Genomic DNA, 98138 nt, shown 5'->3' with positions numbered 1-98138 from the left:
CGTAACGGTAGCGGTACATGTGGATACGTTATTGTTGTTGTCTGTAACGGTCAGCGTTACGGTATTAGCGCCCACATTGGCACAGGTAAATGCCGTGGTGTCGAGTGCCAGCGACTGTATGCCACAGGCGTCGTTGGACCCGTTGTCGATATCGGCCGTCGTGATGGAGGCGTCCCCGTTGGCGTCGAGCTGTACGGTGATGTCCTGGCAAATGGCTGTAGGAGCCTCATTGTCAGAAACAGTAATAGTCACTGAACATTGGGCAGTGTTACCGCTTCCATCGTCAACTGTCCAAGTAATAGTTGTGTCTCCAACTGATAATATCTCACCAGCAACGGTAGCGGTATTGTTCAAATCATTGGTCACGGTAGTTGTACAGTTATCGTTAGACGTAGGATCAAATTCCGTACCTTGAATTGTATATTGGCAAACTCCTGAATCTGTATTTCTTGATGCATCTGCAGGACAAGAGATTGTTGGAGGAATGTTATCCACAACAGTTACTTTTTGCTCACAAGTAGCTGTATTTCCAGCACTATCAGTAACCGTCCAGATTACTGTTGTTTCTCCTAGAGCAAATGGCTCAGAGGCGTCATTGGATACACTAGCCACACCACAATTATCGGATGTTGTAGGTGTTCCAAGGTTTACACCTGAAGCTGTACACAAACCAGCATCAACATTTACGGTTACGTCCGCAGGGCATGTGATGGTTGGGTCTTCATCATCATTTTCTAAGACTATGGGGTTAGTAGATGAGGTTCTTTCACAATTGTTGGTATAGGTATCTCTGACTACTAAATTATAGGAGTTTGGACCTAATCCTGTAAAATCAACTCCCGATTGCCAAGTTGAGCCACCATCAATGGAGTACTCGTACTGGTCTGGATTTGTGCCAATAACATTTAATGGGCTTAAAACTGTTATGGTTTGATTGTTGTTTCCTTGACTACAATCGATATCAAATGTTGGCTCAGGGGGTAAAGCCACGTACATTAATGTTACGCTACCGGTATCACAAACCGTAGTGTTAGGCGGAGGTAAACATAGTTCATAATCAAATGTAGCATCGCCAATAAAGCCAGATACAGGCACAAAAGTGTAAGTACCATTAGAGTTTAGCGTAAGGGTTCCTTCTGTAACAGGATTAGGTTCTGTTCCTGGAACTACAGAATATGTAGAACCAGTTGGTTCGTTATTCAAAATATTCAAATCACCCATGTAAGTTTCATCCAAACATTCGATAAGCTGTTGGTCTACTGCATACTTCTGCAATAAGAAGAACTTTCCATCACCGTGGTCAGACGTAGCACCAGTGAACACAATTCTTGTAATACTTGAACCCGTAGGAGCCAATTCGTTTAAAAAGAAAAGCGCAATACCTATAGTCTGCCCATTGTCGTTACACCGACCTGATCTCCAATAGTCCGAACCAGCATTGGGCGCACCAAAAGTACACCCCGTATAGTTACCGCTATTTCTTACAAAAGTATCTCCAAGGATTTGTTCCGGGCCTCCTCCAACAGGTGTTCCCCAAACTTCAATATAGAAACAGTTGTTACCACCTCTTTCAGTAACCGCCAAAACCCCATCGCTGTTGGAAGGGATTGCAGGGCTATAGAATAAAGTTTGTTGTTGGGCATTTGTAGTTCCGGTTTGGGTAAAGTCGTTGCAAAAACTATCCCCATTATTATTAGATGAGAAATAATGATTCAAATTCTTATCCTGAAAAGCATCGAGAGCGTCATTGGCCCAATTCGGGTCAGCTGAAGTTGGATGGTCTGGCGGTGGCCCCTGATTTTCAAAAATCCTATTAAAGGCATGACCTTGAGGCCCTAATCGGGTTAATTGGTAGCTGGAAGGGACAACGAATGTATTATAGTCCACCCCATTTATTTCTACTCTGTCAATTGTAGCAGGGTCCGTATTCACCGCCTGGGTATCCGACCAAAAGAATTGTACTCCTGTTTGAACTGATGGTTCCTGTACACCAATTTGAGCGCTAAGCGCACAGGGTAATACAGCAATAAGAGCAATAGCTAAAACCCTTATTTTTTTAACCGTTGAAGAAAAATTGTATTTATTTCTCATATCGTACAAAATAAATTGTGATGTATATTATTTTCAAATGTGTTACTAAACGATTTAGCATTATAAGGTTGATCATCGAGTTTTTTTATCCATATAACCGATGATGTGTTTACATATGTTAATTGTCCTTTCATGCTACATTTAGTTTGTTCATGGCCAAAACCAACAAATCCAGCAACTACAGCTTGTAGCGCTGATTCGGTAAAACAAAAAACTTTAAGCTTTTGAGGGAAAAACTGAGAGGGAAAGTAGTGGCTGTAGAAGCCATTTTGTTCTGTGAAAGTTGATTTGGGGTCATTATTTTTAGGTTTATAGGTAAAACAAATAGACGTATATCTTGTATGTTTTTCAAAAAAAAATGTTAAACCACAAATATAATCGACGAAAAGAACTGATTTTTTCGATTACCGAAGTAATGTGCAATTCGTCGAACGAAGTATGATAACTTGCTTTAAACTTGGTGGTTAGCATTTGTTTTATTTTAAAACTTTAGGTTTTTGGTTAATTTAACGTAAATTTATGAAGCAAATAAATTGAATTTTATCGATAAAAGCAACATTTTAACGATAAAAATTGCATTTAATCGAAAACTAATGAAAAAATTAATCCTCATTCGGCATGCAAAATCCAGTTGGGAACACGATGTTATAGATCACAAACGACCTTTGAGCAAAAGAGGAATCAAAGATGCCAATTTGGTAGCAAAGAAACTGAAATCATTGGAGTTTACAGCTGACTTGGTTTTAATTAGTGATGCTACAAGAACGACACTTACAGCCAATATCATTCTGCCAGAATTGAATATAGATAAAGAAAAAATTGTTTTAACCCATGATTTATATGATTTTTCCGGCATAAATTTAACTAAAGTGATTAAGAATTGTAAGGATGAAGTAGAAACCTTGCTTGTATTTGGGCATAACCACGCCTTTACTGGGTTTGTAAATGCTTACGGTAGTGCATATATTGATAATGTGCCTACCTGTGGAGTGGTAGTCATTGAATTTGATACGGATGAATGGTCCAATATTTCATCGGGAAACACTTTAACCTCTATTTTTCCAAGAGATTTAAGACCATAAAAGTTTGATTAAATGAAGGTATTTTAATTCTTCATTTCTTCCATAAAATATTACCAAAATTTAGTTGATTGGGCTTACTATTCTCTTCGAAATAAAATATATTTGTTTGAGACTAAACAATTTTCAAAATGACGAAAGACGATAGTGTTGAAAACAGATATATTAATAGGGAAATAAGTTGGCTTCAGTTTAACGCTAGAGTACTTCAGGAAGCCGCAGATGAAAGAGTGCCCTTAATTGAAAGGTTAAGGTTTCTGGGTATTTTTTCCAATAATTTAGATGAGTTTTTCAAGGTAAGATACGCCACGGTAAAGCGTATTGTTGAAGCGGGGAAAGGCGGTAAAAGCGAGCTGGGAGGTATAAAGGCAAAGGAACTTCTTGAGATTATCACAAAAATTGTTATTGACCAGCAGGATCATAGTATTGATGTACTGGATGACATTGACCTAGCTCTAAAAAATGAGAATATTTTTGTTATTGACGAAACCAAGGTGGATAAAGGCCAACATGATTTTATCAAAAAATACTACAGGCAAAACATAAGTTCTGGTTTGGTAACCATCATTTTAAATGATTTAGTGGTTCTGCCAAATTTAAAGGATAGTGCCGCATATTTGGCTGTAAAAATGCAAATGGCAGATGGTTCCAAACAGTATGCATTAATTGAGATACCCAGGGCAGCAAGGCGTTTTGTGGTATTGCCTAAGCAGGGTGATAAAAATTTTATCATTATGATTGATGACCTTTTGCGCTATTGTTTGGAAGATATCTTCAATATTTTCGATTATAAAAGCATTTCGGCGCATATGATTAAAATCACGAGGGATGGGGAACTGGACTTTGATAGCGATTTCAGCAAAAGTTTTGTCGAAAAATTATCTGATAGCGTCAAACATCGAGAAATCAGCGAGCCAGTCCGTTTTGTTTATGATAAAACTATTGATAGCGACACCTTGGAATATCTTATGGAAAAAATGGGTATTGATAATACCGATAGTATCATTCCTGGAGGAAAATACCATAATAAGAGGGATTATATGGGGTTCCCAAGTTTAGGAAGAACAGATTTGCTGTATGATAAAATTGTCCCTCTTGAGGTTAAAGGCTTAAGTTTAGAGACCAGTATTTTCAAGGATATCAAGGAAAAGGACTATATGATCCATGCACCTTACCACACCTTCTCATACGTGGTTAAATTTTTAAGGGAAGCAGCTCTGGATCCCAAGGTAACTACTATAAAGATCACCATTTACAGGCTGGCTGAGATTTCTCATGTAGCTAGTTCTCTAATTAATGCGGCAATTAACGGCAAAACGGTTACAGTTTCCATCGAGCTACGGGCGCGATTTGACGAACAGGCCAATATTAAGTACGCTGAGCAAATGAGGAAGGAGGGCGTAAACCTAATTTTTGGAGTTCCGGGTTTAAAAGTGCACAGTAAAATGTGTGTTATTGAGCGCGAGGAAAATAAAAAGATAAAACGTTACGGATTTATTAGCACGGGCAACTTTAATGAGTCCACAGCAAAGATTTATACCGATTATACATTGTTCACCTATAATCAGCCAATTTTAAAAGAGGTCAACAAGATTTTTAATTTTTTTGAGGCAAACTATCGGGTGTATTCCTACAAGCACCTAATTGTTTCGCCCCATTACACCGAAAGTACCATTTTTAAGTTGATCGATGAGCAGATACAGGAAAGCAAAAGGGGTAATGGGGGCTATATCAGGCTAAAAATGAATAGTATTTCAAACTACCCAATGGTGGATAAACTCTACGAAGCCAGTAATGCTGGGGTAAAAATTGAAATGATAGTAAGAGGTATTTGCTGTTTGGTACCAGGGATAGAGGGTATGAGTGAAAACATTAAGGTTATCGGTATTGTTGACAAATTTTTGGAGCACCCGCGTGTATATATGTTTGGAAAGGATGAAAATGTAAAAATCTATATTTCGTCGGCCGATTTGATGACTAGGAATATCCACAATAGGGTGGAAGTAAGTTGTCCTATTTACGATAATGATATCAAAGGGGAGATCATTGACAACTTCAATATTTGTTGGAACGATAATGTAAAGGCTCGATTGATAAATACAAAAACAGAAAATGAATACAGGGTTAACGATAAACCTAAATTGAGGTCGCAAATCGCTTTGTATGATTATTATTTAGACAAGCTAAAGAACTAAAATGCTATCGATTAAAAAGTATGCGGCCATTGATATTGGCTCCAACGCCGTTAGGTTGTTGATTTCAAATGTTATTGAAGAAAAGGGTAAGCCCGTTGTTTTTAAAAAGAACTCATTGGTCCGTGTTCCCGTAAGATTAGGAGCCGATGTGTTTATAAAAGGACGTATTTCCAAAGAGAATTTCGAGAGGATGAAGGATACCATGCTGGCTTTTAAATTGTTGATGCAAGCCCATAAGGTAGTGAAGTACAAGGCCTGCGCCACATCCGCCATGCGGGAATCCAAAAACGGAAAAGCGGTGGTGGACGGCATTTTAGAGCATTCTGGCATTAGTATTGACGTAATTGGGGGTGAGGAGGAAGCGGCAATCATTGCGGCCACGGACTTGAACTCATATATTGACCCAAGCAAAGTTTATCTATACGTTGACGTTGGGGGTGGAAGTACTGAATTTTCGGTAATCGACAATGGGGAACAAGTCGCATCGCGGTCTTTTAAAATCGGTACGGTACGTCTTTTAAACGATATGGTGAAGAAGGAGGATTGGATAGAACTGGAGCAGTGGATAAAGGAAAACACAGGCCATTATGAAAAAATTAATGTGTTGGGTTCTGGTGGAAATATCAATAAAATTTTTAAGATTTCCGGCAAGGCCATGGGTAAACCGTTGACCTACTTCTATTTAACCACCTATTACAATACCCTGCAAAGTTATTCCTATGAAGAAAGGATTACAGAGCTAAACCTAAATCAGGACAGGGCTGACGTGATTATTCCAGCGATGAGGATTTACCTTTCAGCAATGAAGTGGAGTAAGGCTAAGCATATCTATGTTCCTAAAATTGGATTGGCAGATGGTATTATCAAAAGTATATACTATAATACCGTTTCGAGCAATACACAGTAAAATTCGGTATTTCGTCCTGTATCGGGGTGCTATTTCATTTTATCCTATATATTTGTCTCATATTTATATTTGTTTAAGCTCCAAATCTTACAAAATATGAAACTCTTATATGTTGTTAATCAGATCAATGGAACAACAGGATTAGAACGGATACTGGCCATTAAGGCCAATTATTTCATTAAGGAATTTAACTACGATATCGTGATGGTTACCCTTAATGAGGTTGAAGAAACCCCGTTTTTTGATCTTAATGAGAGTATCAAGATTATCCGACTTCCCAACAAATCCAATACCTTGAGCCACATTACCCAATTTGGCAAAATCAATAAAATTTTAAAGCAGGAATCTCCGGACACGGTGATTATTTGCATTGATAATATTTTCGGATTGTACCTTCCCGCTTTTCTGAAAAAGAAATACACTTATGTTTACGAACGCCATAATTCGAAACGTGTAAATTTAGGTCAGGGTGCAACATCTTTTAAAGCTAAGGTTTTAAATGGCATCAAAAAGAGATTACTCGATAAGGGTGGTAAACATTACGATACGGTAGTGTTATTATCGGACGATCACCTTGCGGAATGGAGCCACCTTAAGAATTTGAAGGTCATCAACAACCCACTTATTTTTTATCCCGAAACCTATGCCAAATTGGAAAATAAACGTGTTTTGGCTGTTGGAAGGCATACGCACCAGAAAGGGTTTGATATGCTGATGAAAAGTTGGGCAAAGGTGGTTGAAAAACATAAGGACTGGAAACTGGATGTTTATGGTAAAAAGGATCACGATTCTAGTTATATGGATCTGGCTAAAACCTATGGTATTACAGATTTTGTAACTTTTCACGACCCTGTACCCAATATTATGGAAGTGTATTTGGAGTCATCCATTTATGCACTTTCCTCAAGATATGAAGGGTTTCCGCTGGTGTTAATTGAGACCATGGCCTGTGGCGTACCAGCAGTGGCATTTAATTGCCCGTGCGGGGTAAGGGAGTTGATAACCCACGGGGAAGACGGGCTTCATGTGCCTGTGGACGATACGGATGAATTTGCTAAATCATTAATATATTTAATCGAAAATCAGGAAATTAGGACAAAAATGGGGGCTAAAGCTCGAAAAAATATTTTACGTTTGTCTCCAGAAAACATATTTCCGCAATGGAAAAATTTATTTGAACAACTGTCAGCTTAATAGAAACCCTCGCTATTATCTGGCTTAAAAATTTTTTATTATGAAAAAATTAATACTCTTAGCTGTACTGCTTTGCTTATCAATCGAAGGGTTTTCGCAAACATATGGTGTGCGTGCAGGATATACGATTTCGAATTTGGATTTTAAGGATGCACCACCAATGGAGAACAAACATAGAAATAGTTTCTATCTTGGTTTTTATGGGGATTTCAGATTATCTAATTCAGTGTCTGTCGTTCCCGAGCTTCAGTTTTCTCCGGAAGGCGCAAAGGACGAAACACTACATTTGGATTTAATTCAAATGCCAGTATTGTTCAAGTTTAGGTTACACCAAAGATGGCGTTTTGGTATTGGCCCGCAGGCAGCCTTAAAATCTCATAAGGAAGGCGACATGATGCGTAATTTTCATTACTCTGCTATTGCAGGTGTGGAATTTAAACTGAATCAAATGTTTTACGTAGACGCCAGATACAGCTATGGTGTCACCAATATTTTTGACGATTTCGTGGCAGCGGAAGCAAGAAATACTAATATTCAATTAGGGGTAGGTTATCAATTTTAGCCATGAATAGCCTCGCTATTGCCTAATTTCGACATAATTTCAGCCTCATAATCAAGAAGTTGTTGCCATTTGGTATCAACTTCTTTTTTATTGCCATACTTTCGGGCGAAGCCCAAAAACATGGTGTAATGATTGGCTTCGCTTACCATCAAATTTCTATAAAAAGTAGCTAATTCCTGATCTTCGAGTTCTTCTGAAAGCAATCTAAACCTTTCACAACTTCGCGCCTCGATTAATGCTGCGTATAATAATCGATGAACTAACTGTGTGGTTCTGCTACCTCCTTTTGGAAAAAACTTCATCAGTTCCACCACATATTCGTCTTTTCTGTCTCGACCCAAAGTCCAGCCACGTTCAATGATTTTATCGTGCACCATTTTAAAATGACTGATTTCCTCTTTCACCAGAGCCACCATTTCCTGAACCAATTGGGTATATTCCGGAAAGCCGACAATTAGGGATATTGCCGTACTGGTTGCTTTTTGCTCACAAAAGGCATGGTCGGTCAAAATCTCTTCGATGTTCTTCTCTACGATATTTACCCAACGTGGGTCCGTTGGTAATTTTAGTCCTAGCATTGTTCTAATTCTTAAAGGTCCAATCCAAAGGTTTTCTTTAGTAGCTCAATCGAGGCGTTTTTCTCTTTTAGCTTTTCGTACTTCTCTCGGGTAGTGTAAGCATATTGAACGTTTTTTTCTTCATTGACCGTGATGGAAAGCGCTATATCATAATTATTTAGCGACTTTTTTAAATACATCATTAGCTCATATTGGGCACGTTCTAATTCTACTTTGTTGGTTTCGTTCGGGAATTCCAAATGTACCTCAGTACCCTTCAATTTAGGAGTGTCAATAGTCAAAATGGAAGCCAAATTGTGTTGGCCTTTTTCCTGAATTATTTTAGTATAGGCTTGCCAATGAGTGATTAATTCCTGTTCCGTAAAATCTTCCTTTGGGAGATCCTCGTCATCAACAATCACTTCCATTTGGCGGATTTGGTGTTCTTTTTCTTTTTGAAGACTTTTAATGCTTATCCCCGAAACATAATTCTTTTCACGCGTCAGAACAATTTTCTTAGGGGCTTTTACTTTGAATTGTTCTGCAACTCCGGTGTTGGATTCTAAAGGTTCTGAATAAACAGTTTCGTTTTCTGGAGGCTCCGGTTGCTTTTCTTCGGGTTTTATCTTATCCTCGGGTACTGAAACAGGAATAGGGGTAATACCCTTTTTCCTGAAATAGGACGCCGGAATTATAAAGTGTTTAGCGTTTTTTTTTTCGCCTTCAAACGTCAATGAGGCCAGTTGCATTAAACAGAGTTCTACCAACAAGCGTTGATTTTTGCTCGTTTTGTATTTGAGGTCGCACTCATTGGCCAATTCGATCCCTTTGAGTAAGAATTCCTGCGAAGCTTTTTTGGATTGCTCTAAATATTTCTTTTTGATTTGATCGCCAACTTCAAGAAGCGCAATTGTACTTTGGGTTTTGCTCACCAATAAATCCCTAAAATGGGAAGCTAAACCGGCAATATAATGGTGACCGTCAAAACCTTTAGAAAGTGTTGTGTTGAATTGTAATAGCAAATCAGGAATGTTATTTTCCAAAATTAAATCCGTACTGGTGAAATAGGTCTCGTAGTCCAGCACGTTCAGGTTTTCCGTAACCGCTTGTCTGGTCAGGTTTTTGCCTGAAAAACTTACCACACGATCAAAAATGGAAAGGGCGTCGCGCATGGCGCCATCGGCTTTTTGGGCGATGATGTGCAATGCATCGTCTTCCGCAGAAACCCCTTGTTCCTCGGCAATGTATTTTAGATATTCCTTGGCATCCTTAACTGTTATGCGCTTGAAGTCAAAAATTTGGCAACGCGATAAAATGGTTGGGATGATTTTATGCTTTTCCGTGGTAGCTAAAATAAAGATGCAGTGCTTTGGGGGCTCTTCCAAGGTTTTCAAAAAGGCATTGAAAGCGGCCTGAGACAGCATGTGTACCTCATCAATAATATAGACTTTGTATTTGCCTACTTGCGGTGGAATCCGCACTTGGTCTGTAAGATTTCTGATATCGTCCACCGAGTTGTTGGAGGCCGCATCCAGTTCAAAAATATTAAAAGCAAAATCCTCGTCATCGGTTTCCGTACCATCGCTATTAATCATTTTAGCCAAAATACGGGCGCAAGTGGTTTTGCCCACCCCGCGTGGCCCCGTAAACAAAAGGGCTTGGGCCAAATGATTATTTTCAATGGCGTTGAGCAAGGTATTGGTAATAGCCTGTTGTCCTACCACATCCTTAAAGGTCTGCGGTCGGTACTTTCTGGCCGATACTACAAAATGCTCCATGGGAAATCCTTGAGAGACAAATTTAAAAATTCAGTTTTTAATTATGAATTTTGAAGTGGTAATTTACGATGAGTTATTAACAAAACTAAGTATTTAGTTCTTGGCATTGACAGAAAAAATATCGAACTTCGTTTAACATTCGATAAACTTCAATATAGCGGAAGCATACCTAAGTCTTAGTAGTATAATCTTATTTAATTGTGAGAAAACCGGTTTAAAGAAAAACTCCTACATATTAAATATTATTTTTGCAAAAGTATGCTATTGACAAACCATTAAAACTTATACCTATGAAAATCTACATTATTACTTTAAGCCTATTTTGTTTTGGCTTTTTAAGAGCCCAAAACAACTTGTCAAAAGACTACACATACACTGTTGGTGAGCCATATGAAAACATTGAAGAAGCACCAAATGGCTATTGGCCGTTCTATTATGCTTTTAAAGACAACCAAATATTAACCGTAAAGCGTAACAGGAAGCAACTGATCATTCAAAAACTAGACACGGAAACCCTTAAACTTATTTCTTCTAAAGAAATTATTGATCTACCTAAAAACAACATGCAAGAAAAAATTGCATGCCTAGATAACAAATATTACTACTTTTACTCTAGTTGGTCTGGAAAAAAAACGAGACACGAAAGACTCTATTACAAAGAAATAGATTTTAAAAAAGGAGTTTTATCTGATAAATCAAACTTATTAGTAGATATTCCTGAAAAAATAAAAAGCTTCATGGGTTTAGATAAATTTACTATCAAAAGCTCAAGAGACAGTTCTAATCTGATGGTTAAGTATTCCAAAATCCCAAAGGTTAAAAATAATAACAAAAGTTATGAATTAATAGGGTTACATGTTTTTGAAAAAGACCTTGGCGAAATATGGTCTAAAGATTACAAAATACCTCATACCGAGACCAAAACGGAAATTATTGATTATCAGATAAGCGTGTCCGGAGATGTTTACATGCTTTTAAAAGTATTTCATGATAATAGTGAGAAAGATAAGAAAAGAGGTAAAGATGGGGCTCAAAATTATCATATAGAAATCCATAAAATCTCCAAAGATTCTGAAGACACCTTAAAGATAGATCTAGATGATAAGTTTATTAATGGAATTAATATGCATCTAAACAAATCAGGAAAACTTATAGTTTCTGGTTTTTATACAAAAGGCAGGGTCAAGGAAAGGTATATTAGCAATAATACTGATGGTGTTTTTATTTTTAGCTTCGATAAAGATGATAATTTAATTTATAAAAAAACGCATGAAATTCCCTTGAGTATTTTAAAACAATATGAAAGTGATAAAGCGAATAAAAAGTTAAGCAAAAAAGAAGCTAAAAATGACGCTGAGTTTCCGTATTTAGCACCTAAATATTTAGGTATAAATGAAACTGGTATCACGTTAATCGGAGAACAGTTTTTTGAAACAGAATATAAAGGGAGATTTAGGCAACACTATCATGATATGCTTATTACAAAATTAGACGATAAAGGGGATTTATTATGGATGAAAAAATTACCAAAAAGACAGAAAAGAGGTAAAGACGAAACACTTAGTGAATTATCCTTTTCCTATTTTTTAAGTAACCAATACCATCATTTAATCTTCCTTGACAATATTAAGAATATTGAGCTTCCTTTAAACAAGGTTCCAAACTTGCATATCGGTGGTTATGGTGGCTATTTAACAGTTTATAAAATTAACGATGGTCAAGGTACAGTAAACAAAGAGGCTATTTTTGACACGAACAAAGTAGGAAAAAACAAGCTTGAAATAAATTACATAAATGATAGACTGATTGAGATCTCTGAAAGCGAATTCATTATTGAAGTGCTTTCGAAAAAAGGAAATAGGTTAATTAAAGTTAGTTTTTAACCTATTGGCATCTAAAATTAAAAAAATCCAGTAGTCAGTCATTTTTAAAATGAACACAATGCTAATCTAGAGGTTAAGGATTGAAGAGGAAAGCCTACGGCGACCATAGGAGCGAGGACTTGTAACGGAAAGCCCGACCCGACCTTAGGAGGGTAGCGCCCAAATTCTTTTTATTATTTGGATTTTGGAATTGGAGAGTTGTATTTTTACCCGTGAGCAGATTACCTTATCGCGGTGACGATTAATGTCACCGAGGAAAGTCCGAACACCGCAGTGCAGCATAGTGGTTAACAGCCACCGGCCGTGAGGTCAGGAAAAGTGCAACAGAAAGTATGTACGGGTAAGGCCGTAGTGAAATCAGGTAAACTCTATGTGGTGCAATGCCATGTATACCAGCGTTTAGGGTGGCACGCCCGATGCTGGAGGGTAGGTAGCTAGAGCGTACTGGCAACAGTGCGCCAAGATAAATGATGGGGGTCACGCTTTGTCGTGATACAGAATTCGGCTTATAGATTTGCTCGGGCATAAATAAACCCTTCTTGAATTTTCAAGAAGGGTTTATCGTTAAAATTGGTTGGTGACTAATTAAATAATTATTGGGTTTTAGGTGAATAGGATAAATCCCTTCTAATTTCACCTGTAACTTCTTCCATTTTTGTGGCGTAGTTCATGACTTTCATAAAGGTTTCGTAGCGGTCTGGGCCTAATACTTTTTTGTTCTCCTCCGTTTTGGTGGCAGAATCTATAGCATCTTTACTAGACATGGCTACCAAATAATAATTGTCCGTAGTCCCGAAACCTGTATGGTACACTCTGTAATGATTTTTAGAACCCTTGGAAGCAAACATTTCCTTTACGGCTTTCATGCCTTCCTTCATCTTTTGGCTGTCTTTGGGCAAATAATGGATAAAGTAAAAATCGCGGTAATCCTGTCCCTCCTGCGCCTGAGACATGCCATCGGGCATATAGCTAAGTTCTTCCATAAGTACTATGACATAGTCGTAGTGCGAGTTGTAGCATTGGTCAAACTTATCGAACATGGCCCCAAAATCCTTGCCCATGGCTTTGGCCATATCAGCAAATGGTCTTTGGTCCAAATCCGCAAAATTTTCAATTGGAGAGACATATAGATACCTAAAATCGTCCATTGTGGTAGCCAGCCACTTGCCTGGAAAATTGTGCTCAACGCAGGCTGCATTAAACTCTTTGGCTATTTTTTCATAATCCATCATTTTTGATGGCAAAACATTGTCCTGATGTACTCGGTACATTTTTTGGTAGGCCTGAGAAGCGTTTAGTGTGAGGCAAAATAAAAATGCCAATACGATTGTCTTTTTGATAGTTTTCATAGTTTGAAATATTTATGGTTTTTAGTTTAAAGATTTGCCTAATTGTTGCATTAGGGTTAATTGATCGTAATAAAGGTGTTCATATTTGAGTTTGCCCTCATCGTCATATTGTAATCTAGATAATCCATTTACATCTATTTTCTTTCCTGTAGCCGGAATTCCGGAAAATTCGCCATCGTGTGTTCCGGTTGCTTTCCAGTGTACAAAAATGGCGTTTTCAACGATGGTAGAAGTATGTAGAAGTTCCACTTTGAAATCAGAAAAACCCTTAAAAAATGGAGAAATATTTGTTTCAAGTTCGCTACTTCCTTCAGCAATTATTTTATCATTATGAAATCTTTTGTAATCCTTGGACAATAGGTCGCCTAAGACTGAAGCATCTTTTTTGTTAAGAAACTCCCCAATAAAAGTATCGATACTAGCACGGATGTTTTTGTCTGCATCAGACATGCTGGCGATAGCTTTGAATTCTCCATTCATGGCTGTGCCATCAAAATACACATGCTCTTCAACAATTTTCCCATCTACAAACTGAACAGCTAAATGCACTGGGATAGTCAACTCTTTTTTTGTAGTTGCAAAAGTGCCTTTGTGTGTCCCCCAATAGTAAACCCAAGTTTCATCTTCCTTATCTAAAACCATTTCTATGTACTCCTTGTCGTGGTTAAATCCATAAGAAGACATGGCACCTGCCATAGTTTTTAGTTCTTTTGCCCTTTCGGAAACCTTCATGGGCTTATTAGAATTAACAAATATTTTTGCAGTATCGGAAAAATGACTTTGCCATTTCTCCCAGTCTCCCGCTTCGTAAGCTGCAATTCCAGACTTTAATGTATTAGTTTCGGCCGATTCAGCGAAGTAGCGCTTTGGCTCGTTCTGGCAGGCAATAAAGAATAAAGACCCGAGTAAGAGTAAACATAATTTTCTCATTTGAATATGATTTTAGTTAGTAATTTAAATTAAAACCATACACAAATAACACAAAAAGAGATAGCTTTTTACGTGATGAGAGAAGTTTCAAGAGTGTCTGGGACACTTAGGGAGATGTCTAAGGTACTAAAAAAAAGAGCGGATTTCAATTAACAAATGTTAATAACCTACTCAAAAAATGAAAATACAGAGCCACCATATTTTTTTTGGTAGCCAAAATTGGGTAATTGGGATAAGTCAGTATGTTTGGAATGCTCAATGATTAAGATGCCATCGTCCAGTAACAATCTGTTTTGAAAAATGAGCTCGGGGATTTTGGCAAACTGAGCAATATCAAAATTATACGGGGGGTCTGCAAAAATCAAATTGCTTTTTATACGGGTCTGTTCCAAAAACTTGAAAACATCACTTTTGATTGTGGAAATAGGCATTTCAAATTGTTCAGTTATTTGGTTTATGAATTTTATACAACCAAAATGTTGATCCACGCTGGTAATGCTTTCAGTGCCCCTTGAGGCGAATTCATAACTGATATTTCCTGTTCCGGCAAACAAATCCAATACCGTAACCTCATCAAAATAGTAATGATTGTTTAAAATATTGAATAGGGATTCCTTTGCCATATCCGTCGTTGGACGTACAGGTAGATTTTTAGGTGCTACAATTCTTCGGCCTTTATATTCCCCTGATATAATGCGCATTAAAAGCTATTGATTAGAGTAAAGTGAGAATAGTCTGTAACTGGTTTCTTCGAATAGTTATAACCATCATTTCGTTTACCAAAACTTAAATGCCGGATATATTTGTGCGCAATTTCATAAAGTGCATCACCTTCCTCAATATTCCCCAAAAACACCAAATTGAAAGTCTCGGGGTCGAGTTCCAGTTGCTCTGAAGTAAATAGGATATAGTAGATAAAATCTTCAGGGTTTTTGTAATCAAAGGTGTTGTATAGTTTCAATTTTTCCGTGTCTAGAACAATAACCTCAAAGTGAGAATTGCAAACATGCACGTACATTTTTTGGGTGTCATTTTCCTTCTCGGCCCGCAAGATATGTTCTATTAAAACTGTGGAAAAATGCTTAAAAGTAAACTCTCCAAATTTGCTGTAGATATAATTGTTGATATTCACATAGGGCACATAAACATTCATGCAATCGTTTACATCAATAGGGTCATAAGTGATAAAATCAGATTTTAATATTTTAGAATTGAACTTCAAGTAATCTGCCAAAAAATCTTCATTGAACAAAGGTTTAGGCACTAGCGTGGATAAATCATTTTCATGGATCAATTGGATATCGTCAAAAGTATTTTGAAGAGCTTCTTCACTTTCAAACAAAGCTTTCAATTGATCCAGCGCCTCAAAGGGATTTACTTTTTTGTCAAATTTGATTTCCTTCATTGAGGTAATAGTATCCGAAGTTGTGCGCAGGATACAAAAAGAAAGTCCACTCAAACTAATTTGAATGGACAGTTTATGATTGGATAGTGTGTTACTACTATTGCTCTTCTTTAGTGTCATAAAATTTGGCCCAATTCCCGGTGGTTTGTGCTTCTTCCATGGAGCCAATTCTAATGGCATCGCCTTGTACACCAACAACTGATGATATTACCTCATTTTCAACATTGATAAGGTTTTTGTCTTGATCATGCAAAACAACTTCCTTTTTAACAAGAGCTTCAAATACTGGAATTCTAATATCGTTCTGCTCAATAAATCCTGCTTTCAGTTCAAACTTAGAACCAGGTTTTCCAACAGGAACGTTCATCATTCTCTTGTATCTATCGGAATCCTTGAAAATGGAATCTTTTACTGATTTTGTGCCTAAAGTATCAATAATAACTATGTCCTTAAAAGTCTCCACACCTCCATACCTTCGGGTTAGTTCTTCGTCTACAACACTGGAATCTCTACGCTGGGTCAATGTAAACTTGGCTGTATCAATAAACTTTACTAGGTTGTCAAAATCACTAGCAAATTTCCCTGTTACTTGCTTGTGCGCTAATTGTGCATCCCTGATATCCTTCAACTGATCAATGACGACTTGATAGCGCTTTTCTTTTAGCTTATTAAACTTAATTGGGCCGTAAACTGACATAAACGTGTTGTATGCCAGAAGGCCAATCAAAGCCCAAAGAGCCAAAATTAAAACAGGTTTAAGTTTTTTCGGTAAGAACTTATCAACTAGCTTTACCAAGCCAATTGTCACCAAAATGGCACCAACGATTACTAAAATTATTTTTAACATGGTCTCTTATTTCGTTAAAAGTTTATTAATGGTCTTTCGCAAATCTACAATTTTTTTTTAATGGTTAAAACCTATTATGAACAAAAATCATTTCTATATTTGGATAATTTCTAACCTATTTTGCTGCTGAATGACATCTTCTGAATTTTATTCGCTTATAAAACAAGACTTTGCCTTTCAGCCTACCTTAAAACAAGATATTGTCCTTCAACAACTTTCTGAATTTATTTTTAGCAAAGCGGCTAATTCACTTTATGTTTTAAAGGGTTACGCGGGTACTGGAAAAACCACTATTGTAAGTACAATTGTAACCAATATGTGGAAAGCAAAAATGAGTGCTATTTTATTGGCGCCCACGGGAAGAGCTGCAAAGGTAATCGCAAATTATTCTAAAAAGGAAGCTTTCACTATCCATAAGAAAATATACTTTCCAAAGAAGAGTAGCGGCGGTGGTGTGAAATTCATATTGCAACCTAATAAGCATAAAAACACCGTCTTTATAGTGGACGAAGCATCAATGATTCCCGATACACCGGGGGATTCAAAACTCTTTGAAAACGGTTCGCTTTTGGATGATTTGATGCAGTATGTATATTCAGGCCATCGCTGTAAGCTTTTGCTTATTGGGGATACGGCCCAATTGCCCCCGGTAAAATTGGACATCAGTCCAGCTTTGGACGAAAACAAATTGGCTTTAAACTACAATAAAGAGGTGAGGCGCATGGAACTCGATGAAGTGGTAAGACAGGAACAGGATTCTGGTATTTTAGCCAATGCCACAGGTTTAAGGGAGGCCCTGTCCAATGAGTTTCTTGATGGTTTTAGGTTTGAAATTCAAGGCTTTAAAGATATTGTTAGGCTGGTGGACGGCTATGAAATTATGGATGCCATTAATGATGCTTACGGTAATTTAGGCTACGAGGAAACTGCCATTATCGTGCGCAGTAATAAGCGGGCCAACATGTATAATCAACAGATTCGGAGCAGGATTTTGTTTAATGAAAATGAACTGAGTGCGGGCGATTATTTAATGGTTGTTAAAAACAACTATTTTTGGATTAAACCAACTACAGAAGCCGGGTTTATCGCCAATGGGGATATTGTTGAAGTTCTTGAGATTTTTAGGATTGAAGAATTGTATGGTTTTCGCTTTGCGGAAGTAAAAATCCGAATGGTGGATTATCCGCGTATGCGACCTTTTGAAACAGTATTGTTGTTGGATACCATTCATGCTGAAACCCCCTCCTTATCTTATGATGATTCCAATAGGCTATATCAAGAGGTAATGAAGGATTTTGAAAATGAAACGAGCAATTATAAAAAATTCTTAAAAGTGAAGAATAACAAGCACTTTAATGCCCTACAGGTTAAATTTTCTTATGCCATTACTTGCCATAAATCCCAAGGTGGGCAGTGGCATACCGTGTTTGTGGAACAACCCTATTTGCCCAATGGCATTGATAGTGATTACTTAAGGTGGCTCTATACTGCCGTAACCCGAGCCACGGAAAAATTGTATCTTATCGGTTTTAAAGATGATTTTTTTGAGCACTAATTTTTATGATTGAAAGCGAAACCATTATAAGTATTTGTTTGGGGATTGGCTTGGCGGCTTCTGTCGGATTTAGGGTCTTTTTACCTTTGTTTGCTTTAAGTTTAGCCTCCTATTTTGATGTTTGGCAACTGAACGCTTCCTGGGAATGGTTGGGGAGTATGCCTGCGTTGATAACCCTTGGTGTTGCTACTTTGGTGGAAATTTTTGCTTACTTCATTCCATATGTTGATAACCTTCTGGACAGCATTGCAGTGCCCTTAGCGGCTATTGCAGGTACCGCGGTTGTGCTATCCACAGCGGCTGATATGAGTCCTGTCGTGACGTGGGCATTGGCTATCATTGCTGGAGGAGGAACGGCAGTAGCAATTGCTGGAAGTTCGGGTACAACGCGCTTGGCATCTACCGCTACAACTGGCGGTTTGGCAAACCCTGTAGTAAGTACTATTGAAACCGGTACCTCTTTAGTAATGTCAGCTATCTCCATTTTTTTACCCGTTGTTGCTATTATCCTTGTAACAATTATTTTATTTATAATTTTCAAATTATACCGCCGTTTGAAACCCAGACAAACTATAAATAATTAGTTATTTTTGAATCTGAAATTGAATGCACATGAAAATAATTTCAATGATCCCCGCGCGTTATAGTGCCTCAAGATTCCCTGGTAAATTGATGCAGGATTTACATGGCAAAACCGTTATTCTTCGCACATACGAGGCCACGGTAGCTACTGGCCTTTTTGATGATGTTATCGTGGTAACCGATAGTGATATCATCTTTAATGAAATTGAAAGGAATGGAGGCAAGGTCATGATGAGTCAAAAGGAGCACGCCAGTGGTAGTGACAGGATTGCAGAAGCTGTTGGACAATTGGATATAGATGTGGTTGTCAACGTTCAGGGCGATGAACCTTTTACGGATTCGATGTCCTTGAGCAAATTGATTGAAGTGTTTAAAGAAGATGACAAAAAAGAAGTAGATCTGGCCTCTTTGATGGTTCATATTGAAGATGAGAAAGAGATAAATAATCCTAATACCGTTAAAGTGGTTATTGACCAATCCAATTTTGCCTTATACTTCTCCCGTAGCCCTATTCCGTATCCAAGAGATAAAGAAGTAGACGTTAAATATTACAAGCATAAAGGGGTGTATGCCTTTAGAAAACAAGCCCTTTTAGACTTTTCTCGCTTACCAATGATGACCTTGGAGGCGTCGGAAAAACTGGAGCAACTAAGATATTTGGAATACGGAAAACGCATAAAAATGGTTGAAACTGACGTTCAAGGTGTTGAAATTGATACCCCCGAAGATTTAGAACGTGCCAAAAAATTATGGAAATAAACTACGACGATATAAAAGTTATCGGCTTTGATGCCGATGATACCTTATGGGTAAACGAAACCTATTTTCGCGAAGCTGAAGAGGCCTTTGCCAAATTACTTTCAGAATACGAAACGCCCAATAAGATTGATCAGGAATTGTTCAAAATGGAAATTGGGAATTTGGGACTCTATGGCTATGGGGTAAAAGCGTTTACCCTATCCATGGTGGAATGTGCCTTGGAACTTTCCAATTACAACCTACCGAGCAGAAAAATGAACAAGATTTTGGACATTGGCAAAACCATGCTCAACAAGCCCGTGGAACTTTTGGACGGGGTAGAGGAGGTCTTAAAATCGCTTTCCAAAAAATACAGGTTAATATTAGCCACAAAAGGTGACTTACTAGACCAAGAGCGGAAATTGGAAAAATCGGGACTGACCTCTTATTTTCATCATATTGAGGTACTTAGCGATAAGAAAGAAAACAACTATGCTAAGCTTTTAAAGCATTTGGATATCAACCCCGGTGAGTTTTTGATGATTGGGAATTCCCTGAAATCGGACGTATTGCCTTTGGTAAATATTGGAGCAAAAGCGATTCATGTTCCGTTTCACACCACATGGGCGCATGAAGAGGTAACAGAAAAGGAGACCAATGGTAAGACTTATAAAACCCTAAATTCACTGCGGGATGTTTTGCGGATTTTACCCGAAAATCAAACCTAGATATGCGATGTAAGGAAACTTTCATTCTATTTCAACCTGTAGAATTAAAATAATATTATTTTTACCCCTTGTAAAGAAGACGGATTCATGAGCTATAAAAACTTTCCAATGGTGCCAAGAGTTGTTTTTGGCCGAGGTAGTTTCGATCAATTAGGTGAATTAATTGAACCTAAACGTTTAAATATTAATGCACCATTTATCTTCTTGGTAGATGATGTTTTTAAGCTGGATGGAGAACTAACCTCAAGAATTCCGCTAGCTTATAACGACCGGATTATTTACGTTTCCGCCGAAGAGGAACCGAAAACCTCACAGGTGGATGAATTGGTGGAAAGTATCATTGTAACCTCCAAAGAACGGCCATCAGGAATAATTGGTATCGGGGGAGGTACCATTTTGGATTTGGCCAAGGCTGTTGCCATTATGTTGACGAATAACGGAAAATCTGAGGATTATCAGGGATGGGATTTGGTCAAAAATAAGGCCGTGTATCACGTAGGAATTCCCACTATCTCAGGAACTGGATCGGAAGTCTCCCGAACAACTGTATTAACTGGTCCAAAACGAAAGTTGGGCATCAATTCAGATTATACACCTTTTGACCAGGTTGTACTGGACCCAGAGCTGACTAACGGCGTACCGAAGGACCAATGGTTCTACACAGGAATGGACTGTTTTATCCATAGTGTCGAGTCTCTGAACGGTACCTATTTAAATGCATTTAGTAAAACTTACGGCGAAATGGCCTATGGCCTCTGCAAGGAAATTTATTTAAATGGTGGTTTACCTGCTAAAGAAGCTCAAGATAAATTGATGATGGCGTCATGGCACGGAGGCATGAGCATTGCCTATTCGCAGGTTGGTGTTGCGCATGCCGTGAGTTATGGATTATCTTATTTATTGGGCACCAAACACGGTATAGGCAATTGTATTGTATTTAATCATCTGGAGGAGTTTTATCCAAAGGATGTTGCGCTTTTTAAAACTATGATTGCAAAGCACGATATCCAATTGCCAAAGGGTATTTGTTCGGATTTAAGCGAATCTGATTTGAATATAATGATTGATGTCGCTTTGGGATTGGGACCCCTATGGGAAAATGCCGTTGGTAAAAACTGGAAAAAAACCATAACGCCTAAAAAGCTCAAGGAACTTTATCTCAAGATGTAACATGAAGCGGAGGCTGGCTAAATTTATTTACTTCAAAATATTAGGCTGGCATGTTGATGGGCATTACATAACGCTTCAAAGTATTAAAAAAGCAGTAATTATTGCCGTTCCGCACACCAGCTGGCACGATTTTTACATTGGTATTTTAGTAAGAGGTGTATTGGGCATAAAGGTGAATTTTGTAGGCAAAAAAGAACTGTTTGTTTTTCCTTTCGGATATTTTTTCAGGGCACTGGGGGGAAGGCCAATAGACAGACACAATAAGCAGAATAAAGTTCAGGCCATAGCAAAACTGTTTGAGAACAATGAAAACTTTAAGTTGGCATTGGCTCCTGAAGGCACACGTAGAAAGGTTGAACAATGGAGGACAGGTTTTTACTACATTGCCAAAGAGGCAAATGTCCCCATTGTGATGTTCACCCTAGATTTTGAAAACAAAAAAAACACGTTTTCAAAACCATTTTATCCAACGAGTAACGTGGATGCCGATTTCAAATTTATGTATCGTTTTTTTAAGGGTGTTAAAGGTAAAATTCCGGAATATTCTTAAGATTATTTTGACTTATGGCATGGAGTTTGCTTTAAGTAAAATAGGTTTATGAAACATAAAGTAAACAATTCATTGTCCCTAAAAAGAAACATAGGCCGGCTAAAGAAAATTAAGCTACTACAAAACCCAAATTGAAGTAGCTTTTTTTTTATTGCAATTACTCAGGGTTATTTCAGCTCTTCCAAGCCATTATCAATTAAAATTCGCAAATGTTGTTTGTGGGCTCTTGAGGACAAGTTGCCTGATGGAGAAGCCATTGTACGGATTCGCTTTAAATGGTACAGCGCCATAGATTTTGCTTGGTGCGTATACTTCGAGCTTAGTGTTCCGTTCAAAACATTTAAAAGCATTCGCGTATATTCCAATTGAAGGTTTTGTCTAAAGGAATTTACATTTCCATAAATATCTGCCTTGAAAATTGCATCGTTCAAATCGCTCATCACCGATGCCAATTTATACTTGTTGCCGTACAATTCAGAATCTGAAATTCTTTGCAGGGTATTTGGGTGTAACAAATGATTCAACACGCTTTTCTGATTTGCAAGAATTTGCTTGTGTATTTTAGGATCTTCAGGATATGCGCTCATTAAGAAATTAGAGCCTCTTCTTTGAATGGCCAAATAATTCAGCAGGTCTTCAGCTGGTTTCAAAGCGTCTGGAGCAAAAATATTTTGGTGTAAAAAGGTCATCGCCCGCTTTTGGTCTTCCAGTTTAACAGGGATGTAGGGCTTTGTGCCCCCTTCCTGACCAGCCACGGCTCTGTCCAAATAAACGCCTCCGATATATCTGCTAACCACACCGGCATGAATGCGTTTATAGGTGTTGAGGATGTTATAGGCCCTAGTAAGCTCGTGATAAGATTGGCCTTCGGTGGTTAGTTTTGATTTTAAATTCTTGATCAGTCCATCAAATAATTCATATTGCATCTGTGCATAAAGAATAGGGTCATTTGATAAATCAAAAATATTGACTCGAGGGTCGATACCCTTGCCTGCGGAACGCATATCGTCACCATCGTTACCAAAAATCAATTGAGGTTCGGTGGATCTGTTCAATAGTGCCTCGCGTTCTTCATCAGAATTAAAAGGGGTATAACCGGCCTGAATTGCCCATATATCATAAGGACCAACGCTAACATCGAAAAAATGCCCCTGTTTGCTCAGGTCTTTGGTCAAGTTTATCATGGTATAATCCATCACGGAGGCAGTAAGGCATTTTCCTTGGATAAAGTTGGGGTCAGCCAATTCTTCGGGAGAAAACAAATAGCTTGCCTTCATGTTATGGTACAACCCTAACGTATGCCCAATTTCATGCATCACGGTGGACGTCAGTCCTTCTTTGGTTAATCGGCTCAAACTTTCAGAATCGTTTTCGCTATGCTTGATATAGGCTTCTCCAACCAATAAATTAGCACTCATTTGCTGACCAACACTGCATGATAAATGGTCGCTTTCAGAATTTAATGAATAGAATGAATGTTCAATTTGTAAACCTGAGTGGGCTTCATCAAACAATTTACTGCTAAAATCCCTATTGCTTATCATGCTGAATTCCAGCATAATGTCCGCTCCCAAAATCTCCCCGGTTTTTGGGTTCACCATTCTGGGGCCGTAGCCTCCGAATACAGGTTTGTGAGTTGAGGTCCATCTCAAAACATTGTATCGAATATCTCCGGCATCCCAATCCGCATCATCTGGTTGTTGTTTGACGACTATGGCATTTTTGAAACCTGCTTTCTCAAAAGCTTTGTTCCATTCAAGCACTGCATTTGTAATGGTTTCCCGCCATTCAATTGGGGTGGTATTTTCAAGCCACCAAGTAATGGGCTTTACAGGCTCAGAAATTGCCAATTCTGGATGTTTCTTTTTGAGCTTCCAGCGATTAATTAAGTCTCTATATGGTGTGGGTGAAGTTGAAGTTTTATCATCGACCTCTGTAATGAAAAAACCCACTCTTGGATCGTCAAACCTAACCTCATAGTCGTCCTCAGGCATGGAGATAAAGCAATGCAAGAACTCAATGCTTACATTCCTCGGGTCCGCCAGGGCTTTCGAGCCTTCTTGATATGTTGATGCTTTGGAGTATACATACTCCACGGATACATTCAAGTTTTCAGGATAATTATTAATGGCCTTTATTTTAGACTTATTTTTATCTAAGTTTCCTAATGTAAAAGGTTTTGGAGGGGCTTTAGGAGATTTTACAGGTTTTACCTGTTGAAAAGTTTCTTTTAAAAACAATTCATTCGGATTGATAAGATACTGTCCCTGCTTTTCATCGGAGGCTTCAATTTTTAAACTAGCAACGATTCCATGAGAAATATTAGCCTCTTTGGATTTTGATAATGCATTGTTTGGGTCAAAATAAAAGGAAGTATTTTGTTTTATAAACTCAATTTTGTTAAAATGCTTCTTAATTTTGAAAACAGAAGTTGGTTGGTAGATGCCTCTGTTCAGTCGCCCAGCATCGGTGCCACCATTTGCAACCTGCGAAAAATAGATAAACTCCTTATCAAGTTGTTCTTTTTCAATTAGCATATGTACAGCACCAGTTAGGGTGTCTTGATAGATGGTAAATAGCCCATCAATTTTTACACTTCCTTTAACTAAGTCCTGAATAGTTTTTTTTGAATTTTTCTTGACCTGGGTGACACGGTTCTCTATATTTTGTTTCTTTTTTTTGTTCCTTCTTTGATTTTGAGCTGAAGATTGAAATGGTAAAATACTTAAAGCTAGAAGGATAGCAAAAGCAGTGCTAATGGTTTTAAATTTGAAAGCAATCATATTTGTGTGACTAAAATTATGTCTTTATAAATGAATCCCACAAATTTAAGTATTAACCAAAAGAAGATTATAGTTTAAAATGTTAAATGAAGTTAAAATATACACATAGGAATAGAAATAGGGTAACAGATTCATATTTATAATCAATAGAAATATAAATGTTTCAATATGTAAGTTTGGTGCTTTGGAAAATTTTCGATTACAAGGATTTGAAACTTTATTTTTAGCGATTCCAAGTTCTCGAGCTTGATTTAATGGTGTTGGGAAAATCTTTAGGGATGCTTTGGGTCACTTTACCTGTGGCTGCCCATTCCGCTCCACGCTGAAGCGTTGTGATGAAACCAACACATTCAATGGAGTAGTCCATATGGCCTAGTGTGGTGTGAAAAATACGCCCTTTATGGTAGTCAATAGCCAAGAGCATAGGCTCGTGCCTGCCAGTGCGCTTTTCACCGTTTTTTTTATCAGAGTAGGCTGTGGCCAAAATGGTCATATTTTCAGCAGGTCCCCTTAGCTTTTCATATAATTCATCTTTGGTATGCAACCAATCATTGGGCAACCCTTTCATTATTGGATGTTCCGGAGCCCTCGTAGTTATAACAAATTCACTTTGCTTACCGTGTTGCCCACAATTTCCTTTTGACTTATCGTATTCAATCTTGTTTTCTAAATTATAAAACACGTAAGGTCCAGATTTTTCAGTTCTGCCTCCCCAGGCTCCAAGACCTATCATTTTATTGTACTCGTCCCAATCGCCCCATGCATTACTGGCAGCGTGAACAATAATTAGACCTCCTCCACCTTTAATAAAGTCGACAAAATTCTTCTTGGTCTGCTCTGGCCAATGGGATGATTTCCAGCCTAAATTATTCACTACCACATCATATTTACTAAAGTCGGGGTTAAATTTGGGATCAAATCTTGTGGAATCCAGTGAAGTCCTTTTTACGCCATCATCAAAAGGATATAATTCTAATAGCTGTTCAATGCTATCCAAGCCTTTAACGTTGTGATGAGGCCCAACCCAATTGTATTGTTTTCTGGCAATATCCACGTCAAAAAGTCCAGTCTGCTCTAAATAATCCTTCATCATAAAGGTGCTTTTTGGCCAAATTCCATGATTGTTCTCACCATCGATAATCAGGGCTTTTAGTTTTTCTTGTGTTTGCGTTTCTGCCGGTTTGGTTTTGTTTTTGCAACTACTTAACACAAGACAACACATCAAAAGCACTATAATCCGAAAAGGTTTCATTTAGTAAGGTTTCAACAATTTCCAGAAAGATATAAAAAAGAGAAATAATTGTGCTAGGAAAAAATCCCATTCCACAGAAAAAAGTTAAACTTTTTTAGCGAACGTTTAGATCTTTCCATGAATTTGCCCATAACCCAGCTAGGCCTGGTCACTTTTTATTTCGGTAACACTGCCGCGACCGATAAAACCCTATTTGATGGTTTCATATTTTGAAATAAACTAATAGCTCCTCAAATATATTTCACTTAAAACTGGATTTAAAACATTTGGTCATAAAAAAAGCACCACAAAAATGGTGCCTCGGTACTTTATACAAGTATGTCTAGAATTGGTATCTCACTCCGATTCCAATATCAAAATCCAAATCATTATTGTCATAAGTACTGCTGCCAAATCCAATTTCTGGTCTAAAATCAATCGACACCAACAAAGGGAAGTCAAAGTTGTATTCAATACCCACGTTTCCAGCGGCAAACAAAAAGGTATCGGTAATATCGCCTGTCGGAAGATCAAATCTCCATGAAGACAAGCCTGCTCCCGGGCCGGCATACCAATTAAAACCGCCATCGATATTCCAAACCCATTGGTAAATACCGGTAAGTTTAACCCCTCTGAAATCAAAACCTCTTCTGGTGCCGTAGCGCCACCCAAAGTCAGCTTCCAAGCGGTTGTTTTCCTTCAAAGCTCTTTGATAGGAGATTTCTGCACCAAATGCATTACTGTCCCCTAAGCGAAGGCCAATGGCGTTTTCCGCTATTTCTTGTGCTCCTGATGTCAATGTAAACCCTAATAATATGGCTACTAATGCTATTAATTTTCTCATAAGTTTTTAGTTTTTTATCTTTCCTAATATACGTCCATTCCATACGAATAGATTATTACGATATTGTAAAGCTCTAGCAAAAATAACGCCAAAATTGTCCCTATATTTACCCATATCCTAGAATTTTTAACGCGATGTCCTTAAAACTCTTAGAATCAAAACTTTCGGGTGAGCTATTGTATGATGACTTGATAAAAGCTTTGTATGCCACGGATGCATCAGTGTACAGAATGTTGCCACTTGCAGTAGCATACCCCAAGGATGAAGAAGATATCAAGTTGTTGATTCAATACGCCAAACAAGAGAGTACTTCTTTGATTCCGAGGACGGCCGGTACGTCTTTGGCAGGGCAATGTGTAGGAAAGGGTATTGTGGTTGATGTTTCTAAACACTTCACTAAAATTTTAAAGGTGAATGAAACCTCCAAAACCGTTACCGTGCAACCAGGGGTAGTTCGGGATGCCTTGAATAATTACCTTAAACCTTATGGCTTATTTTTTGGGCCTAATACCTCAACCTCAAATCGGTGTATGATAGGAGGGATGGTCGGTAATAATTCTTCAGGTACTACTTCTATAAAATATGGGGTAACACGGGATAAGGTTTTAGGGCTTAAAACGATTTTGAGCGATGGAAGCGAGGTTGTTTTTGGTGAATTGTTGTCGGAGGAATTCATGAAGAAAACAAAGTTGGACACTTTGGAAGGTGAAATTTATCAATCTATTTATGATGAATTAAAGCCTAAATCTGTTCAAAAGGAAATAAATGAAAAGTTTCCAAAACCGGAAATCCACCGAAGGAATACGGGCTATGCTATAGATGCATTGATTGACACCGATATTTTTTCTGAAGGTGAAGAAGAATTCAATATGTGCAAACTGCTTTCGGGGAGCGAGGGTACTTTGGCGTTTACTACCGAAATTACTTTGCAGTTAGATGATTTGCCACCTGAGCACAGAATCATGGTAGCGGCACATTTTGAAAGTATCGAAAGTTGTTTGCTGGCTGTTGTGCCTGCAATGAAACACAATTTGTACACTTGCGAAATGATGGATAAAACCATTTTGGACTGTACAAAACGCAATAAAACCCAACAAGAGAACAGACAGTTTTTGGTGGGAGATCCTGAAGCTATTTTGATGTGTGAAGTGAAATCTAATAATTTCGAGGACGTCAAAAATCAGGCCGACTTATTGGTGAAGGCTTTAGAAAAATCAGGTTTAAGTTATGCCAATCCCATTCTGGTGGGTAATGACATTGATAAGGCTGTCCATTTGAGAAGCGCTGGACTTGGGCTGTTGGGCAATATTGTTGGCGATAAAAAGTCCGTAGCCTGTATCGAGGATACTGCCGTGGTTTTGGATGATTTGGCGGATTATATTGGGGAGTTTACTGCATTAATGGCAACATATAGTCAAAATGCAATTTATTATGCCCACGCCGGTGCAGGTGAGTTGCATTTGCGTCCTATTTTGGATTTAAAACAAAAAGAGGACGTAAAACTATTTCGAAAAATCACAAGGGATGTAGCGCAACTGGTCAAAAAGTACAATGGTTCTTTTAGTGGTGAACATGGCGATGGGATAGTGCGGGCTGAGTTTATTCCGTTGATGATTGGGGAGGCCAACTACCAAATTTTAAAACGAATAAAACAGGTTTTTGATCCTGAAAATATCTTTAATCCTGGGAAAATCGTGGATGCCTATCCTATGGACAAATCCTTAAGGTATGAACCTGATAGGGCAGAGCCTGAAATAGAAACCATAATGGATTTTTCCCATTCTCAAGGAATTCTTCGTGAAGCGGAAAAATGTAATGGCTCAGGGGATTGTAGGAAACTCCCCGAATTTGGAGGTACTATGTGCCCGAGTTACAGGGCCACCAGAAACGAAAAGGACACGACCAGAGGGAGGGCAAATGCCTTAAGGGAATTTTTGACAAATTCCGAAAAGTCGAACAAATTCAATCATAAAGAATTAAAGGAGGTATTTGATTTGTGTTTAAGTTGTAAGGCCTGTGCTAGTGAGTGCCCCAGTAGTGTGGATGTTGCCAGTTTAAAAGCTGAGTTTCAGTATCAATATCAGAAGGAGAATGGATATAGTTTTAGCAATAAGTTTTTTGCAAAATCTACGAAGTACAATAAAATAGCTTCCAGAGCCCCCAAGTTTTATAATTGGTTATTTCAAAATAAATTTACATCTGGCATCATTAAGAATACTTTAGGAGTCCATTCCCAAAGAAGTCTTCCCAGAGTTTCAGAATCTTATATAAGTTGGGCTAATTTTTCCGATTGGATTGATGGTAATGATTATACACCTAAACCTATAAAGTCCGTTTACCTTTTTGTCGACGAGTTTACAAATTATTTGGACTCTCAAATAGCCATTGATTTAGAAATATTGATGGAGGTTTTGAATTATAAGTTGATTTATATTCATCATTTTGAAAGCGGAAGAAGTTACCTATCCAAAGGTTTCCTTGAAGAAGCCAAAAAACTGGCAAATCAAAACGTAGGTGTTTTTAAAGATTTAATTTCAGAGAAAACCCCATTAATAGGAATTGAGCCTTCAGCAATTTTAACCTTTAAAGATGAATATTTAAAACTTGCTGATGACAAAGCTTCAGCAGAAAAAATTGCCAAACATACCTTTTTAATCGAAGAGTTTTTACAGAAAGAAATTGAATTGGGCAATATCACTTCAGACCAATTCACTTCCGAATCCAAAACAATTAAATTTCATGGGCATTGCCATCAAAAGGCATTAAGTAATCAATTGTCCAGTTTTTCAGTTTTAAACCTTCCAAAGAATTATAAAGTCACCATGATACCTAGTGGTTGTTGCGGTATGGCGGGCAGTTTTGGATACGAAAAGGAACATTACGAAGTCAGCATGCAAATCGGTGAGCAAACCCTGTTTCCTACCGTACGGAAGTCCGGCAATGATGTCATTATTGCTACCAATGGTACCAGTTGTAGGCATCAAATAAAAGATGGAACGGGTAGGATAGCCCAACACCCAATTACCATTTTAAAAGAGGCGCTTATTTAGTAATCAGTTGGCAGTTTTCAGTCTTCATGAGGTACTACTTTTTAATCCGTAGAAAGTTATGGAGGAACCTTTGCGTCTTTGCACCTTTGCGAGAAAAAATCACTTGTTTTTCTGCCCTTTATCCACGATAGTAATGGCGGCAATCAAATCTTTTACCTCCATTTCCTTCACGTCTTCATCGGCAAAGAACGGGGAGAGCTTATCATGACTGTAATTATAGATTTTCCAGCGTTTAAATTGGTATTCCAAAGCGGTAAAATTTTCGATCCAATCTCCAGAGTTAAGGTACATGGTTCTGCCGTGCTTGTTTTCCCTAATTTCCATTTTGGGTTGGTGGATATGGCCACACACCACATAATCGTAGCCATTTTCAATGGCGAGCTCAGCAATCACTTTTTCGTAATCTGAAACAAACTTTATGGCACCTTTTACGCCATTTTTAATTTTTTTGGAAAGTGAATACCGCTCTTTGCCCATCTTGGATAAAACCCAGTTGGTTATGCGGTTTAACAAAATCAGAAAATCATAGCCGTAACCTCCAAGTTTGGCTAACCATTTGGCATTTTGAATGGAAATATCGAACACATCGCCATGAAAAAACCAACCCTTTTTACCATCAATGTCCAAAACCAATTTATCTACAATCGAAATATTTCCAATAGTAGTATCGCTGAATTTCCGCAACATTTCGTCGTGGTTGCCTGTAATGTAAGTCACCTCAACACCATCTGCGGCAAAGTCCATAATTTTCTTAATCACTTTTAAGTGGGATTTTGGAAAATAGCGCTTGCTAAACTGCCATATATCTACAATATCGCCGTTTAAAATCAGTTTTTTGGGATTGATGCTGTTTAAGTAGGTTAATAATTGTTTGGCATGACAGCCGTAGGTGCCTAAATGCACATCGGAGATTACCGCAATTTCTACTTTACGTTTTGTTTTCAATGGGGTATTCGTGGTTGGTAAATTCGTATTTGTTCACATTACAAATAACTATTTTTAGTATTATGTGAAGATTATCTGGCAATTAACTAATTATCAGGTTATTGTTACGCGAATGTTAAGATGAAGGGTGTTTTGACTGGGTTGAAAATTAGTGTAATTCATGGCTAAAGTTTATTAAAGAAAAATTCCTAGGGGCTGAGCCCCTAGGTTTCCATTGAAATTGTCATTCCCATTGATCCCGATAGCTATCGGGAGGAATCTAAATAAAGAATTTGATAGTTTTTGTCTTGAACTGAAAATGGAAAATTGAATATATTTTTAGGTGATGCACTAGGAAGGTTCGGCAATAAATTCTTTATTTTAGCGGAAAATTTTGATTATGGCTGGAAATTCCTTTGGAAAACTATTCAATTTGACAACTTATGGCGAATCACACGGGCCTGCATTGGGCGGTGTTATCGATGGTTGCCCTCCGGGAATTGAGTTGGATATGGATGCCATTCAAAATGAACTTAACAGACGTAAACCTGGCCAATCGGCAATTGTTACCCAACGCAAAGAACCGGATTCTGTAAAGTTCTATTCTGGTATTTTTGAGGGGGTAACTACAGGAACTCCAATAGGTTTCGTTATTGAAAACACCAATCAAAAATCCCATGATTACTCGCATATAAAAGATAGTTACAGACCCAGCCATGCGGATTATACCTATGATAAAAAATACGGTATCCGAGATTACCGCGGTGGTGGGCGTAGTTCGGCGCGGGAAACGGCGTGTAGGGTAGTGGCAGGAGCCATTGCAAAGCAAGTGCTTAAGGATGTAGAAGTTTATGCCTATGTTTCTGGTGTCGGTACGATGAAATTGAATAAACCTTATTCGGAACTGGACTTGACAAAAATTGAGTCTAACATTGTCCGTTGCCCAGATGAAACTATGGCCTCGGAAATGGAGCAATATATTAAGGAAGTGCGAAGTAAAGGTGATACGGTGGGCGGCATTATTAGTTGTGTGGTTAAAAATGTGCCGGTCGGTTTGGGCGAGCCGGTTTTTGATAAATTACATGCCGAATTGGGTAAAGCCATGTTGTCCATAAACGCCGTAAAAGGCTTTGAATATGGTAGCGGTTTCCATGGTAGTGCCATGTACGGTAGCGAGCATAACGATGCCTTTAATACCGATGGTAGTACAAAAACCAACTATTCCGGGGGCATTCAAGGTGGCATTAGTAATGGGATGGATATTTATTTTAATGTTGCATTCAAACCGGTAGCTACCTTAATTCAGAAATACGAAACCATTGATAAAAAAGGCGACATCGTCCAAATGCAGGGTAAAGGCCGTCACGATCCTTGTGTAGTGCCAAGAGCCGTTCCTATTGTTGAAGCTATGGCTGCTTTGGTGTTGGCTGATTTTTATTTGATCAATAAGATTTACTAGAAGTTTTGTTGAGCTCAACTTTTCTTTTGGGCATTTCAAAAAAGTCGTATTAACTTTAAACTTTCATCAATAGTGATATGGTTTACTACTGGCTTCACATGTTGTACATTTTCATCGGTTCCCGTCTCTTTTGGAAACGGGTGGATTTAGAAGCCGACCTTAGCCGAAACCGAAGGGTTAGTATTTTGGATTGCGAGGGATTTCGTTTTATGTCCAATGCCAAATACTTTTATTACATGGATTTAATCAGATTTGAAATTTTGTTTCGTTCGGATTTGTATAAGGCCACGATTAAAAAAGGGATGTTTCCAGTACTTGGTTCTCAAAAAATCATTTACAAAAAGCCGTTAAAGCGATGGCAAAAATTTAAAATCACGCTGGTGCTTGAAGGCTGGGAAGACCATTGGGCATACCATCGGCAGATATTTACCAGAAACGGGGAGGTGTATGCCATCGGCATTACGAAAGTGGGGTTTTGGAAAAACCGTGAAACCCAAGATATGCGTACCATCCTTGCGGAAAGTGGCATTACCATGAAGGATAAAATTGCACCTGCAGAAATAACAAATCTTTTTAATAAGGATTATGATATTCTGAAAAAAGCCTAAAATACTTATCTTGTAAACCATATTTATATTAAATGACTCCTCGAACATTATTCAGCATAATCATAAAAGTTTTATCGCTCTTAATTATCGTTAATGCCATTTTACCGATAGTGCCGAATCTTTTTTTTTGGGTTGAATCTGACACATCTACGTTTTTCTTTATGACGGGAATGATATTGCTCTACATTGCTTTGGTTTACTTTATGCTTTTTAGGACTGACTTTATAGTTGATAAATTACGATTAGGAAAAGGTTTTACTGAAGACAAATTTGATTTTTCGAATGCTCAAAGTGAATTCATAATAAAAATTTCCTGTATTATCATTGGGCTTTACTTGATATGCACTCATTTGGCTTACCTTATTTATGAATTCTTTATTTATTTTCAAAGAAATGCATCGGTCAACCAAATTACCGGTGAAACCTATATTGAATCCAATACTTATGAGCTGTACATAAACCTTATATCTGTTGCTGTCGGAATGATTGCAATCGGAATGCGAAAACAGATAAGCAATTTTTTCACGTCAAAATCATAAAGAATATATGAAAAAACTAGCATTGCATTGGAAAATTATCATCGGAATGGTCCTCGGGATCATTTTTGGTTTTATTATGAACGGAATTGATGGGGGGAGAGGTTTTGTAATCGATTGGATTTCACCCTTTGGTACCATTTTTATAAATCTTTTAAAACTAATTGCGGTGCCTTTGATTTTGGCCTCGCTGATCAAAGGGATCTCCGATTTAAAGGATATTTCGAAAATAAAGTCGATGGGATTACGGACGGTGAGTATTTATATTTGCACAACTTTAGTGGCCATCATTATTGGTTTGAGTATTGTAAACACATTGCAGCCGGGCAAGGGAATGCCACAGGATACCATTGAAAAGATCAAATTAAAATATGAAAACGATGCAGGCGTTACTGATAAATTGATGAAAGCCTCGGCCCAAAAGGACGCGGGGCCTTTAAAGGCTTTGGTGGATATTTTTCCAAGCAATATTTTTCAATCTTTTGCCAATGCCTCAATGTTGCAAGTGATATTTTTTGCACTATTTGTTGGGATTTCTTTATTGCTAATAGGGGAAGAAAAGGCCAAGCCATTGGTCAAGTTTTTTGATAGCCTAAATGAAGTGGTCATGAAAATGGTGGATTTGATTATGCTATTTGCACCTTACGCGGTTTTTGCTCTTTTAGCTAATGTGATTATCGCTTTTGATGATACTGAAATTTTGATAAAACTGTTGTATTACGCCCTTTGCGTGGTCGGTGGTTTAGTGCTGATGATTGTATTCTATTTGATTATTTTAAGTGTTTACACCAAAAAGTCGCCCATTTGGTTTTTGCAGGAAATCAGCCCCGCGCAACTTTTGGCGTTTTCCACCAGCAGTAGTGCGGCCACATTGCCGGTAACCATGGAACGCGTGGAGGAACATTTGGGAGTGGATAAAGAAGTTTCGGGGTTTGTGCTTCCCGTTGGAGCCACTGTAAATATGGATGGTACCAGTTTATATCAGGGCATTGCTGCAGTTTTTATTATGCAAGTGATTTGGCCCGAGGGCTTAACATTTACCAATCAATTGGTGATTATTTTAACGGCCCTATTGGCGTCTATTGGCAGTGCTGCGGTGCCATCGGCAGGCATGGTAATGTTGGTGATTGTATTGGAATCTATTGGTTTTCCTGCGGAATTATTACCTATTGGATTGGCATTGATTTTTGCGGTGGACAGGCCTCTGGATATGTGCCGCACTGTAGTTAACGTTACTGGTGACGCGACAGTTTCCATGATGGTGGCCAAATCTTTGAATAAACTTCACGACCCTCAACCGAAAGAGTGGGATGACCACTATGACGAAGTGAAGTAAATCCTGAAGTTGGCGGGTAGGCCTGCGTTAGGGATTGTAGAGGAAAGCCCACAGCGCCCCACTAAAAGGGCGCGAGGACTTGGAACGGAAAGCCCGACCCGTAGGGTAACGCCCTAATAAAAGAACCTCATGCTTGTTTTGTGATGTTCTAAAAATCTTATTACATTTATAACAATCCAAAAAACGCTTTATGAATATTTGTTTTATTATGTATCCCTGGGAAAACATTGACCCGGATAACGATACGACCCTCGCTTTAATAAAGGAATGTGTGAAACGTAAGCACGGCGTGGCCATGTGCATTCCAGCGGATTTGACGATTAGAAACAGTGTAACAACAGCCAATTGTAAGGTGATAAATAGGATGGATAAAACACCGTCTTCGTTGAAGTCGTTTTACAACAAGGCTGAAATCAGGGAGGAGATGTTGCCCTTGGCTGGTTTTGATGTGATTTTTTTCAGGGCTAATCCTCCGTTGGACCCCATTATGCTTAATTTTTTGGATTCTGTTAAGGACGATGTGTTTATTATGAATTCTCTTGAGGGGATGCGGGAGGCGAATAACAAATTGTACACCGCGGCCTTTGGCGATGCCCACAGCAATATTATTCCGGCGACCCATGTTTCAAAAAGTAAGCGCTATTTGATTAAGCAAATAAAAGAATCTAAAGCGGATAAAATGATTTTGAAACCCTTGAACGGCTATGGTGGTTCGGGTGTGATTCTTATTGAAAAATCGGCGATGAGCAATATAAATTCGTTATTGGATTTTTATATTAATAATAGCGATGGCACTTCTAGTTACGTGATTTTACAGGACTATATTGAAGGAGCAGATCAGGGAGATGTGCGTATTTTAATTTTGAATGGCGAGCCAGTTGGCGCGATGAAACGGGTTCCGGGGAGTGATGACCACCGCTCGAATGTGTCGGCAGGAGGGAGTGTTCAGAAACATTCCTTGACCAAGGAAGAAAAGGCACTTTGTAAACAAATTGGCCCTAAACTTGTTAACGATGGCCTTTATTTTGTGGGCATTGATGTGATTGGGGGCAAGTTGGTGGAAGTGAATGTGATGTCGCCCGGTGGTATTACTTACATCAATAAAGTGTACAAATTGAAAACAAAAATTGAAGAAAAGGTGATTGACTTTATTGAAATGAAAGTGATGGACAAATTACAGGCTTTTGATAGACGTACACGATTGAGAAAAACGGTTCAGGATGCTTGATTTTTTTAGTTGCTTTTGATCAGAAGTGATGCGAGATAAATATGAAGATTAATTTAACAGCACCAGTTGTATCGGCAGAATGGCTTTATGAGCATCAGGAGGGCGACAACCTTGTGGTGCTCGATGGCACTATTGCTAAGAGTTTTGACTCGCATACGCTCCAAATCTCTAACGCACGTTTTTTTGATATTAAGAAAAAATTTAGCGATACTTCGGACCCTTTTCCGAATGCCTTTCCTTCGGAGGCACAATTTCAAAAGGAGGCGCGAAACCTAGGAATCAATAACGATAGTGCTATTGTGGTTTATGACGACAAAGGGATGTATTCCAGCGCCAGGGTTTGGTGGATGTTCAAGGCCTTTGGATTTGATAATATTGCAGTTTTGGATGGTGGTTTCCCCGATTGGCAAAACGCCGGATATCCATCGGAATTCATGAAACCCTATGAAGGGCCCAAAGGGAATTTTGAAGCTAAATTGCAATCTGGTTTCATACAATTTTTTGATGGTATTGAGTCTGCTTCAAAAACTAAAACCCACAAAATTATTGATGCAAGGTCTGCTGAACGATTTAATATGCTAGTACCTGAGCCAAGAGCTGGGTTGAGGCGGGGAACTATTCCTAGTTCTGTCAATTTGCCATTTACCGATTTGCTCGATAATGGTAAACTAAAGTCTAAAAAGGATTTAGAAAAAGCCTTTTACATGAGAGCTGAAAAGGACGAGAATATCATTTTTTCATGTGGTTCGGGCATTACGGCCTGTGTACTTGCCTTGGGAGCGGAACTGTCGGGTTATAAAAATATTTCGGTGTATGACGGCTCTTGGACAGAATATGGGAGTTTGACCTCTGGAAACATGAATGAACCGAAAACTTGGACGAAGGAAGAACTACTGGCGTACATCTTAATTTATGTGTCGCATTCCGATTTGAATGAAACTTGGAACGAAAAGGAGTATATGTTGTCTCGTGTGGATAAAAAGATTTATGAACGTATGCATAAACAATTCAAAAAGGATAACGACTATCAAAGCATTCAAAAGATTATTGAAGCGTTACAAACCCAAGATTATTTTCGAAATGACTTGGCAGATTTATTTGCGGATATCAAATTAATGGCCTTTGCGGATGGTAAATATGACCAAATGGAGCGTGCGACTTATGCCAACCTCAAAAAGATTTTGAAAGATGGATAGACTTTCAGTAGCTGAAATCATTTCAAAAATTAAAAAGGAACTTTGTTTTGAGGCCGTGGCTTCAGATTATTCCTTTACCATAAAGATCGAGGATTATGTGCCTTATATCTGTGGGGCGGTACACGATGGCCACCAATTCCGAAAGGAACTTTGGACTAATTGTATCCATACCGAATACGAACGTTGGTACGAAGAAGATCCCGAGACCAAAAATATGGTACAATCGCACCCGATTGTAATAGCTGGTTGTGATTCCCGATTTGAATATGACTTAAATCGTGCACCCGAAGATGCTGTTTTTGAGACAGCTTGGGGGAAACAATTGTGGCACAAACCGCTTTCCGAAGACATGAAGGCCAAAAGCCTAAAAAAACATGCTAATTTTTATAAGGTAGTGCATGCTTTGGTTGAAACAGTGGAGTCTAGATTTGGATATTGCGCAATATATGACATGCACAGTTATAATTGGAAACGTTGGGATAGGGAAGTACCCACCTGGAATTTAGGAACTAGCAATGTAGACAATGACCGGTTTGGTGGAGTGATTGAAGATTGGCGTCAAAGCCTTTCGGAAATTGAATTCCCTCAAGGCATTAAATCCACTTCAGGCATAAACGACACTTTTCAGGGCAATGGCTATTTTCTAAAATATATTACCAAAAACTTTAAAAATACCTTAGTTTTGGCGACCGAAATTGCAAAGGTGTATTGTGATGAATACGAGCAGATAATTTATCCCGAAGTGGTTAAGACTGTTGAAGAAGCGTTAAAGGTTCGTATTCCTGAACATGCGGACAAAGCATTTAAACTTTTTGATTAGTATTAACTTCTAAAAATAAAAAGTTCTGTCATTCCGCACTTGATGCGGAATCCACACGCTCAAATTGATAGTAGATTCCTGCATTCGCGGGAATGACATGAAAAAAATATTAAATGATTGAACATAGCACAAATACAAAAATATTATTAGAAATCGATAAGAATATCGATACTCTTGTAAAACAGATTGAGCTGTTAAGCTATGTTAACCCTATAAATATTGAAGAAGAAAAGGAACGCTTTTTTGCATCAAAGTATCTAACCGATCCTATTTTTAAATACCCAGAAATCAACTTTGATAGATTTGAATTGCACCGAAAACTGTTTACCCAACCTTTGGAACGGATAGATGACGAGGCCATTCGTAACTTATATCAGGATATCATTTATGCATATTCTGGGTTGATTCAATGTATTGAAAATGTTGGGGAGGGCAGGCCTTTTTATTTTGACAGCTTGCACTGTTTTGGAACACCGACTGAAAATGATGTCGAGAATGCCAAGTTTATCCTCCATTTTGAAGATGAAAATATGGATGAGGCCAAATTTCAGCCAAAATATAGTGCTAAAGCGTCGGAGGTGTTTTTTAAGGAATTCTCAAAACAGTATGATTTTAGTTATCAGATTGAGTTTTCAGACAAGATTTCGGCCATAGCCATGGTGTTGAATAATGTGAAGACTTTGGTTCTCAACACTAATCACACCTATTCTGAAAATGAGATTGCGGTATTGACCAATCATGAAATTGGGGTGCACATGGTTACTACCATGAATGGTTTGTTGCATCCGCTCAAAATATTTTCCCACGGGTTTCCGAATAATGAAGAAACGCAAGAGGGGCTTGCCGTTTTTGCTGAATATATGAGTAATAATTTAACCGTAACCCGTCTAAAAGAACTCGCATATCGTGTCATTGCCGTGGACAGTTTGGCCAAAGGTTATCCATTTTCCAGAACCTTTAGATTATTGCACAACCAATATGATTTAGATCGAGAAAGCGCATTTTACATTACACTTCGAGCCCATCGTGGCGGTGGATTTACCAAGGATTATTTGTACTTGTCAGGACTGAAAAAAATATACGATTATTACCATTCTGGAAAAGACTTAAGTTTGTTGTTAACGGGCAAGGTTTCTTTAGAATACGCAGATGAAATTCAGTCTTTAATAGATAAAGGATACGCCGTTGCTCCAAAACATATTACAGATTCTTATGCCGAAAATAAAAACACGAATAGGAAGGTGGATTTTATTTTGCGGAGTTTGAAGTAGGGGATTTTCATTTCTTATTAAGCATTCTTTTAGTCATCATGATTTTCATTCCAATCTAACTTTGTTATTTTGTTTTTACTGAATATCAAAACTGAGATTTCTCTATTGAGACCTGTTCCGTAATGATCTAAATTCATTAAAGTATACTTTCCATACTGGTTTGTAACGGGATCGTGGGTATATAAGTCACTAAAAAATAGTGGGTCTACAATTTCTATTTCGTTATTCTTAATTTCTGCAATAAAGGTAAAGTCAGATAAATGAACAATATATAATACTTTATCTTGGTAACTGAATGATGAAAATATTTGAATGCCGTAAAAGTCAAGTTTTTTTTCGAAGGCATCCGATTTGTCTGTGTAGCCTAAAGCCTGTCCATTTGCTGTTCTTCCGATTTTATTTGGTTCGGCGAGGGTTAATTCTGTAGGGTTTTTTATAGTCTTTATTTTTGACGAACCTAAACCGTGTCCCAAATGAGCTAACACATTATATCCCCTTGAATCTTTGATAATTGAGTTGGTACAAGTGGATTCAGTAAAAAAAGTTTTTGAAGTTGCTTTTTCGAAAAAGTAAACCGTTCCTCCCCACTCTCCATGGCAATCGCCATGGACTATGAATTTATCGTCCTCAAATAATTTAGGTTGATTTTTTAGCGGAAAATTGCTTTTCAATTTTTTCCATTGAACGCCATCCCATATAAAAATTGAATTACCTGATAGTCCACCTAAGTTGTTGCCAATTATCCAATGGTATTTAAATTTTTTGGTATTTAATTTATTCTCGAATTTAGTATCTCGCTTAAAATTGTCAAGTGTAAAACAAGCAAATTTTCCATTTTCAAAAAGTGAAACAAGTGAGTTTTCATATATGACAGAAAACGATCTAGGGAAATTCTTAATATAGTCTTTGTCTTCTTCTGCTTCCTCATATTTGTTGGAAAAATAAGGGTTCTTTATGACAACATGCTTTGTTTCAAATTCAATATAATCGTCGCTTGTTGAAACATTGAATGTTCCCTTAAAAGCATTTCTATATAAGGTGTCTTTTGTAACCACGATATCTCCCCACGTTTGTTTTTTGAAGTGTTCGATAACTTGATTTTCAAAAGTAAGCTGTTTGTTTTGAGAGTAAAAATGAATAGTGGATGAGACTAATAACCAAAATAAAATATATTTTCTCCTCATTTTATTACTTTTAAAACTTACAAACTAACCTTCCGATACCGCGGATATTTCACCGTATACCCAAATTTATAAATTTTAGATTCTGTGGCATCAATTTTTGTTTTCCATTTCATGATGCCTTTTTTCGCATTGTATTCCGAGATGCCCGAGTCGATATCATCTACTTTAATGTCCTTGTTTTGGCTCACGGGTATTCTATCCACAATCTGTACATCAATCGGTGTTTTTTTATTGTTTTTGATTTCAATTTGATACGACTTTTCAAGGATTCTGTTATTGCCGACAAAATTGGTCTTTTTAAAATTGTTGGTCGGTTTTCGGGTCACCACAACATTGGGGTCAATCCCTAGAGAAACTGTTAAACTATCTGTAGTGGCGTAGGGGTTTATAGCGGTAATCCCTGAATAGCTATCCTCAAAATAGATATTGGCTTCACCCGGTAGCAGGTTTAGTTTTTGCCAATCGCCAATTTTCGCAGTGAGAAATACATTCTCATTGATAACCGGTGCCGTGTAATATGTAAAAGTTGCCGGTACACTGTAGTTTTCAATTTCAATCACGGTAACATCACCGTCCGAACCAATAGTGGATAATTTTTTGATTTCGAAATTGGTATTGGTAATGCCTTCGGAAATAATATCCCCATTTGAGGTTTGTGTTCCTTTTTTGGTGGTGATTAGGACCACACCGTTTGAAGCGCGATTGCCATAAATACTTTTTGCGGATGCACCTTTTAAAACTTCAACGTTGGCAATCATATCGGGATGGATATTGCTATAGTTACTTGCGCTCGTAATTTTTCCATCAATTACATATAATGGTTCTTCATAAGAATTTATGCTAGAGACACCTCTAATGTGTATTCCTGAAGCTCGTCCTTGTAGGCTTTCCGCTTTTACAGCGGAAATAGCTCCTGTTGTGTTCTGCTTCTTTTTAGTTCCATAGCCAACAACAACTACTTCATCCAATTGAGAAGCATCCTCTTGCAAACTCAAATTGATGACGCTGGAATGAATGGGAATCGTTTCTGAAACAAATCCTACGTAAGATACTACCAATTCCTTGGCGCCTTTCGGATCAATTGTAAAATTCCCATCAAAATCGGATGTAGTGCCAATGCTGGTGCCTTTTAAAAGAATATTTGCTCCCGGAAGTGGAATGCCCGAGGCATCAGTAATGGTTCCCGTAACGTGCCTTACAAAAGGATTGTGTTTGTAATCATAGCGTTTTGTTGCATTATCTGAATTATAGTTATGGCTGACAAAATTTAAATATTTCGGATGCATTTCTGGTTTTAGATTGTTGGTATTCGGGTCGTTAGTAGACAAAGTTAGTTTTATGTTATCCCAGCTTACACCGGTAGTTTGGTACACATGTGCTTTATAGTGTAGCTCCAAAGGCTTGCTAATGTCTTTGGCTTTTAAATCGTAAATGGGAAACCAGCCGGCGTTTGAAACATTGTATTTTATTTTAAGTTGAAGTTGCTTTGAAGTATTGGTAGTCAGTTTCACCTTAATTTCACCGGTTTGGATTTTATCGTCCACGTTCAGTTCGGCCAATTGTTTCATTATGTCATTGATATCTTTTTGAAGGGCTTTCTTCTTTTTTAGAGATTGGTGCATCAAGTTGTTGAGTTGGGTAATGCGTTGTCTGTAGTAGGATGCAAACTGTTTTAGTTTTTCCAAGTTAACCACTTCACTATTATTGCCCAACGACCTGTTTTCTTCAATGATTTTTATTTCCTGCTCAAAGCCCTCCATAAGATTGTCTTCTATTTGAATGGCATCCTTGAGGCTTTCAATTTCGTTTTGAAATTTCTCAACCGCATCGGTTTTATCTAATTTATTGATATGGTTAATGGCGTAATTCAAGGATAGGATAGAGGCGCCATTCAACCCAGAGATCTGTATGCTATTTTCCTTAATGTGTGGTGATAGTTTGGTAAAAGTGAATTCGGTAGTGCCTGCTGGAAGAGTGATCGTTGCGGAACGAGTAACTTCTGCGCCATCCACAAAAACCGTGACAGCTTTTACCGAAGATTTTGTTGGGTTGGTTGGGTTTGCAAAAAGTATGATAGGGCTGAATAACAATAAAAAGATAAGACATTTCATGATGGTGATATTTAAGTTTTAGGTAAAACTAGGTTCAACATCCAATGTTTAAAAACAGAAAAGAGTCAGTGAAAAGAAGTAATGAGTAAACAGTGTGTTACAATTAGGCTACTCCAAAAATTTACTCCGTAACTCCGGCGTAGGAATCATACAGGCATCCTTTTTGCCATACCATTTGTAACGGTTTTTGGCAACAAAATCATACACCCAATTTCGAATGAAAGATGGGACAATTAAAAATACACTCAATAAGTTGGTTGGAAAGCCTAGCTTTGATGCTATTTTTAAAGCGGCAGTGCTTTTGTACGTGATGCCTTTTTCAGGAGTGTACAATAAAATGGAATCTACTTTTGAGGTGTCAATTTTAAAGTGGTCAATAACTTGTTGCCCAGCCTCACTTTGCAGGGCAGTGAACATAAACTGATTGGTTTTGTCCCGTTTGATAACGTAAAGTACAGAGGAATTACAAAGATTGCAAACCCCATCAAACAGTATTAGTTTTTTATCTTTTAGAACACCAAATTCCATAGTGCAAAGATACGGTCTTTACAACTCACTTAAAAACTGGAATAGATCGGTGTTTTTGTCCAAATTGAGTTTCTTTTTTAACCTGTACTTCGACTTTGAAACACTGTCTGGAAGTACATTTAGCATAGAAGCAATTTCCTTGGTGGACAAATTCATCCGTAAAAAAGAGGCCAATCGCATTTCTTTTTCACTAATATCCGGATATATGGATTTTATTTTTTGGTCAAAGTTATTGTGTACCTCAATAAAATAGGATTTGAATACTTCCCAATCCTTGTCGTCTGCATTTTCTTTTTTTAGGAGCATAGCTAGGCGCCGAAATACAACTTTGAATAGTTCTGGAGATTCCTCGATTTTTTCTAGATTCTCCTTTAACTCCTGGATAAAAGTGTTTTTTTGAACCAAATGTAATGTTTGGGAGGCAAGTTCCTTCTTTTTAAATTCCAATTCTTGCTTGTATATAGTTTCCTGTTTTTCGCGTTCTAATCTATTTTTCCTGACGTTTTGTTTGAAAACCAAATAGAGTAATATGGATAGGGCGATAAATGCAAACATACCGAATGCATACAACCCTTTTTTAAGGTTTCCTATTTCTACCTTTTGATTAAGGTTTTGAATAGTCTTTTGTTTCAAATCTAAAGCAGCTTCCTTCTTCTCAATATCGAAAAGTACCTGAAGTTCGTTAATCTTATTGGTTTTCTCTATATTGTAGATGCTATCACTAATGGATTTATGCTTCTCTAGATAATAAAGGGCTTTTTTGAAATCACCTGTTTCTTGATGAATTTTGTGTAGTGTTTTATAGGCTTCGCTTATATCCTGATTTAGTTTGTCCCTTGAAGCAATATCAAGGGCTTGTTGTGCGTATGTTTTAGCTAACTCATAGCTTTTTTCATAGATACTAATATCGCTTAGTCCCAACAGGATTGAGGCCACTGAAATATGGTTATCCAAAGTATTGGACCTTCTTAATCCTTTGGTGTAGTGTGTTTTAGCTTCGGCATATTTTCCAATATCAAACTTAAGGTCTCCGAGAAAACTAAGAGCGGCCACTTCCATCCCTGTGTTGTTAATGGTTTTAGCAAGTTTCACGGCTTTTTCTAAATAAAAAGAGGCACTATCAATATGCTTGGGAGTTTTCTCGCCATAATCAAAACCCAGTTCGCGATAGGCCTTACACAAAAAGTAATTGTCATTCTTGGTTCTATAAATTGCAATGCAGTTTCTAAAGGATTTTCGGGCTTCCGCAGATGAACCGGTTATGGATTGCACCATAGCAAGACTTAATAAAGCATCGGCATACCTCAGGGTGTCTTTGTTTTTATAGATAGATGCTTCTTTGAGTGTGTTTTTTAGCGATAGCAAAAACTGCCCCTTTTCTGAGTAAATACTTCCCCTAAGGCCATAAATATCGGCTATTCTTACAGTGTCATTGGCCTGAATATATTTTTCATAAGCCAAATCGTTGTAGTACATGGCACTATCGTATTGTACTAAATCCTTAAAGTTTATGGCTTTGTTATGAAGTATCAACCCCATGGAATTAACATTGTTTGTCTTTTCAAAAAGCTTTAAGGATTGATCGTACGCAATATTGGAACTATCATATTGGCTCATATTGGAATATGCAATACCTAGCCTTTGATATCCTCTAGCAATTCCGTATTCATAATTTAGTTCTTTTGATTCTGAAATGGCCATTTTGGCATAGTCCACAGCTTGCTTAGGCTCATTATAAGCGAATTGATACCAGAGATTATCCAAAATTTCAATTCTTACCGAATCCTTTTTTGAGGTTTGCAGGCGCTGAAGTAAATAATCAATCTCAGCATCAGATTTATTCTGGCCAACGCAAAAAATGCCGCATCCCACAAAAAGCATTAGAAAAAATCTCAAAGCCATAATCCAAAATTTTTATAAAGCATTAAGGAAATGATTCAAATCGGTATCCTTATCCAAAACCAGTTTCTTTTTCAATCGGTACTTGCTTTTCAGCACACTTTCGGGCAATACATTGAGCATCGAAGCGATTTCCTTGGTGGACAAATTCATCCGTAAAAAAGAGGCCAAGCGCATTTCTTTTTCGGTAATATCTGGATACACCTCTTTAATTTTATGGTCAAAATTATTGTGTACTTCCGTAAAGTAGGATTTGAATACTTCCCAATCTTTGTCTTCCGCGCTTTCTTTTTTCAAAAGCATTACCAATCTTCTGAACTCAACTTTAAATAATTCAGGAGACCGTTTTATTTTTTCCAAATTATCCTTCAGCTCTTGGATAAAAGTATTTTTTTGAACCAAATGCAGTGTTTGTGTGGCCAATTCTTTTTTCTTAAACTCGATTTCCTGTTTGTAAATAGCCTCCTGTTTTTCGCGCTCTGTCCGGTTCTTTTTTATTCTTTGCTTAAACCCAAAATATAGTAGTCCTGAAACGGCAATGAATGTAAACATGCCTCCTGCATATAGCCCATTTCTTAAATTACTGATTTCAACTTCCTGGTTCAGGTTTTCAATTGTTTTGGCCTTAAAGGCCAGCTCTGTTTCCTTTTTTTCAGTTTCGTAGCTTATTTGGAGTTTTTCGATCTGTTTGGATTTTTCAATGTTATAAATACTATCGCTTAAACTACCTACCCGTTTTCTGTCCGATAATGCCTTTATATAGTTTCCCATCTTTTCATAAACGAGGGATCTCTGTTCCAGGGCAGATTTCAGTTCATCGTTGATGTTGAGGGAGTCGCATAGTTTTATAGAAGTATTTAGTGTTTTCAGGGCATTGGGGTAATCGCTCATGAGCCAGTAGGTTTCTCCAATTTGATTTAAACCTACCACCCGGTTGAGAAATGATTGGTCATAAACCAAATAGTCCTGCTGTTTGTTAAAATTTTCCAAGGCCAGCAGGTATCTCTTTTGGTCCTTGTAAGTATCCGCTAAATTCCCATAGGTATTTACAAGATTATCTTTGATATCATGAACCTTGCTCAGTTGAATACTTTTCTCGTAATATTTGATGGCTTCTTCATGGTTTTCCAAAAAATGGTAGGTGTTGCCAATATCATTCAAGGTATATGCTTCGAAAAGATTATCATCGGTTTTTTTATAAATCTCCAGCGCTTTAAAAAGATATTCCAAAGCTTGTTCAAAACTGTTTTGTTTCGCATTAAGTTTACTAATATTTCGGTAAACATCTGCTCTTCTGTAAATATCCCTATCAATGGTGTCCAAAACTCTGATGGCTTCCAAATAGCCCTCCATGGCTTTTAAATAATCGCCTTGTTCATAATAATGGTAAGCCCTGTTGTTGATGGTCACACCGTAATTAAGAAAATCGTTCTCTTTAAGATTGATTTTGGCAACGCTATCCATAAGCTTTATAGCCTTTATGTAATTGCCCTTTTCTCCTTCGATAACCGATATATTTGCCATGGCACTCGCAACCATCAAGTTGCTGTTGTACTTTTTTGCATAGGCTAAGGTTTTCTCATAGTAATATATTGCAGAATCGTTCTCTTTTGTTGTGAGATAATAATTTCCATTAAGAAAATTTCCAGTTATAATTCCTGTTTCATAATTTTCTTTTGTGGAAAGAGATAAAACCCTTTCGGCATATTGTTTTGACTTTTTCGTATTCTTATATAAATAGAAATCAAAAATATCGGACAACACAGAAACTTTACCTGATATGCTCTTCTGGTTTTCGAATAATGAATTTAAACTATCAACTTCTTTTTCACTTTGAGCATACCCAGTAGAACAAAATGCGAAAATCATTAACAAAAAAAGTGGGTTGAGGTTCTTCATTTTCAAGAAAATTAGCTCCCGCTAAGTTAAATATTATATCTATCCATATGACACGCATCGATTTCGCCCAAAACACCCTTGTCCATAGCTTGTCCATACTTTTCGCGTCCATGTCTGGTTTCAAAATATTTTCAAATAATTGAAAATCAATATATTATAATTTTATTCTGTGATTTTTGAAATAGCTTGTCCTATGGAAAATGAAGTCGCATTTTCAGCTGTTGTCCCCTATTTGTCCACCCAATAAATTCTTTTTTGCTTGTTTTCATGGTTAGGTTTGGAGTGTTGAATCTAAAAAATATAACATTATGAAAACACCGCTGTTAACATTCAAACCCCTTTTTAAAGTGACCTGCTTTACCATTCTTATACTATGTTTTGCATGTAGTAAGGATGAAATGACCGACCCGGGACCAAAAACAAACCCTGAGGCAACGGATATTAAGGATTACGTATCCAGTTTAAGCTACAATGCTAGTTCCATGCTAAACGTTCAAGAAACAGGAGGGCAACCCTCAGAACGCTCGCTTACGAGCAATAGAAACTCTTCGCCGACCAATAGTCTTGGTTACACCACAACTTGTAATACCAAAAAGTATAGTTTGGAAACTAATTTTGACGATGTAGCTATTTTGCGTCCCACCAACGGCATTATTTGGCCAGGAGCCTTAGTGGTTGGCAACCAAGGCATGCTGGACGGTATGCCAGACCCTATTACTTTGGACAGATCGCCCGTTACTTTAAGATTGGATCTGCCGGGGATGGGGGAGCAGGGGACTATAGTTGTGGAAGACCCTAGAAACTCAAACGTGCAATCCAGCATTGACGGTGCCTTAGAGTGGTGGAACGCCAACGCCTATCAGGAAGGCTATGTCAATGCCGCAAATTCTACCTATCAAGCCAACACGTCCTATTCCTCTAAACAATTAAGTTTGGATGTTGGGTTGAACGTAGAGTGGGCCAACGGCTCGGTAGCTTCCCAATTGGAGTACGAATCCAGCACTACTAAACGTGTTGCGGCCATGGTTTACAAACAGGTATTCTATACGGTTACTATGGATACTCCAGGTTCATCAGATAGCGTATTTGGACCAGAAGTTACATTGGCACAAGTTGAAGGCGCTATGGATTCTGATACCCCGCCAGCATATATCAATTCGGTGTCCTACGGACGAATCATTATGTTCAGAATGGAAACCACCGATATGCGCAAATCCATCGATTTGGATTTGGTATTGGAATATGCCACGGGTGCGGCGAACGGAACGGGTACCGTGAATTCAGAATATGACGAGGTATTGAAAAAATCGAGCATCACCGTGGTGACTATCGGAGGTAATGCCGAAGTAGCTTCCGAAGCCGTTACTGCCAATGGTTTTGCGTCGCTAAAGCACATTATCACTGGTGAAAATGCTGTGTACAGCAGAAACAATCCTGGTGTGCCAATTGCCTATACCATAAGATATTTAAAGGATAACACCTTTGCCAAAATGGGCTATACTACCGATTATAGCATTGTAGATTGCAGCACCAAGGAGTATTCCCATGCCAATGCCAGTGTGGATAACAATTTTGGACAAGATGCCAGATTCCGTTTTCAGTACAAGAAAAAGGGCTCTCAAGCCATTGCTTATACCAACTGGAAAAAAGTAAAGAAAAACGATCCTCCGGTAACGGCAAGACCACCAAGTGGCGCCCATAGCGTAAAGGTACAATTTGAGCTTTGGGACATCACCTGGAAATACCTCGGAGAGTTTAGCGAAGGCTACATGGAAAGTGACGAAAAATACGAGGTGTACTGTTCAAAGAAAAATGTAATAGGCATATGCACCCAAGTTTCCGTAAGACGAAAGTAAACTCATAAATTATTTAAGTTAGTTTGTACGGCCGGTACCTAAAGTTGCGATTCAACAACTTGGTACTGGCTGTTTTTTAATTCCTGCGTGGTCGCTGAGCGTGGTCGAAGCGAAAGCAGGAATCTTGTAGGTTTCTCAAAGTAATGTTGTGTATGAAACTCCAGATAGCTTTATGGGGCAGAACCTCCTTTCACTTTTCAGACGCAATTAAGTATTCTGAAATCCGTAATTTTCTATCCCTCAGGATGGCCTCAACAGTGCCTCTTTTTCGGAAACCTGTTTGTTGATAATTACGCATACGTACGTATTGATTTTTTGACATAAAATAGCGAACTTCGCTTATCGAACGATAGAATTGATTAAAATGCAAACATATCTAACCGTTAGCAAATATTTGATTTCATTATTTTCACAAAAAATTTATAGATATTGAATAACATTACTGCTTATAAGACAGAACTGCTCGATACTGGAACTAAGAAGCTTCAATATCTTTTTGAAAGCAAAGGAAATCAATCAATAATTAAAGCCATTGAATATACACCAGTTACTAAAAGAGATGGTAGAACAGTATATAATTTGGGTTTCGGAGATTATGAAGAAGAAACTGGTACAATTCTTGACGATATTAATAGTAATAATGGAGATATGTGGAAAGTTTTTAGTACGGTTTTAAATACTGTGCCAAAATTTTTTCAAGAAAATAAAAATTCAGCTATTTGGGTTCAGGGTAGTGATAGTGCTGAAGATTTTATGGCACTTTGTCAACCGACTTGTGCTAAAAATTGTGACGAGGAATGTCGTAACTTTAATAGAAGAATTAAGACGTATAGATACTATGTCAATAAGAATTTTGTTGAATTAAGTAAAGAATATGTCTTTTTTGGATTAACGAATGGAGAAAAACCAGATTTTGTTCAATATATCCCTGAAAATGAGTATATTGGAATTTTGGTTTTTAAGAAAAAATAAGCTAACTTTGTAGTATACATTAAAGAAAAACTTGTTTTTCTTTAATGTATACTACTAGAACAAATAAAAATGGAACGAAAAAAACAAATATTAAAAGCAAAGAAAGTTCTCTCTATGTCGAAGTCGACAAAGAAGAGAATATCTGTTATTGCCAAAGATATTAAAGGAAAGGAATTGTTCCCTGAAAAAGTTGATTTGGCAAAAAAGTCACTAAGTAATCTTAAATCACTTCCGATTTAAAAACATTTGCTAACGACGTATATAAAAAATAGCGAGATAAGCGCATTCCAGATGGTTTGCGCTTTTTTATTAACATCAGCATTAATCAGAAAACCAGTATCACTGACAACGCTACTTTTCATAACCTAGACCGATAAGCGTACCCCCAAATTCTTCAACAAAAAACTTCCAATCCCAGTGCCATCATCATTTCAAAAACCAAATCATGCCTGCATATTCTGAAGGACAAAAATAAAGTTGCCCACTAGTGTGCGCTGATGCATTCAATCCAATTAATTCCACAAATAGTTTGGCTCATTTGTATTATGCCATGAAAGATATTGCAAGCAGAAGTGTTCGTTAGACGAAAAAAATGCGTTGTGAAAGGCCTTAACTCCTCTTTCTTTCAATTTTTTTAATGAAAATTGAAATTCATTCTCCTCTTTACAAAAAGAGGAGAGCTAAGTGTGATAATAAATTCTGGAATCTTTAAAATTCTGCTAAATTTTATCAAATATCGGCTCCTCCCTTTTGAAAAGGGAGGAAAATTTCGATGATATCGAAATTAGGAGGGTTGCTATAAAACGCTTCCAAACATCTATGTATCACAACTGCAACTGAGACTGCGGCTGCCCACTGAACACTGCCTACTTCTTAACCGCCTCCACCAACTCCAACTGCTCCAAACTCACATTAGTCGTAAACATCCCATAATTCACTACAGCTTTGGTTTTTTCAATTTTGTCAATGGTGCCAATAGCACGGCCATCTTCCATGCGTACCCTGTCCCCAATTTTTAAAATAGGTTTTGGTTTTGGTGGGGCTTCGGCGGCTTTTTTCTTTTCGGCCTTTTTCTTCTGTCGGATAACGTTTACCTTTTTTTCAACCTCTTGCTTTACCTGTTTTTCCTTCACTTTTTCCGCCTTTTTTTGACGAGCGGAAATCTTTTTACGTTTCGAGTTTTCTATTTGAACCAGTTTAAACAACTCATCCATTAACTCGCGTTTACGCTTGTTGCTGAAGTATTTTTCGGCAATATCATTTACTTTTTGTCCCAAATAAATCAAACGTTGGTTGCTATCATAAAGCTCTTGATAGCTTTCCAGTTTCTTCTGGATTTTTGCATTGATTTCTTCCAGTTTATCGGCTTCCTCTTCCTTTTTCTTTTCGTTTATTTTTAAGGATTGTCCGGTTTTTTCTAGACGCGAACGTTCCTTTTGAAGTTTGGCAATGGTGGCATCAAAACGCACTTTGCTGCGCTCAATTTTCTTTTTTGCACGATTGATTAACGAATAGGGAATTCCGTTTTTCTGTGCCACTTCAAACGTAAAACTACTGCCGGCTTGCCCCACTACCAATTTAAACATCGGCTCTAAAGTCCGTTCGTTAAACAGCATGTTGGCGTTTATCATGTATGGCAGTTCCGTTGCCAAAATCTTTAAATTGGAATAATGCGTCGTGATAATGCCAAAAGCTTCCCGATGATAAAACTCTTCCAAAAAGGTTTCGGCCAGTGCGCCACCCAATTCGGGGTCACTTCCCGTACCAAATTCATCAATTAAAAAAAGCGTGTTTTTATTACACTTTCTAAGAAAATAGTTCATTTGTTTCAAGCGATAACTATAGGTACTCAGATGATTTTCAATAGATTGATTGTCTCCGATATCGCTTAAAATCCTATCGAACAAGCAAACTTTACTGCGCTCGTGCACAGGGATTAAAAGTCCACTTTGCAACATTACTTGGAGTAATCCAATGGTTTTTAAAGTGATACTTTTACCTCCGGCATTCGGCCCCGAAATCACAATAATGCGACTGTCTTTGTTCAGTTCAATGGTCTGAGGAAAGGTTTTTTCCTTTTTTTCCAAATTATTCAAATAGAGCAGGGGGTGGTAGGCGTCACGCAAAAACATACTTTTATCCTCCGAAAATTCTGGAAGAATGGCGTTCATGGATTTGGCATATTTCGCCTTGGCGGCAATCACATCCATGGCAATCAGAAAGTTTTGGTAGTCTTTCAGCAAAGGCAAAAATGGCCGGATAAAATCGGTAACTTCCTTTAAAATCCGAACGATTTCCTCGCGTTCTTCGTATTCCAAATTATTCAGTTCGCGCGAATGTTGCAAGGTGGTTTCTGGCTCAATATAAACGATGCTTCCCGTTTTACTGCCTCCCATCACACTGCCTTTTACTTTTCGACGGTACATGGCTTTAACGGCCAATACCCGTCTGTTATCTACTACCGACTCTCGTATGTCATCCAGATATTCCAGATTGTGATAGGTATTCAAAGCCGCGGCAAAACTTTGGTTGATTTTACCTTTCACGCGGTTGATGGATTGCCTTAATTCCGATAGCAAAACAGAAGCATTATCCCGAATATCCCCAAAGCGATCCACAATGCTTTCAATTTTTTCAATCAATACCTTGGTCACTTCAATATGCGACGCAAAATCATTTAAATTGGGGTAATATTCTTCAAACTTTTTTAGAAATAGCACAATCTCGTTGGCAGTGGTAGAAATCGCCACAATCTTTTTCAAACTATGCACTTCCAAATAGGTGTTTTCAATATTTAAAAGTTTTAATTCCTTTGAAATCGTATCAAAGCCATGATTGGGAATTCTGTTGTCATTGTAAAACGAAGACACATATTCATTGGTAAGATGCAGAGACTTTTGGAGTTCCTCCTTTGTTTTATATGGTGCAATTTTAAGAGCCGAAGCATTGCCCAAAGGGGTAATGCAAAGTTCGCTCACTTGTTGTAAAACCGTGGGGAATTCTAAATCTTGTGATGTTTTTTCATGGATGTGAATCATGCCTATTTTAACGAAAAAAATGAAAACGCAAAGTTATAAATTCTTTACTTTAAGTTTTCTAGATTTGCAACATTGTATAAATCGATTGTAAAGTTTGAAAACTGTAACATTTATTGGTTTTTCAGACTAATGAGTAAATCTAAATTACTATGAAATTTTTAGGACGAGTTTTATCCACTGTTGTGGGCATTTTTGTGTTTTGTGCCTTGGGCTTTTTTATGCTGGTAGTTTTGGGCGCATTGCTTGGCGGATCATCCGAGGAAGTGGTTACGGTAAAGCCAAATTCCATTTTGGAATTGAAGTTGGACTTTCCCATAAATGATTATGCAGGAAAAACAGTGTTTAAGGACTACCCCTTTTTAAATGAGGATGAAAAAAATGGATTGTTCAATTTAATTGACGCCATAAATTATGCGGCCACGGACGACAAAATTAAAGGTATTACCATTGAAAACAACTTTATTGATGCTGGTATTTCGCAGACGAAAGCTTTGAGGAAGGCGCTGATTGATTTTAAGAAATCTGGGAAATTTATCACGGCTTATGCGGATGTTTTTTCACAAAAGGATTATTATTTGAGTTCGGTTGCTGATACCATTATGCTCAATCCGGCGGGAGAATTGGAGTTCAAGGGGTTTTATACCGAGATGTTGTTTTTCAAGGATTTTCAGGAAAAATCGGGAATAAAGCTTGAGGTGATACGGCACGGAAAGTATAAGAATGCTGCCGAGCCCTTTTTGGAAAATCAGATGAGCGATGCCAACCGCGAACAAATACAAGCCTATTTGAATGGTTTATGGATCGAAGTAAAAAAAGATATTTCTGAAGCCAGGGAAATTTCGGTTGCGGATTTAGATAGTATCGCAGATAACCTGTTGGTGCGCACTCCTCAATTGGCCGTATCTACTAAGTTGATAGATAAGCTGGGGTATTATGATGACTATGAGAGCCAATTAAAAACAGCAGTGGCTGTTGCCAACGATAAACCTTTAAATCGAGTTTTTATAGAGGATTATGCCCTATCTGTGGCTCCAAAATTGAGGGCTAAATCGAGCAAAAACAAAATCGCAGTGATTTATGCCGAAGGTGAAATTATTTATGGTACAGCCGAAAAAGGTTATGTAGGCCATCTTACGATTAATAAAGCCATTGAGGATGCGAGGGAAGACGACAGAATAAAAGCCATCGTACTTCGAATTAATTCCCCCGGTGGTGGTGCCTTGGCTAGTGAATTAATATGGCGAGAAATTGAGTTGGCTAAAAAGAAGAAACCAGTTATTGTATCTATGGGGAATATGGCCACTTCAGGAGGGTATTACATTGCGGCGCATGCAGACAAAATAGTGGCCCAGTCCACAACCATTACAGGAAGTATTGGTGTGATAGGGATGTTGCCTAATTTTAGCAGATTGGCTGATAACATGGGAATCAATGCTGAACAAGTAAAGACCAATAAAAACGCTATCCCTTTCAGCCTTTTAGAACCTTTGGACGATACGCAGCGTCAATTTATCAAAGAAGGTATCCAGGACACTTATACTTTATTTTCGAAGCGTGTGGCAGAGGGCCGGGATATGCCTGCTGAAGATGTCGAGGCCATTGCCCAAGGAAGGGTTTGGACGGGAGTAGATGCTTTAGAAAGAGGATTAGTTGATGAATTGGGAGGATTGGATGTTGCTCTAAAGTACGCTGCCGAGGCAGCGGACATTGAAGATTATAAAATAAAGGAATTTCCCGTTTTTGAAAAGGATTTGGACGAAATGCTGGAGGCTTTCGGTTTGGCGAAAGCTAAGGAAACCATAATGAAGGAAGAAATCGGGGAGGCCAATTATAAAACTCTAAAGGAAATAAAACGTCTATCTCAAAAACAAGGGGTGCAGTTGATGTTTCCTTACAGCACGGAAATTAAATAGTACCAATATGCAAAATATTTTGAGGCGGACTTCGGTTCGCCTTTTTTTATGCTTTACTCGCTCAAAAGTGGGGTTTACTCATTCTCGGTTTTTTGCTCCATTAGTTGATTATAGTTTTATGCTAAACTTTAAAATCAACTATTATGAAAGCACTATTAACATTAATTTTTGCATTGGCTGTATCAACTCAAATTCAGTCCCAAGAAAAACTTATTACAGGGAAGGTAACATCTGCTTCTGATGGCATAGAAATCCCTGGAGTAAATGTTATTGTCAAAGGAACGACAACAAGAGCGGTAACCGATTTTGATGGCTTGTATGAAATCAAGGCAAAATCTTCAGATATCTTGGTTTTCAGCTATTTGGGGTTTGCTACCAAAGAAGTAAAAGTAGGAAATCGAACTACCGTTTCTATTGCCTTAGAGGAAGACGTCGCCCGTTTAGAAGAAGTTGTGGTTATAGGTTATGGCACCATGAAAAGGAAGTCCTTAACTGGATCCGTTTCAATGGTTTCATCACCAACACCTTCCGCTTCGCAAATAAAGCGTAGAAAGCAAAAAGACTATCATCAAAAGTTGGCCAATCAAATTCAATCTACTTCAATTGAAAAAACCTTGCAGGGCAAGATAGCTGGGGTAGCGTTCACTAGTGCTAATGGAAATCCAGGGAAAAGTACACAAATCCGTATTGGGGGGATGAGCTCTTTGGTCTCGCAAAATAACCCATTAGTTATAATTGATGGAGCAATTGTGCCATACAATACTATGGAGTGCTTAAATCCAAACCAAATCCAATCCATAGACGTTTTAAAGGATGTTGCATCAACGGCAATTTACGGGACTAGGGGAGCAAGCGGAGTTATTTTAATCTCAACCAAAAATCATAGCGAGAGCAAGGCCCAAGCACCACTATATATTGTTGACGGACAACCCATAAAAAAGGAAAACAACTACATTATTGAAAGTATTCCCGAATCGGATATTGATAGCAAAGTGGAATATGGCAAAGGGGATGCCAAAGATAAATTTGGCAAAATTGCAAAACATGGATGTGTGGTGATAACCACTCACCAAGGCAATTTCAGAATTCAAAATAATGAAAGCTATGCTGTGATTGAAGAGAATAGTTTTAAGAGAACCACTTTGTCCCCGTTATCCACCTTTTCCATCGATGTGGATAAAGCCTCGTATAGCAACATTCGGAGAATGATAAACAACGGAATGGCCATTCAACCTGACGCTGTAAAGATTGAAGAAATGATTAACTATTTCGATTATGAGTATCCACAACCCACTGGAGTACATCCATTCGCCATACATACAGAAGTGGCCCAAACACCATGGCACAACGACACTCGAATCGTAAAAATTGGGCTTCAAGGTAAAACCTACGGCTATGAAGAATTACCACCATCTAACCTTACGTTTTTAGTTGATGTATCGGGTTCCATGAGTTCACAAAACAAGCTCCCTTTGTTAAAATCGGCATTTAAGCTTTTAGTCAATCAATTGAGGGGTGAGGATAAAGTATCTATTGTGGTTTACGCCGGAGCCGCTGGTGTAGTTTTAGAACCCACTTCAGGAAAACATAAAGAGAAAATTTTAAATGCTTTGAATGGTTTAGAGTCTGGGGGTTCCACGGCTGGTGGTGCAGGGATTAAATTGGCTTACAAATTAGCAGAGCAACATTTTAAGAAAAACGGAAACAACAGGGTGATTTTGGCGACGGACGGTGACTTTAATGTTGGTGCTTCTAGCGATAAGGCTATGGAAAAACTGATTGAAACCAAACGACAATCGGGTGTTTTTTTATCGGTTCTAGGCTTTGGCTATGGAAATTACAAAGATTCTAAATTGGAGACTTTAGCAGATAAAGGCAATGGCAATCATGCGTATATCGACAACATGCAAGAAGCTCAAAAGGTATTTGGAAAGGAATTTGGAGGTACGCTTTTTACGATTGCAAAGGACGTGAAAATCCAAGTGGAGTTTAATCCAAATAAGGTTCAGGCATACCGGCTAATAGGCTACGAGAATAGAATGCTGGAGGACGAAGATTTTGTGGATGATACCAAAGATGCAGGTGAATTGGGGAGCGGGCATACCGTAACAGCCCTTTACGAGGTCATTCCGGTTGGTGCGCAAACTACCTATCTAAGAGATGTGGACGATTTAAAATACACGAACTCTCAAATAGTATCAGACTACAGCGATGAACTATTTACTGTTAAGTTTAGATATAAAAAGCCAAATGGAGCTAAAAGTATAGAAATAGTGCATGTTCAGAAAGATAAGGTTTCGGAAGCTTCGGAAGATATGAAATTTGCATCGGCGGTGGCACTCTTCGGTATGCAATTAAGACAATCGAAATACCATAACAACTCAAAGCTTGAAGATGTGTTGGAGCTATCCAATGAAGGTAGAGGTGAAGATGAAAACGGATATAGAGCAGAATTCAGAAGGTTAGTGTCTTCCTATCAAAATTTATAGTAGAAAAAACAAAAGGCGACTAAAAGTCGCTTTTTGTTTTACTGTTGCATTTTAAAATAATAGTCCAAAGAGCGTTTGCCCGAGCCGTACATCAAAAAGAAACCACATACCATCAATGTAACAATGGCCAAAACTAAGTTTCCGGTATTCATTTCACCAGCAAAATTGATAACGATGGCTCCAATCAAAATGGGGAGTTGGGCAATAACAGCCCATCTTGTCAAAAGCCCAAAGGCAATCAACAATCCGCCTAAAAAATGTGCCGGAGCTACATAATGTATCATAATCATACTACCTGCCATATTCTGAAACGGCTTAATCAGTTGCGCGAGCATTTCACTATTGCCCATAAAGTCGATGCCCTTTATAAATAAAAAAGCACCAAGCGCAACGCGCAACAAATCCAAGGGCATATAGGTGTGCCTATTCGCCCACTTATTTAATGTTTTTATAGTTCCCATAGTTTAAGTTGTTGGTTTGCAGTTTATAAGGTACAAAAAAACCATGGGATTTTAAAATTATACCTGAAGTACGCCAAGATTGAATGGCTTTTCAATAGGCGCATGATTGGCCGCCTCAATACCCATGGAAATCCATTTTCTGGTTTCCAAAGGATCAATAATAGCATCAGTCCAAAGACGGGCGGCGGCAAAGTAAGGAGAAACTTGATTGTCGTATCGTGCTTTTATTTTATTGAAAAGTGCTTCTTCCTTTTCCTTTGTGATTTTTTCGCCCTGTTTTTCAAGGGAAGCCTTTTCAATTTGAAGTAATACTTTTGCAGCCGAATTACCGCTCATTACGGCAAGTTCGGCACTTGGCCATGCCACTATCAATCTCGGATCGTAGGCTTTACCGCACATGGCGTAATTTCCAGCACCATAACTATTGCCAATTACAATAGTGAATTTAGGAACAACAGAATTACTAACGGCATTGACCATTTTTGCCCCATCTTTGATGATTCCGGAATGTTCACTTTTGCTACCTACCATAAACCCGGTGACATCTTGTAAAAAAACCAATGGTATTTTCTTTTGATTGCAATTAGCGATAAATCTAGTGGCTTTGTCAGCCGAATCGTTATAAATCACACCGCCAAACTGCATTTCGGAGGGTTTGGTTTTGGAGCCAGTTGTTTTTACAATTTGCCGCTGATTGGCCACTATGCCCACTGCCCAACCATCAATACGGGCGTAACAGGTAATAATGGTTTGTCCATAACCCGCTTTATATTCCTCGTATTCTGAATTGTCCACTAAACGTTTGATGATTTCATACATATCGTATTGGTCAGCGCGACTTTTTGGAAGAATGCCAAAAATATCCTCAGGATTTTCAGTTGGTTTTTGCGAAGCTATGCGGTTAAATCCAGCTTTATCGTAATCCCCAATTTTATCAACTATAGTTTTGATTTTGTCCAAAGCATCCTTGTCATTTTTGGCCTTGTAATCGGTAACTCCAGAAATTTCACAGTGAGTTGTGGCGCCTCCTAGTGTTTCGTTGTCAATACTTTCGCCAATGGCGGCCTTTACCAAATAACTTCCTGCTAAAAAGATACTCCCGGTTTTGTCTACGATCAACGCTTCGTCGCTCATGATAGGGAGGTAGGCCCCACCTGCCACACAACTTCCCATAACAGCGGCAATTTGAGTAATACCCATACTGCTCATAATGGCATTGTTTCTAAAAATACGTCCGAAATGCTCCTTGTCAGGAAAAATTTCGTCCTGCATCGGCAGATAAACCCCTGCTGAATCTACCAAATAAATGATAGGCAGTCGATTTTCAATAGCAATTTCTTGGGCTCTCAAATTCTTTTTACCTGTAATAGGGAACCAGGCGCCTGCTTTAACTGTGGCATCATTAGCCACAACGATGCATTGCTTTCCTTTAATATATCCAATCTTCACAACCACCCCTCCAGAAGGGCAACCACCATGTTCGGGGTACATATCTTCACCAGCAAAAGCGCCAATTTCAATGGATTTGGACTTCTCATCCAACAAATAATCAATGCGTTCCCTAGCCGTCAGTTTTCCTTTTAAATGGTGTTTTTCAATACGTGATTTGCCACCACCCAAACTCACTTTCGCAAGTCTTTTATTGAGTTCGGAAACTAACAGCTTATTGTGATCTTCATTTTTGTTGAAGTTGATATCCATATCTCGAAAATATTTTTAACGAATTTACGAAACCCATTTCTGTATAAAAAGTGAATAATTTGTTAAAATACATAACATGGAAATATATTCCTTGGAATATAAATTTATTTGTTGTAGTTTTGTATCAAACAAAATTGAAATATGAAACGTATAATTGCATTTGCAGGAAGTAATAGTAAAAACTCTATAAATAAACATTTGGCAATATACGCGTCGAGTCTTGTAGACGGTGTTGCCATAGAAATTTTGGATTTAAACGATTTTGATTTACCGCTATACGGTATTGATTTAGAAAAAGAGAACGGTATTCCAGAGGATGCACATAAATTTTTGAATTTGATTAAAGCGTCGGACGGCATTATTTTATCTCTGGCCGAACATAATGGTGCCTATTCTACGGCATTTAAGAATCTATTCGATTGGATGTCAAGAATTGAAGGTAAAACGTTTATGGGGAAGCCTATGTTGTTGATGGCAACGTCACCTGGAGGCAGAGGAGGAGCATCAGTTTTGCAAATTGCACAAGATCGTTTTCCACGGCATGATGCCAATATTGTAGCGGTATTCTCATTACCAAATTTCGGGGCTAACTTCTCGGAAGGAAAGATTGTTAATTCGGAATTGGATGCCGAATTAAAAAGTAAAGTAGAAAAGTTTCAAGCGGCGTTGTAAATTATGGAAATTAAGCACGAAGTTTTAGGAAAAAAAGGCCGTTTTTATGTTGAAATAGATGGTGAACAAAAAGCTGAAATGACTTATACTTATGCGGGCGACAATAAGATTATTATAGATCATACTGAAGTAAATCCGTCTTTAAAAGGGCAGGGTGTTGGTTATAAATTAGTGGAAACTGCAGTAGATTACGCTCGCGAAAAGAATATAAAAGTTTTGCCATTATGTCCTTTTGCGAATGCTGTTTTTAAGAAGAGAAAAGAATACAGCGACGTATTATTTTAGAATAGCATGGGAGATTTATCCAAAGATATCAACTCGACATTTGCAAATAATAGGGTGAAAGCTTTATTGAACATTATTTATACCGCAAATTGGATTACAAGCCACCAAAACGAGTTTTTTAAAGCGTATGGTATTTCGCCACAGCAGTATAACATTTTGAGGATTTTAAGAGGCGCTGACGAACCTTTAAATGTACAGACGATAAAGGATAGGATGTTAGAGCGTTCACCAAATGCCACAAGATTGATGGATAAGCTATGTGCTAAAAATTATATAGAACGTTGCCCTTCGGCACATGATAGGCGAGTTGTTAAAATTGCCATAACAGAGGAAGGCAAAACGTTTTTAGAAAACATACCAAATGATTTTAATAAGGATTTATTGAATAATTTGAGTGAAGAAGAAGCAGAGCAATTAAGTAATCTGCTTGATAAAATGCGATAAAATTTCTGTGAATCCCGATAGCTATCGGGAAGGAATCTCATAATCGATAAGTATCGCATATTTTTTTAATTAAATATTTTCCATGGAAAATAAAAAGAAAGGAGTTTTAAAATGAAACTAAATAGTGTTAAAACAGTTGGACGAAGTGATTTCGTTAATATGGGACCAATTAGATTACGGCAACCCATTCCAACACAAACAATTGATAATATAGATCCGTTTATATTATTACATCATTACGGACCTTATGAAATCAATGCAAAAAGTAATCCCTTTGATTTGGGGCCACATCCGCATCGCGGGTTTGAACCTGTAACGTTTTTGATTCAGGGAGAGCAGTTGCATCGCGATTCGTTGGGTAATGAAAGTATAGTTAAAGCTGGTGATGTCCAGTGGACCACAGCCGGAAGAGGCATTGTGCATGCCGAAGGGCCCACAAAAACTTTTGTTGAAAAAGGAGGAACAATTGAAGGGATTCAGCTATGGTTGAATTTACCGGCTGAAAAGAAAATGACAGAAGCCAATTATCAGCATGTAAAAAATGAAGATTTTAGAGTGGTGAGTTCGGATGATAGCAAAGTGAATGTTCAAATTATTGCTGGAGAATTAAACGGCTTTTATGGACGTATTCAGACCCAAACCTCAGTAAATGCTTTTATGATTGATGTTGAAGCTGATGGAAATTTTGAGGTCAACGTGCCAAATTCCCATCAATCTTTACTGTATTTATTGAAAGGTGATATTACCGTAAATAATTCTGAGATTTTAAAATTGAATGAAAATCAATTGGTACAGTTCAATCAAGATGGAGAAGGCTTTTCGATTCAAGGCAATGCGGATAGTAAACTGTTATTCCTTTCGGGTGAGCCTTTTAATGAGCCGATTTCAACCTATGGGCCTTATGTAATGAACACACAAACAGAAATACTTGAGGCCATGAGAGATTATCAAATGGGAAAAATGGGTTTTTTACCCGCTAATTAATAAACAAAAAAAGAGTAGATATGAAAACAATAATTCACAAAGCAGATACGAGAGGGTTTGCAGACCACGGATGGTTAAAGTCGCACCACACATTTAGTTTTGCTGGATATCAAGACCCTGAGCGTATGAATTTTGGAAAATTGCGCGTATTGAATGACGATGTGGTCCAGCCAAAAATGGGGTTTGGCACGCATCCACATCAAAATATGGAGATTATTTCTATTCCTTTGAAGGGGGCATTGTCCCACAAAGACAGTATGGGGAATAAACGCGCTATTGAAGTGGGAGAAGTGCAGGTGATGAGTGCGGGTAAAGGATTGACGCATTCGGAATTTAACGATAGCAAAACGGACGAAGTTAACTTTTTGCAACTTTGGATTATCCCTGAAGCCATGGGGGTTGAACCCAACTATGAGCAACGGAAGTTTGATGTTTCGGAGCGCAAAAATCAATTACAAACTGTTGTGGCTCCGAAGGATAAATTAGAGGGCGATGCATTGCCCATTAGCCAGCAGGCCTATATTTATAGGGCGGAGTTGAATGGCGATAATTCCGTGACTTTAAAGCCTAAAGCCGAAAGCAACGGGTTTTATGTATTTGTTGCCGAAGGGGATGTGAACGTTTCTGGAAACGAATTGAATAAACGGGATGCCATTGGTGTTTGGGATACGGAATCCTTAGAGATTTCTGCCAACGATGATTCTGAAATTATTGTTATAGAAGTTCCAATGAACTAGAGGTTTACAATGGTTAATAGCGAAAAAGCACCGTAACAGGTGCTTTTTTTGTTGAAAACTACGATATTTGTTTTTCAACTAAAGATTAAAAGGTGAGATTATGGCGATGAATAAAAATACAGTTTTGGCCTGGGCTACAGTACTAATGATTATTATGGGCGTAGTATTGATTTTAATGGGTGCATACCGATACGACGATGTAGCAGGTTGGGGTTTTGCTACCGTTGGTATTGGTTTCTTTGCAATAGCATGGGTGTTTAATGCTTTAAAGGGGAGGGTTTAGCTATTTACAATTTCAGAATTACGATTTACGATTTCAGGAACTAAACACACGGTTAAACGATTAAACCTTTCAACAAATAAACATAAAGAATGAGTGACGATAAGAAAGTAATCTTCTCAATGTCTGGTGTAACCAAGACATTTCAGAGTGCAAACACACCAGTTTTAAAGAACATTTATTTAAGCTTTTTTTATGGGGCTAAAATTGGGATTTTAGGGCTTAATGGTTCTGGAAAATCAACACTTTTAAAGATTATTGCGGGTGTTGATAAGAATTATCAAGGCGATGTAGTGTTTTCGCAAGATTATTCCGTGGGCTATTTGGAGCAGGAACCAAAATTGGATGATGATAAAACCGTGATGGAAGTAGTCCGAGAAGGCGCTTCTGAAACCGTCGCTATTCTTGACGAATACAACAAGATCAATGAGCAATTCGGTTTAGAGGAAGTTTATAGCGACCCTGACAAGATGGAAAAGTTGATGAACCGTCAGGCGGAGCTTCAGGATCAAATAGATGCTTTAAACGCTTGGGAATTGGATACGAAGTTAGAGATCGCGATGGATGCTTTAAGAACGCCTGAAGGTGATAAGAAAATAGGTGTATTGTCGGGAGGCGAACGCCGTCGGGTGGCATTGTGCAGATTGTTGTTGCAAGAACCAGATGTGTTACTTTTAGATGAGCCAACCAACCATTTGGATGCCGAATCCGTGCATTGGCTGGAACATCATTTGGCGCAATATAAAGGCACTGTGATTGCCGTAACGCACGATAGGTACTTTTTAGATAACGTTGCAGGATGGATTTTAGAATTAGATAGAGGTGAAGGTATTCCTTGGAAAGGCAACTATTCCTCGTGGTTGGACCAAAAGTCTAAGCGAATGGCTCAAGAAGGAAAGACTGCCTCGAAACGACAAAAAACTTTAGAACGCGAGTTGGAATGGGTGCGCCAAGGTGCAAAAGGCCGTCAAACCAAGCAAAAGGCGCGTTTAAAGAATTACGATAAGCTATTAAGCCAAGACCAAAAACAATTGGATGAAAAGTTGGAAATATACATTCCCAATGGGCCACGATTGGGTACTAATGTGATCGAGGCTAAAGGTGTTGCCAAAGGATATAATGATAGATTGTTGTATGACGATTTAAATTTCAATTTGCCACAAGCGGGAATCGTTGGAATTATTGGGCCCAATGGGGCTGGTAAAACCACCATCTTCCGCATGATTATGGGAGAGGAAACACCTGATAAAGGTGAATTTGCTGTTGGCGATACCGCTAAAATAGCTTATGTGGACCAAAGCCATTCTAACATCGATCCCGAAAAAACGATATGGCAAAACTTTAGTGATGAGCAGGAATTAGTGATGATGGGTGGAAAACAGGTCAATTCCCGAGCCTATTTGAGTCGCTTTAATTTCTCAGGAAGCGAGCAAAATAAAAAGGTGAAGCTATTGTCTGGAGGTGAGCGAAACCGATTGCATTTGGCAATGACACTCAAAGAAGAGGGTAATGTGTTGCTTTTAGATGAGCCCACTAACGATCTTGATGTGAATACATTACGCGCGTTGGAAGAAGGTTTGGAGAATTTTGCAGGTTGCGCGGTGGTGATTAGTCACGACCGTTGGTTCTTGGATAGAATTTGTACGCATATTTTAGCTTTTGAAGGTGATTCACAAGTATATTTCTTCGAAGGTAGTTTTTCGGATTACGAGGAAAACAAGAAAAAACGACTTGGTGGCGATATTATGCCGAAGCGGATTAAGTATAAAAAACTAGTGAGATAAAAAAACGCCGTACGGCGTTTTTTTTTAATTGTTGTCGTACAAGTGTCCTTCTCGGAAATCTTTATACGTTTTATTGTCGTCATCACTCTGCAATGAACCAGTTTCACTGAGTTTGTCATTTTCCCTTTTCAGGATATACGATTTTCTTACACCCAAAATTAGTAGTATCAAAAAAAAGACTACCACAATAGACAGAATCGTCACGATTTGACTCTGACTAATTAATAAGGGAATTGGCTTTAGCAATAGGTAATTAATTAACATCATTCAATAAATTTGGGTTAATAGCATTAACAAATATACAGTTTTTTGTTTAGTAAACCACTACATAAACGGTTAAAATTATCGATGTCCGTTACTTTTTTATAGACAAAGTGTCATTACCGCTAGTAAATTAAGGTGATTAACCTACTTTATTCAATGTAAAATCCTACGAATTTTTTTTTAAGATTTTAACACTTTGTAACGTTTATACATCAAATTATACACATAATTTAAAGGTAAATTATATTTCAAAAGTCATCTTTTTTAACGAAATTGCTTACCCTTAAAAATGTTCAACTTAAAACACTACATAAACCATGTCTGATGAATTCGACTTATTGGAAACCAATTCAAATGAAAAAACTGAAAAAGTAGATGTCAATTGGGGAAAGGCCATTGATACTATGAAATCCAAATTGGCGCAGGAGGACGACCCTGAGGTTCGCCAAAAAATATTAAACGCCACATTGGACGATGTGGTGCATATGGCTGAGAAGGATCGAACTACGCTTTTGGATGCCATCAAGGACCTAACGGATTATCAGGATGAGGTTGGCATTTTATTCGAAAAGTTCTCATCGTTGAATGCTAAGGAGCAAAAGGTGATTGACGATGCCCAAAAAGCATTGGAGCGTGCCAAAGTAGAGTTGGAGGATGCACAAAGTAAACCAGATACTTGGTGGAATAACCTTTGGGGCCGAAAAAGTAAAATTAAAAAAGCCGAGGAAGCATTAAAAGCCGCCGAAAAAATAAGAGCTTCAGCAGATAACAGGGCAAAGGCCATGTTTCAAGAGCGTATTGAAAGTGCCGACGTGCAAACGCTGTTAAAGGAACTATCTTATAAATCCCAAGCGGCGGTAACACGATTAAAGAATCGTGAGATAGAAATCAAAGAGGTTGAGGATAAATTACAGGATGCTATTGTTGAGGCCACAAAAAATCATACTAAAGCCCTTGAGAAAAAGAAAGAAGTTGAGGCTAAATTGGAAGAGCAATATGCGCTTTTGAAACAGGCTAGACAGGAATTGGAGGATATTGCTGATAAGCAGTCCGCCGCATATGCCAAAGCCATTGGAAAAGTGACCGAGCTTGAGCAAAAAGTGGAGGAACTTGAAGGCTTGAAAAATGCCTATACTACTTTAGCGGCCAGTAAGGACAGTTTTGTGCATAAACACAATTTGACTATCAAAGTATTGACATCCTTAAGAAGCAATTTACAAACTCATCGTGCAAAACTTAAGAGTGATACGGAAGAGCGTTTGAAATATTACGATGGCTATGTGGTTGCCTTAAAAGCCAGAACGGACCAAGAGTTTGCCGCCATATTGGAACATTTGGGTGTAAAAACCGATGAACATATTGGTGAAACCCTTGCAGCGATGCACACGGCTAGTGCCAAAGCACGTCAGGATATGATGGATAATATTCCGGTGCACGAGAAGGTGATGCAGGGTGTTTACAGTAGCTATGCCGAAGCTTTACAGGAAATCCGGGAGAAGGACATCGATATCCAAAAGAATTTTGCGGAGCGCTATGGTATTGATATGAAGGAAATTTTTGAGGAGTATTATAAAGCTGAAGCTAATCAGTCTTCGGGTGATGACGGTGAACCGGCCGGAAAACCAAAACCTGAGGCTGGGGATGATGATTTATTGTCCTAATTTTTCAAAAATATAACGGGAATTTTAACCAAAGATTCGGACTGCGTTAGGGATTGAACGGCCTGTTTGAAATCCCCGACGTAGGAGGGATTGAGTAGTGAAAGCCCGACCCCTTGTGGGTAACGCCCAAAATATTCAAATTAAAGTTCTGCTAACTGCATATCGAAGACTGAGTAAATGTCCATAAACCAAATAGTTACACCTTTAGATTCTGCTACTTTAGATTCCAAGGCGCATTACACGTTTTACCATAAAATGGTGGATTTTGTGTTCAAGGAGCTGATTGTTGCCGTGCAACGGGAGCAGATTTGCAATGCTGCCGAGGTGGCCATGTTTAAGCAATATTGCGACTTGCTGTTGTATTCCATTGAGGCGATGCGCATCAAGTATATGTATGACGAAGAGGATAATATGAAGGTGGATTTGACGGAATCGGGGTTTCCAAACTATTTGGAGTTTCGGTATTTGTTTAACGATTTGGAGCTTCGGGACGATTATTTGGGGAGGTTAACGCCTGTGGAGACACTTAAAGCTGAGTTTTTGGACACTTTAATGCGCAAAAAACAGCCGGTGAAGAAGAGCAGGTTGTTTCAGGCGGCTTCGATTGTGTATTATGCTTCGGTGAACAAAAAGTACATTTTTAATCGGTTTGTGCAGGGCAAAATTGTAAATGCGCCAGAGGAGGTGGATGCCAAATATATGACGAGCTGGAGCTTTTATGATGTGGTGCTGAACCGACCGTTTATTTGCTTTATGTATTTTGATTATGGTGGCTCGGATGTGCAGGATGCCAAACAGGAGATTTACGATATACTGAAACATGTGGCAGACCGAAATATGAATTTGGACACTATGGCTTATGGAATTGATAAAAAGTTATCCAAGGTGCATCCTAAGTTTATTAAGCGTTTGGATTTGGGGCCTTTGCACAACATGTTTGCGAAGGATGAAAATACCGTAACCCACACCATTTTGCAGGCTATCAGCAAAAAGACCATTCCTTTGGAATCGTATGCGGTTTCATTAAAAGTGACTGAAGTGGCTTCTAAAAGTGAATTTAAGGAAGGCAGTTTTTTTAACAAGCAAACTTTGCAACATTGGGACGAAGTATTTCAAAAGCGATATCTTTTTGCACCACATCGTGTCATTCAATTATTGTATAACAAGACTCCGGATATTATGAATGGGTTGGCAAAACCGCCAATTGAGATTGCCGGGGTAGAAATAGAATTAAAATAATTATAAATTATGAAGAAAATATTACTAATCGTTCCAATTTTATTAGTATCGATTTCAAGTACGTCTCAAAATTCACCAAATGACATTTCTGAGCAATTTTTTAGGGATTTCACAGAAAAGGGAGTGTCAGAAGCAATAGACAATCTTTATAGGACTAACAAATGGATGGGAAGAGCTGGCGATGCCATTATTCAATTAAAAAGTCAGATGGAGGGATTAAATGAAGATTATGTTGGAAAGTATTACGGTAAAGAATTACTTTTTGAAAAAAGATTAACAGATAGTTATGTCCTGCTAAGTTATCTTGTAAAATATGAACGTCAACCTTTAAGATTTACATTTCAATTTTACAAACCTAATGATAAGTGGGTCGTTTATAGTTTTAAGTTTGACGGGGGAATAAGTGAAGAAATTGAAGAGGCTGCTAAACTCTATAATTTCAGGTTAAACTAATTACGAAACAAAGAAAATGGAACACAACTCAACTTTCCCTATAAAACTATCAGAACTCGATGTGCTTCGGGACGAGGCCTCATCCTATTTAAAAAGCGTGCAATGGGAGCAAGGGTCTCGCGCAAAAAACAGGGACAAGGACGGCAAGGATGAGTCTATTTTACTGTATTTATCGAGGGCGAACAATGGTTCAAGTGCCACTGAAATTACTTCGGTTTCTAAAACTATTTTGGCCTTAAAAAAGCGGTTGTTGCCCGATTCGGTTGCGATTCCCATTTATTTGAATCAGACGCTTTATGCGGTTCAAGAAGGAATTACGTTGGGAATTTGGATAAAGGACAGTTACTATGATGCATCTGGTTTATCGAGTCTGAATGAGAATAAATCCGCATTGGATAGAAACGGCATGCGGGAATTTGAGAGCAAAATGCACACGGCTACGGCATTTATGCTGTTTGCAACAGCGTATAAAATTCTTCATGATTTAAAAGCTCATGCCTCTGATGATTTAAGTGTAATGAAGCAGAAGTTTGCTGGTATTCCCGAAGTATCTTTACTGTCGCCAATAAAGGGCATTTCTTGCGCACTGTTTTATTTCGACAAATATTTAGGTCATCCCGAAATTATTAAATCCGATAAGGATGTTGCTGATTTTACGGTGGTGTATTTTGAGGCCTTGATTGATGAAATCCAATTGCGAAAGAGTTCTTTGGAATATACCGAAACGATTGAGGACCGCACCTATAAATTGGAAAACTCTGAATTCGCAGTTTCAGGTTGGAACAACGTGTTTCAGGGTACTGCCAAAAGTGTGGAATTCAATAAAATCCAGTTTGAACAAATTGTGGGTAACCGGGACGCAAAGCATTTTGCCCGACGATTGACCGAACGTTTGTTGAGTTACGATTTTGCGGCAAAGAAAAACCCATTTCAGGAGTTGGGCGGTTTTATGCCCGTATTTATGGGCTACGGTATCCCGGGAACGGGAAAAAGTATGTTGATTGCCGCGATTGCCACTCGCCTTAAGGAGCACTGCGATACGCTTGACATTCCATTTTTGTTCCACCCCATGCCAGATACGCTGATATCAACCTTTCAAGGTGGCTCAGCAGAAAAAATGGTAGAGTGGATGAAGCCCATGCAGGATCCCTCAAAATTAATTTTTGCGCCTATTGATGATGCCGAAAACAATTTGCAGGAACGAACCGCCCAAGGTGTTTCCGCCGGGGTAAAAGAGGTGATAGGTGTGTTTTTAAGATATACCGAAGGGGCTTATGCGGTAAATTATGGGAATAGTTCCATCGGTTTATTTACCAACCTGCCAGAAATGTTGGATAAGGCGGTGATCTCTCGTGTTCAGGGTCGATTTAAGATTGATGGTGCCAGGACGGAACACGACTTTTTGGACCAAGATCATTTGTGGTGGCGAAAGCTGGAAGATACCATGCCAGATTTCATAAACATGCAAGGCCCGGAAAACTACAGCTACCTGCAAGATCAAGGGTTGGCAAAAAATATGGGTGAAATTTTAAAGTTGACCGACAAGCCTACGGAGGAGCGCGTTCACGAGATATATGATAAGATTGAGCAAAAGTTTAAAACGAATCAGCATTTGTTTTATGCCAATTTGTATAAGGACATGCAGGAGGCATTTCCTTTCTTTTCCTCACGTGACGTGCGAAACATTCAAAGTGCAGTCTCGTTACGATTGACAGATTTTGATTTGGATGAGGATTGGTTTGAAAATCCAGAAATCTATTTCAAGCAGGATTATGAAACCAAGTTTAATATGCTTCAAGAATTGATGCGGGCCAATATGAAAGGGTTGGATTTCTCCGAAATTCGCCGTCAGGAAGTGGTGCGTTATTTGGATAATGTGGCCACCATTGCCGACACGGACTTTAAGCGAAAAGTGGATGCAAGAGTAAATCAATTAAATATTGAAATGGAGGCACGACAGGAGTTTGAGAATAAGAATTAATGCGTCAATATAAATGGTGATGCATGATAAAAAAGTGGATTCTGCGTCGTAGCTCAGAATGACAAAAAGGACTGAAGTCATAATGCTTTGTCATTCCGCACGTGATGCGGAATCCATAATAAAAATAATGAAAGGGAATTATTATCAATTTTATGTTTACATATTAACAAATAAAAGAAATGGCACACTATACATTGGAATGACAAACGATTTGGAAAGAAGAATGTTTGAACACAAAAAGAAATTGGTTTCAGGATTTACAGCCAAATACGGATTAGATAAATTGATGTATTTCGAACAATTTCAATATGTAAATGATGCTATCAAAAGCGAAAAGCAATTGAAGAATTGGAACCGCCAATGGAAAATTGATTTGATTGAGGAAGAAAATAGTAATTGGGAGGATTTGTCTTCCGATTGGATATATTAGTGGATTCTGCGTCGTAGCGCAGAATGACAAAAAGGACTGAAGTCATAATGCTTTGTCATTCCGCACGTGATGCGGAATCCATAGAAATCATGCCAAATTGTATAAAAACATGAGCAACAATAAAATCAAAAATATCGAAAACACCTTGCTTTCGGACAATTACTATATCCTGAAGAAATACAACTTCGACTATTTGATGCCCAATGGCAAATGGGTCAATCAAATGCGGGAGGTTTATGATAGGGGCGATGGCGCCGGTATCTTGCTCTATAACACCACCAAGAAAACAGTCATTTTGATTAGGCAATTCAGAATACCGACCTATTTAAACGACAACGAGGACGGTATGCTGACGGAGATAGCGGCGGGCATGTTGGACAAAGATAATCCCGAAGCTTGCGTAATTCGAGAAACTGAGGAAGAAACGGGCTATCGCCTGAAATCGGTTAAAAAAGTTTACGAAGGCTATTCCTCGCCAGGAGTAATGACTGAAAAGATGCATTTTTTTGTTGGAGAGTACTCGGACGATATGAAAGTGAGTGGAGGAGGAGGACTGGACAGTGAAGCGGAAGACATCGAAGTGATGGAAATCCCTTTTAAAAAAGCAGTAAATATGTTGCATAATGGCGAGATTGTGGACACGCGTACGATTGTGCTGTTGCAGTATGCTATTATTCATAAATTATTGGAATAGTCAATATTGTCATTCCGCACTTGATGCGTAATCCACAATATTATTGATAAAAAAATATAGATTCCTGCCTGCGCAGGAATGAGATAAATGGACAAACTAAAACAAGCAAACCTATACAGAAGTGAGTTGATTCCCGTAAGCGGGAAGCTGGTAGAGCGTTACAATAAATGCTTAGTAAAACTGGGCTTTACGAAAACTAAACTCAAAACTTTTCATATTGATGGTATCGGCTGGAGTCCGGAAGTGGCGGAAGAAAAAAAGGATATTAATTACCTCAATAATGGGGAAGCGAATCCACACGGTATTTTGATTTCGCCACGCCAAAAGGGAAGACCGGTGTACTTGCCATTTCACACATTCGATCGGGATATGATGAAATTCGTCTTCAAAATCCACGGCGAAAAAATAAAGGACATTACCCGAGATTGTGCTATTTGCCTGGATTTTGATCAAGGAATTGATGCCTTTTATGAACCATTGGATGTATTAAAATATAAGAATGTCACGATTCATTTTCACCTCATTGATAACCTCGATAAAGTAAAGGAAGAACAATTGGAACTGGTTGCCGAATTCAACAGGAGCAATAATTTTATCAGCGAAACCATGCACCAAAAACTTTTGGATTCTGCAAAAGCTCATGGCGACCTCCGGGACAGGGATTTGGATTTGCATGAACTACAATACACCACGGATTCTTTTTACACTCGCGCTTTTGGTGGGGTGTATTTGTTAAGGGATTTTATTGTGCCCATTGCCATTTTTGAAAATGAGGAATGGCATAGCGAAGCTATCAAAGATACGACCCATGACGTGCTAATTTATCATATAGAACAACCCGAACTGATTGAAAAACTCCAGAGTCATTCTATTATTGAATGCGATTTGGAAAAGGTTGTGAAAACGGAGCGTTTCCATAGAGTGAAAAAATTTGAGATGTTTTCGCATTTGAAAAAAACGCAACATCCGATGAAGGATATTTTAAATGACCCGATTCTTTTCAAAAGCTATTTGAACAAATTGGACATCAAATCCCGGAAAAAGATTATGAGCGTGGAGCGGTATCTTGAAAAATTGGAAGTGAGCAATGAATTTAAAATTGCCGATATGGTGGATGATAAATTGTATGTGGCATTGCACAAACCACATTCATCGCTGGAACCAAAGCATCAGGATTTGGTTTGGAAACTATTAATGAATGTTTCCCCAAAGGACGTGCTGTTTTGGTATTGGTACGACAAGCCTGATTTTTATGAGAAATTTAAAGATTGGGACGAGTCCTTTAAGGATTGGGTAATAGAGACGATTAGTAACAATATTTAAGTTTTTTAGACTAATTTTATAGAAACACTTTTACTATGGGCTTAGAACTTGTAATTTTTATCGCTGCTATATTATTTGGGATTTTGATCTACTGGAGGGAATCTCAAGGCAACAGATTATATCGCTTTTTTAATAAAATATTTAACAGCAAAGAGTTACAAATGAAACCCACGGAGCAAAAGGGCTTTGTGTTCAAGCAGGCCTTTTTGCCAAGATTGGTTTATATCTTTGGGTTTTACTTGTTAATAGGGCTTATTGTTCAGTTTTTATCACCTTTTCAAATTTTTAATAGCTATAATGGTATATCGGCGTTTTCATCAATTGCAGTAGGAACCCTAATAGGAACTTATGTTGCTAATTTTGTACTGAAATCAGGAAAAGTAATTGAGGAAAAAAGTGATGTGGTTGAAGATTTGGTACAGGATACTATCGAGAAGGGCAAGGATTTTATTGAGGATTTAAAAAAGGAAGGAGAAGAAAAGGTTGCTGAAGCACCAAAGGAGGAACCAAATACATATAAAAAGAGTGCTAGGGATCGATTGAAGGATAAAGGGTATTTAAAGTAAAAACTTGTCATCCCGAACTTATTTGGGGATCTCATAACTATGATTTAATTAATAAATATGATTCTGAAACAATCCCGATAGTTGTCGGGACAGAATGACAAATAGGAAATGATAAAAAACTATTGGAATAAAGGCGGAAAACAGAAGAGAATTACCATCATCTTTGGGCTCATTTTATTGATATTATTGTTCGTGCTTCGGGACGATTACCAACCAGCACTTTTGTTCGTTCGGAAGTTCATTTTTATTATTTTATTGAGCGTCATAGTACTATTTTTTGGTTTGCGAAAGTTTAGAAAGTCGGCCAGTACCGGAGGCAGATTGGGCATTCTTGGAATTTTGGCATTGTTTTTTGGAATTTTATATATCGTCGGATGGCATTTCAAAATGTACGATTATATGAAAACCTACAACGTATTCAATCATCTTAATAAAGTTGAAATACATGAATTGCCTCTGACCCAAAATGAACGTATTCAACCGTTGCGTAACATTTTCTCTATGGCTAATGAAAGTGTTGGAGAAACAAAAGACGTGTCATTACCGCATTTGGTAAGAATCGGAGACGAGAATAAATGGACCATGGCCATTCAACCCACTGAAAAATATGTGTGGCAAGGCATGACGGATAACACTGAAGAAGTATTTGCGGTTTCGAGTACAACACCTTTTCCAAGGTTTTCAAGTGAAAACCGAATTCCAGTGACCTTTTCAATTGGCGAGTCCTTAAAATTTAGTAGAAATACTTACAACGCCGTGGTACAACGGTTTAACTTTTTTCAGTTATTTACCATGGAACCCAGTGATACCTATTACATGAAAAATGATTCTGGAAAATGGGTGCAAGTTGTGAGTTTGATTAAATGGAAAGGCTTTTTATTTCCATACCCCACCTTTGGTGGCGTAATGGTAGTCGATAATGGCGAACATGATTTCAAGGATTATATCGAGCGTATTTTGATTGGAAAAGGCACTTATGTTAGTCCTGAAAACATGAAAAACCATGAGTATTTAACCCGACAAAATACCCTTGCAGAAAAAGTATCTCAACTACAGGCAGAATCTTTAAAGTTCCTAGGAGGCTTTAGTGATCCATTGCCATGGAATATGGAAACTGCAGTTAAAATCCCCGAAATGCCCAAGGACCAAAACCAGCAACCCTATGTTACGGATTTTGATTTTTCAAATACTGAAACGGGTGCTTATAGTGGTCTTTATCATTGGTTTGGCTTAGAACCAGTGGGCGAGGAGCGCACCAGTTTGAGTTTTAGCGTATTTGTTCCTGCGGATGGTACGGACAAATTATATTACTATAACCACGCGTCCAAAAAACAAGGTTATGCGGGTGTTTCTGCCATGCCATTAAAAGTTCAAGAATCTCGAAAGGAGTACGATTGGACGGCCAATACACCTGTGGAATTTAGGCCTTACATCAAAGATATCGCTGGTAAAAAGCGCATGTTTTTTATGGGTACGGTGTCCTCTATCAGCGATACTAATTCCAAGCAATTTGACGGTTCTGCTACTCCGGATTTGGTATTGATTGATAGTGAATATCGCGATGTAGTTTGGATTGATGTAAAGCATCCCAGCCAGTGGGATAAAACGGTTTATGACCAATTAAACGAAGCTTGGCGGGCCAGTGAGGGTATAGGTTACTATTTTGTTGAGGAAACCAAAACGATTGATATGGTGCAAAAAACCGTAGATTCCCTTAAAGTGATTCCTGCTGTTGATGAAAATACCGAAAAAATTGAAATCCTACAGCGCCAGATTGATTCTTTGAAATCTTTGAGCAATTAAATAATTAAGGCGCCTTATTGAGTAACATTTTCCCAAAAACATATACCTATATCATAAAGTAAATTATGTTTGGGTACATGGGTTTTGGGATGCAAAGTTATGTGCACAAAAGGAAGCCAAAGAAGCCTTTTGTAAAGCACGGTAGCGTTCCTTCATTTACTCCACTGACCGAAGACCGCAGAGAATTTAAGCTAAAATCCCATAAACCTGAAAACAGCATTGAGAGTGGTTTAATTAAGCTACTTTTTATTTTACTGATCGCATTTATTAGTGTGATATTTTGTTTGAGATTTAATCACTACCAAAAAAATCTTAATACAATGGTTGAGCATAGTAATAGAATAGAGAATACTAATGCTTTTAGTTTTTTAATGAATTCCGGTATAGACCGATTGGCTATCGGAAACACGGAAGGCGCTTTTTCGGAATTTTCATTGGCTCACCAAATTGATCGGAATAATGAAGAATTAAACCAACTTTTGATAGAGACATTAAGCGTTTTATGTTCTGAAAATAGAGATTACTGTGAAAAACTAGAGATCCATTTAGAAGAACTCAATTAAAACAACACTTCCATTTTGATATCACATCTTTTATAATGACAATCTGCTTCCACAGGAATTTCAACAAACCCATATTTTCGATAAATGTAAATAGCGTTTTCCAATTTTCTACTGGAGTACAGAATCAGATTGGGTAGCCCCATTTTTTTCGCAAATTCTAGGCAGTACACCATCAATTGTTGCCCTATGTTTTGGCCACGATGTTTTGGGGATACTGCCATTTTCGTCAATTCAAATGTGTTTTGTTTTGGCAATGGCATTAACGCAACTGTGCCAACTATTTCGCCATTCAATTTCGCAAAAAATATGTGCCCTCCTTTGTCTATAATGTGCTTATCTGGCTTGCTCAATACTTCCTCATCAAACGGTTCCACATAAAAAAAGGTGCGTAGCCATTCCTCGTTTAAATTGTAAAAGGCCTTTTTTTCTGCCTCCGTATTTTGAAATGTTGAAATTTGGAGGCTATGCTGTTGGTTACCTAGGCTTTCTATTACAGTTTTGCTGAAGGATTGTGCTTTAATTTTATTTTCAAAGCTGTTTAAATGAGCAATTAATGATGTAGACCTTTCCATGCTGAATTCTTTAATGACCGAATCGATGCTTTTCCAAATCGGTTGCAATTGTTTTAAAAGCTTTTTTCCTTTTGTTGAAAGGTGGATGATTTTTTTCCGTTTATCGGTATCGTGATTTTCAAAGTCAATCAATCCCTTCCTTGTCAGTTTGTTTATGGATTGAGTTATTGCTGGCTGGGTGAGGCTTAGCGCATTATAAATTTCAGTATTGGTAATACCGTCTTTCTGACTTATCAGTTTAAAGACAGGAAATAGGTATGGGTCAAAATCGATCTCAAAATGATCGTATATCAATTGGCCTTCCTTCATAAGGTACTCACTGATTCGTTTTAACCGTGATCCTAACCCCAATTCACCAAAACCTTGTAGCGCATCCATTTTACATATATATTTATATAAGTACTTATGTAAATATAAGTATTTTTACTTTATCCAACACTATTATCATTTAACAAAATTTTAATCGATGAATTTCAATATTTAAAGTATTGAAATTCAATCAATTAAATTTTAAACCTCCAATACTTCTAGCGTAAAGACATCTAAACTAAGTAGTTATGCGTATATGCTTGTGAAAGATTCAAACAAAAACATCTTTCAACCAATTAACAACAATCAGGACTTCAACAATGGTCCTGTTTAAAAACTAAAAACAATAATAATTATGGAAAACAGCAAAAGTAATACTGGGTTAAAGATAGCTTTAGGAGTAGCATTGGTTTTTTTCTTAGCTACCGGTTTTTATACAATGAATCTGTATAAGGAAAGCAACGAAACTAAAAAAGAATTAACGGAAGAAAAACAATTGGTAATGAACGATTTGAACGCCATGGCAAAGCAATATGATGAGGCCATTGGTGAAAATGAAATTGCCAATAAAAATTTAATTGATGCGCGTGATCGTATCCAAGGATTGATTGATTCCTTGAGAATCTCCGAAACAAATGTGAAAAGCCTGTGGCGCTACAAAACCAAGTACAGGGCACTTCAAAAGGAGATGGATGTATTGCTAGCTCAAAATGATTCTTTGAGAGTAGAGAATTCATATCTAGCTACTTCTTTGGATAGTACAAGAGTAAGATTGGAAGAGCGTACGATGTTCACTGACTCCCTATTGGTACAAAATACCGCCCTTGCCGAGGTTGTTGAAAATGCCTCAATTCTAAACACGGTGGATTTAAAAGGTTTTGGAGTTATTGAAAGAACTTCGGGTAAATTGATCCCAACCGAGCGTGCTGGCCGAGCAGATAAAATCAGAGTGTGCTTTACAGTTGCTAAAAACCCATTAGTACAGGCTGGAGACCAAGAGCTTTATGTTCAGGTAATCGATCCTAAAAACAATACTTTAGGAGCCAACGAACAAGTTGTTTTTGGAGAAAAAACTTTAAACTACAGTGTGGTAAGCAAGTTTAATTACGAAAACTCCAACTTAAATGTTTGTGAGTTTGTAGCCTCAAAAGGTGATGACAAATTTGAAAAAGGTCGTTATGTGGTGAACGTTTTCAATCAAAAGGACTTAGTTTCAACGTCTGAATTTACTTTGAAGTAATTACCCTATAAATTTCAATATAAGGCCCAAAAGTTATTGCTTTTGGGCTTTTTTTATGTTTCATTGGCAAATAATGACCAGTGATAGATTATTTTTCTTAATTCTGAAAACATCGCCTATCTTGCATGGACCAACCCAACCCTAACCCGTGCAAAAGCAGTTTAACTTTTTAAACTCTTTTGGTGACGTATCAAAAGAGACTTTCGCCAAACTTCAAAATATATCCAAGTTTAGGAAATTTGAAGCGGATATTCAAGTGGCCGAATTCGGAAAGGTACCCTCAAAAATTTATTTACTTACCTCTGGCGTAATGCGAGCCTATATTACCTCAGAGTCTGGAAAGGAACACAACAAAAGTTTTTTCTTTCCGATGAGTTTTGCTGGTTCGCTATCCGCACTAATTAAAAAAGTGCCTTCGGAGATTGTTTACGAAACCATCACAGCCTGTAAGGTTTATGAAATAGACTATTATAAATTACAGGCCTTGTGCGAACGGGATATTGAGGTGAATAATCTGTACAGTAGAATTCTGGAGCAGGTATTCATGAGGTACGAAAAACGCCAATTGGAGCTAATTTCTCTTGATGCCACTCAAAGATATCAAAAATTGAAAAAAGATATTCCAAATATTGATGTTTTAGTTCCTCAATATCATATCGCTTCTTACTTAAGCATCACAGCCGTCCAGTTGAGTAGAATAAGAAAAAAGTTGAAAGAATTATAATATTAACAATTGTTAATTTTTAAAAGATCGGTTAGTTATATCTTTGCCTGGATGTCTTCTTAGAAGTATGTGATTTAGGAGGATTAATAGCTAACCAACCAAAAAAAGCAGGTAATTAAATTACCTGCTTTTTATTTTTTATCTTATAATTTTGGTTACTTCATACTTCCAACCATATCCTCAGGTTTTACCCACTCATCATAATCTTCAGCCGTGACGTAACCGAGCTTAATGGCTTCTTCTCTCAGAGTAGTGCCATTTTTGTGCGCTGTATTGGCAATTTCAGCAGCTTTATAGTATCCAATTTTCGTATTTAGAGCTGTAACCAACATGAGTGAATTATTCAATAACTGTTTAATCACAGCATGATTTGGTTCAATACCAACTGCGCAGTTTACATCAAAACTTACGCACGCATCTCCAATAAGCTGAGCTGATTGTAGTACATTGGCTGCCATAACAGGCTTAAAAACATTCAACTCATAATGCCCTTGAGTTCCTCCCACAGTAACAGCTACATCGTTTCCAATAACCTGAGCACATACCATTGTTAATGCTTCGCATTGAGTGGGATTCACTTTTCCGGGCATGATAGAACTACCGGGTTCGTTGGCGGGAATAATGATTTCTCCAATACCTGAACGTGGGCCCGAAGCCATCATTCTGATATCGTTTGCAATTTTATTTAATGAAACGGCTAACTGTTTTAGCGCCCCATGTGTTTCAACTAAGGCATCGTGCGCAGCAAGTGCTTCAAATTTGTTAGGAGCTGTTACAAATGGCAACCCAGTGAATTCGGCAATATATTCAGCCACGCGTTTACTGTAGCCCTTTGGTGTGTTTAACCCTGTTCCTACGGCCGTACCCCCTAAGGCTAATTCGCTTAAGTGCCCCAAAGTATTTTCTAATGCCTTAATGCCGTGATCCAATTGAGCAACGTATCCAGATATTTCCTGTCCCAAAGTTAGGGGCGTGGCATCCATTAAATGAGTTCTACCGATTTTCACAACGTCCTTAAAGGCTTCCGATTTTTTGTTCAACGTATTTCTAAGTTGATTTACCCCGGGAATTGTAGTTTCAACTACCTTTTTATAGGCGGCAATGTGCATGCCAGTAGGGAAGGTGTCGTTTGAGGATTGAGATTTGTTAACATCATCATTAGGCTGAATGGTTTTTTCACCTTCACCAATTACCTTTCCAGCTAATTGATGGGCCCTATTGGCAATCACCTCGTTAACGTTCATGTTGCTTTGAGTTCCGGAACCCGTTTGCCATATCACCAAAGGAAATTGGTCATCATGCTTGCCGTCTAAAATTTCATCACAAACCTTTGCGATCAAATCCCTTTTTTCAATTGGCAATACGCCCAATTCGCAATTTGTATATGCCGCCGCTTTTTTTAAGTAGGCAAAACCGTAAACAACTTCCAGAGGCATGGAAGCCGGTGGGCCAATTTTAAAATTGTTTCTGGAACGTTCCGTTTGTGCTCCCCATAATTTATCGGCAGGCACTTTTACCTCGCCCATGGTGTCTTTTTCTATTCTGAAACTCATTATTTTGGATATTAAAAGTAAGCCACAAAGTTAGTTTTTTTGTACGGTTTTATCGTATGATAATTGTTAGTTTTTAGGGCTCTTTTAACATTAAAATAACGAATTTAATTGCTTCAAAACAGTAAAATCCATTAAATTAGTTGGATTAAAATTTTTTAAAAATAACTAAACAAAAATATCATGGCAACAATTAGATTAGGTGACGAAGCACCAAACTTTACAGCAAATTCCACCGAAGGACAAATCAATTTTCATGAATGGCTAGGGGGTAGTTGGGGTATTTTATTTTCGCACCCGGCAGATTATACACCAGTGTGCACCACGGAATTAGGTACGGTAGCGAAATATAAAGACGAGTTTGCGAAGCGAAACGTAAAAGTAGTCGCTTTGAGCGTCGATGGAATTGAAGACCACAAAGGTTGGATTAAGGATATTAACGAAACGCAAAACACTTCTGTCAATTTTCCAATTATTGCAGATGAAGACAGAAAAGTGTCTCAACTTTATGATATGATTCACCCGAATGCGGATAGTAAGCATACGGTGCGGTCGGTATTCGTAATTGGCGCTGATAAAAAGGTGAAGCTTACAATTACCTACCCAGCGTCTACGGGACGAAATTTTGAAGAACTACTTCGAGTTATCGATTCATTGCAATTAACTGCCTATCATAAAGTGGCAACGCCTGCAAATTGGAAGCATGGCGAGGATGTCGTTGTGGTGCCAGCGGTGGCCACAGAGGATATCCCAAGTCTTTTCCCTAAAGGGCATAAGGAAGTAAAGCCTTATTTGCGGATGACACCACAGCCGAATTTAGACTAGTTGAAAAGCTTGTTAATAAATTTAATTTTGATATTGTATAAGAATAACCTTTGCATTATCTTTGCCTAAAGATTTTTTTAAAGGCATTAACAATTATGTTCGAATTTGACCAATATTTAGGATTTTTAGCGTTTTTAACCATTTTGACCATTGGATTTTGGCTAATGATTTTTTTATTGACTTTCGTAATTCCTTACTGGATCGGTGGTTCTTTAATTGAGCGTTTGAAAGAAAGAAGAGAGGAAAAGAAAGCGCAACGTTTATAAAGTTAGAAACTTTTTCATTAAAAATATAAAAAAGGAAACCATTATGGTTTCCTTTTTTTGTACCTCGATACTTACAAAAACAACCTGATATTCAGTGGATTTCAGCTTCTCGTCGAAATTATTTATCTAATCCACAGGTTAACGATATCTTGGCAAAAAAGATTGTATGCTCCTAAGTATTCTAATTCCAATGTACAATACTGAAAAGTATATTGGTAACTGCCTGGAAAGTTTAATCCAACAAGATGTCGACCCCAAGGACTATGAAATCATCGTTATCGACGATGGTTCTACAGATAATAGTGCTTCAGTAGTTCAATCTTATATCAAGAAAACTGAGAACATAAAACTTCACAGGCAAAGTAATGCCGGTATTACGGTAACTAGTAACAGGCTTCTAGAGTTGGCAACGGGTAAGTATATTTACAAAATTGATAGTGATGACTACGTGGCCCATCACACTTTTGGAACGCTTTTAAGAATAATGGAAGAAAGAAACCTGGAGGTATTGGGTTTTGATTCCTGTGAAACCGAGCAATTGGATCTTTATCAATTTGGTGATGAAATTGATGTGGAAAACATTGAAGTACAGACAGGTGTTGAATATTGGGCGCAAGCTAAAAACCCACGCTCAGGTGCTAATTGGTATATTGTAAACCGAGAATTTTTGGTAAAGAATAATAGAACGTTTGAACTAGAAGACAACCCAATGTGTGATACTCCATTTACGTTTCAATTGTTTGCCTTGGTAGAAAGATTTACAAATCTGCCCAATGTAATTCACAGGTATGTGCAGGTGCCTTCTTCAGGATCAAATAACAGGAACGTAAATCATTTGAAAAGAAGGATATTTAAGCGCAAGGCACTTGTTTATAAATTACGTGATATTTCCGATGAGCTTGAGGAAAAAAGGCGACCAAGATTTTCGGGAATGATCGAAAGTTTAAAATTTTGGAGTGATGTAAATGTTTATTTTCTATTTCAGAAGTTCCTTTACGTCAATATTTCCATACCAAAGATAAATCTTATACTAAAAGAACTAGAAGATGTGGATGCCTATCCTATGGAGAATTTTACTGGCGACAAGTGCTTTTCTAAAAGGCATGAGCTTACTACCAAGTTTTTTAACAACAAATCTCTCTTTTTCTTGATGCTCTATCCGCTAAGATTATTAGTGAGATTAAAAATTGTTGAACTAAATTTCAGGTAGATTTATTTTAAATAATATCTAAAATACGCTCAGGAGGCCTACCTACAACAGCTTTTTTACCGTTAATAATAATAGGACGCTCGATCAATTTCGGATACTGAACCATAGCCTCAATAATTTGATTGTCCGAAAGTTCCTTTCCTTTAAATTCAGATTTCCAAATTGCCTCGTTTTTTCTGACCAGTTCAATAGGTTTTATGCCCAGAAGGGCTATAATATCTTTTAATTCAACTTCAGAGGGAACATCCTCAAGGTATTTCACTATTTCAAATTCCTTCCCTGATTTTTCTATAATTTCCAGACCGTTTCTTGATTTACTGCAACGATTATTGTGGTATATTTTTATCATGATAATTGAATGTTATACTTCTCTAGTTCTGAAATGAGTTGTGCAGGGTTTTTAAAATGAATGCCCTTAATACCGAGTGCATTGGCGGCTTCAATATTGAGGATATTGTCATCAATAAAAACCGTTTTTTCAGGAATTAGGTCAAATCTTTGTATCGCGATCTGATAAATTTCCTTAAAGGGTTTCCGTGTTTTTTCTTCTCCAGAGACTACGATGCCCTCAAACCAACTTAAAAATTCATATCGCTTTTTGGCAATTGGGAACGTTTCACTGCTCCAATTGGTCAGTGCAACAACTTTATAGTCTTTATTGTCAACCAATGAATTAAGAATGGAAACGCATCCTCCAATCGGACCACCTAGCATCTTTTCCCATTCACCATAGTACATTCTAATATACTTTTCGTGCTCTGGAAACTTTTCAACAAGGTCTGTAGTAGCTTTTTCCAACGGATAACCAGCATCTTGGTTCTCGTTCCAGGCCATGGTGCAGATGTTGTTTAAAAACCATTGCATTTTTGTTGTGTCCCCTTCAAAAGCATCGAGGAACACGTATTCGGGATTCCAGTCGATCAATACCCCGCCCAAATCGAAAATTACAGTATTTATGTTTCTCATAGTTGGGAAGTATCTTCTTCTTTTTGTCCCATCATCATTAAATATGCTTTTAAAAAGGCATCAATATCTCCGTTCATAACGGCATCCACATTTCCAGTTTCGTGATTGGTTCTCACGTCTTTCACCAATTTATAAGGGTGCATTACATAGTTTCGGATTTGACTGCCCCATTCAATTTTCATCTTACTGGCTTCAATGTCATCGCGTTGCGACAATTGTTTTTGAAGTTCAATTTCATACAGTTGCGATTTTAGCATTTGCATGGCCCTTGTTCTGTTATCGTGTTGTGATCGTGTTTCAGAACACGAAATTTGAATGCCCGTTGGTTTGTGGGTCAACTGCACTTTGGTTTCGACTTTATTGACATTTTGCCCACCAGCCCCGCTTGAACGTGCAGTGGTTATTTCAATATCGGCAGGATTGATTTCTATTTCGATAGTGTCATCCACAAGGGGATAGACATACACCGAAGCAAAACTGGTATGGCGTTTCGCGTTACTGTCAAAAGGGGAGATACGCACTAGGCGATGCACGCCATTTTCGCCTTTTAACCAACCGAAAGCAAAATCGCCCTCAATCTCCAAAGTCACTGTTTTTATACCGGCCACATCGCCTTCCTGAAAGTTGAGTTCCTTCATTTTAAAGCTGTTCTTTTCGGCATACATCAAATACATACGCATCAGCATACTGGCCCAGTCGCAACTTTCGGTACCACCGGCACCGGCCGTAATTTGGAGTACTGCACTTAAGCTATCGCCTTCTTCCGAAAGCATGTTGCGGAATTCTATATCCTCCAAAAGATTGGATGCTTTGCTATAACGATTTTCAACGTCCTCTTGGGTAGATTCCCCTTCTTTGAAGAACTCATAAATGACTTCAAGATCTTCGATTAAAGTTTTGACATCTTTATAATCCTGAACCCATTTTTTCTTTACCCTTAGGGATTTCATTACAGCTTCCGCTGATTTTGGGTCGTTCCAGAAATTAGGATCGAAGGTTTGCTCTTCTTCGTTTTGTATTTCAATCAGTTTGGCATCTATGTCAAAGATAGTGCCTTAGTTTGTCAAGGCGGGTATTTAGATCTTTGATTTGATCGGATGTTATCATTATAAAATTTTTGTCAAATTTAAAACTAAAATTGCTTGGCTACAACAAAAAAAGCTTGGACTATTTTGCCTTAGCTTTTTAATGCAGAAATTGAGAGTTCTTCTTGAATTTAAAGGTTCTTCTTGTTGCACGAGAAGATAATAAATGTAACACTAATAACGATTAATACTTTTGTTTTCTTAATTGAGATTGATCATGGTTATAAAAGTAAAATATTGGTGTAGCTCCAACCTTCAAAGAATAGTTTTCAATCTGTAAGTTAAAATGATAAATTGTTCTATATCAATACCGTTTATATGACTTATCCGAACAGAATTTCTATTTATCGATAATATCTTCTGTCAAACGAAAAACTTTAGATTTGCTTTAAATTTCCTTGCCAAGGATTGCTTACTTACAAAAATTAGGTGTAATTTTGAACAACCAATAAATGCCATATCCTAAGTAATTTAGGCATCAAATCCCAGCTTAGAGTTAAATTCTTCGTATTATGAAACTAAGTGTTTTAATTCCAATGTACAACGCTGAAAAGTACATAGGGAACTGCCTAGGCACCTTGATTCATCAGGACATTGACACTGATGACTATGAGATAATAGTTTTAGATGATGGTTCTTCAGACAAAGGCGCTGATGTTGTTAGGTCGCTTTCCAGAAATTCGTCTAACATTGTATTGCACCACCAGGAAAATGCTGGTTTTACAGCTACTCGAAACAGGTTAATGAAACTGGCCAAAGGCGACTACATTTATAAGATAGATAGTGACGACTACCTTACCCATAATTCATTGGGAACACTTTTGGAAATTGCAATACAAAATGACCTTGACGTTTTAGGTTTTGAATCTTTTGATACCGAAAAAATGGATATGTATCGTCCAAGGTGGGAAAAGGAAATTCCTGAAATCGAAATTTGTTCTGGACCTGAATATTGGGCCAAGGCTAACAACCCAAGGCTAGGTGTAAATTGGTATTTGCTAAAACGTAGCTTTATTGATAAAAATAACGTCACCTTTGAAATGGGGAGCAATCCCTTTTCGGATACGCCTTTTACACTACGTGTATTTACGGCGGCCAAGAAATTTGCTTTTGTACCCATGGACGTGCACCGTTATTTACAAGTACCAACTTCCGCTATGAACAATAGCAGTTCTAGTCATTTGAGAAAGATGGTTGAGTACCATAAGGGGTTAGTACATCAGTTACAAAACATGTCGTCAGAATTGTCAATGAAGAATGATCCCATTTATGACGGAATCATTGATAGCATGAAGTTTTGGAGTGATATTAATGTATACTTTATGCTAAAAAAATATCTGAGGTTGAATGTTCCAATTACTCGAATTGACAGTACTTTAAAAGACTTAAAATCTATAAAAGCCTACCCAATGACATCTTTTAAAGGGGAAAAATCTTTTTCAAAGAGCCATAAATTGGTTACTTATCTATTCAATCATAAGTATTTGTACTACCTTGCTTTGTATCCACTGCGATTTGTATTGAACCGCAACTTAATTAGGTTTCAAAATTAAGCGTTTTTGCTCTTTTGAGTTTAATTTCATATTGTGTGTAATTTACATATTAACGCCTTGTAGTATTATCGAATCGTTATATATGATTGTTTCTTGCATGTTTAGAGTGTTTATGTAATACTTTATTTTTTAACTCTTATTTTTACGGCTAGAAAAAAAAAGTCTATGAAACTTAGTATTTTAATCCCTATGTATAATTCTGAAGAGCTTATTGGGAATTGTTTGGATAGCTTGCTTATACAAAACCTTCCCAAGGAAGACTATGAAATTATTATCATAGACGATGAGTCTTCGGACAAAAGCGTAGAAATAGTTCAAGATTACGCTAAAAAGTATACTAACATATCCCTAGTACTTCAAAAAAATGCTGGAACCTTTACTACAAGGAATAGGCTTTTGAAATTAGCCAAAGGCGACTATATTTATAACCTTGATGCGGATGATTACATTGTACACCATTGTTTGGGCGATCTTCTGGCTATAGCCGAAAATAATGATCTGGACATTATAGGGTTCAAATCTAATGATACTGTAGAACTAGATGAATTCGAGTTGACGGAGACGATTGACCCTAAAAGTTCAACCGTTACCACTGGTACAGAATTTCTGGAAGCCAATCCTCACTATACATTTGCGATTTGGTGGTACTTTGTTAAGCGAGATCTTTTGGAAGAAAAGGGTACTTTTTTTAATGATAATCAGTACAGTGCAGATGTCATGTTCACTACAACCTTATTTTTAGGGGCAAAAAAAATGACTGTATTACCGAATGAGATTCATCGTTATGTTTTAACGCCTGACTCTCTGATGAGGAGCGATGATTATGAAATTATTTCAAAAAGAGTCAATAACTTCCATGCCGCTGCTTTAAGCATGAATGGCTTGATTAAATGCCTAAATGCAGAATCTGCCGAAAAAAATGACGGTGTGATTAGGAATTTAAAGTTTAGAAGGGATGTGCTCAGCTTTTTCAATATTACAGATATGATTGCAAAGCATTTCCCCATAAAGGATATTAAAGCAAAGATAGAAGACTTAAAGCGTGAAGATGCTTTCCCTCTGTCTTATTTTATAGGCGAAACGTACAATTCGCCTAAGTATCGTGTCCTGACTTTTGTTATTAATAATAAAAAACTGTTATATCTTATTTTGTCAGTAAAAAGTATATTCTTTAAAACTAGATAATGGAAGTTTATTTGCGCTTCATTTTGTAAACTTATTCAGCATTAAATAAAGAAGAGGCTACCAAATCTGGTAGCCTCTTTTTAATTATCACTTTTGTGAATTGTAGCTATGGCATTTCTACCACCAGCACCAGTATTTCTTTTTGGGTGGTTCGTACTCGCAAAGTTCTCCACCTTGCGTGCTAGTACCGCTTACAACTTTGAATACACCTCTTTTGTAGCCAGGGCCAATTTTTGTCCAACAGTTTGTGTTGATTTTGGTGTAATAACAATTGTTAATATAGAAGTAAACATACTTGCCAAATGAACCATCATGATTGGCACCTTCAATCATAAACTCTTCTCCTGGTTTAAGATATCCATCAAAGATTTTGGCTCCTCTGCAAGAATTGTTCAACTTTTGGAAAACCTTCACACGTTTCTTCTTGCACCAGTTGAATTTCAAGGTCAATTTATCAACATCACCTTTACAAGGCTTGCATTCTTCAACAGTTTCGCAGTCCAATCTGAAGTTAAAGTCTATTAACCATAAGCGCTCGCAAGTCACTTTATCGATTAACCATCCCCATCCGGCCAATCCGTGCGCACCAACATGTGAGTCATAGTTTGCACCACCTGGACCAATATGAACACCGTAGTTCGGCGTATTGTCATCGTTAGGGTCAGGTCTTTGCTCTACACCAAATGTACCTTCTTGCACACAATCACCACCTTCGGCTATAATTGTACTTTTCTTATGATCTATAACATAGAAGTGCATATCTTCAGAATTTGAAGCATCTCCTGCAGTACCTTCTTTTTTATGGCCACCGCCATCTGCAGACCATTCAGCCCATGACTTCTTGTTCTTAAGCCAAACATTTACTGTAACAACACATGTGCCATAAACAGTAGTTCCTTTAATATTTGCAGTACCATTATCGTACTCATAAAATCTAAGTTTGTGGTCGTCTTTGGTAGAAAAATAGGTAGATGGGTCAAAGTAGTCAGAACCGTCGGCTGTCTTGGACCACCAAAAGTTGGCTGTTGGCTCCTGAGCACCCCATGGGTCTCTATCTGCATCAATTACTTTACATTCTCTTAGCAACTTGGCAGTACCGCTTTTAGATGAGTTGCTAGACATGCCAACGCTAAAAGTAGTACCCATGTTTTCGCTTCGATTGAAGTTTTCACTCTCTTCATCAATGATAAGAGTTAAGTCTTCCTCACCGTCTGGTGTTAAACCATCCTCGTCAGTAATCATTTCCACCTCTTCCGTGGCTGCCGCAGCTTGTTCTTGTTCTTGCTCTTCTACGCTTTCACTTTTACACGCGAAGACTAAAAAAGTTACACAAAGTAACAATAATAGATTTTTTTTCATAATTAAGTATGTGTTTGATTTGATTAATAGTAAACTCGTCCAAAATTATGAAATCAATAATTTGTCCTACTAATTTTTTGTTAAAACCAATATATTTTCGATTAATAGATAAACGTCAACTTTTTCAGGTTCAATAGATTAAATGCCGTTTTGTCGGACAAATAGTGTCTTTCCGCAGGCAACGGGAGGTGGTTTTTGGACGAGGTTCGACGTGGGAATTCTTAACAACAAGATTGTGTAAAAACCGTAAATATTTGTATTTCAGGTATTTGGGTTGATTTCTTCTTTCCTTAAAAGGTTTTACAAAATGAATAATTGGCCTAGTTTAGATCTGACATCATTTTCATAAAAAAACCAATAAAATGTCATGGGTTTGACCCGTCCATAAGATAGCCGGAAAACCAAATGGTTCAATCAAGCGGATAGCAGGGCTTCTCGGTATGCACATTAATTTTTTCGGGAACGTTTATTGTGCTATATTCCAAAAGTTTTTCAGTCACCAATTCGGCAAAACAGTTTTTTATGAAATCAAAAATGAACAGAGGGAAATAATCAGTTTTAAAAAGACAATGATTTTCTTCATAGATAAGAAATTATATACTGTTTAATGACTGATAATTTTAAGTCAAAATATAAAGAATTGCATAACAAATGATTATAGACTTAAGAAGCGATACGGTTACAAAACCATCCAAAGCCATGCTTGAAGCAATGTGGCAAGCAAGGGTAGGAGATGATGTCTTTAGGGAAGATCCTACAGTAAATTTTTTGGAAGAAAGAATTGCAAAGATGTTTGGAAAAGACAAAGCACTGTTTTTTCCTAGCGGCACTATGGCCAACCAAACAGCCATTAAACTAAATACCAATCCAGGTGATCAAATAATTTGTGATAAATATGCGCATATCTTTAACTATGAATCAGGGGGCGCTTCCTTTAATAGTGGCGTGTCCTGTAAGCTAATCGATGGAGAAAAGGGGAGGTTCACCGCTAAGCAGGTTGAAGAAGCTATAAACCCTGACGCATATTATTACAGTAAAACGAGCTTAGTAGAGATTGAAAACACAACAAATAAAGGAGGAGGAGCCTGCTGGGATTTCCATGAAATTTTGAAAATCAGAAAGGTTTGTGATAACCATCAACTAGGATTGCATTTGGATGGCGCACGTTTGTGGAATGCCCTCATCGCAAAAAATGAAACAACGGAGCCTTACGGCAAAGTATTCGATACTATTTCCCTGTGCTTTAGTAAGGGTCTTGGGTGCCCCGTTGGTTCTATTTTAGTTGGTGACGAGGTAATAATGAGAGATGCCATTAGAATTCGAAAGATATTTGGAGGAAATATGAGGCAAGCGGGTTATTTAGCCGGAGCGGCTCTTTATGCTTTAGACCATAATTTTCAACGATTGGTGGAAGACCATCAAAAAGCCAAAGAAATTGGGGAAGTTCTGTCAAAACAATCAGCAGTAAAATCTGTTTACCCAGTTGAAACCAATATTGTGATTTTTGAACTAAATGATGATGTGGGAGACAAAAAATTTGTTGAAAAACTAAAAGAAAAGAATATTTTAGTTATTGAAATGGGAGATGGAAAGTTAAGAATAGTTACGCATTTGGACTATACTGGCCCCATGCATAAAAAGCTCCTAAACGAGTTTAAAAATTTGTGAGCAATGCCTTATTTAAACAAATCCATTCCAGGAATATTGGGCATACCTTCCTTAGCAACGGCCGCCAATTCAGTTTCATTAACTTTTGTGGCTTTTTCAATCGCTTTGTTCAAAGTCAAAATTAGATAGTCCTCTAACTGCTCTTTGTCTTCAAGCAATTCATTGTCAATTTCGATAGATTTTATGCTTCTGTTAGCCGTTAAAGTAACTTTCAATTTTCCGTCATTACTGCTTTCGTCCACCAAAACGGTATCCAAACGTTTCTTTGCTTCCTCAACTTTTTTTTGGGTTTCCTTTAGTTTACCCATCATATTCATCATATCTCCAAACATGCGTAAATTCGTTTTATGTTTCGCTTTGCAAAACTATTAAAATTAGGAACAACTATTAGCAATAAAACACTAAAGTGAAAAAATGCCTCGTTATTTTAATCTTAACCACTATTTTAGCCCATTCTTGCAAAGAAAAAACTGAAATGGCAGAAACAGCTACAAAAATCAAGGCTCCAAAGGCGAAGAAAATACCTAAGGAATTAAGTATTCACGGGGATATTCGAATTGATAATTATTATTGGCTAAACGATAGGGAAAACAACGATGTTATCAATTATTTAAAGGCAGAGAACGCCTACACAAAATCCAAAATGCTTCATACTGAGGTTTTTCAAAAGCAATTGTTTGAGGAAATGAAGGGGAGGATAAAGGAAAATGACAGCTCGGTGCCTTATAAGCTTAACGGTTATTGGTACCAAACGCGTTTTGAGGAGAACAAAGGTTATCCTATTTATGCAAGAAAAAAAGAAACTTTAGAGGCTCCAGAAGACATCCTATTCGATTGCAATGAAATGGCAAAGGAATTTGCGTTTTTCAAGCTTGGAGGCATTTCAATCAGCAATGATAACAGTTTAGCTGCATATTCAACTGATACTTTAAGCAGAAGACAATATCGTATTCAAATTAAGAATCTTAAAAATGGTTCGGTGCTTCCGGATATTATTGAGAACACTACAGGGAGTATTGCTTGGGCCAATGACAACAAAACTTTTTTTTACGCGAAGAAGGATGCAGAGACCTTAAGGTCTTTCAAAATTTTTAGGCACGTTTTGGGTACGGACACAAAGGACGATGTGGAGGTTTTTCATGAAAAGGACGAAACTTTCAACACATTTGTTTACAAATCCAAATCCAAAAAGTATATCATAATTGGTTCCTCCAGTACCTTAAGTACGGAATATAGAATTTTAGATGCCAATAACCCTGATGGGGGATTCAGAATATTTCAGGAACGAACAAAGGATTTGGAGTATTCCATTGCCCATTATGAGGATAGTTTTTACATCATTACAAATGCTGATGGCGCCACCAATTTCAAGGTTTGTAAAGCCTCTGAAAATGTCACACATAAATCCAATTGGGAAGATTTGATACCCCATCGGGAAGCGGTTTTAGTGGAGGACATAGAGATTTTCAAGGATTATTTGGTAGTGGATGAGCGTGAAAATGGATTGAATAATATCAGGATTATGAGTTGGGATGGCAAAGAGGACTATTATTTGCCCTTTGAAAGCGAAACATATAACGCATACATTGGCAACAATCCTGATTTTGAGAGCGGTACGTTGCGCTATAGTTATAATTCATTAACCACTCCAAGCTCGATTATTGATTACGATTTTAAAACCCGAAAGAGTGTTGTAAAAAAGGAGCAGGAAGTACTCGGAGGAAAGTTTAATAAGGAGAATTACGAATCCAAGCGCATTTGGGCTACGGCCAGAGATGGAGTAAAAGTCCCAATTTCGTTGGTGTATAGAAAGGGTATTAAATTGAATGGAAAGAACCCATTGTTGCAGTACGCATATGGTTCCTATGGGCATACTATCGACCCGTCTTTTTCCAGTATTCGCCTAAGCCTTTTGGACAGAGGTTTCGTTTACGCCATTGCTCATGTTCGCGGTGGCGAATATCTCGGCAGAAACTGGTATGAAACGGGTAAACTACTGTCCAAAAAAAATACCTTTACAGATTTTATAGACTGCTCAAAGCATTTGATATCAGAAGGCTATACTTCGGAAAAGCAACTCTATGCCTATGGGGGGTCGGCTGGGGGTATGCTTATGGGAGCAATTATCAACATGACTGCGAAATTGTATCACGGGGTAATTTCTGCGGTCCCATTTGTAGACGTTGTTACTACAATGTTGGACGATAGCATCCCATTAACAACGGGGGAATACGACGAATGGGGAAACCCCAATGAGCCCGAGTATTATGAATATATGAAATCCTATTCCCCTTATGATAATGTGGAAGCAAAAGGATATCCCAATATGCTTGTAACCACAGGCCTGCACGACTCACAGGTTCAGTACTGGGAGCCAGCCAAGTGGGTGGCTAAACTCCGCGAGTTGAAGACGGATTCCAACCTTCTGTTGTTGCACACGGATATGGACTCAGGGCATGGGGGCGCATCAGGAAGATTTGAGAGTTTAAAGGAGGTAGCACGTGAATATGCCTTTTTATTAGATTTAGAAAAAAGATAATGCCTTATAAAAAAAATTGCGTACTTTTGCCAAGTTTTATGGGACTTAATTTTTTGATTAAATTTAAGTAGCTTATAAATTACATTTATGAAACATCGAAGAAAGGTTTTTGAAAATGTATTAGATTTGGTAGGCAATACCCCGCTTATTAAGCTTAATAGAATCACTTCAAAACTAAAAGGGAATTTCTACGCCAAGGTAGAATCCTATAATCCAGGTCAATCTTCCAAAGACAGGATAGCACTCTATATCATTGAACAGGCCGAGAAGCAAGGCATTTTAAAACCTGGCGACACCATTATTGAAACTACGTCTGGCAATACAGGTTTTAGCTTGGCTATGGTAAGTATCATAAAAGGCTATGAATGTATTTTGGCGGTAAGCTCTAAATCCTCGGCAGATAAGATTGATATGTTGAAAACTATGGGAGCTAAGGTATATGTTTGTCCAGCCCATGTTAGTGCTGACGACCCACGTTCTTACTATGAAGTTGCAAAGCGACTACATCAGGAAATAAAGGGTTCGGTGTACATTAACCAATATTTCAATCAATTGAATATTGATGCGCATTACCATTCGACCGGCCCCGAAATTTGGGAGCAAACGGAAGGAAAATTAACCCATTTGGTGGCTTGTAGCGGTACTGGAGGAACGATTTCGGGTACTGCAAAATATTTGAAAGAAAAGAACCCAGATATAAAAGTTATTGGAGTTGATGCTTTTGGTTCCGTGATTAAAAAATACCACGAAACTAGAGAGTTTGATGAAAAGGAGATATACCCGTATCGTATTGAAGGATTGGGTAAAAACCTCATTCCATCGGCAACAGATTTTGATCTGATAGATGAATTCGTTAAAGTTAATGATGAAGACAGTGCACACACAGCGCGGGAAATTGCAAGGACCGAAGGCATGTTTGTAGGCTATACTTCTGGCGCAGTAACACAGGCTATCAAACAATTGGGGGAGGAAAAAAGGTTTAAAAAAGGAGATTATATAGTTGTTATCTTCCCGGATCACGGTTCCCGATACATGAGTAAAGTATATTGTGATAAATGGATGAGTGACCAAGGCTTTTTCGATAGCATTAATGAAGAAGCTTCGCAGAAGATACAATACATAAAATAAGAATATTGAATAAGTTCTTAGAAGCGGTTTTTTGTAAAACATACAAAAAACCGCTTCTTTTTTTATTTTGTCAATAATTGAATCGCAAATATTATGGTGAAATCAGATAAATATTTAATTTTGCACCAACTAACTAAGAATTAAATTCCATACCTAAAATCAGTGGTCCCATATCGTTTGGAGTACAAATTGGTGACACTGTAACGCCTTTTTGGTTTTTTTTGGTATTCATTAATTGGATTAGATGAAAGATTTATTTGATAAGATTTACAAGGATAAAGGGCCATTGGGCAAATGGGCCTCTCAAGCCGAAGGTTATTTTGTGTTTCCAAAATTGGAAGGAGAGATTTCAAATAGAATGAAATTTCAGGGGAAAGAAGTAATTACATGGAGTATTAATGACTATTTGGGGCTTGCCAACCATCCCGAGGTAAGAAAGGTTGATGCCGCCGCCGCTGCACAATACGGTTCGGCTTACCCAATGGGCGCCCGTATGATGTCCGGTCATACGGATTTACACGAAAAACTTCAAGACGAACTTGCTGCCTTTGTGAATAAGGAAGCCGCTTATCTTTTAAATTTTGGATATCAGGGCATGGTGTCCACCATTGATGCTTTGGTAGCCAAGGATGATATTATCGTTTATGATGTCGATGCGCACGCTTGTATTATTGACGGCGTACGTTTGCATATGGGAAAACGGTTCACCTATAAGCATAACGACGTGGATAGCCTGGAGAAAAACTTGGAACGTGCCACCAAACTAGCAGAACAAACAGGAGGAGGTATTTTGGTGATTTCTGAAGGTGTGTTCGGTATGAGAGGAGAGCAAGGCCGTTTGAAGGAAATCGTTGAACTTAAGAAAAAATTTAAGTTTAGATTTTTTGTTGATGATGCCCACGGATTTGGCACTTTAGGTAAAACTGGTGCTGGAGCGGGCGAGGAGCAAGGTGTACAGGATGGTATTGATGTGTATTTTGCAACTTTCGCAAAATCAATGGCAAGTACTGGCGCATTTATTGCTGGTGACCAAGAAATTATCGACTACCTTAAATACAACTTGCGCTCTCAGATGTTTGCCAAATCATTGCAAATGCAATTGGTTGTTGGGGCATTAAAACGTTTAGAGATGTTAAAAACCATGCCAGAGCTAAAACAAAACTTATGGAAAATTGTGGACGCGCTGCAATCCGGTTTAAAGGAAAGAGGCTTTGATATTGGTACTACGCAAAGTTGTGTCACCCCTGTCTACTTGAAAGGAAGTATTCCTGAAGCTATGGCGTTGGTGAAGGATTTACGTGAAAATTACGGTATATTCTGTTCTATCGTGGTGTATCCGGTGATTCCTAAAGGATTGATTCTTTTGAGAATGATTCCAACAGCTACTCATACTTTGGAAGATGTTAAAGAAACCTTGGATGCATTTGATGCTATAAGGGATAGACTTAGAAATGGAACATACAAGCGCCTTTCAGCGGCCGTAATTGCGGCTATGGGAGACTAGCTTATAAAAAAGAGGAATTATAAAGAGTCCGGTTTGTAATAAATCGGACTTTTTTATTTCAATTCTTTTCTATAGGTTTTTCTTTTTCTAAAAATCTCCGGGTTAAAGTGTTTCCATATTTGACGGATGGCAATATTGTCAGCCAATTCTGGAGTCCTGTAGCAGGTCTTTACCCCTTTTGCGGTTAATGTGTTATAATACTCGTTAAATATAAGTGCATGCACTCCCTTGTTTTGGTAGTCTGGATGAATGCCAATCAAATAAAAAATGGCCTCCTTGCTGTTTTTCTTTGCCCTTAAGATATGCATAAATCCAAACGGGAACAGCTTTCCTTTAGCTTTTTGTAGCGCTTTTGCAAAGGATGGCATCACTACAGCAAATGCGATAGGCTTATCGTCTTTGTCCAAAATAAACTTAATGTACTCAGGATTTACAAAACTTATGAATTTCTTTTTAAAATAATCCTTTTGAATATCCGTGATTTCAACAAAAGAAGATAAACTGGCGTAGGTTTCGTTAAAAAGGTCAAACATTCCATCCACATAAGGCATAACCTCGTGGGTTTTGGTAAAATTCAAGGGTTTTAATTGATATCGTTTTTTTATCAGTTCGTTCGCCTTTAAAAAGGTTTCTGGCTTTACGTTGGAAAATTCAAATCTACTTTCTACATAAGCTTTTTCGATGCAATATCCTGCGGCTTCATAATGCTTAATGTAGTAGGGGTGGTTGTACCAGGTTACCATTGGACTCAAAGCCTCGTACCCTTCGTCAATAACACCTACCTTGTCAAGATTTGAAAACCCCAAAGGCCCTTCAATAAACTCTAGATCATGGGCTTTTCCAATGTTTTCAACCCTGTCAAATAAAGCTTGAGATACTTCCAAATCATCGATAAAATCAAACCAGCCAAAGCGCATTCGCCTTTCATTTTGCTTTTTTACCTCCAGCCAATTCACGATGGCGGCCACGCGGCCAACAATTTCATTGTTCCGATAGGCTAAAAACAACTGGGCATTGGCGTCCATGAATACCGGATTCTCATTCTTATCAAAAGTTTTCATTTCTTGACTGATAATGGGCGGGGTCCAATACTTGGAGTCCTTATAAAGTTTAAATGGAAACTTTACAAATGCCTTTAAATCCCTTTTGGTGGTTACTTCTTTAATCGAAATCATTGAATACTTTTCAATTGGTTAGCCGAAATCCTCGTCTTCACGTTGTTGTTTTCTTTGTTTTTCCTGGGGTGGTGTATCATCTTTTTTACGCTTTTTCTTGAGTTTCTTTGGTTTGCCTCCATTTCGTCTAGATTGACGTTTTGCTTCTTCCTCAGCGTTATTGCCGTTATCAATTTCTTTATCTTTATGGAAATCAAATCGATATGAAGCCCCGAAAGTTACATTCAGTACGGACGGCGTATCTTTTGTATTAAAGGTCAATGCCGTATCCAATTGAAAATTCTTGTCCCATAAATAAGCTCCACCAACCCTAAAAAGGTTATCTGCGTAAAAATCGCTTTGAATACCTTGGGTTTCCCCAAAAACTACCCACTGCGGACTAAAGGAGTGGGTAAGGGTCAATATGTAAGTGAAATCGGATTGGTCCGTTCCAATACGGTCTTTGCTTAAATTCATAACAAAAACCCAACCTCCGTTAAAATTGTTCTGTGTGGCAATCATTACTTTCGGGCTAAATCCTTCAATGCCCGGGGCAGTATAAGAATTAGGGCTATAGTCATAATGAGCACCCGCATAAACAGCAACCGCTGGTATTAAGGATTTCCAACGAAAACTGTGATTAGCCTTCCAGCTGTATAAATTAGGTTTATTGGCTTCTTCATTTTTATAGGGGTCAAAAATCAAATATTTAGCACCGACTGTTAAATATTTAAAGTTGGAACGCTTGGTTTCGGAAGCGGAAGAAGAAAAAACTGTACGAGTATCATTCTGATAATTCCCTTCAATGTTAACCTCCAATTGTTCAAAAAACAATCCATAACGTGCCGAAAAATCAACGCCCAAACCGGAAACCTCTGTTTTTGGAAGCGGTGTGCGTTTCTCTTTCACATAGTAAGGGCCGACCTCAAACTGAAGCACATTTGTTCCGACGGAAAAAGCACTTCTGGACATGCCAGGTCTGTTGGAGTTAATCACTTCGGTGTATTGCGCAAAAAGACTATGAGCACTTAGGAATACGATAAGAGTCAGTAGGGATTTAAAGATTTTCATGATCTGGATTTAGGGTGTGATAACTTCAACGGATAGTTTTTAGAGTGTTTCGTTGTTACCAAATATAGATATTTTATCTATTTTTTATGTTTTTAGAACGTTTTTTCAATGTTGAGAATTGTATTTTTGTGCCAAACAATCAATTATGCTACAACAAGCGTCTTTGCCTGGATTGATCAAAATCATTCTTATCATAATGCTGGTATATTATGGTGTGAAGATATTGTCTCGATTATTTGCGCCATTCCTAGTGAAATATGTAGCCAAAAAAGCAGAGCAGCAATTTGGAGGTCAGTTTCAAAATCAGCGTCAAGAGACTTCAAAGAAAGAAGGCGAGGTGTCCATAGATAAAATGCCCAAACAAAGAGCGTCAAATAAAGATGTGGGCGATTATGTGGATTACGAAGAAATTGACTAATTTCAACCCTGAGTGTTTAAACCCTTTGCATGCAATCTTTATTTAAAAAATTCCTGACCCACATACTTGTTGTACTGGGCTTTATAGCTGTCTCTTTAGCTTATTTTTATCCCGTATTGCAAGGCAAGCAAATTTATCAGAGCGACATTGTACAATACATTGGCATGTCCAAACAGCAAAAGGATTTTAAAGCCGAAACCGGGAAGGAAACC

85 protein-coding genes and 1 other RNA gene (1 of these 86 cut by a window edge) are annotated in these 98138 nt (G+C 37.9%); 56 read left to right on the top strand and 30 right to left on the bottom strand.

The window, feature by feature from the left end; all coding sequences use genetic code 11:
* A partial coding sequence (locus tag H7U19_RS11815) for an HYR domain-containing protein (protein WP_186562583.1) occupies positions 1–2091 on the bottom strand: 2091 nt, incomplete at its 3' end.
* 593 nt (positions 2092–2684) lie between these two features.
* On the opposite strand from H7U19_RS11815, the gene H7U19_RS11810 reads away from it, so the two are divergent.
* The 5 genes from H7U19_RS11810 (at position 2685) to H7U19_RS11790 (ending at position 8028) form a co-directional block, all read left to right on the top strand.
* The gene (locus H7U19_RS11810; protein WP_186562581.1) at positions 2685–3173 is read left to right on the top strand and encodes a SixA phosphatase family protein; all 489 of its coding nucleotides are present in this window, start codon (positions 2685–2687) and stop codon (positions 3171–3173) included.
* Positions 3174–3301: 128 nt separating this feature from the next.
* Complete coding sequence (gene ppk1, locus H7U19_RS11805; RefSeq protein ID WP_186562579.1) at positions 3302–5365, top strand: polyphosphate kinase 1; 2064 nt, start codon at positions 3302–3304, stop codon at positions 5363–5365.
* 1 nt (position 5366) lies between these two features.
* Positions 5367–6272 carry a Ppx/GppA phosphatase family protein gene (locus H7U19_RS11800; RefSeq protein ID WP_186562577.1) on the top strand — a complete coding sequence of 302 codons (906 nt, stop codon included), beginning with the start codon at positions 5367–5369 and terminating at the stop codon, positions 6270–6272.
* Positions 6273–6368: 96 nt separating this feature from the next.
* A complete protein-coding gene (locus tag H7U19_RS11795) occupies positions 6369–7466 on the top strand; it encodes a glycosyltransferase family 4 protein (RefSeq protein WP_186562575.1) in 1098 nt (365 codons plus the stop codon).
* Between the two features lie 40 nt (positions 7467–7506).
* Positions 7507–8028 (top strand): porin family protein, encoded by a 522-nt coding sequence (locus H7U19_RS11790; protein ID WP_186562573.1) that lies wholly within the window; start codon positions 7507–7509, stop codon positions 8026–8028.
* On the opposite strand, the gene H7U19_RS11785 is transcribed toward H7U19_RS11790, so the two are convergent.
* Together H7U19_RS11785 and H7U19_RS11780 are read right to left on the bottom strand one after the other, a co-directional pair.
* On the bottom strand, positions 8025–8606 hold the full coding sequence (locus H7U19_RS11785) for a MiaE family protein (protein WP_186562571.1): 582 nt from the start codon (positions 8604–8606) through the stop codon (positions 8025–8027). The two genes, H7U19_RS11790 and H7U19_RS11785, sit on opposite strands and share 4 nt — an antisense overlap.
* An 11-nt stretch (positions 8607–8617) precedes the next feature.
* A complete protein-coding gene (locus H7U19_RS11780; RefSeq protein ID WP_186562569.1) occupies positions 8618–10363 on the bottom strand; it encodes a DNA polymerase III subunit gamma/tau in 1746 nt (581 codons plus the stop codon).
* A 290-nt stretch (positions 10364–10653) separates the two neighbouring features.
* Between H7U19_RS11780 and H7U19_RS11775 the strand changes: the two genes are divergently transcribed.
* Together H7U19_RS11775 and rnpB are read left to right on the top strand one after the other, a co-directional pair.
* Positions 10654–12246: a hypothetical protein gene (locus H7U19_RS11775; protein WP_186562567.1), complete on the top strand. Its 1593-nt coding sequence runs from the start codon at positions 10654–10656 to the stop codon at positions 12244–12246.
* Positions 12247–12459: 213 nt separating this feature from the next.
* Positions 12460–12771, top strand: an RNA gene (gene rnpB, locus H7U19_RS11770) — RNase P RNA component class A.
* A 68-nt stretch (positions 12772–12839) separates the two neighbouring features.
* On the opposite strand, the gene H7U19_RS11765 is transcribed toward rnpB, so the two are convergent.
* The 5 genes from H7U19_RS11765 to H7U19_RS11745 form a co-directional block, all read right to left on the bottom strand.
* Positions 12840–13595 (bottom strand): hypothetical protein, encoded by a 756-nt coding sequence (locus H7U19_RS11765; protein ID WP_186562565.1) that lies wholly within the window; start codon positions 13593–13595, stop codon positions 12840–12842.
* Between the two features lie 21 nt (positions 13596–13616).
* Complete coding sequence (locus tag H7U19_RS11760) at positions 13617–14525, bottom strand: nuclear transport factor 2 family protein (RefSeq protein WP_186562563.1); 909 nt, start codon at positions 14523–14525, stop codon at positions 13617–13619.
* A gap of 167 nt (positions 14526–14692) precedes the next feature.
* Complete coding sequence (locus tag H7U19_RS11755) at positions 14693–15226, bottom strand: RsmD family RNA methyltransferase (RefSeq protein ID WP_186562561.1); 534 nt, start codon at positions 15224–15226, stop codon at positions 14693–14695.
* Positions 15226–16050, bottom strand: a complete 825-nt coding sequence (locus H7U19_RS11750) for a DUF3822 family protein (protein ID WP_186562559.1) — start codon at positions 16048–16050, stop codon at positions 15226–15228. Before H7U19_RS11750 ends, H7U19_RS11755 begins: the two co-directional genes overlap by 1 nt.
* On the bottom strand, positions 16028–16777 hold the full coding sequence (locus H7U19_RS11745) for a hypothetical protein (RefSeq protein ID WP_186562558.1): 750 nt from the start codon (positions 16775–16777) through the stop codon (positions 16028–16030). The genes H7U19_RS11750 and H7U19_RS11745 overlap by 23 nt, the downstream gene beginning before the upstream one ends.
* Positions 16778–16907: 130 nt before the next feature.
* Here H7U19_RS11745 and H7U19_RS11740 point away from each other — a divergent pair, with 130 nt between their 5' ends.
* The 6 genes from H7U19_RS11740 (at position 16908) to H7U19_RS11715 (ending at position 22100) form a co-directional block, all read left to right on the top strand.
* On the top strand, positions 16908–18332 hold the full coding sequence (locus H7U19_RS11740; RefSeq protein WP_186562556.1) for an ATP-dependent DNA helicase: 1425 nt from the start codon (positions 16908–16910) through the stop codon (positions 18330–18332).
* Positions 18333–18340: 8 nt separating this feature from the next.
* Entirely contained in the window at positions 18341–18916 is a 576-nt protein-coding gene (locus H7U19_RS11735; RefSeq protein WP_186562645.1) for a DUF4126 family protein, read from the top strand.
* A 28-nt stretch (positions 18917–18944) separates the two neighbouring features.
* Positions 18945–19673 carry a 3-deoxy-manno-octulosonate cytidylyltransferase gene (gene kdsB, locus H7U19_RS11730; protein WP_246454783.1) on the top strand — a complete coding sequence of 243 codons (729 nt, stop codon included), beginning with the start codon at positions 18945–18947 and terminating at the stop codon, positions 19671–19673.
* Positions 19664–20380, top strand: a complete 717-nt coding sequence (locus tag H7U19_RS11725) for an HAD family hydrolase (RefSeq protein WP_186562554.1) — start codon at positions 19664–19666, stop codon at positions 20378–20380. The genes kdsB and H7U19_RS11725 overlap by 10 nt, the downstream gene beginning before the upstream one ends.
* An 87-nt stretch (positions 20381–20467) precedes the next feature.
* Positions 20468–21550: an iron-containing alcohol dehydrogenase family protein gene (locus H7U19_RS11720; RefSeq protein ID WP_246454777.1), complete on the top strand. Its 1083-nt coding sequence runs from the start codon at positions 20468–20470 to the stop codon at positions 21548–21550.
* 1 nt (position 21551) lies between these two features.
* Positions 21552–22100, top strand: coding sequence for a 1-acyl-sn-glycerol-3-phosphate acyltransferase (locus tag H7U19_RS11715; protein ID WP_186562552.1), 549 nt, complete (start codon positions 21552–21554; stop codon positions 22098–22100).
* 167 nt (positions 22101–22267) lie between these two features.
* Here H7U19_RS11715 and H7U19_RS11710 read toward each other — a convergent pair whose 3' ends face one another.
* The 3 genes from H7U19_RS11710 to H7U19_RS11700 form a co-directional block, all read right to left on the bottom strand.
* Positions 22268–24883: a zinc-dependent metalloprotease gene (locus H7U19_RS11710; protein ID WP_186562550.1), complete on the bottom strand. Its 2616-nt coding sequence runs from the start codon at positions 24881–24883 to the stop codon at positions 22268–22270.
* A gap of 223 nt (positions 24884–25106) precedes the next feature.
* Entirely contained in the window at positions 25107–26135 is a 1029-nt protein-coding gene (locus H7U19_RS11705) for a ThuA domain-containing protein (protein WP_186562548.1), read from the bottom strand.
* A gap of 322 nt (positions 26136–26457) precedes the next feature.
* Positions 26458–26958, bottom strand: coding sequence for a hypothetical protein (locus tag H7U19_RS11700; RefSeq protein WP_186562546.1), 501 nt, complete (start codon positions 26956–26958; stop codon positions 26458–26460).
* A gap of 134 nt (positions 26959–27092) precedes the next feature.
* Between H7U19_RS11700 and H7U19_RS11695 the strand changes: the two genes are divergently transcribed.
* The gene (locus tag H7U19_RS11695) at positions 27093–30008 is read left to right on the top strand and encodes an FAD-binding and (Fe-S)-binding domain-containing protein (protein ID WP_186562544.1); all 2916 of its coding nucleotides are present in this window, start codon (positions 27093–27095) and stop codon (positions 30006–30008) included.
* Between the two features lie 99 nt (positions 30009–30107).
* On the opposite strand, the gene H7U19_RS11690 is transcribed toward H7U19_RS11695, so the two are convergent.
* A complete protein-coding gene (locus H7U19_RS11690; RefSeq protein ID WP_186562542.1) occupies positions 30108–30953 on the bottom strand; it encodes a UDP-2,3-diacylglucosamine diphosphatase in 846 nt (281 codons plus the stop codon).
* Positions 30954–31332: 379 nt separating this feature from the next.
* Between H7U19_RS11690 and aroC the strand changes: the two genes are divergently transcribed.
* From aroC to H7U19_RS11655, 7 genes are all read left to right on the top strand, one after another.
* The gene (gene aroC, locus H7U19_RS11685; RefSeq protein WP_186562540.1) at positions 31333–32391 is read left to right on the top strand and encodes a chorismate synthase; all 1059 of its coding nucleotides are present in this window, start codon (positions 31333–31335) and stop codon (positions 32389–32391) included.
* 98 nt (positions 32392–32489) lie between these two features.
* On the top strand, positions 32490–32999 hold the full coding sequence (locus H7U19_RS11680) for an acyl-CoA thioesterase (protein WP_186562538.1): 510 nt from the start codon (positions 32490–32492) through the stop codon (positions 32997–32999).
* Between the two features lie 546 nt (positions 33000–33545).
* Positions 33546–34871, top strand: coding sequence for a dicarboxylate/amino acid:cation symporter (locus tag H7U19_RS11675; protein ID WP_186562536.1), 1326 nt, complete (start codon positions 33546–33548; stop codon positions 34869–34871).
* A gap of 190 nt (positions 34872–35061) precedes the next feature.
* The gene (gene gshB / locus H7U19_RS11670; RefSeq protein ID WP_186562534.1) at positions 35062–36099 is read left to right on the top strand and encodes a glutathione synthase; all 1038 of its coding nucleotides are present in this window, start codon (positions 35062–35064) and stop codon (positions 36097–36099) included.
* A gap of 41 nt (positions 36100–36140) precedes the next feature.
* On the top strand, positions 36141–37295 hold the full coding sequence (locus tag H7U19_RS11665; protein WP_186562532.1) for a sulfurtransferase: 1155 nt from the start codon (positions 36141–36143) through the stop codon (positions 37293–37295).
* Positions 37288–38115: an N-formylglutamate amidohydrolase gene (locus H7U19_RS11660; RefSeq protein ID WP_186562530.1), complete on the top strand. Its 828-nt coding sequence runs from the start codon at positions 37288–37290 to the stop codon at positions 38113–38115. Before H7U19_RS11665 ends, H7U19_RS11660 begins: the two co-directional genes overlap by 8 nt.
* A gap of 113 nt (positions 38116–38228) precedes the next feature.
* Positions 38229–39386: a peptidase MATCAP family protein gene (locus H7U19_RS11655; protein WP_186562528.1), complete on the top strand. Its 1158-nt coding sequence runs from the start codon at positions 38229–38231 to the stop codon at positions 39384–39386.
* Between the two features lie 29 nt (positions 39387–39415).
* Here the strand turns inward: H7U19_RS11655 and H7U19_RS11650 are convergent, their stop codons facing one another.
* The 5 genes from H7U19_RS11650 to H7U19_RS11630 form a co-directional block, all read right to left on the bottom strand.
* Positions 39416–40570 (bottom strand): hypothetical protein, encoded by a 1155-nt coding sequence (locus H7U19_RS11650; RefSeq protein WP_186562526.1) that lies wholly within the window; start codon positions 40568–40570, stop codon positions 39416–39418.
* Positions 40571–40587: 17 nt separating this feature from the next.
* Entirely contained in the window at positions 40588–42681 is a 2094-nt protein-coding gene (locus H7U19_RS11645; protein WP_186562524.1) for a DUF4139 domain-containing protein, read from the bottom strand.
* A 108-nt stretch (positions 42682–42789) separates the two neighbouring features.
* Positions 42790–43209 carry a thiol-disulfide oxidoreductase DCC family protein gene (locus H7U19_RS11640; RefSeq protein WP_186562522.1) on the bottom strand — a complete coding sequence of 140 codons (420 nt, stop codon included), beginning with the start codon at positions 43207–43209 and terminating at the stop codon, positions 42790–42792.
* Positions 43210–43227: 18 nt separating this feature from the next.
* A complete protein-coding gene (locus H7U19_RS11635; protein ID WP_186562520.1) occupies positions 43228–45111 on the bottom strand; it encodes a tetratricopeptide repeat protein in 1884 nt (627 codons plus the stop codon).
* Between the two features lie 12 nt (positions 45112–45123).
* A complete protein-coding gene (locus H7U19_RS11630; protein WP_222597422.1) occupies positions 45124–47007 on the bottom strand; it encodes a tetratricopeptide repeat protein in 1884 nt (627 codons plus the stop codon).
* Between the two features lie 308 nt (positions 47008–47315).
* Here H7U19_RS11630 and H7U19_RS11625 point away from each other — a divergent pair, with 308 nt between their 5' ends.
* From H7U19_RS11625 to H7U19_RS11615, 3 genes are all read left to right on the top strand, one after another.
* Entirely contained in the window at positions 47316–48863 is a 1548-nt protein-coding gene (locus H7U19_RS11625) for a thiol-activated cytolysin family protein (RefSeq protein ID WP_186562516.1), read from the top strand.
* A 429-nt stretch (positions 48864–49292) separates the two neighbouring features.
* Complete coding sequence (locus H7U19_RS11620) at positions 49293–49835, top strand: DUF6934 family protein (protein ID WP_246454775.1); 543 nt, start codon at positions 49293–49295, stop codon at positions 49833–49835.
* A gap of 69 nt (positions 49836–49904) precedes the next feature.
* Complete coding sequence (locus tag H7U19_RS11615; protein ID WP_186562514.1) at positions 49905–50075, top strand: hypothetical protein; 171 nt, start codon at positions 49905–49907, stop codon at positions 50073–50075.
* A gap of 626 nt (positions 50076–50701) precedes the next feature.
* Here H7U19_RS11615 and H7U19_RS11610 read toward each other — a convergent pair.
* The gene (locus tag H7U19_RS11610; RefSeq protein WP_186562512.1) at positions 50702–52873 is read right to left on the bottom strand and encodes an endonuclease MutS2; all 2172 of its coding nucleotides are present in this window, start codon (positions 52871–52873) and stop codon (positions 50702–50704) included.
* A 149-nt stretch (positions 52874–53022) separates the two neighbouring features.
* On the opposite strand from H7U19_RS11610, the gene sppA reads away from it, so the two are divergent.
* Together sppA and H7U19_RS11600 are read left to right on the top strand one after the other, a co-directional pair.
* A complete protein-coding gene (gene sppA, locus H7U19_RS11605) occupies positions 53023–54786 on the top strand; it encodes a signal peptide peptidase SppA (protein WP_186562510.1) in 1764 nt (587 codons plus the stop codon).
* Positions 54787–54929: 143 nt separating this feature from the next.
* Positions 54930–57275, top strand: a complete 2346-nt coding sequence (locus H7U19_RS11600; RefSeq protein ID WP_186562508.1) for a VWA domain-containing protein — start codon at positions 54930–54932, stop codon at positions 57273–57275.
* 38 nt (positions 57276–57313) lie between these two features.
* On the opposite strand, the gene H7U19_RS11595 is transcribed toward H7U19_RS11600, so the two are convergent.
* Complete coding sequence (locus H7U19_RS11595) at positions 57314–57736, bottom strand: DoxX family protein (RefSeq protein ID WP_186562507.1); 423 nt, start codon at positions 57734–57736, stop codon at positions 57314–57316.
* Between the two features lie 57 nt (positions 57737–57793).
* A complete protein-coding gene (locus H7U19_RS11590) occupies positions 57794–59437 on the bottom strand; it encodes an acyl-CoA carboxylase subunit beta (protein ID WP_186562505.1) in 1644 nt (547 codons plus the stop codon).
* Positions 59438–59578: 141 nt separating this feature from the next.
* Here H7U19_RS11590 and H7U19_RS11585 point away from each other — a divergent pair, with 141 nt between their 5' ends.
* From H7U19_RS11585 to ettA, 7 genes are all read left to right on the top strand, one after another.
* Entirely contained in the window at positions 59579–60109 is a 531-nt protein-coding gene (locus H7U19_RS11585) for an NADPH-dependent FMN reductase (protein ID WP_186562503.1), read from the top strand.
* A gap of 3 nt (positions 60110–60112) precedes the next feature.
* Positions 60113–60394, top strand: a complete 282-nt coding sequence (locus H7U19_RS11580; RefSeq protein WP_186562501.1) for a GNAT family N-acetyltransferase — start codon at positions 60113–60115, stop codon at positions 60392–60394.
* A 6-nt stretch (positions 60395–60400) separates the two neighbouring features.
* On the top strand, positions 60401–60838 hold the full coding sequence (locus tag H7U19_RS11575; protein WP_186562499.1) for a MarR family winged helix-turn-helix transcriptional regulator: 438 nt from the start codon (positions 60401–60403) through the stop codon (positions 60836–60838).
* 111 nt (positions 60839–60949) lie between these two features.
* A complete protein-coding gene (locus H7U19_RS11570; protein ID WP_186562497.1) occupies positions 60950–61822 on the top strand; it encodes a pirin family protein in 873 nt (290 codons plus the stop codon).
* 20 nt (positions 61823–61842) lie between these two features.
* Positions 61843–62559 carry a pirin family protein gene (locus H7U19_RS11565; RefSeq protein ID WP_186562495.1) on the top strand — a complete coding sequence of 239 codons (717 nt, stop codon included), beginning with the start codon at positions 61843–61845 and terminating at the stop codon, positions 62557–62559.
* A 100-nt stretch (positions 62560–62659) separates the two neighbouring features.
* Positions 62660–62842 carry a CAL67264 family membrane protein gene (locus H7U19_RS11560; protein WP_019387444.1) on the top strand — a complete coding sequence of 61 codons (183 nt, stop codon included), beginning with the start codon at positions 62660–62662 and terminating at the stop codon, positions 62840–62842.
* An 89-nt stretch (positions 62843–62931) separates the two neighbouring features.
* A complete protein-coding gene (gene ettA / locus H7U19_RS11555) occupies positions 62932–64623 on the top strand; it encodes an energy-dependent translational throttle protein EttA (RefSeq protein ID WP_186562493.1) in 1692 nt (563 codons plus the stop codon).
* 24 nt (positions 64624–64647) lie between these two features.
* Here ettA and H7U19_RS11550 read toward each other — a convergent pair whose 3' ends face one another.
* Positions 64648–64890: an OadG family protein gene (locus H7U19_RS11550; protein WP_186562491.1), complete on the bottom strand. Its 243-nt coding sequence runs from the start codon at positions 64888–64890 to the stop codon at positions 64648–64650.
* Between the two features lie 314 nt (positions 64891–65204).
* On the opposite strand from H7U19_RS11550, the gene H7U19_RS11545 reads away from it, so the two are divergent.
* The 10 genes from H7U19_RS11545 (at position 65205) to H7U19_RS11500 (ending at position 75600) form a co-directional block, all read left to right on the top strand.
* Complete coding sequence (locus H7U19_RS11545; protein WP_186562489.1) at positions 65205–66548, top strand: coiled-coil domain-containing protein; 1344 nt, start codon at positions 65205–65207, stop codon at positions 66546–66548.
* Positions 66549–66725: 177 nt separating this feature from the next.
* Entirely contained in the window at positions 66726–67787 is a 1062-nt protein-coding gene (locus H7U19_RS11540) for a hypothetical protein (RefSeq protein ID WP_186562487.1), read from the top strand.
* Between the two features lie 9 nt (positions 67788–67796).
* Positions 67797–68240 (top strand): hypothetical protein, encoded by a 444-nt coding sequence (locus H7U19_RS11535; RefSeq protein WP_186562485.1) that lies wholly within the window; start codon positions 67797–67799, stop codon positions 68238–68240.
* 16 nt (positions 68241–68256) lie between these two features.
* Positions 68257–70221 (top strand): AAA family ATPase, encoded by a 1965-nt coding sequence (locus H7U19_RS11530; protein ID WP_186562483.1) that lies wholly within the window; start codon positions 68257–68259, stop codon positions 70219–70221.
* Between the two features lie 127 nt (positions 70222–70348).
* Positions 70349–70651 carry a GIY-YIG nuclease family protein gene (locus tag H7U19_RS11525; RefSeq protein ID WP_186562481.1) on the top strand — a complete coding sequence of 101 codons (303 nt, stop codon included), beginning with the start codon at positions 70349–70351 and terminating at the stop codon, positions 70649–70651.
* A gap of 109 nt (positions 70652–70760) precedes the next feature.
* The gene (locus H7U19_RS11520) at positions 70761–71345 is read left to right on the top strand and encodes an NUDIX domain-containing protein (RefSeq protein ID WP_186562479.1); all 585 of its coding nucleotides are present in this window, start codon (positions 70761–70763) and stop codon (positions 71343–71345) included.
* Positions 71346–71432: 87 nt separating this feature from the next.
* Complete coding sequence (locus H7U19_RS11515) at positions 71433–72668, top strand: DUF6638 family protein (protein ID WP_186562477.1); 1236 nt, start codon at positions 71433–71435, stop codon at positions 72666–72668.
* Between the two features lie 35 nt (positions 72669–72703).
* Positions 72704–73234, top strand: a complete 531-nt coding sequence (locus tag H7U19_RS11510) for a hypothetical protein (RefSeq protein ID WP_186562475.1) — start codon at positions 72704–72706, stop codon at positions 73232–73234.
* Positions 73235–73342: 108 nt separating this feature from the next.
* Positions 73343–75037, top strand: a complete 1695-nt coding sequence (locus tag H7U19_RS11505; protein WP_186562473.1) for a hypothetical protein — start codon at positions 73343–73345, stop codon at positions 75035–75037.
* Between the two features lie 65 nt (positions 75038–75102).
* On the top strand, positions 75103–75600 hold the full coding sequence (locus H7U19_RS11500; RefSeq protein WP_186562471.1) for a hypothetical protein: 498 nt from the start codon (positions 75103–75105) through the stop codon (positions 75598–75600).
* Here the strand turns inward: H7U19_RS11500 and H7U19_RS11495 are convergent.
* Positions 75597–76550 carry a bifunctional helix-turn-helix transcriptional regulator/GNAT family N-acetyltransferase gene (locus tag H7U19_RS11495; RefSeq protein ID WP_186562469.1) on the bottom strand — a complete coding sequence of 318 codons (954 nt, stop codon included), beginning with the start codon at positions 76548–76550 and terminating at the stop codon, positions 75597–75599. The genes H7U19_RS11500 and H7U19_RS11495 overlap by 4 nt on opposite strands.
* 286 nt (positions 76551–76836) lie before the next feature.
* Here H7U19_RS11495 and H7U19_RS11490 point away from each other — a divergent pair, with 286 nt between their 5' ends.
* Both H7U19_RS11490 and H7U19_RS11485 read left to right on the top strand, forming a co-directional pair.
* A complete protein-coding gene (locus H7U19_RS11490; protein WP_186562467.1) occupies positions 76837–77721 on the top strand; it encodes a chromosome partitioning protein ParA in 885 nt (294 codons plus the stop codon).
* Positions 77722–77869: 148 nt separating this feature from the next.
* Positions 77870–78445 (top strand): cyclic nucleotide-binding domain-containing protein, encoded by a 576-nt coding sequence (locus tag H7U19_RS11485; RefSeq protein WP_186562465.1) that lies wholly within the window; start codon positions 77870–77872, stop codon positions 78443–78445.
* A gap of 155 nt (positions 78446–78600) precedes the next feature.
* On the opposite strand, the gene fumC is transcribed toward H7U19_RS11485, so the two are convergent.
* Positions 78601–79998 carry a class II fumarate hydratase gene (gene fumC, locus H7U19_RS11480; RefSeq protein WP_186562463.1) on the bottom strand — a complete coding sequence of 466 codons (1398 nt, stop codon included), beginning with the start codon at positions 79996–79998 and terminating at the stop codon, positions 78601–78603.
* A gap of 180 nt (positions 79999–80178) precedes the next feature.
* Between fumC and H7U19_RS11475 the strand changes: the two genes are divergently transcribed.
* The 3 genes from H7U19_RS11475 (at position 80179) to H7U19_RS11465 (ending at position 82296) form a co-directional block, all read left to right on the top strand.
* On the top strand, positions 80179–80820 hold the full coding sequence (locus tag H7U19_RS11475) for a peroxiredoxin (RefSeq protein ID WP_186562461.1): 642 nt from the start codon (positions 80179–80181) through the stop codon (positions 80818–80820).
* 95 nt (positions 80821–80915) lie between these two features.
* The gene (locus H7U19_RS11470) at positions 80916–81086 is read left to right on the top strand and encodes a hypothetical protein (RefSeq protein ID WP_186562459.1); all 171 of its coding nucleotides are present in this window, start codon (positions 80916–80918) and stop codon (positions 81084–81086) included.
* 166 nt (positions 81087–81252) lie between these two features.
* Entirely contained in the window at positions 81253–82296 is a 1044-nt protein-coding gene (locus tag H7U19_RS11465; RefSeq protein WP_186562457.1) for a glycosyltransferase family 2 protein, read from the top strand.
* Between the two features lie 7 nt (positions 82297–82303).
* Here the strand turns inward: H7U19_RS11465 and arsC are convergent, their stop codons facing one another.
* The 3 genes from arsC to prfB form a co-directional block, all read right to left on the bottom strand.
* Positions 82304–82645, bottom strand: coding sequence for an arsenate reductase (glutaredoxin) (gene arsC, locus H7U19_RS11460; protein WP_186562455.1), 342 nt, complete (start codon positions 82643–82645; stop codon positions 82304–82306).
* Positions 82642–83262: an HAD family hydrolase gene (locus tag H7U19_RS11455; protein WP_186562453.1), complete on the bottom strand. Its 621-nt coding sequence runs from the start codon at positions 83260–83262 to the stop codon at positions 82642–82644. The genes arsC and H7U19_RS11455 overlap by 4 nt, the downstream gene beginning before the upstream one ends.
* A protein-coding gene (gene prfB / locus H7U19_RS11450) for a peptide chain release factor 2 (protein ID WP_186562451.1) occupies positions 83259–84369 on the bottom strand; the annotation gives its coding sequence in 2 pieces (ribosomal slippage) (positions 83259–84305 and positions 84307–84369; 1110 coding nt in all). The genes H7U19_RS11455 and prfB overlap by 4 nt, the downstream gene beginning before the upstream one ends.
* Positions 84370–84859: 490 nt before the next feature.
* On the opposite strand from prfB, the gene H7U19_RS11445 reads away from it, so the two are divergent.
* Positions 84860–85900, top strand: coding sequence for a glycosyltransferase (locus H7U19_RS11445; protein ID WP_186562449.1), 1041 nt, complete (start codon positions 84860–84862; stop codon positions 85898–85900).
* A gap of 165 nt (positions 85901–86065) precedes the next feature.
* The gene (locus H7U19_RS11440; protein WP_186562447.1) at positions 86066–87085 is read left to right on the top strand and encodes a glycosyltransferase; all 1020 of its coding nucleotides are present in this window, start codon (positions 86066–86068) and stop codon (positions 87083–87085) included.
* Between the two features lie 117 nt (positions 87086–87202).
* On the opposite strand, the gene H7U19_RS11435 is transcribed toward H7U19_RS11440, so the two are convergent.
* The gene (locus H7U19_RS11435; protein ID WP_186562445.1) at positions 87203–88444 is read right to left on the bottom strand and encodes a hypothetical protein; all 1242 of its coding nucleotides are present in this window, start codon (positions 88442–88444) and stop codon (positions 87203–87205) included.
* Between the two features lie 651 nt (positions 88445–89095).
* Here H7U19_RS11435 and H7U19_RS11430 point away from each other — a divergent pair.
* On the top strand, positions 89096–90112 hold the full coding sequence (locus H7U19_RS11430) for a threonine aldolase family protein (RefSeq protein ID WP_186562443.1): 1017 nt from the start codon (positions 89096–89098) through the stop codon (positions 90110–90112).
* 8 nt (positions 90113–90120) lie between these two features.
* On the opposite strand, the gene H7U19_RS11425 is transcribed toward H7U19_RS11430, so the two are convergent.
* Positions 90121–90444 (bottom strand): YbaB/EbfC family nucleoid-associated protein, encoded by a 324-nt coding sequence (locus H7U19_RS11425; protein WP_186562441.1) that lies wholly within the window; start codon positions 90442–90444, stop codon positions 90121–90123.
* Between the two features lie 143 nt (positions 90445–90587).
* On the opposite strand from H7U19_RS11425, the gene H7U19_RS11420 reads away from it, so the two are divergent.
* The 3 genes from H7U19_RS11420 (at position 90588) to capB (ending at position 95283) form a co-directional block, all read left to right on the top strand.
* Positions 90588–92651 (top strand): S9 family peptidase, encoded by a 2064-nt coding sequence (locus H7U19_RS11420; protein WP_186562439.1) that lies wholly within the window; start codon positions 90588–90590, stop codon positions 92649–92651.
* 87 nt (positions 92652–92738) lie between these two features.
* Complete coding sequence (gene capA / locus H7U19_RS11415) at positions 92739–93779, top strand: cysteate synthase (protein WP_186562437.1); 1041 nt, start codon at positions 92739–92741, stop codon at positions 93777–93779.
* Positions 93780–94023: 244 nt separating this feature from the next.
* Positions 94024–95283 carry a cysteate-C-fatty acyltransferase gene (capB, locus tag H7U19_RS11410; protein ID WP_186562435.1) on the top strand — a complete coding sequence of 420 codons (1260 nt, stop codon included), beginning with the start codon at positions 94024–94026 and terminating at the stop codon, positions 95281–95283.
* A gap of 53 nt (positions 95284–95336) precedes the next feature.
* Here the strand turns inward: capB and H7U19_RS11405 are convergent, their stop codons facing one another.
* Both H7U19_RS11405 and H7U19_RS11400 read right to left on the bottom strand, forming a co-directional pair.
* On the bottom strand, positions 95337–96458 hold the full coding sequence (locus tag H7U19_RS11405) for a GTP cyclohydrolase (RefSeq protein WP_186562433.1): 1122 nt from the start codon (positions 96456–96458) through the stop codon (positions 95337–95339).
* An 18-nt stretch (positions 96459–96476) separates the two neighbouring features.
* On the bottom strand, positions 96477–97508 hold the full coding sequence (locus H7U19_RS11400; RefSeq protein ID WP_186562431.1) for a transporter: 1032 nt from the start codon (positions 97506–97508) through the stop codon (positions 96477–96479).
* Between the two features lie 145 nt (positions 97509–97653).
* On the opposite strand from H7U19_RS11400, the gene H7U19_RS11395 reads away from it, so the two are divergent.
* Positions 97654–97926, top strand: coding sequence for a DUF4834 family protein (locus H7U19_RS11395; protein WP_186562429.1), 273 nt, complete (start codon positions 97654–97656; stop codon positions 97924–97926).
* Between the two features lie 29 nt (positions 97927–97955).
* On the top strand, positions 97956–98138 hold the 5' end (the start) of the coding sequence (locus H7U19_RS11390) for a YfhO family protein (RefSeq protein WP_186562427.1). Its footprint extends 2244 nt past the window's final position; the window shows 183 of its 2427 coding nt (coding positions 1–183); the start codon lies at positions 97956–97958; its stop codon lies off the right edge, out of view.

The sequence above is a fragment of the Hyunsoonleella aquatilis genome, from assembly GCF_014270105.1.
Lineage (GTDB): Bacteria > Bacteroidota > Bacteroidia > Flavobacteriales > Flavobacteriaceae > Jejuia > Jejuia aquatilis.
Note: the sequence above shows the minus strand (reverse complement) of the source record. Positions and strands in the feature narration are given on the sequence as shown.

Coding starts and splice junctions, on each gene's coding strand:
- H7U19_RS11560 (WP_019387444.1), top strand. CDS start 62,660: ATGGCGATGAATAAAAATACAGTTTTGGCCTGGGCTACAGTACTAATG.
- H7U19_RS11430 (WP_186562443.1), top strand. CDS start 89,096: ATGATTATAGACTTAAGAAGCGATACGGTTACAAAACCATCCAAAGCC.
- H7U19_RS11665 (WP_186562532.1), top strand. CDS start 36,141: ATGAAGATTAATTTAACAGCACCAGTTGTATCGGCAGAATGGCTTTAT.
- ppk1 (WP_186562579.1), top strand. CDS start 3,302: ATGACGAAAGACGATAGTGTTGAAAACAGATATATTAATAGGGAAATA.
- kdsB (WP_246454783.1), top strand. CDS start 18,945: ATGAAAATAATTTCAATGATCCCCGCGCGTTATAGTGCCTCAAGATTC.
- H7U19_RS11785 (WP_186562571.1), bottom strand. CDS start 8,606: ATGCTAGGACTAAAATTACCAACGGACCCACGTTGGGTAAATATCGTA.
- H7U19_RS11395 (WP_186562429.1), top strand. CDS start 97,654: ATGCTACAACAAGCGTCTTTGCCTGGATTGATCAAAATCATTCTTATC.
- H7U19_RS11625 (WP_186562516.1), top strand. CDS start 47,316: ATGAAAACACCGCTGTTAACATTCAAACCCCTTTTTAAAGTGACCTGC.
- H7U19_RS11780 (WP_186562569.1), bottom strand. CDS start 10,363: ATGGAGCATTTTGTAGTATCGGCCAGAAAGTACCGACCGCAGACCTTT.
- H7U19_RS11795 (WP_186562575.1), top strand. CDS start 6,369: ATGAAACTCTTATATGTTGTTAATCAGATCAATGGAACAACAGGATTA.
- H7U19_RS11405 (WP_186562433.1), bottom strand. CDS start 96,458: ATGATTTCGATTAAAGAAGTAACCACCAAAAGGGATTTAAAGGCATTT.
- H7U19_RS11440 (WP_186562447.1), top strand. CDS start 86,066: ATGAAACTTAGTATTTTAATCCCTATGTATAATTCTGAAGAGCTTATT.
- sppA (WP_186562510.1), top strand. CDS start 53,023: ATGAAATTTTTAGGACGAGTTTTATCCACTGTTGTGGGCATTTTTGTG.
- H7U19_RS11515 (WP_186562477.1), top strand. CDS start 71,433: ATGGACAAACTAAAACAAGCAAACCTATACAGAAGTGAGTTGATTCCC.
- H7U19_RS11760 (WP_186562563.1), bottom strand. CDS start 14,525: ATGAGAAAATTATGTTTACTCTTACTCGGGTCTTTATTCTTTATTGCC.
- H7U19_RS11520 (WP_186562479.1), top strand. CDS start 70,761: ATGAGCAACAATAAAATCAAAAATATCGAAAACACCTTGCTTTCGGAC.
- gshB (WP_186562534.1), top strand. CDS start 35,062: ATGAATATTTGTTTTATTATGTATCCCTGGGAAAACATTGACCCGGAT.
- H7U19_RS11585 (WP_186562503.1), top strand. CDS start 59,579: ATGAAACGTATAATTGCATTTGCAGGAAGTAATAGTAAAAACTCTATA.
- H7U19_RS11715 (WP_186562552.1), top strand. CDS start 21,552: ATGAAGCGGAGGCTGGCTAAATTTATTTACTTCAAAATATTAGGCTGG.
- H7U19_RS11455 (WP_186562453.1), bottom strand. CDS start 83,262: ATGAGAAACATAAATACTGTAATTTTCGATTTGGGCGGGGTATTGATC.
- H7U19_RS11610 (WP_186562512.1), bottom strand. CDS start 52,873: ATGATTCACATCCATGAAAAAACATCACAAGATTTAGAATTCCCCACG.
- H7U19_RS11425 (WP_186562441.1), bottom strand. CDS start 90,444: ATGTTTGGAGATATGATGAATATGATGGGTAAACTAAAGGAAACCCAA.
- capA (WP_186562437.1), top strand. CDS start 92,739: ATGAAACATCGAAGAAAGGTTTTTGAAAATGTATTAGATTTGGTAGGC.
- H7U19_RS11490 (WP_186562467.1), top strand. CDS start 76,837: ATGGAAAACAGCAAAAGTAATACTGGGTTAAAGATAGCTTTAGGAGTA.
- H7U19_RS11535 (WP_186562485.1), top strand. CDS start 67,797: ATGAAGAAAATATTACTAATCGTTCCAATTTTATTAGTATCGATTTCA.
- H7U19_RS11615 (WP_186562514.1), top strand. CDS start 49,905: ATGGAACGAAAAAAACAAATATTAAAAGCAAAGAAAGTTCTCTCTATG.
- capB (WP_186562435.1), top strand. CDS start 94,024: ATGAAAGATTTATTTGATAAGATTTACAAGGATAAAGGGCCATTGGGC.
- H7U19_RS11810 (WP_186562581.1), top strand. CDS start 2,685: ATGAAAAAATTAATCCTCATTCGGCATGCAAAATCCAGTTGGGAACAC.
- H7U19_RS11745 (WP_186562558.1), bottom strand. CDS start 16,777: ATGTTAAAAATAATTTTAGTAATCGTTGGTGCCATTTTGGTGACAATT.
- H7U19_RS11565 (WP_186562495.1), top strand. CDS start 61,843: ATGAAAACAATAATTCACAAAGCAGATACGAGAGGGTTTGCAGACCAC.
- H7U19_RS11700 (WP_186562546.1), bottom strand. CDS start 26,958: ATGAGAAAATTAATAGCATTAGTAGCCATATTATTAGGGTTTACATTG.
- H7U19_RS11445 (WP_186562449.1), top strand. CDS start 84,860: ATGAAACTAAGTGTTTTAATTCCAATGTACAACGCTGAAAAGTACATA.
- H7U19_RS11720 (WP_246454777.1), top strand. CDS start 20,468: ATGAGCTATAAAAACTTTCCAATGGTGCCAAGAGTTGTTTTTGGCCGA.
- H7U19_RS11630 (WP_222597422.1), bottom strand. CDS start 47,007: ATGAAGAACCTCAACCCACTTTTTTTGTTAATGATTTTCGCATTTTGT.
- H7U19_RS11595 (WP_186562507.1), bottom strand. CDS start 57,736: ATGGGAACTATAAAAACATTAAATAAGTGGGCGAATAGGCACACCTAT.
- H7U19_RS11680 (WP_186562538.1), top strand. CDS start 32,490: ATGTTGTACATTTTCATCGGTTCCCGTCTCTTTTGGAAACGGGTGGAT.
- H7U19_RS11740 (WP_186562556.1), top strand. CDS start 16,908: ATGACATCTTCTGAATTTTATTCGCTTATAAAACAAGACTTTGCCTTT.
- H7U19_RS11435 (WP_186562445.1), bottom strand. CDS start 88,444: ATGAAAAAAAATCTATTATTGTTACTTTGTGTAACTTTTTTAGTCTTC.
- H7U19_RS11540 (WP_186562487.1), top strand. CDS start 66,726: ATGTCCATAAACCAAATAGTTACACCTTTAGATTCTGCTACTTTAGAT.
- H7U19_RS11545 (WP_186562489.1), top strand. CDS start 65,205: ATGTCTGATGAATTCGACTTATTGGAAACCAATTCAAATGAAAAAACT.
- H7U19_RS11470 (WP_186562459.1), top strand. CDS start 80,916: ATGTTCGAATTTGACCAATATTTAGGATTTTTAGCGTTTTTAACCATT.
- H7U19_RS11765 (WP_186562565.1), bottom strand. CDS start 13,595: ATGAAAACTATCAAAAAGACAATCGTATTGGCATTTTTATTTTGCCTC.
- H7U19_RS11645 (WP_186562524.1), bottom strand. CDS start 42,681: ATGAAATGTCTTATCTTTTTATTGTTATTCAGCCCTATCATACTTTTT.
- H7U19_RS11530 (WP_186562483.1), top strand. CDS start 68,257: ATGGAACACAACTCAACTTTCCCTATAAAACTATCAGAACTCGATGTG.
- ettA (WP_186562493.1), top strand. CDS start 62,932: ATGAGTGACGATAAGAAAGTAATCTTCTCAATGTCTGGTGTAACCAAG.
- H7U19_RS11600 (WP_186562508.1), top strand. CDS start 54,930: ATGAAAGCACTATTAACATTAATTTTTGCATTGGCTGTATCAACTCAA.
- H7U19_RS11705 (WP_186562548.1), bottom strand. CDS start 26,135: ATGAAACCTTTTCGGATTATAGTGCTTTTGATGTGTTGTCTTGTGTTA.
- H7U19_RS11635 (WP_186562520.1), bottom strand. CDS start 45,111: ATGGCTTTGAGATTTTTTCTAATGCTTTTTGTGGGATGCGGCATTTTT.
- H7U19_RS11790 (WP_186562573.1), top strand. CDS start 7,507: ATGAAAAAATTAATACTCTTAGCTGTACTGCTTTGCTTATCAATCGAA.
- H7U19_RS11725 (WP_186562554.1), top strand. CDS start 19,664: ATGGAAATAAACTACGACGATATAAAAGTTATCGGCTTTGATGCCGAT.
- H7U19_RS11580 (WP_186562501.1), top strand. CDS start 60,113: ATGGAAATTAAGCACGAAGTTTTAGGAAAAAAAGGCCGTTTTTATGTT.
- H7U19_RS11420 (WP_186562439.1), top strand. CDS start 90,588: ATGGCAGAAACAGCTACAAAAATCAAGGCTCCAAAGGCGAAGAAAATA.
- H7U19_RS11510 (WP_186562475.1), top strand. CDS start 72,704: ATGGGCTTAGAACTTGTAATTTTTATCGCTGCTATATTATTTGGGATT.
- H7U19_RS11465 (WP_186562457.1), top strand. CDS start 81,253: ATGCTCCTAAGTATTCTAATTCCAATGTACAATACTGAAAAGTATATT.
- H7U19_RS11800 (WP_186562577.1), top strand. CDS start 5,367: ATGCTATCGATTAAAAAGTATGCGGCCATTGATATTGGCTCCAACGCC.
- H7U19_RS11650 (WP_186562526.1), bottom strand. CDS start 40,570: ATGAGGAGAAAATATATTTTATTTTGGTTATTAGTCTCATCCACTATT.
- H7U19_RS11475 (WP_186562461.1), top strand. CDS start 80,179: ATGGCAACAATTAGATTAGGTGACGAAGCACCAAACTTTACAGCAAAT.
- H7U19_RS11775 (WP_186562567.1), top strand. CDS start 10,654: ATGAAAATCTACATTATTACTTTAAGCCTATTTTGTTTTGGCTTTTTA.
- H7U19_RS11495 (WP_186562469.1), bottom strand. CDS start 76,550: ATGGATGCGCTACAAGGTTTTGGTGAATTGGGGTTAGGATCACGGTTA.
- H7U19_RS11525 (WP_186562481.1), top strand. CDS start 70,349: ATGAAAGGGAATTATTATCAATTTTATGTTTACATATTAACAAATAAA.
- H7U19_RS11640 (WP_186562522.1), bottom strand. CDS start 43,209: ATGGAATTTGGTGTTCTAAAAGATAAAAAACTAATACTGTTTGATGGG.
- fumC (WP_186562463.1), bottom strand. CDS start 79,998: ATGAGTTTCAGAATAGAAAAAGACACCATGGGCGAGGTAAAAGTGCCT.
- H7U19_RS11550 (WP_186562491.1), bottom strand. CDS start 64,890: ATGATGTTAATTAATTACCTATTGCTAAAGCCAATTCCCTTATTAATT.
- H7U19_RS11590 (WP_186562505.1), bottom strand. CDS start 59,437: ATGGATATCAACTTCAACAAAAATGAAGATCACAATAAGCTGTTAGTT.
- H7U19_RS11750 (WP_186562559.1), bottom strand. CDS start 16,050: ATGACACTAAAGAAGAGCAATAGTAGTAACACACTATCCAATCATAAA.
- H7U19_RS11570 (WP_186562497.1), top strand. CDS start 60,950: ATGAAACTAAATAGTGTTAAAACAGTTGGACGAAGTGATTTCGTTAAT.
- H7U19_RS11695 (WP_186562544.1), top strand. CDS start 27,093: ATGTCCTTAAAACTCTTAGAATCAAAACTTTCGGGTGAGCTATTGTAT.
- H7U19_RS11675 (WP_186562536.1), top strand. CDS start 33,546: ATGAAAAAACTAGCATTGCATTGGAAAATTATCATCGGAATGGTCCTC.
- H7U19_RS11710 (WP_186562550.1), bottom strand. CDS start 24,883: ATGATTGCTTTCAAATTTAAAACCATTAGCACTGCTTTTGCTATCCTT.
- H7U19_RS11505 (WP_186562473.1), top strand. CDS start 73,343: ATGATAAAAAACTATTGGAATAAAGGCGGAAAACAGAAGAGAATTACC.
- H7U19_RS11660 (WP_186562530.1), top strand. CDS start 37,288: ATGGATAGACTTTCAGTAGCTGAAATCATTTCAAAAATTAAAAAGGAA.
- H7U19_RS11755 (WP_186562561.1), bottom strand. CDS start 15,226: ATGCGCATTATATCAGGGGAATATAAAGGCCGAAGAATTGTAGCACCT.
- H7U19_RS11575 (WP_186562499.1), top strand. CDS start 60,401: ATGGGAGATTTATCCAAAGATATCAACTCGACATTTGCAAATAATAGG.
- aroC (WP_186562540.1), top strand. CDS start 31,333: ATGGCTGGAAATTCCTTTGGAAAACTATTCAATTTGACAACTTATGGC.
- H7U19_RS11655 (WP_186562528.1), top strand. CDS start 38,229: ATGATTGAACATAGCACAAATACAAAAATATTATTAGAAATCGATAAG.
- H7U19_RS11400 (WP_186562431.1), bottom strand. CDS start 97,508: ATGAAAATCTTTAAATCCCTACTGACTCTTATCGTATTCCTAAGTGCT.
- arsC (WP_186562455.1), bottom strand. CDS start 82,645: ATGATAAAAATATACCACAATAATCGTTGCAGTAAATCAAGAAACGGT.
- H7U19_RS11500 (WP_186562471.1), top strand. CDS start 75,103: ATGTTTGGGTACATGGGTTTTGGGATGCAAAGTTATGTGCACAAAAGG.